This window comes from Limnobaculum xujianqingii (assembly GCF_013394855.1).
In the GTDB taxonomy this organism is placed as follows: Bacteria; Pseudomonadota; Gammaproteobacteria; order Enterobacterales; family Enterobacteriaceae; genus Limnobaculum; species Limnobaculum xujianqingii.
Genome location: NZ_JABMLK010000001.1, coordinates 1151801 through 1267143 on the forward strand (window position 1 = coordinate 1151801; position 115343 = coordinate 1267143).

Annotated in this window: 80 protein-coding genes and 2 tRNA genes (1 of these 82 cut by a window edge); 30 read left to right on the plus strand and 52 right to left on the minus strand. The window is 44.0% G+C overall.

Going from position 1 to position 115343, the window contains the following annotated elements; genetic code table 11:
- From GOL65_RS05380 to cmoM, 8 genes are all read right to left on the minus strand, one after another.
- Window positions 1-1658: the 5' portion of a ShlB/FhaC/HecB family hemolysin secretion/activation protein gene (locus GOL65_RS05380; protein ID WP_140919198.1), read on the minus strand. The gene continues 79 nt to the left of window position 1, outside the view; 1658 of the gene's 1737 nt are visible here — the first part of the coding sequence; it begins with the start codon at window positions 1656-1658; the stop codon falls past the left edge of the window.
- 240 nt (window positions 1659-1898) lie between these two features.
- Window positions 1899-2537 carry an MBL fold metallo-hydrolase gene (locus GOL65_RS05385; RefSeq protein ID WP_140919199.1) on the minus strand — a complete coding sequence of 213 codons (639 nt, stop codon included), beginning with the start codon at window positions 2535-2537 and terminating at the stop codon, window positions 1899-1901.
- Between the two features lie 143 nt (window positions 2538-2680).
- Window positions 2681-3253: a YcbK family protein gene (locus GOL65_RS05390; protein ID WP_140919200.1), complete on the minus strand. Its 573-nt coding sequence runs from the start codon at window positions 3251-3253 to the stop codon at window positions 2681-2683.
- A 266-nt stretch (window positions 3254-3519) separates the two neighbouring features.
- Window positions 3520-5295: a L,D-transpeptidase gene (ldtD, locus tag GOL65_RS05395; RefSeq protein WP_140919201.1), complete on the minus strand. Its 1776-nt coding sequence runs from the start codon at window positions 5293-5295 to the stop codon at window positions 3520-3522.
- A 211-nt stretch (window positions 5296-5506) separates the two neighbouring features.
- Entirely contained in the window at window positions 5507-9991 is a 4485-nt protein-coding gene (mukB, locus tag GOL65_RS05400; RefSeq protein WP_140919202.1) for a chromosome partition protein MukB, read from the minus strand.
- Complete coding sequence (gene mukE, locus GOL65_RS05405; RefSeq protein WP_130590801.1) at window positions 9988-10704, minus strand: chromosome partition protein MukE; 717 nt, start codon at window positions 10702-10704, stop codon at window positions 9988-9990. Before mukE ends, mukB begins: the two co-directional genes overlap by 4 nt.
- A complete protein-coding gene (gene mukF, locus GOL65_RS05410; RefSeq protein WP_130590802.1) occupies window positions 10685-12007 on the minus strand; it encodes a chromosome partition protein MukF in 1323 nt (440 codons plus the stop codon). The genes mukE and mukF overlap by 20 nt, the downstream gene beginning before the upstream one ends.
- Window positions 12004-12807 (minus strand): tRNA uridine 5-oxyacetic acid(34) methyltransferase CmoM, encoded by an 804-nt coding sequence (gene cmoM / locus GOL65_RS05415; protein ID WP_228723061.1) that lies wholly within the window; start codon window positions 12805-12807, stop codon window positions 12004-12006. The genes mukF and cmoM overlap by 4 nt, the downstream gene beginning before the upstream one ends.
- A 162-nt stretch (window positions 12808-12969) precedes the next feature.
- On the opposite strand from cmoM, the gene elyC reads away from it, so the two are divergent.
- Window positions 12970-13725 (plus strand): envelope biogenesis factor ElyC, encoded by a 756-nt coding sequence (gene elyC, locus GOL65_RS05420; RefSeq protein WP_140919204.1) that lies wholly within the window; start codon window positions 12970-12972, stop codon window positions 13723-13725.
- A gap of 68 nt (window positions 13726-13793) precedes the next feature.
- Here the strand turns inward: elyC and kdsB are convergent, their stop codons facing one another.
- The 13 genes from kdsB to ansB form a co-directional block, all read right to left on the minus strand.
- Window positions 13794-14546, minus strand: coding sequence for a 3-deoxy-manno-octulosonate cytidylyltransferase (kdsB, locus tag GOL65_RS05425; RefSeq protein WP_140919205.1), 753 nt, complete (start codon window positions 14544-14546; stop codon window positions 13794-13796).
- Window positions 14543-14725, minus strand: a complete 183-nt coding sequence (locus GOL65_RS05430; protein ID WP_140919206.1) for a Trm112 family protein — start codon at window positions 14723-14725, stop codon at window positions 14543-14545. Before GOL65_RS05430 ends, kdsB begins: the two co-directional genes overlap by 4 nt.
- Before the next feature lie 147 nt (window positions 14726-14872).
- The gene (gene lpxK, locus GOL65_RS05435) at window positions 14873-15853 is read right to left on the minus strand and encodes a tetraacyldisaccharide 4'-kinase (protein ID WP_140919207.1); all 981 of its coding nucleotides are present in this window, start codon (window positions 15851-15853) and stop codon (window positions 14873-14875) included.
- Window positions 15850-17598: a lipid A ABC transporter ATP-binding protein/permease MsbA gene (msbA, locus tag GOL65_RS05440; RefSeq protein WP_140919208.1), complete on the minus strand. Its 1749-nt coding sequence runs from the start codon at window positions 17596-17598 to the stop codon at window positions 15850-15852. The genes lpxK and msbA overlap by 4 nt, the downstream gene beginning before the upstream one ends.
- A 34-nt stretch (window positions 17599-17632) precedes the next feature.
- Window positions 17633-18067, minus strand: coding sequence for a hypothetical protein (locus tag GOL65_RS05445; protein ID WP_140919209.1), 435 nt, complete (start codon window positions 18065-18067; stop codon window positions 17633-17635).
- 19 nt (window positions 18068-18086) lie between these two features.
- Window positions 18087-19925 carry a DNA internalization-related competence protein ComEC/Rec2 gene (locus tag GOL65_RS05450; protein ID WP_179038182.1) on the minus strand — a complete coding sequence of 613 codons (1839 nt, stop codon included), beginning with the start codon at window positions 19923-19925 and terminating at the stop codon, window positions 18087-18089.
- Window positions 19926-20185: 260 nt separating this feature from the next.
- Window positions 20186-20470: an integration host factor subunit beta gene (ihfB, locus tag GOL65_RS05455; protein ID WP_130590810.1), complete on the minus strand. Its 285-nt coding sequence runs from the start codon at window positions 20468-20470 to the stop codon at window positions 20186-20188.
- 58 nt (window positions 20471-20528) lie between these two features.
- Window positions 20529-22214: a 30S ribosomal protein S1 gene (gene rpsA / locus GOL65_RS05460; RefSeq protein ID WP_130590811.1), complete on the minus strand. Its 1686-nt coding sequence runs from the start codon at window positions 22212-22214 to the stop codon at window positions 20529-20531.
- A gap of 142 nt (window positions 22215-22356) precedes the next feature.
- A complete protein-coding gene (gene cmk / locus GOL65_RS05465; RefSeq protein ID WP_140919211.1) occupies window positions 22357-23034 on the minus strand; it encodes a (d)CMP kinase in 678 nt (225 codons plus the stop codon).
- A 544-nt stretch (window positions 23035-23578) separates the two neighbouring features.
- Window positions 23579-24862 carry a 3-phosphoshikimate 1-carboxyvinyltransferase gene (gene aroA / locus GOL65_RS05470; protein WP_179038367.1) on the minus strand — a complete coding sequence of 428 codons (1284 nt, stop codon included), beginning with the start codon at window positions 24860-24862 and terminating at the stop codon, window positions 23579-23581.
- Window positions 24863-24931: 69 nt separating this feature from the next.
- Window positions 24932-25627, minus strand: a complete 696-nt coding sequence (locus tag GOL65_RS05475; RefSeq protein WP_140919213.1) for an aspartate/glutamate racemase family protein — start codon at window positions 25625-25627, stop codon at window positions 24932-24934.
- Window positions 25628-25763: 136 nt separating this feature from the next.
- The gene (serC, locus tag GOL65_RS05480; RefSeq protein WP_179038183.1) at window positions 25764-26849 is read right to left on the minus strand and encodes a 3-phosphoserine/phosphohydroxythreonine transaminase; all 1086 of its coding nucleotides are present in this window, start codon (window positions 26847-26849) and stop codon (window positions 25764-25766) included.
- A 342-nt stretch (window positions 26850-27191) separates the two neighbouring features.
- The gene (gene ansB, locus GOL65_RS05485) at window positions 27192-28241 is read right to left on the minus strand and encodes an L-asparaginase 2 (RefSeq protein WP_140919215.1); all 1050 of its coding nucleotides are present in this window, start codon (window positions 28239-28241) and stop codon (window positions 27192-27194) included.
- 400 nt (window positions 28242-28641) lie between these two features.
- On the opposite strand from ansB, the gene ycaO reads away from it, so the two are divergent.
- The 4 genes from ycaO (at window position 28642) to pflA (ending at window position 35010) form a co-directional block, all read left to right on the plus strand.
- Window positions 28642-30417, plus strand: a complete 1776-nt coding sequence (gene ycaO, locus GOL65_RS05490; RefSeq protein ID WP_140919216.1) for a 30S ribosomal protein S12 methylthiotransferase accessory factor YcaO — start codon at window positions 28642-28644, stop codon at window positions 30415-30417.
- 383 nt (window positions 30418-30800) lie between these two features.
- The gene (gene focA / locus GOL65_RS05495; RefSeq protein WP_140919217.1) at window positions 30801-31652 is read left to right on the plus strand and encodes a formate transporter FocA; all 852 of its coding nucleotides are present in this window, start codon (window positions 30801-30803) and stop codon (window positions 31650-31652) included.
- 63 nt (window positions 31653-31715) lie between these two features.
- Window positions 31716-33998 carry a formate C-acetyltransferase gene (gene pflB / locus GOL65_RS05500; RefSeq protein ID WP_140919218.1) on the plus strand — a complete coding sequence of 761 codons (2283 nt, stop codon included), beginning with the start codon at window positions 31716-31718 and terminating at the stop codon, window positions 33996-33998.
- Between the two features lie 268 nt (window positions 33999-34266).
- Window positions 34267-35010 (plus strand): pyruvate formate lyase 1-activating protein, encoded by a 744-nt coding sequence (gene pflA / locus GOL65_RS05505; protein WP_140919219.1) that lies wholly within the window; start codon window positions 34267-34269, stop codon window positions 35008-35010.
- A gap of 340 nt (window positions 35011-35350) precedes the next feature.
- Here the strand turns inward: pflA and GOL65_RS05510 are convergent, their stop codons facing one another.
- From GOL65_RS05510 to lrp, 11 genes are all read right to left on the minus strand, one after another.
- Complete coding sequence (locus tag GOL65_RS05510) at window positions 35351-36496, minus strand: MFS transporter (protein WP_140919220.1); 1146 nt, start codon at window positions 36494-36496, stop codon at window positions 35351-35353.
- A gap of 252 nt (window positions 36497-36748) precedes the next feature.
- Complete coding sequence (gene napF, locus GOL65_RS05515; protein WP_140919221.1) at window positions 36749-37306, minus strand: ferredoxin-type protein NapF; 558 nt, start codon at window positions 37304-37306, stop codon at window positions 36749-36751.
- Window positions 37306-37947: a Tat proofreading chaperone DmsD gene (gene dmsD / locus GOL65_RS05520; protein ID WP_179038184.1), complete on the minus strand. Its 642-nt coding sequence runs from the start codon at window positions 37945-37947 to the stop codon at window positions 37306-37308. Before dmsD ends, napF begins: the two co-directional genes overlap by 1 nt.
- A 70-nt stretch (window positions 37948-38017) precedes the next feature.
- Window positions 38018-38872 (minus strand): DmsC/YnfH family molybdoenzyme membrane anchor subunit, encoded by an 855-nt coding sequence (locus GOL65_RS05525; protein WP_140919222.1) that lies wholly within the window; start codon window positions 38870-38872, stop codon window positions 38018-38020.
- Between the two features lies 1 nt (window position 38873).
- On the minus strand, window positions 38874-39494 hold the full coding sequence (locus GOL65_RS05530; RefSeq protein WP_140919223.1) for a DMSO/selenate family reductase complex B subunit: 621 nt from the start codon (window positions 39492-39494) through the stop codon (window positions 38874-38876).
- Window positions 39495-39504: 10 nt separating this feature from the next.
- A complete protein-coding gene (locus tag GOL65_RS05535) occupies window positions 39505-41943 on the minus strand; it encodes a DmsA/YnfE/YnfF family dimethyl sulfoxide reductase (protein ID WP_140919224.1) in 2439 nt (812 codons plus the stop codon).
- A gap of 727 nt (window positions 41944-42670) precedes the next feature.
- Entirely contained in the window at window positions 42671-43963 is a 1293-nt protein-coding gene (serS, locus tag GOL65_RS05540; protein WP_140919225.1) for a serine--tRNA ligase, read from the minus strand.
- Between the two features lie 104 nt (window positions 43964-44067).
- Window positions 44068-45411 carry a replication-associated recombination protein A gene (locus GOL65_RS05545; protein WP_140919226.1) on the minus strand — a complete coding sequence of 448 codons (1344 nt, stop codon included), beginning with the start codon at window positions 45409-45411 and terminating at the stop codon, window positions 44068-44070.
- A gap of 7 nt (window positions 45412-45418) precedes the next feature.
- Window positions 45419-46030: an outer membrane lipoprotein chaperone LolA gene (gene lolA / locus GOL65_RS05550; RefSeq protein ID WP_140919227.1), complete on the minus strand. Its 612-nt coding sequence runs from the start codon at window positions 46028-46030 to the stop codon at window positions 45419-45421.
- A gap of 189 nt (window positions 46031-46219) precedes the next feature.
- The gene (locus tag GOL65_RS05555) at window positions 46220-49708 is read right to left on the minus strand and encodes a DNA translocase FtsK 4TM domain-containing protein (protein WP_140919228.1); all 3489 of its coding nucleotides are present in this window, start codon (window positions 49706-49708) and stop codon (window positions 46220-46222) included.
- A 128-nt stretch (window positions 49709-49836) separates the two neighbouring features.
- Entirely contained in the window at window positions 49837-50331 is a 495-nt protein-coding gene (gene lrp, locus GOL65_RS05560; RefSeq protein ID WP_047781371.1) for a leucine-responsive transcriptional regulator Lrp, read from the minus strand.
- 579 nt (window positions 50332-50910) lie between these two features.
- Here lrp and trxB point away from each other — a divergent pair.
- The 3 genes from trxB to cydC all read left to right on the plus strand — a co-directional run bounded on the left by trxB (window position 50911) and on the right by cydC (window position 55489).
- Window positions 50911-51870: a thioredoxin-disulfide reductase gene (trxB, locus tag GOL65_RS05565; RefSeq protein WP_140919229.1), complete on the plus strand. Its 960-nt coding sequence runs from the start codon at window positions 50911-50913 to the stop codon at window positions 51868-51870.
- Window positions 51871-52001: 131 nt separating this feature from the next.
- On the plus strand, window positions 52002-53771 hold the full coding sequence (gene cydD, locus GOL65_RS05570; RefSeq protein ID WP_140919436.1) for a heme ABC transporter permease/ATP-binding protein CydD: 1770 nt from the start codon (window positions 52002-52004) through the stop codon (window positions 53769-53771).
- A gap of 2 nt (window positions 53772-53773) precedes the next feature.
- Window positions 53774-55489 (plus strand): heme ABC transporter ATP-binding protein/permease CydC, encoded by a 1716-nt coding sequence (gene cydC / locus GOL65_RS05575; RefSeq protein WP_140919230.1) that lies wholly within the window; start codon window positions 53774-53776, stop codon window positions 55487-55489.
- A gap of 41 nt (window positions 55490-55530) precedes the next feature.
- On the opposite strand, the gene GOL65_RS05580 is transcribed toward cydC, so the two are convergent.
- Window positions 55531-56250: a phosphodiester glycosidase family protein gene (locus tag GOL65_RS05580; protein ID WP_140919231.1), complete on the minus strand. Its 720-nt coding sequence runs from the start codon at window positions 56248-56250 to the stop codon at window positions 55531-55533.
- 239 nt (window positions 56251-56489) lie between these two features.
- Here GOL65_RS05580 and aat point away from each other — a divergent pair, with 239 nt between their 5' ends.
- Both aat and infA read left to right on the plus strand, forming a co-directional pair.
- Entirely contained in the window at window positions 56490-57182 is a 693-nt protein-coding gene (gene aat, locus GOL65_RS05585) for a leucyl/phenylalanyl-tRNA--protein transferase (protein WP_140919232.1), read from the plus strand.
- A 140-nt stretch (window positions 57183-57322) separates the two neighbouring features.
- A complete protein-coding gene (infA, locus tag GOL65_RS05590) occupies window positions 57323-57541 on the plus strand; it encodes a translation initiation factor IF-1 (RefSeq protein WP_029093554.1) in 219 nt (72 codons plus the stop codon).
- A gap of 95 nt (window positions 57542-57636) precedes the next feature.
- On the opposite strand, the gene clpA is transcribed toward infA, so the two are convergent.
- The 3 genes from clpA to GOL65_RS05605 form a co-directional block, all read right to left on the minus strand.
- Entirely contained in the window at window positions 57637-59919 is a 2283-nt protein-coding gene (clpA, locus tag GOL65_RS05595; protein ID WP_179038185.1) for an ATP-dependent Clp protease ATP-binding subunit ClpA, read from the minus strand.
- A gap of 25 nt (window positions 59920-59944) precedes the next feature.
- Window positions 59945-60268: an ATP-dependent Clp protease adapter ClpS gene (gene clpS / locus GOL65_RS05600; protein WP_108901932.1), complete on the minus strand. Its 324-nt coding sequence runs from the start codon at window positions 60266-60268 to the stop codon at window positions 59945-59947.
- A 435-nt stretch (window positions 60269-60703) separates the two neighbouring features.
- On the minus strand, window positions 60704-62374 hold the full coding sequence (locus tag GOL65_RS05605) for an ATP-dependent nuclease (RefSeq protein WP_140919234.1): 1671 nt from the start codon (window positions 62372-62374) through the stop codon (window positions 60704-60706).
- 244 nt (window positions 62375-62618) lie between these two features.
- Here GOL65_RS05605 and GOL65_RS05610 point away from each other — a divergent pair, with 244 nt between their 5' ends.
- From GOL65_RS05610 to GOL65_RS05625, 4 genes are all read left to right on the plus strand, one after another.
- Window positions 62619-63521, plus strand: coding sequence for a lysine exporter LysO family protein (locus GOL65_RS05610; protein ID WP_140919235.1), 903 nt, complete (start codon window positions 62619-62621; stop codon window positions 63519-63521).
- 400 nt (window positions 63522-63921) lie between these two features.
- On the plus strand, window positions 63922-65571 hold the full coding sequence (gene hcp, locus GOL65_RS05615) for a hydroxylamine reductase (RefSeq protein ID WP_140919236.1): 1650 nt from the start codon (window positions 63922-63924) through the stop codon (window positions 65569-65571).
- 61 nt (window positions 65572-65632) lie between these two features.
- Window positions 65633-66640 carry an NADH oxidoreductase gene (hcr, locus tag GOL65_RS05620; protein ID WP_140919237.1) on the plus strand — a complete coding sequence of 336 codons (1008 nt, stop codon included), beginning with the start codon at window positions 65633-65635 and terminating at the stop codon, window positions 66638-66640.
- A 225-nt stretch (window positions 66641-66865) separates the two neighbouring features.
- Window positions 66866-68326 (plus strand): DUF2867 domain-containing protein, encoded by a 1461-nt coding sequence (locus GOL65_RS05625; RefSeq protein WP_140919238.1) that lies wholly within the window; start codon window positions 66866-66868, stop codon window positions 68324-68326.
- Window positions 68327-68362: 36 nt separating this feature from the next.
- On the opposite strand, the gene GOL65_RS05630 is transcribed toward GOL65_RS05625, so the two are convergent.
- Entirely contained in the window at window positions 68363-69169 is an 807-nt protein-coding gene (locus GOL65_RS05630; RefSeq protein WP_407657461.1) for an N-acetylmuramoyl-L-alanine amidase, read from the minus strand.
- A gap of 290 nt (window positions 69170-69459) precedes the next feature.
- On the opposite strand from GOL65_RS05630, the gene GOL65_RS05635 reads away from it, so the two are divergent.
- The 12 genes from GOL65_RS05635 (at window position 69460) to GOL65_RS05690 (ending at window position 86335) form a co-directional block, all read left to right on the plus strand.
- On the plus strand, window positions 69460-70104 hold the full coding sequence (locus tag GOL65_RS05635) for an NfeD family protein (RefSeq protein ID WP_140919239.1): 645 nt from the start codon (window positions 69460-69462) through the stop codon (window positions 70102-70104).
- 200 nt (window positions 70105-70304) lie between these two features.
- Complete coding sequence (locus GOL65_RS05640; protein ID WP_140919240.1) at window positions 70305-72482, plus strand: hypothetical protein; 2178 nt, start codon at window positions 70305-70307, stop codon at window positions 72480-72482.
- 203 nt (window positions 72483-72685) lie between these two features.
- Window positions 72686-77623: a DNA repair ATPase gene (locus GOL65_RS05645; protein WP_179038186.1), complete on the plus strand. Its 4938-nt coding sequence runs from the start codon at window positions 72686-72688 to the stop codon at window positions 77621-77623.
- A gap of 7 nt (window positions 77624-77630) precedes the next feature.
- On the plus strand, window positions 77631-78203 hold the full coding sequence (locus tag GOL65_RS05650; RefSeq protein WP_140919242.1) for a rhomboid family intramembrane serine protease: 573 nt from the start codon (window positions 77631-77633) through the stop codon (window positions 78201-78203).
- 308 nt (window positions 78204-78511) lie between these two features.
- The gene (locus tag GOL65_RS05655; RefSeq protein WP_140919243.1) at window positions 78512-79195 is read left to right on the plus strand and encodes a phospholipase D-like domain-containing protein; all 684 of its coding nucleotides are present in this window, start codon (window positions 78512-78514) and stop codon (window positions 79193-79195) included.
- Window positions 79196-79384: 189 nt separating this feature from the next.
- Entirely contained in the window at window positions 79385-80755 is a 1371-nt protein-coding gene (locus GOL65_RS05660; protein WP_179038187.1) for a COG3014 family protein, read from the plus strand.
- Between the two features lie 56 nt (window positions 80756-80811).
- A complete protein-coding gene (gene lpoB / locus GOL65_RS05665) occupies window positions 80812-81429 on the plus strand; it encodes a penicillin-binding protein activator LpoB (RefSeq protein ID WP_218467393.1) in 618 nt (205 codons plus the stop codon).
- Window positions 81430-81507: 78 nt separating this feature from the next.
- Entirely contained in the window at window positions 81508-82887 is a 1380-nt protein-coding gene (locus GOL65_RS05670; RefSeq protein WP_140919245.1) for a hypothetical protein, read from the plus strand.
- A gap of 351 nt (window positions 82888-83238) precedes the next feature.
- Window positions 83239-84393 carry an iron-containing alcohol dehydrogenase gene (locus tag GOL65_RS05675; RefSeq protein ID WP_140919246.1) on the plus strand — a complete coding sequence of 385 codons (1155 nt, stop codon included), beginning with the start codon at window positions 83239-83241 and terminating at the stop codon, window positions 84391-84393.
- Between the two features lie 205 nt (window positions 84394-84598).
- Window positions 84599-84811: a transcription modulator YdgT gene (gene ydgT / locus GOL65_RS05680; protein WP_130590848.1), complete on the plus strand. Its 213-nt coding sequence runs from the start codon at window positions 84599-84601 to the stop codon at window positions 84809-84811.
- Between the two features lie 759 nt (window positions 84812-85570).
- On the plus strand, window positions 85571-86125 hold the full coding sequence (locus GOL65_RS05685; protein ID WP_140919247.1) for a DUF3828 domain-containing protein: 555 nt from the start codon (window positions 85571-85573) through the stop codon (window positions 86123-86125).
- A 134-nt stretch (window positions 86126-86259) separates the two neighbouring features.
- Window positions 86260-86335, plus strand: a tRNA-Asn gene (locus GOL65_RS05690).
- 51 nt (window positions 86336-86386) lie between these two features.
- On the opposite strand, the gene GOL65_RS05695 is transcribed toward GOL65_RS05690, so the two are convergent.
- Complete coding sequence (locus tag GOL65_RS05695; RefSeq protein WP_140919248.1) at window positions 86387-89005, minus strand: bifunctional diguanylate cyclase/phosphodiesterase; 2619 nt, start codon at window positions 89003-89005, stop codon at window positions 86387-86389.
- Window positions 89006-89326: 321 nt separating this feature from the next.
- Between GOL65_RS05695 and GOL65_RS05700 the strand changes: the two genes are divergently transcribed.
- Window positions 89327-89402: transfer RNA gene (locus GOL65_RS05700), tRNA-Asn, on the plus strand.
- Window positions 89403-89535: 133 nt separating this feature from the next.
- Here GOL65_RS05700 and GOL65_RS05705 read toward each other — a convergent pair.
- The 5 genes from GOL65_RS05705 to GOL65_RS05725 form a co-directional block, all read right to left on the minus strand.
- Entirely contained in the window at window positions 89536-90546 is a 1011-nt protein-coding gene (locus GOL65_RS05705; RefSeq protein ID WP_140919249.1) for a fimbrial protein, read from the minus strand.
- Between the two features lie 73 nt (window positions 90547-90619).
- On the minus strand, window positions 90620-91150 hold the full coding sequence (locus tag GOL65_RS05710; RefSeq protein ID WP_140919250.1) for a fimbrial protein: 531 nt from the start codon (window positions 91148-91150) through the stop codon (window positions 90620-90622).
- 40 nt (window positions 91151-91190) lie between these two features.
- Entirely contained in the window at window positions 91191-93761 is a 2571-nt protein-coding gene (locus GOL65_RS05715) for a fimbria/pilus outer membrane usher protein (protein WP_140919251.1), read from the minus strand.
- Between the two features lie 87 nt (window positions 93762-93848).
- Complete coding sequence (locus GOL65_RS05720; RefSeq protein WP_140919252.1) at window positions 93849-94526, minus strand: fimbrial biogenesis chaperone; 678 nt, start codon at window positions 94524-94526, stop codon at window positions 93849-93851.
- 105 nt (window positions 94527-94631) lie between these two features.
- Window positions 94632-95150 (minus strand): fimbrial protein, encoded by a 519-nt coding sequence (locus GOL65_RS05725; protein ID WP_140919253.1) that lies wholly within the window; start codon window positions 95148-95150, stop codon window positions 94632-94634.
- A 1822-nt stretch (window positions 95151-96972) separates the two neighbouring features.
- Between GOL65_RS05725 and ptsG the strand changes: the two genes are divergently transcribed.
- Window positions 96973-98433 carry a PTS glucose transporter subunit IIBC gene (gene ptsG / locus GOL65_RS05730; protein ID WP_140919254.1) on the plus strand — a complete coding sequence of 487 codons (1461 nt, stop codon included), beginning with the start codon at window positions 96973-96975 and terminating at the stop codon, window positions 98431-98433.
- A gap of 151 nt (window positions 98434-98584) precedes the next feature.
- Here the strand turns inward: ptsG and tmaR are convergent, their stop codons facing one another.
- Together tmaR and gndA are read right to left on the minus strand one after the other, a co-directional pair.
- The gene (tmaR, locus tag GOL65_RS05735) at window positions 98585-98899 is read right to left on the minus strand and encodes a PTS system regulator TmaR (RefSeq protein ID WP_140919255.1); all 315 of its coding nucleotides are present in this window, start codon (window positions 98897-98899) and stop codon (window positions 98585-98587) included.
- A gap of 165 nt (window positions 98900-99064) precedes the next feature.
- A complete protein-coding gene (gndA, locus tag GOL65_RS05740) occupies window positions 99065-100471 on the minus strand; it encodes an NADP-dependent phosphogluconate dehydrogenase (protein WP_140919256.1) in 1407 nt (468 codons plus the stop codon).
- Window positions 100472-100845: 374 nt separating this feature from the next.
- Here gndA and GOL65_RS05745 point away from each other — a divergent pair, with 374 nt between their 5' ends.
- Complete coding sequence (locus tag GOL65_RS05745; RefSeq protein ID WP_140919257.1) at window positions 100846-102426, plus strand: TerC family protein; 1581 nt, start codon at window positions 100846-100848, stop codon at window positions 102424-102426.
- 62 nt (window positions 102427-102488) lie between these two features.
- On the opposite strand, the gene asmA is transcribed toward GOL65_RS05745, so the two are convergent.
- The 3 genes from asmA to apbC form a co-directional block, all read right to left on the minus strand.
- Window positions 102489-104357 carry an outer membrane assembly protein AsmA gene (gene asmA / locus GOL65_RS05750; protein WP_140919258.1) on the minus strand — a complete coding sequence of 623 codons (1869 nt, stop codon included), beginning with the start codon at window positions 104355-104357 and terminating at the stop codon, window positions 102489-102491.
- Between the two features lie 49 nt (window positions 104358-104406).
- Window positions 104407-104988 (minus strand): dCTP deaminase, encoded by a 582-nt coding sequence (gene dcd / locus GOL65_RS05755; RefSeq protein WP_130590862.1) that lies wholly within the window; start codon window positions 104986-104988, stop codon window positions 104407-104409.
- A 276-nt stretch (window positions 104989-105264) separates the two neighbouring features.
- Window positions 105265-106380 carry an iron-sulfur cluster carrier protein ApbC gene (apbC, locus tag GOL65_RS05760; RefSeq protein WP_140919259.1) on the minus strand — a complete coding sequence of 372 codons (1116 nt, stop codon included), beginning with the start codon at window positions 106378-106380 and terminating at the stop codon, window positions 105265-105267.
- Window positions 106381-106664: 284 nt separating this feature from the next.
- Between apbC and metG the strand changes: the two genes are divergently transcribed.
- Complete coding sequence (gene metG, locus GOL65_RS05765; protein ID WP_140919260.1) at window positions 106665-108710, plus strand: methionine--tRNA ligase; 2046 nt, start codon at window positions 106665-106667, stop codon at window positions 108708-108710.
- A gap of 166 nt (window positions 108711-108876) precedes the next feature.
- On the opposite strand, the gene cirA is transcribed toward metG, so the two are convergent.
- The 4 genes from cirA to GOL65_RS05785 all read right to left on the minus strand — a co-directional run bounded on the left by cirA (window position 108877) and on the right by GOL65_RS05785 (window position 115326).
- A complete protein-coding gene (gene cirA, locus GOL65_RS05770) occupies window positions 108877-110838 on the minus strand; it encodes a catecholate siderophore receptor CirA (RefSeq protein WP_140919261.1) in 1962 nt (653 codons plus the stop codon).
- Between the two features lie 364 nt (window positions 110839-111202).
- Window positions 111203-113323 carry a TonB-dependent receptor domain-containing protein gene (locus tag GOL65_RS05775; protein ID WP_228723062.1) on the minus strand — a complete coding sequence of 707 codons (2121 nt, stop codon included), beginning with the start codon at window positions 113321-113323 and terminating at the stop codon, window positions 111203-111205.
- Window positions 113324-113458: 135 nt separating this feature from the next.
- Window positions 113459-114247 (minus strand): ABC transporter ATP-binding protein, encoded by a 789-nt coding sequence (locus tag GOL65_RS05780; protein ID WP_140919263.1) that lies wholly within the window; start codon window positions 114245-114247, stop codon window positions 113459-113461.
- Window positions 114244-115326 (minus strand): FecCD family ABC transporter permease, encoded by a 1083-nt coding sequence (locus GOL65_RS05785; protein ID WP_140919264.1) that lies wholly within the window; start codon window positions 115324-115326, stop codon window positions 114244-114246. Before GOL65_RS05785 ends, GOL65_RS05780 begins: the two co-directional genes overlap by 4 nt.
- Between the last annotated feature and the right edge of the window lie 17 nt (window positions 115327-115343).

A 115343-nucleotide genomic window follows, 5' to 3' on the forward strand; every position in this document is an offset into this window, starting at 1 on the left:
ACCGTAAAGCTGCTGGAAACATGACGGTGAGCCGTAGACAATCCAACCGCCGCACCCCAGAGCGTGCCGGAAGCGTATTTATCCAGGCTGTCGTGATGCAGGTAGCCACCATCCACCGCAGTCACCAGGCTCACCTGCCCCATCACCGGCATGGTAAACAGATAGGTATTCAGTTCATTGCGCAGGTAGCCGCCGCTGTCACCCGCCAGATATTGCTCTTTAAAGCCTCTTACCGAGCTTTCCCCACCAATGGTCAGGCGTTCGCTGCCATACAGCCGGTCAGAAGTCCACTGACCGTATACGCTGCTTAACCAGGTTACCCGTTCGGTTATTGGAAAGTAGTAACTGCCGGACAGGCTCCATTTGGAGAATTCCGCTTTAGGTGCGCCGGAAGGTTTTCCATCATCATCTTCCGCCCCCAACCATGGCACGCCCTGACTGTATGCCGGATTAAGCGTGGCAAAACCACCCCATAATTTTTGACCGTGGTTAATACCTAAAGTAACGCTGGAGAGCTTGCGGCTGCTGCTTTGCAACAGCACATCATTAAGATAGTTACGGCTAATGCGATGGGTTATCCCTAAGGAAAGCCCCGTTTTAATATCTCCGTCGCGATATAGCGTCCAACTGCTGTTCAGGCGGTGGGTCTGGGTATCGCCCCGTGACTGCCAGTAGTAGCCCCGGTTATCGATACTGCTCAGGTAGTCACTCCAGGAGTAGCTGTAATCAAACAGCGCGTAGCCATAAGGGACGCTGAGGCTGGCCTGTAAGCTTTGGGCATCATGGCTGTTGGATAAATCGCTGCTTTTAGCACCGTTAACGAACCACTTATCGGCTATTCCCAGCAGGTTATTGCCAGTAATTGAACTGTTCATTTGCCCGGTACCGGTACTTTTTTGTCCGCTGTTATCAAAACCCAGCGTAAAACTCAGGGGGAATTCAGGCTGAGCAGTCAGGCTCACCACCGATAATCCCTGCTCACTTCCTGGCAGAATCTCTATCTGAACCGGTACGGTACGCACCCGGTTAATCTGCTCCATTCCCTGTTCAATATCCCGCAGGTTAAAAATGTTTCCTTCCAGACCTGGGAACGCCATGCGAAGAGCCACCGTTGACTCACCTTCCAGCAGCACTTTTTCCAGTTTTCCTTCCAGTACCCAGATATTCAGCGTGCCTGAAGAAAGGTCCTGCTCGGTTAAAAAAGCCCTGCTGGTAATGTAGCCACGGCTGATATACCACTCGGAAACCACTTCAACTAATCTGGATATCTGAGAAATACCCATGCACTGGTTAACATAGGGCTGAATTAGCTGGTTTTTATCGTTTTCAGAGAGTCGGGTTGCCTGCTCTATATTGATGTGATTAATAGAAAAACACGGCCCGGATACTTCCGGTGTGGAAGGCTGAGAAGGAGTCTGCAATTCAATATTGCGCTCTAATTCTTCCCGTTGTTGCTGGTTTTGCAACAAGATATCGCGCTGTTGTTGTTCAATATCCCCCCTGTCGGCTGGATTTAATGGTGCAGCCCAGGCCGATGAGAAATAAACGACAGCAGTAAATATAGTAAATAATAAAATAATAAATTTAGTGACAATCAAAAATGTAGATAAAAATAAATCTACAGTATCATTCCACACGCGTTTCAATATAAAGGTCATACCTTATCCATGGCGAAAATATAAATTAATTATTATTATCAATTGGTTATATTATTTTTAGAAAATATTAAGAACTGATTTTGAAGAATTATAAGGCGAATCTGGTTTATTTAATACCTGTCAAAAATACCAGTTATCATCCTTGTTTATTATGGGTAGGAACGGCAAGAAATGAGCTAATGTTCTCTCGATAAATTCTCTGGAAATAGATTCACCACCAGAGAATTTATCAATAATTTACTAAGTTCTGTCGGCAACGAATGGATTGGTCATTCGCTCTTCACCAAAAGTAGACATTGGTCCATGGCCCGGAATAAATTGGACATCATTGCCCAGCGGCCATAACTTATCGCGAATTGATGAGATTAATGCCTGATAATCTCCCCGGGGAAAATCGGTTCTGCCAATACCGCCAGCAAACAACACGTCGCCCACGGAAGCTAATCGGGATGATTCAGAGAAGAAAATAACATGGCCTGGAGTATGGCCTGGGGTATGACGGACCAGTAACTCTACATTACCAAATTTGACAGTATCTCCTTCGTCTAACCAACGATCCGGAACAAAGGGTGTACAGTGTTCTAAACCGAAACGGGCGCTTTGTTCTAATAGCGTTTCCAGTAAAAAGGCATCGTCTTTATGAGGGCCTACAATTGGTACGCTGTAACGTCGTGCCATCTTACTGGCTGCGCCTACGTGATCTAAATGACCATGGGTCAGTAAGACTTTAACCAGCTTTAAGCCTAACTCTTCAATCGTCTTACTTAATATCGCTGGCTCACCACCAGGATCAACAATCACAGCCTGTTTAGTTTCTTCACACCACAATAATGTGCAATTTTGCTGGAAAGGTGTGACTGGAATAATTTTGTATTTCAAAGAAGCTCTCCCTCATAGCTAATATGATTGTTATTTTAAGCAATAAATCATATTACCATTTCTTTCTGATTTGTTTAGCTCCCTGTATAAAATAAGGCGTCTGATTAGACGCCTTATTCAATTCATGTCAGGAACAACCTTAATTACCAGTCTCGAACTGGTCCGGTATCAACATGTACAAAATTACTTGATGGGTAATAACCTACCCCACCGGATTTCATCTGTAAGGCCGCATCCCTCAAACTTTTCAGAGATACACCATCAATACGAATATCCGCAGCCTGACCTAATGTATGATAACTATGTTTTGCCACACCACGTTTCTGACTACGCATACTATTATTGGAGTCGACGCTACGATAGCCACAAATAAGTTCAATTTGTTTATTACCAAACTGCTTTTGTAAATAATGAAGCTTATCGTAAAGCTGTGGATCAATAGTGGTAATTTGATCGTTACGTCGATCGCGGAATATATGATTTAAGCGGGAGAGCTCTGTTTTATCATAGCTCTTACCGTTAAAGTAAGTAGACTTAATTGTTTCATTTGTATTGATATTCTTAATCAATAAAGTACGGGTACGTAATGCACTCTTACTTTTCTTTGTCGTTGAGGTACTGGAAGCAGCAAATGCCGCATCAGGAATAAGTGCCAAGCCTAATGCTGCGCCGCTAATGGCCAGCCATTTACGACGGTGATGATCAATTTTATCCATAATTCTATTTATACTCAGTAAAACAGGTTACAAAATAATTTCGTTACACGATAACCACTGACATGAACTGATTTATGCCATATTGCTACACTACCTGAGTAGTAAGCAAAAGTGTGAAGAAAAACAAACGAATACTAGGTTAAGTCTCTATGTAGCATAACTTTTAATGCTTCACAGTCCAGACTTTGACTGTTTCTACGGGTGCTTAAATGTAAGCACCCGTGAACAGATAATGTTATGACAACAAAAATGAAAGGATTACTGCATTAGCGCAATAATTTTTCTACCTGAGGTAACTCTTTAATCCCTTCCTGTGCCGCACTGTCATATCCATAAATATCAGTACGGAATTCAGGCGTACCGCTATTTGACACCCAAGAGGTCATATAATAAAGCTGCACAGGAATCTCTTCACGAATATTGGCATACGTTGTGCTGCCGCGTTTCAGAGTGTTTTGAATTTTATTGTCATCCCAACCCACTTCATTTAACAAAATATTCGCCAGTTCAGATGCTTTATTAACCCGAATACAGCCTGAGCTTAACGCTCTCATATTTTTGTCAAATAAACGATGGTTAGGGGTATCGTGCAAATAAATTGCATCATCATTCGGCATGTTAAACTTGAAACGACCTAATGCATTACCACGACCAGGAGCTTGCTGTAAGCGGTAATTCCCACCCGCTGACCAGTCAATGGTGCTTGGATCAACAACCGTTGCGCCTTTGCCCCAACCGGAATAAACAGTATAACCGCCGCGTTTCAGATATTCTGCATCGCGTTTAGCTTTAGGAACTAAATCTTCACGAATTAATTTAACCGGAACGTTCCATGGTGGGTTAACAACCACGTTGTTTAATGCACTACTCATTAATGGTGTTTTGCGTTTTACAGAACCAACAATAACCCGGGATTCCAGAATCAATTCGCTATTCACATAATAAGCCAGTGAATAATCGGGAATATTAACGAAGATACCGTGATCCATTGAATTTGGTAATAAGCGTAAACGCTGGATATTCAGTGCTAAAATAGCCGCACGGGTTTGCGGAGCCATGTTTAACGCTTCACGAGTCGTGTTACCAATTACACCATCAGTTTCCATGCCATACATTTGTTGGAAACGTTTTACGCCATCCACCAACTCACCACTGTACACCAGTGATACTTTTTTCTTCGGTGCTGACGTTTCCCCTTCTGCAGTTGCATTATGAGAAGTTGTTTCTGCATCACCTTTGATCAGACCGCTGCGCGTTAGGATATCTCTCAATACAGGAACATCTTTATGGCTGTTACCCGGACGCAGGCTTTGCTTGGCAAGTGTCATTTGCGGCCATGGTTGAACATCTTCAACTAACGGCTTTAATGAATCATGCATTTTGCTATAAAAAGTATTTTGCGGAGCTAAACTTTGAATAAACTTATCTGAACTACCATCCTTCACCGCTTGTTGCCATTGACCGATCATTTCGACTGAAGGCGCGGCCATTTTGTAAGAGCCTTTGTTGTATAACCAACGATTGCCATTAGCTTTAACACCCTCAACAAAATGCATATAGCCCAGTAAAGCATCAGACAGTACAGCATCTTTGGCAATGCCAGTAATTTCTGGTTGAGTGAGTAATTTTGCCCACTGACCAAACTGAGGTTGTATGCCCGCCAACGCCATTTCTGCTAGTTGTTGTTCAAACAGTTTCTGAACTTTTTCGTCTTCCCACAGGGATTTCATTTCTGAAGTGGTATAGATCGAGCTCAATTCAGGCATGAACTTTAATGTTACGCCTGCAGGTAATGCCGCAAGTAATGCATCACGCGTTTGAGCAACAACAACAGGATCCTGCACAGGCACTTCAACTGCGGTGGTTTCGGCTGCTACTTGCTCACCTTCCGTTGTAGCTGGCGCTTCAGCAGAAATAGTCGCTGGAGCCTGATTATTCAGGTCTTCATCAGCGGCACATCCGCCCAATGGAAATGCCATCAACGCTGTTAATGTGCATTTAACCGCTAAACTTTTAATAATTTTTCGTTTTACCAACAACATCCTTTGTCCCCTGCTTTTACCAACATATTATTGACCATCGCCACTATGCCCCATTTGAACGTTAAAATGGCTTGATAAACATGCGCTCTTATTAAAACATTTCTACCAAACATCCTGTATAAATTGGCATTCGAAAAATTGGCCGCCTTTCGGCGACCTTAAACACAGATTATCTTAACAAGATAACAATAAACAATAATCTAACATCGTTTTATTGTAACAACTCTTCAGAAACATCTGGTTCATCACTTTTTTTCGCTTCACTTTCAACTTTAGCAGGCTCTTTATCGGCTGCAAACCCTTTAAGGCCAACCACATGAACATGTTCATGATTCTGGAATACCTTACGAACCAACTTATAGGTTGTTCCCTTCTCCGGACTAATGTTCTCCGGAGCCGCGATCACCAACTGCATCTCTAAACGATCGCAAAGCTCAAACAGTGTCGCAATAGAGTTGGCATCCAGACGCGCGGCTTCATCCAGGAACAGCAGACGACATGGCGAAATATCTTTCCCACGTAGACGCCTTGATTCCTCTTCCCAGCTCTGAACCACCATCACCAAAATTGACATCCCAGTACCGATAGCTTCACCGGTTGACAAGGCTCCACTTTCTGCACGCAACCAGCCGTCAGAGCCGCGATACACTTCAACTTCCAGCTCCAGATAGTTACGATAGTCCAGCAACTCTTCACCAATGGTTTGGGCTGTGCGCTGCCCCATATCAATATGTGGATTCAAGCGCTGGTAAAGTTTGGCTAAAGCTTCAGAGAAGGTTAAACGGTTACTGCTAAACAGATCCTGATGCTGCTCTTGCTGTTCAGAAAGAACTTCAAGCAATGTCGCATGAGCTTCACGCACATTCACATTCAAACGCACGCTCTTAACCTGACCAAAGGCCACGGCCTGTAAGCCCTGGTTCAACATACGAATACGATTCTGTTCGCGCTGAATAGTTTTGCGAATAATGTTTGCTACGCTCTTGGAACTGATAGCCAGCTTCTGCTCACGGGCCGTTAACTCTTCCGTCAGGCGGGCCAGTTCGATTTCCATTTGTTCAATGGCTTCAACCGGATCGTCGGTACGAATAATATCCTGACGAATACGCTCACGCAGATGCTGGTAAACCGCAATATAGAACTGAATTTTTCGTTCCGGGCGTTTAGGATCTTCCGAGGCTCTAAGTACATCACGTAAATGTTCGTTATCAGCAACGGCCAGGCGCAATGCACCTAATGCTTTATCCGACATTGAACGCAGTTCGTCTGCATCCATATAGGCTAATTCACGACGATGCAGACGACGTTCAACATCATTATCTTTAACCAGACGCATGACCAGACACCAACCGGCTTTCGCGGTTACCACCTGTTCACGAATCTGATGATATTCACGTTCGGCTTTACGTAAGCGCTTCTGTAAATTATCCATTTCGGCTTCACAGAAGGTAATTTGTTTTTCTAACTGATTACAGCGCTGGCGATTCTGATGAAGTCCGGCATACAGCTCATCACGACGTTGTTTAGCTCTGGCTTCAGCATCTGGATCGGCCTGAACACCAATATCCTGCAGCTCCTGCCCTAACTCTTTCAGCATCTCTCGTTTAGCATCGTAAGAACTCTTAAGGGATGCTAATACCTGATTAAACTGTGCTGCCTGAGCCTGATAAGATTTTAACTGCTCTCTGGCGCGACTACGTTCAGCTTCCGCCTGTTCCAGACGCTGACGCAGCTTATCATTCAAATCAGAGTTTTCCGTCAGCATGCCAGCAGAATCACTGTAACTGAAGTGAACCCGGCGCTGTACCACTTCCGTCAATGCGAAAGCCTGCTGCTTGGCCTGACGCTGCACGGTTTGTGCCTGAGCATAGCTAGCCTGTAAATTCTCATGCTGCGTTGGGTCGCTTTGCAGCACGGCAACTAACGGCTCAAGTTTGTTTAACGTGTTGCCATGTTGTTGAACATAGCGGGCAGCTTCCTGCGCCTCTTCCAGATCTTCCCGAATAACGTCAACACGCTCAGTCAGGGAGTCATCACCCATCAGATGTAACAATGGCATGATGCGGTTTAACTGGCTGATGCTCTCTTTGGTCTGATCGAGTTGCTGCTTATGCTGACGTTCCTGCCCTTCATGACCATTTAGCTCACGCTCAATCTCATTACGACGGGAAGTTAACTGGCGTATTTCCGCTTCCGGATCGCTTTCAAACACTACCGAAAGATGTGTACCTACAAAACGGCTAAAGCTTTGGTGTAGACGCTGCGTTTTTTGTACATCAAAAGAGATAGTGGCATAACGTTCTGCCAGCTCTTCACGCTCAGTACTCAATACTTCCAGACGATTCTCACGTGCTGCCCGACCAAATAATGGCACCTCAGGGAAACGTGAATAACGCCACTGGCGATCGGAAACTTTAACAACGATTGCGCCCGTGAGCTCTTCCGCTTCAAAGACGCTGTCATCAAATGACTGGGGATCCCCTTCAATCAGATACAAATCTTCCGGGCAATCTTCCAGAGAATCTAAATGTTCGCGTAACAGAGAAAGGTCCGGAACTACGATACCGTGACGAGCTGGTCCGTATAATGCGGAGAAATAAGGTGCATCATCCAGTACCACATCATCATAAATCTCAGATAACAACACGCCACCAAAACGCTCGGCTAAAGCCAGCAGGCGACTGTCTTCCGCACCACTTGGCTGACTCAGTCGTTCAATTTGCTGCTCAATTAAACTTTTTTGCTGTGATATCTGATCGCGCTCAACGGTCGTTTCGCGCTCACGCTCTAACAGATACTGCATCTGCTCGGTAATCTGAGCGCTGTTTTCCAGACTTTCGCCACACTGCTCACTGAGCTGAGTAAGCGCATCCTGAGCGGTAATCCAGACAGGAGCTCGATCGGATAGCTGCTTAATACGACTATTGGCTTGATCCAGTTCCTGACGCAACGTCATTCTCTGTTCGCCAAAGCTGGCGGCGCCCTGAGACAGCTCTTCCAGTCGCATCTCTAGTTCACTACGAACTTCTTCTAACTCTTCCAGTTGATAGTCATGTCCGGCTTTTTTACAGAATTCTTGCAGCAGACGTTCTGCATCTTGTTGCTCGCGTAAACGCTGCTCCAGCTCAGAGAGCTGAATTCGCAACGCATTGACGCGTTCTGCCTGATGCTGCTGTGATGACCAGTCGCGCAATAACTCTTTTGCTGTCTTCCAGGCATCTGCCCGACTAACTTCACCGGCCATTTTGCAAACCAGTTGATAGGCTTCTTCAAACTGGCTGTGAGCCGCATCGGCTACGCTAAGCTTTTGCTCCAGTGCTAATAATGCTTCGGTAGCTTCTTGCTCGCGGGCAGTAAAGGTTTCTAACCATTCATCTGCATTGTCTGCGGTCAACTCCGGTAACTGACATACTTCCCTGGCTCGTTCCAACGCGGTTAATGCCTGCTGATATTGGATAGCCCGGGTTTGCTGTACGTCCAGCGCCTGTTGATAGTCAGCCAGTTGGCTTTTTAGTTCATCAACTTCAAGTTCAGAGCCCTCAGTACGAGCCTGATATTCAGCCAGTTGTTCGCTGGATTCAGCAACAACTTCATTTTGCTCTTCTAAACGGTAAGTCAGCTCATCCAGATCGCCCTGATAGCGCTCGATTTTTTCCTGCTGACGCATAGCCGTTTGTACTAAGTTGAGATGATCGCTGGCAGCCTGGTAATCCATTTCAAGATCGGATTGTGCTCCGGACTGCTCAGCCAGTTCTCTTGCCATTTCAACATGGCGATACTGTTCTGTAACCAATTGTGCCCGACTGGTAAGCAACTCACGACGCAGCACTAATGCGCCATCAAGATAAACCCGTCGTTCGTTGGCATGACGCATGTAATCCGCTGCCACATACGAGGTTGCCTCGGAAATAAGATGCTTAAACAGATCGCGGTCAGATTGAGTAACCCGAATCGCTTCAAGCGTCATGCGGTTTTCCCGCAGCGCTGATTCCATATCCTGGAAGGCTTTACGCACCCCACTGTTTTCCGGCAACAGGTAATCCCGCAATGAACGGGTAATGGCGCTGGAAATACCACCATACAGTGATGCTTCAATCAGACGATAGAACTTGCTGCGATCGGAAGAAGAGCGTAAACGCTTAGGAATAACACCCAGATCAAACATCAGGGCGTGATAATCGGCAATGGAGTTAAATTGCTTAAACTGAACGCCTTCGATGGCTTCAACCCGCTCTTTTAACTCAGGCAGAGGCAAGACGCGAGCCTGACGCTCACCGACGGTTTCAGTCAGAATTTGAGTTGGCTGTATTGCTGCCGGTAAGCCAGAAATAGTGAATGGTTTAATATCCACTTTCTTATCACGACCAGCAACCTGCTGTAAGCGAACCCCACAAATAACGCGCTGATGGCGAGAGTTAACCACGTCCAGCGTGGCATAACACACACCGGCTTTTAACTTACCATACAGACCTTTATCTCTGGAACCACTGGTTGCACCGGCTTCCGTAGTATTACGGAAGTGAAGCAGCGTCAGGTCGGGAATCAAAGCAGTAACGAAAGCCGCCATAGTGGTGGATTTTCCTGCCCCGTTACCACCGGAAAGAGTAGTGACTAACTCATCCAGATCAAAGGTACGGGCAAAAAAGCCATTCCAGTTGACCAGCGTTAGTGAGCGAAATTTACCGCGTTCAATCATTCCTGTTCATCCTCCGCGCTATCCGCCACGTTTTCATTATTCTGGTCATCATCAGACAGTGACAAACTGTTTTCCAGCGGCATCGCTTCACCATCACGAATCATGCGCAGTTGCGCTTCTCTTGGGTCATCACTGCTGCGAACATCCGCGCCAAAACGGAAAACCGCTTCGGTAATTCTAAACTTAGTACTGTCCGTTCCCATAAAAGTAACCATGCCTAAACGACGCAGTCGGTTAAGGGAAGTTCGGACTTTTTCCTGCAGTTTTTGACGGTCAAGATCGGAACCGGTAGAACGCTGATTGACGTATTTTAATAATTTACTTTCATCCGCCAGCGAAATCAGCTCTTCATACAGCTCCTGACCACTAAAAATACCTTCCTGAGCTAGTCGCTCCGGACTGAGATAGAGATAACAAAGGATCTTACCTACCATCATATCCAGCTCGGACAGAACTGAGCGAGAAATGAGCGTAGTAGAGCGAGGGCGCAAATAGAAGAACCCTTCTGGCGCCCGAATTAACTCAACGTTATAACGTTGGTAAAACAGCTCCAGCTCATCCTGATAGTCCATCAGAAAAGCATGATTATCCAGCTCATCAATACCGATATGGCGACCAGAGCGCAATTGGCTATCAAGTGCCGGGAAAAGTGAATTGGCAATTGCCTGAGCCAGCTTTGCCGGCATAATTTGTTCAATATTTGTCGATGACATGGGCCTGCACCTTGGCTCCGTAATCGTTAATCGACTGCCATTCGGCAGGCAATCCGGAGAAATCAGCATCTGCCACACCAAGTCTGACGGCCTGATCGACTAACAGTCGGGCTACATCAAAGTGGCGGGAGCGTGGGAATTGAGTCAAATAGCTACGCATAACTGCACCAAGATCCAGCGGCCGGGCATCCCGTCGATAGACCTCAAGAGCAACTTCAATATGCGCTGCGATTTGCTCTCGCATTTCGGTAAATTCTTCAAATTCTAAATCTGGTGGAAGCTCACCGGTAACCTCTTCACTGCGCAACGCTAACTCTTCGTCACGCATATCAAACAAACGTTCAGCATTGGCGTAAGTCAACGCCCATGGCTGATCAAAGTAGGTTTGTAATGATTGACGTAAGCGCTGGGAGAAGATTCGGTTTTTATCCATATCTATCGCAGTACGAATAAATTTATGGATATGGCGATCGTAGCCAATCCACAGGTCAATGGCTTGCTGGCCCCAGCTAATAATACGGTCCAGTTTAGATTGCAGATCCAATACCAATTTATCAACAAACAACAATTCAGAATTGTTCATTGTGGCATCCTGAATGCGCAATAAATTAGCCTGAAGTTTATCCCCGGCGGCTTCCAGAGTATCCTGCAATTCTCGCAGAGTACCGGAGGTTTCCATCAATAAGGCTTCACAGCTCGAAATAGCAGCACGCCAGTCTTTACCTAACAGGGCAGCGATATCATCTTTTACGTTTTGTTGCTGCTCATCCATTATGCGCTGGGTGAGATCGATACTGTCAAAAATTTCGGCCACCGAGTATTTGAGCGGGGCGAATACGTTTCTGTGCCAATGGAAATCATCACCGCCCTCTTCAGCCGCTTCGGCCGCCAGGTTCAATTCCTGGGCAACAATCGATAGCTGCATAGAGAGACGCAGTGAAGAGAATTCACGCTGACGAATATAATAATCCGTAATACCTATACCTAAAGGCGTTAAACGATAGATAGCATTACCATCTGCCAGTTCACTGGTAAAACGGTTCAAAAGTCGTTGTTTCACCATGTCGTTGATAGCATTGTTGGCACGTACGGCAATGGTTTCGTGAGTTTGCTCGAACCCTTTACTGACGTGTCTGAATGCATCAACCAGCTCGCCTTCACTCATTTCACCATCCAGCCGATCGCTGTTCAGTGTGGCAATGGCTAATAAAAATGCCAGACGTTCTGTTGGTAACGACAATGAAAAATCATTTTTACGAGCCCAGGCGACCAGTTCCGGTACAGTCTGGGAAAAATCACTCATAGTTCATCCTTTACGTTCGACTCGTTTGGCTTTTGTGCTATCACATGAATATAACGTCCCAAACTGACAAACGGCTCTTGTCGGCAATAGCGTAGTTCCAGTGCCAGCAAGGCAGCAAAATCCTGCTGCTGTTGTTGTTTATTCTGTGTGTAATCATGAAAAACCCGGACCCCGCTCTTACCGATGGTAACCATCTGCATTTCATCCAGCCAATTATAGACCTTCTGAGGTTCCAATGGTCGGTCAGGTGACAGCGTTCGCTTTTTCTTTTTTTGCATCCCGGCTTCAATGTAGCCAAAATTACCTAACGTAATATTACGAAATAACAGTGCGTTATAATTGTAAAACATCAATGATAACATGCCTGCTGGTTGCAGGCATTGGATCAGCGCTTCCAGCGTGCCACGTTGATCCTGAACCCATTCTAAAACTGCATGAAACAATACCAGATCTACCGGCTGTTCTAAATGATCTGATACATCCTTTGCTGCACAGTGAATAAATTGTATTTGTTGGCTCACACCTTTTTCTGCCGCGGCCAATTCTGCCCGCTTCAACATCTCGGCTGAAATATCACAGAAAATCACCTGGTGCCCGCGTGCAGCCATCTCACAGGCCATTACCCCTTCACCACCACCAGCATCAAGAATGCGTAGAGGGCGCTGAGGCATAAGTGACAGCAGATTCTCGAGATCCTGCCACAACACTGCCTGACGAATTTCGCCTTTTGTCGTACCATAAATATTGCGGGAAAATTTTTCCGCAATATCATCAAAATTACGATCTTTGGTGGCTCTCAAATTAACTCCGCCAGACTTTATTACCATAACTCACAAATGCGTCTCTTATTATATCAGCCTGCTATTTTGACACAGGCTGGTATAGAATAAATCTTATTCATCCTGTCTGGATATTCAGATGATGTTTTTTTATACAAAAAACACCTATTTTTCGGAAAAAACATGCTTTTTATTTTAAAAAAAATTATCGGCAACTTGCTTCTTCCTTTGCCTTTTCTACTATTGTTAATGGCTATTGCTTTACTGTTACTTTGGTTTAGTCGCTGGCAAAAAAGTGCTAAAACACTACTTACGGTAAGCTGGCTTGGTTTATTGTTATTAAGTCTGCAACCGGTTGCTGACAGATTGCTGATGCCGATAGAAAATCAGTATGCTACTTATCAAAAAAATGAACCCATCGACTATATTGTGGTTCTGGGTGGTGGTTATACTTACAATCCAGAATGGGCTCCCAGTTCTAATCTTTTTCCTAATAGCTTACCAAGAGTTACTGAGGGTGTTCGTCTTTATCGCCAGCACCCCGGCGCTAAAATGATTTTTAGTGGGGCAGCAGCTATTTCTAACCCTCTACCTAATGCCAAAGTCGCGGCAATGGTGGCTGAAAGTTTAGGCGTTCCCGAACAGGACATCATTATTTTGCCACAGGCCAAAGATACAATAGAGGAAGCTCAGGCAGTCGCGCAAATAGCTCAGCAAAAAACACTCTTATTAGTGACCTCTGCTAACCATCTTCCCAGAGCAATGCGTATTTTCCAAAAGGAAGGGCTAAACCCTATCCCCGCTCCAGCTAATCAGCTTGCAACCTTAGGGCCACTTAATCCTTGGGAAAAAGCTTTCCCTTCTGCTTTCTACTTGTCACACAGTGAACGCGCATGGTACGAAACGCTGGGTAATTTATGGCTAACCATCAAAGAGTAGTTGTTATTTGATCTTAATAAGCCGTTCGGAACCATCCTGAACGGCTTATTTTTATGCCCGGATAAATTTTATTTATGGCCGAGGACTTCCCGAACTCGAGCCAAATCTTCTGGCGTATCGACTCCAACAGAAGGAACTTCAATCGCGGCTTCAACGTGAATCTTCTCGCCATACCATAACACCCTTAGCTGCTCCAGCATTTCTATTTGCTCAAGCGGGCTTGGCTCCCAACTGATATAACGACGAATAAATCCAGCCCGGTAAGCATAAATACCTATATGACGCAGATAAAAATCACCGATTTCCTTCTGAGAAACAGAAAAGCGTTCGCGATCCCAGGGAATGGTCGCTCTTGAAAAATAGAGCGCATAGCCTTCACTGTTGATAACGACTTTCACTGCGTTCGGATTAAACGCTTCTTCAACAGAATTAATTGGCACAGCCAGTGTCGCCATACCTGCATCAGCACCGATTAGATTATGCGCTACCTGACGAATAATTACTGGGGGCACTAGCGGCTCATCACCCTGAACATTAACAATGATTTCATCATCACCGAATTGGTAACGTTCAATGACTTCAGCTAAACGCTCAGTTCCTGAATTATGGTGAAGGCTGGTAAGGCAAACTTCACCACCAGCTGCTTCTACGGCTTTTTGTACATCAATATTATCGGTTGCCACTATCACTCGGGAAGCACCTGACTCCAGTGCTCTTTCCATAACGTGAACCACCATTGGCTTACCTGCAATATCCGCCAGTGGTTTACCCGGTAAACGAGTTGAAGCGTAACGCGCAGGGATAATTGCAATAAAACTCATGCTGTTTTCTCATCTAACGTCAGTTTTCGTGCTTCTGATTCAAGCAATACAGGAATACCGTCACGAACAGCAAAAGCTAAACCATCAATCTTACAAACCAGTTCCTGATGTTCTTTATTAAATGCGAGTTTCCCATTACAAACCGGGCAAGCAATGATTTCCAGCAAACGATGATCCATGCACGACCTCTATTATCGGACGAGTAACACAACTTTGTGATGGGCAAGAATATCATATTTCACCCGAAGGTTTAATGATAAACACCGTATGGATACTTGATTAAGCAAGATGTGTTTTAGTTATTCAACAAAACCAAGAAGGGACTATTATTTCTCAATTTTACTCATAATTAATGCTAACAATTTCTCCGCACTTTCAGCTGGAAACTGAGCATCAACGGGTAAATACCACCAATTGTTTTGAGCAAAGGCCCTGCACTTTACCGCATCCTTTTCTGTCATCAGTAAGTTTTGTTCTGTATTGACCAGATCAGCTAATAAAGCCTCAGTATATGGCTGATGATCGGCAAAAGCATGAGTTTGCTCAGGTTGCACATTAAGAGTATTTAAGGTTTGAAAGAAACGAGGAGGATGACCGATTCCGGCCATTGCCACAATTCGGGGAAGACCAATAACCTGGCAGCGCTCACCGCTCAGCAGATTAACTGCTTCTCCTGGTTTGAGCTCCATGGGTATTTCATTTTCCCGAGCTTTACCCCCATTGGTAATCACAGCGTCAACAGAGGCCAGACGCCCTGCTCGTTCACGCATTGGGCCTGCGGGCAGCCACCAGCCATTACCAAAACGTCGGGTACCATCAACTACGACCAGTTCAACATCCCGCTGCAATGCATAGTGTTGTAAACCATCGTCAGTGATAATGACATCCAGCTTAAATTGATTAAGTAAGGCTTTTACTGCATCTGAACGCACTGGAGCAACGGCTACTGGCACTCCTGTACGCTGGAAGATGAGCACTGGCTCATCTCCTGCAACTTCTGTCGTAGTATTTTGATCTAATACCAGAGGATAGTGGGCAGATTTTCCACCATATCCCCGGGATACTACACCAGCACGAATGCCCTGACGCTGTAGATTCTCCACCAGCCAAATCGCTACTGGCGTTTTACCATTACCACCCGCGGTCAGATTACCTACCACCACAACCGGTACCGGCGAACGCCATGACTTCAACCAGCCACAACGATATCCAAGCTGCCTTAAACCGCTAATCAAGCCATATAGCCAGGAAAGCGGCAACAGCAGTAAGTATAATTTGGATTCACCGGACCAGATGCGCTCGATCATTGGCTAAACTGCATCCGATGCAACTGGGCATAAACGCCACTATTCTTAATCAATGTTTCATGATTGCCACGCTCAACAATACGTCCATCTTCAATAACCAGAATTTCATCTGCTTTCTCAATAGTGGACAAGCGATGGGCAATCACCAGAGAAGTACGGTTTTTCTGCAATTCATCCAACGCAGCCTGAATAGCCCGCTCTGATTCGGTATCCAGAGCAGAAGTAGCTTCATCAAGGATCAGAATTGGGCTATCTCTTAATAATGCCCGGGCAATAGCAATACGCTGACGTTGACCACCGGATAGCAGCACCCCATTTTCGCCAATTACGGTATCGAGGCCATTATCCATCTTATTGATGAAATCCATGGCATAAGCCATGGTGGCTGCTTTTTCTATATCTTCACGAGAGTATTCAGTGGTGCGGGCATAAGCGATATTATTGGCAATAGTGTCATTAAACAGATGAACATTTTGAGAAACTACCGCCACCTGAGAACGCAACGATGCCAGGGTATATTCACGAATTTCATGACCATCAATCAGAATTTCACCTTCCTGAATGTCATAAAAACGCGTCAATAAATTAGCTATCGTTGATTTACCAGAACCAGAACGACCAACTAATGCTACGGTTTTTCCCGCAGGGATCGTCAAATTGATATTTCTTAATGCCGGTTCATCTTTGGTTGGATAGGTAAATGTCACATTACGCAGTTCAACATTGCCCTGTACACGGTCAACTTTTAAGGTTCCGGTATCTTGTTCTGTTTCCATATCCAGAATGGCGAATAGTGTCTGACAGGCAGCCATACCGCGTTGGAATTGAGCATTCACGTTAGTTAACGATTTAAGTGGCTTCATCAATGCCACCATCGAAGAGAACACCACGGTTATGGTACCCGCAGTCAAGGTATCCATAATGCTCGGGAAGCTGGCGGCAAACAGTACCAACGCCAGCGCCGTTGAGGCTATCAGTTGGACAATAGGATCAGAGATGGCCGATGCAGCAACCATCTTCATACCTTGCTGGCGCATTCTGTTACTAACTTTATTAAAACGGTTGGTTTCTACATCCTGACCGCCAAACAGTAATACTTCTTTATGCCCTTTTAGCATCTGTTCAGCACTGGCGGTAACTTGTCCCATGGTGTTTTGCATATTTTTGCTGATACTGCGAAAACGCTTGGAAACGAAGCGGATAACAAAAGAGACAACCGGTGCCAGAATTACCAAAATCAAAGATAGCTGCCAACTGTTATAAAACATGATGCTAAACAGAGCCAGTATATAAGCCCCTTCACGAACTACTGTGATTAAAGCACCAGAAGAAGAGGAAGCAACCTGTTCTGAATCGTAAGTTATACGGGACAATAGCGTTCCCGTTGACTGCTGATCAAAGAAAGAAACTGGCATATTCATCATATGACCGAATAGTCGACGACGAACGGTCATGACCACCTTGCCAGAAACCCACGACAAGCAATAGGTTGATACATAGCTGGTAATGCCGCGCATGACCATCAGCCCAAGCACAACCAATGGCATCCAGACTAATACGTTGCTTCCCGTTTTACCAAAACCATCATCCAACAAAGGTTTCAGTAATGAGAGCATCATAGCATCAGTACCGGCATTCAAAATCAGCGCCACGGCAGCGACAATTAATCCGAGCTTAAATGGCTTAATCAATGGCCATAAACGGCCAAATGTTTGCCACGTAGTTAGGTCTTTATCATTCAACATTAGTTACCAACATTATGCGAAATAGCGCGTTATTCTACTCATTATGAAGCAAAGAACCAAACCACTGGTGATACCAACGGGGTATAAAATGCTCTCTGAGGGTTAATATTCTATATTTATCTTTATAAAACAATACACTAAGCTGACCGGATTTTGCAGTAGAAATCCATCTTACCCCGGACTTTTTATATCGCTGTTCCACACTTTTAGCCGGGAGATGCCAGGGATTATAACGTGATACCGAAGTTAATGTAGCCTGTGGATTAACCGCCTGTATAAAGGCGACTGTGGATGAACTTTTACTTCCATGATGTGGAGTCTGTAAAATATCACTATCCAACGCATTGCCATAATGCTTAACTAAATTTAGTTCCTGGATGCTTTCCAAATCTCCCGTTAATAAGACACTGTATTTACCATCACTGATACGCAAGACACAAGAGTTGGCATTATAAGCATGAGTAGCCAAAACCGTTGGCCAAAGCACATTAAAGGTTAAATGACCCCCATTGCCAACTATCTCCCTGCTGACAACTTCCTCCTGATGAAATCACAGGGGTGCGTAACCAAGCCTCAGGATAGGCTTTCTGTAATACTTCCAGACCACCGATATGATCCATATCCTGATGGCTGATAATCATGCCCAGCAACGATAAACGATGCCAGTTTAGAAATGGCATTATCTCTTTTTCTGCCATGGAGCCACCATTCCAGCGATTACCGGTATCATAAATAATGGCATGCTCTCCCTGTCGAATAACCACAGCTAAACCATGGCCGACATCCAGCATATCAATTCGCCATTTCTCATCAGGCTTTTGCCAGAATGGAACCAGAATAGTGATGAAAGTTACCCATGGTGTAAACAACCCACAGCGCCATAATGAGAGACGCCAGCAGATTATCAGCAGCCAGCCTAGCCCACTAAATAACAGCATTGAACTGGTAACGCTGGCCCATCCATGTTGTAACTCTTCCAGTATAAACAGTACGCCGGATAATGAGTAATCGGCAATCCACCAAAATAACATTGCTATAGATGGTAACCAGAAAAAAAGCAATCCCAGTAATATTGCCGGAACAGTTACAAACGAGACCACGGGTACAGCAACAAGATTTGCAGGCAACGATGTCCAACTAATACCATGAAACATAAAAAGCTGTACTGGTATAAGTAAAATCATCATGGCTAACTGTAGATGAAACCAACGAGCTAAAACCCGATAACAGAAGGTTATCCAGTCAGGCAATGGAACCCACTGAAACCAAAAAATCAATCCGGCAACCGCCAGACAGGATAGCCATAAACTATCCGATAGAATCATCAACGGATCGAATATCAATAATAATGTAATGATACGCAACCAAACCTGCCATGGCGTCCAGTTAATGCCTTTAGCTCTGAGTAACATCCAGAATGAAAGCGCCAGAAAGGCTCTTAAAACGGGAGGATTTACCCCTGATAACCAAACATATAGGGTTGCGGTTATCCATCCCAATAGTATAGGGAAGCACAACCCTATATAACGATTACGGAAAAAGTACTGTATACCTCTGGCTAAAATCCAGCCTACCAGGGCCGCCAGAGAAATATGTAAACCTGATATCGCCATCAGATGCGCGGTTCCCGTTTGTAAAAACAGTGACCTTCGTTCCGATGACATCCCTCCCCGCTCACCAAATGCCAGGGCTAAAATGATATCCTGAGTTGCTAAAGATGCTATGGTTTGTTGCACCCGACAAATTAATTTCTGTCGGATATCTATTGATTTATCGAGTATTTTTGCCGATTTCACTTGCCCAACCAGAGGTTGGTGAATAGCCATAGCCTTACGCTGTTGATCATAACCCTCCTGATTTAAACGACTGTGAACCGCTTTGAATGACAGATTTAACTGCCATTGCTGTCCTGCCGCCATTTGTCGGGCAATTACCTGATCGTTCATCGAAAAATGAAGTGGTAAGGTGAAATATTCAGTCCATGGTAATGGCTGGCCATCTATCTGCTTCACTCGTAGCAACAAAAATTGAGACTCTTCTGTATTGATATCAGCGCTAACGATTTCTCCCTGAACCTGAGCTGAACGCTCTACATAGCGGTTAACCTGACGATAAACCCCTTCGGCATACCACGTACTCCATAGAAAACTGAGTAATATAATAGAGAAAAGCCTTCTCTTATTTCCACAACATCCCGCACACATCAATGCAATTCCCGCAACCGACCACCAAATCAATGAAGAAGGTAATTTGGGAAGAAATAGCAAAGGTAAAGTACCGCTAATCACCGCACATGAAATGAGATCGATTGAGAGGGATGAACGCAAAATAGAGATCCTTGAATAACATCTGATACTGTTTTGTTATTCAACTTTATAAATGGATATCTATTACAGAACGAATCAAGAAAAACAGAACATCGAACCGGAAGGCAATATTTTATAACACTTGCAAGAGGTTACATCAGGGATGCGAGGCTGGTCGAATTTTTCTGTAATTTATAACATTAGAGCCAATAAAAAATCCGGAACAGATTAACTGGTCCGGATTTTACAATTAAGTCAAACAGGCAAGGATTTACGGATTATTAACCGTAAATATTCGCACGATCGCGTAACTCTTTACCTGGTTTGAAGTGAGGAACATATTTGCTTTCCAGTTCCACTTTCTCACCCGTTTTAGGGTTACGTCCAACACGCGGGGCACGGTAGTGAAGAGAAAAACTGCCAAACCCACGGATCTCGATGCGTTCACCACCGGCTAAAGTTACAGCCATATGTTCAAGCATCTCTTTCACTGCATCTTCAACTGATTTAGTTGGTAAATGAGTGTGTCTACTAGCGAGTCTTTCTATAAGTTCAGACTTGGTCATCGTTCCTCCAAGCTTATCAGCTCAACTACCGAAGGGGCAGCATTGCTGCCCCTCGCCATTATTCGCCTTTAGCTGCTTTAAATGCTTCAGCCATAGCGTTAGAGAATCCACCTTCTTCCTGCTTAGCACTGTTAGTGTTATTAACAGTAGCAACGGCTTCTTTCTCATCAGCTTCATCTTTAGCACGCACAGACAGGCTGATTACACGGTTTTTACGATCAACACCAGTGTATTTAGCTTCAACTTCATCACCAACGCTCAGAACCGTCGTTGCATCTTCAACACGATCACGGCTTGCATCAGAAGCACGCAGGTAACCTTCAACGCCACCCGCTAATTCAACTGTAGCACCTTTTGCGTCAACTGCTGTAACTTTCCCTTTAACAATAGCACCTTTCTTGTTGTTAGCCAGGTAGTTGTTAAATGGATCTTCAGCTAATTGCTTAACGCCTAAGGAGATACGCTCACGCTCTGCATCAACTTGCAGAACCACAGCGGCGATTTCGTCACCTTTCTTATAGTCACGAACCGCTTCTTCTCCGGCAACGTTCCAGGAGATGTCCGACAGGTGAACCAGACCATCAATACCGCCGTCTAAGCCGATGAAGATACCAAAGTCAGTGATTGACTTGATCTTACCTTCAACACGCTCGCCCTTGTTATGGGTCTCTGCGAATTGCTGCCATGGGTTAATTTTGCACTGCTTCAGACCCAGGGAGATACGACGACGTTCTTCGTCGATATCCAGAACCATAACTTCAACCACATCGCCCACGTTAACAACTTTAGATGGGTGAATGTTTTTGTTGGTCCAATCCATTTCTGAAACGTGTACCAGACCTTCAACGCCTTCTTCGATTTCAACGAAGCAGCCGTAATCAGTCAGGTTGGTTACGCGGCCAGTCAGTTTAGTACCTTCCGGGTAACGCTTAGCGATAGCTACCCATGGATCTTCGCCTAACTGCTTCAGACCCAGTGAAACACGGGTACGATCGCGGTCGAACTTAAGAACTTTAACCAGGATTTCATCGCCAACATTAACGATTTCGCTAGGATGCTTAACGCGTTTCCAGGCCATATCAGTAATGTGTAACAGGCCGTCAACGCCGCCCAGATCAACGAATGCACCGTAGTCAGTAAGGTTCTTAACAATACCTTTAACTTCCATGCCTTCTTGCAGGTTTTCCAGCAGTTGATCGCGCTCTGCACTGTTTTCTGATTCGATTACAGCACGGCGAGAAACAACAACGTTGTTACGTTTTTGGTCAAGTTTGATAACCTTGAACTCAAGCTCTTTGCCCTCTAAATGCAGCGTGTCACGAACAGGACGAACGTCTACCAGTGAACCTGGTAAGAACGCACGAATGCCGTTAAGCTCAACGGTAAATCCACCTTTGACCTTGCCATTGATAATACCAATAACAGTTGCAGCTTCTTCAGAAGCTTTTTCCAGCGTGATCCAAGCTTCATGACGCTTAGCTTTCTCACGAGACAGCAGAGTTTCACCGAAACCATCTTCGATAGCATCCAGCGCTACGTCTACTTCGTCACCAACCTGGATTTCCAGTTCGCCCTGAGCGTTTTTAAACTGTTCTACTGGGATTGCAGATTCTGACTTCAGACCTGCGTCAACCAGAACAACGTCTTTATCAATAGCAACAACAACGCCACGTACAATGGAACCCGGACGGGTTTCAATTTCATTCAGGGATTCTTCAAAGAGTTGAGCAAAAGATTCAGTCATGTTATTAATCTTCAGGATTCTTAAATTTAACGTCCATCTGACATCCGGCCCGATGGGGTTGTTATACATACCCTGCTTACATCCATGCAACAGAGTTATTCACAAAAAGCCCACTGCCTAAAAAATAAGCAGTAGACATGAATTATTTTAGCACACTTTGCACATAAGCTAATGTACGCTCGATCACTTCATCAACACTCATATGGGTTGAATCCACCATCAACGCATCAGCCGCTGGAACAAGGGGCGCAACCGCCCGATTACGATCCCGGGAATCCCGTTCCTGTATCTCGGACAAAAGACGTTCAAATTTAACACACTGGCCCTTTTCCTGCAACTGTAGCATGCGCCTTCTGGCTCTCTCTTCTGCGCTCGCATCAAGAAAAATTTTCACCGGCGCATCAGGGAAAACAATAGTCCCCATATCACGACCATCCGCGATTAGCCCTGGGGCCTCTCGAAATGCTCGTTGACGACGCAACAATGCTTCTCTGACGCGTGGAAATGCAGCAACTTGAGAGGCCGCATTTCCTACGGTCTCATTACGAATTTCATTGGTTACTGTTTCACCCTCAAGAATCACCTGTAATTGGTTTTGTTGAGAAATGAAACGGACATCCAAATGAATAGCCAGAGGAACCAGCGCCTCTTCTGAGGCCAGATTCACTTCATGATGTAGTGCTGCTAATGCTAAAACGCGATAAATAGCACCCGAATCCAGTAAATGCCAACCCAGTTTTTCAGCCAAAGCCTGACAAAGTGTTCCTTTTCCCACTCCGCTTGGACCGTCAACGGTTATTACCGGCACAACTGCTGTCATATCGAGCTCCTCTAAACCAGAAAATCATGATGTGCTTCAATAAAGCATATTGCGTGATTATACGCATCATCCTCGCTAACTGACAGAATATGTATCAGGCACAGTCGCATGTAAAAATAACAAAACCTTATATTTCAATAAGAAAAAACATAAATAGATGGGTGTTAAATAGATTTTTAGCGGAAAAGAGATGGAGTTTATTACCTGAATCGTGCAAATAACAGATCAGTGATACAGGCAATTAAAGCCTGTATCACTCAGATTGATGACAAAGTCTGATAGTTCTGTTTAGTACCTTGAGATAGCCAATCGTTGGGAGGGACGGGCGTGGGGGTCGACTTGGCGCCAGCCAACGAAGTGCCCGTAGCCCGGCCGGGCCCAACGCACTCCGTAGCTGAGTACAGACGCTTTACCGGCCGTTCTCAGTGCAGATATAAGCACCCTGTTTTTACGGTCGGAATAGACTCAGATGCTGATTCATTAGGTTTGTCAGCAGTCTGAGTGATACCGGCAATTAAAACCTGTATCACTTAAAATAACCAAGTTATGCCAACTGACTTAAACGAGCGAACTGTTTAAAATAATCAGGGAAGGTTTTAGCCGTACATTTAGGATCCAAAATGGTAACCGGCGTATCAGACAGTGCGACCAGTGAAAAACACATCGCCATACGGTGATCGTTATAAGTTTCAATCTCCGCGTGTTTCAGCTGTAGAGGTGGAACAACTCGAATATAATCTTCCCCCTCTTCCACTTCTGCTCCTACTTTTCTCAGTTCAGTTGCCATTGCGCTGAGGCGATCGGTCTCTTTCACTCGCCAGTTATAGATATTACGAATGCGCGTTTCCCCTTTGGCAAACAGCGCAGTGGTGGCAATAGTCATCGCAGCATCGGGAATATGATTCATATCCATATCAATACCGTTCAACACACCGTGCTGACATTCAATAAAATCATCACCCCAGATAATTTTGGCACCCATAGCTTCCAGCACGTCAGCAAAACGAATATCACCCTGAACACTGTTTTTACCAATGCCCGTCACCCGTACGCTACCGCCTTTAATCGCAGCAGCGGCGAGAAAGTAAGATGCCGAAGAAGCGTCACCTTCAACCAGATATTGTTCCACGGCACGATACTGCTGCTGCCCTTTGACGTGGAAAACCTGATAGTTGTCATGGCTTACTTCAACACCAAAATCACGCATCATATGCAGTGTGATTTCAATATAAGGTTTTGAAACCAAATCACCTTTAATCGTAATATGGGTATCCTGCATCGCCAGCGGGGCCGCCATTAGTAAGGCTGTTAAAAATTGACTGGATACCGAACCATCTACAGAGATGTTTCCCCCTTGAAATCCACCCCGAAGTCGAAGCGGTGGGTAATCTTGTTGCTCAAGATAATCAATTCTGGCACCGCCCTGGCGTAATGAATCAACCAGATGCCCAATCGGACGCTCTTTCATTCGAGGTTCGCCGGTCAGGATGATATCACCCTGCCCCAGACTTAATGCCGCAGCCAGTGGGCGCATAGCCGTACCAGCATTACCCAAAAATATTTCTAATGCGCTATGGGCTTTTAATGGTCCACCAGCACCCTCGATATCACAAATGGTATGGCAATCAGATAATTGATAGTGAACACCCAGCGCTTTTAATGCGTTAAGCATATGACGAACGTCATCACTGTCTAACAGGTTAGTTAGTCGGGTTTTGCCCTGAGCCATTGCTGCTAAGAGTAACGCCCGGTTAGAAACACTTTTTGAACCAGGCAAATTAATAGTTCCATCAAATTTCGCAATGGGTTGTAGGGTTAACGATTCCAGCATGGGTAAATGTTCTCTTGTTATCTATTTTGAATATTCAAATCGGTAAAAACTAATTTGCAGTTATCTTCAGGCTTTCAACGAAAGCTCTGCCGCACGCACGGCGTGTATCTCTGCGGTGTCATATAAAGGCACGGAGGCATCTTTAGCGCCAACCAACAGACCTATCTCAGTACAGCCCAGAATAATTCCCTGAGCGCCTTTATCAGCCAACTGCTGCATGATTCGGCTAAATTGTTGACGAGATTCTGTATCAATCTTGCCCAGACAAAGCTCTTGATAAATTACGCGATGCACAATTTCACGATCTGCTTCATCGGGTACAATAACCTCAATGCCATGCTGACTACTGAGTCGTCCCTTATAAAAATCTTGTTCCATGGTAAAACGAGTGCCTAACAGGCCAACTTTCTTAATACCATCTTCCAGAATAACGTCTGCTGTTGCATCAGCAATATGGCAAACAGGAATCGCAACCGCATTCTCTACCGTTTCATACACCTTGTGCATAGTGTTGGTACAAATAACTAAAAAATCGGCACCCGCACCTTCGAGCTTACGCGCTGCTTTTGCCAGATGCTCACCCGCGGCCGCCCAATCTCCCTGATGCTGTAACTGTTCTATTTCCTGAAAATCAACGCTTAACAGTACAATTTTAGCCGAATGCAAACCACCAAGATGATGACGGATGGTTTCATTGATATGACGATAATAAGGGATAGTTGATTCCCAACTCATACCGCCAATAAGCCCTATCGTTTTCATTGGGTTAGCTCTCAATCATTACAATTTTTGTCTGATAATTATATGGCTATAAAATAAATCTCTGACAACAGACAAATCAAATCGTCTGTTGTCGAGTTATTACTGTTGAATTTATACGATCGTCAACCAACGGTAATTAACCGTGGCGTCGTTCAAAAACAGCCATAAACTGAGTCAATGCCTGAACACCAGCCAACGGCATTGCGTTGTAGATAGATGCACGCATTCCACCCAGAACCCGGTGCCCTTTTAGTGCATGCAAACCGGCAACCTGAGCCTCTTCGAGGAATACCTTATCCAATGTTCCATCCCCTAATTGGAATGGAACGTTCATCCAGGAACGGTTAGGGATCGCAACACCATTACGATAGAAATCACTGTTATCAATAAAACTGTATAGGTGGGACGCTTTCTCTTCGTTACGGCGCGCCATTTCGGTCAATCCACCTTGGGCTTTTAACCATTTAAATACCAGTCCGGACAGGTACCATGCAAAGGTAGGTGGCGTGTTGAACATCGAGTCATACTTATTTAACACGGTAAAATCGAGAATAGATGGTGTCTCTTTGCGGGCTTTACCCAGAAGATCTTCACGTATAATGATCACCGTAATACCTGCCGGTCCAATATTCTTTTGCGCTCCGGCATAAATCACACCATAACGGCTAACATCAATTGGGCGAGATAAGATGGTTGAGGAGAGGTCCGCTATAACAACGCGATCGCCAAAATCAGGCTGTTCATCAATAGCAACACCGTCAATCGTCTCATTTGGGCAGAAATGAACATAAGCAGATTTATCACTCAGTACCCAATCTTTCATTGGTTTTATTGCTGACAAACCATCAATCTGGGTCTTTGCATCAAACACATTTGGCTTACAATATTTTTCAGCTTCCTGAATAGCACTGTGAGCCCAATAGCCGCCGTCAATGTAATCAGCCTGGGTAGCATCACCTAATAAATTTAATGGGATCGCAGCAAATTGCGCGCGCGCGCCACCGTGACTAAATAGCACTTTATAATTATCAGGAATTTTCATCAGATCGCGCAGGTCACGCTCAGCCGTTTCAGCTACCTGAATAAACTCTTTACCGCGGTGGCTAATTTCCATGACCGATGTGCCGAGCCCCTGCCAATCACAAAGTTCTTGTTGTGCCTGACGTAACACTTCAACCGGTAGCATTGCCGGCCCTGCACTAAAATTAAATACCTGTGCCATTTACTTCACCGCCCTGATAGAGATTATGGATTAGTTTTTAGAAATAGGATTATCGGTTTTATCATTCACTTAGTTTTGCTGCAATGCTTTATGCATCAGTTCTGATTAATTTTTCAGACTGTTCTACATCGGTTTTGTTGCTGGCAGCAGGAAAGTCTGTTGTATATTACAAAGAAAGCGAATGAATCAACCAAAAGAAACCACAAGATAGCGATATTCATCGACATTGCATGAAAAACAGCAAATATTCTGGCTAATATAAGAAAGGGAAAAAATAGCGGATGTCGTTTACCAAACTGACATCCGCTATCACTCACTAAAAACTAATCTCCAACCTATTCATTAATACTCATTAAACATCTTCTGAATTTCAACCGGATCTTGTGTTTTGGTTAATGCTAACTGTAGCAACACCCGTGCTTTTTGTGGGTTCAACGTACCCGATGCAACAAAACCATATTTAGCATCATCGATTTCTGCATCCTGAGTAGTGGACCCCGTTGGAACACGAGAAGAACGAACCACTACGGCCCCTTGCTCTCTGGCACTAACCAGCGCATCAAATACTGTTTTATATAAGTTACCGTTACCTACACCGGCGCTAACAATACCTTTAGTGCCATCCGCCAGTAATGCTTTAACTGGCGCAGCTGAAGCATTTGCGTAACTATATATAATGTCGACTTTCGGCAATTCAGTTAGTTTACTTACATCAAAAGGCGCTTCAGGTGCATGAGCGCGCGTTGGCATCCGCTGATAATCGACTTTGCCATTATGGATATATCCCAGTGGCCCGTAATTCACCGCCTGAAAAGTCTGAACACCTGTAGTACTGGTTTTAGTCACGTCCCGACCACCAACAACCACATCATTCATAGCAACCAATACTCCACGACCCGCAGAGTTTTTATCTGAGGCTACGACCACTGCATTATAAAGATTGAATGGGCCATCAGCACTCATAGCGGTAGCTGGACGCATGGCGCCAACCATAACAACGGGTTTATTACATTTAACCGTCAGGTTCAGGAAGTAAGACGTTTCTTCCATCGTATCGGTGCCATGAGTGATCACGAAACCATCGCTACTATCACAACGTTCATTAATCGTCTTGGCCAGTTTAAGCCAGACTTCGTCATTCATATCTTGTGAACCGATATTAACAATCTGCTCACCTTTAATATCAGCAATATCTTTTAGCTGTGGTACCGCATCAACCAAGCGTTCAACACCAAACTGACCGGCAACATAATTGGATTGTGTTTCTGAAACGCCTCCACCAGCAATAGTCCCGCCTGTTGCCAGAACGGTAATAGTAGGTAATTTTGCCAACGCAGGCACGGTGAAACAACAAAGCAAAGCACCAAGAGCAGTCTTCTTAAACACTGACATACTTAATCTCCTCTCTACGTTATTCTTAAAATAAAAATTAGGATGAGTTATTGATACATTTGAAATAGCCAATCATAGACGTGGTGAAAAATAGCTTCACTAGCCAAAAAAATCCCAATCTGTCTGACGTTAATCACTCATATAAAAAATTATAATGCAGCGTAATTAAGCTCTGACAGCAGATCACCACTTAACACTCTGAAACTCACTGTATTATCAGGGTATTTGATTTTTTTTTCTGTGACATTACGCCCGAGAACTAACATTTATTGAACCATTGCGCCAATTAATTATTGCATCACGTACTATGGAGCTATGACCAAAAACCCCGTATGATGCCGGATCGTTAAACTGATGAAACAGAAATGGATAACCCCATTAAAATCAAGAGCCTAAATTAATGCAAACAATCACTTCTGCGACAACACAAACCTTTATTCCTGGTAAAGATGCGGCATTGGAAGACTCCATCTCTCGTTTTCAGCAAAAGCTGACGCAATTAGGATTTAATATAGAAGAAGCGTCCTGGCTTAACCCGGTTCCAAACGTTTGGTCGGTACATATACGTGATAAGGATTGTCCACTCTGTTTTACCAACGGAAAAGGCGCAACCCGAAAAGCAGCGCTGGCTTCTGCACTGGGTGAATATTTTGAGCGGCTATCCACTAACTACTTTTTTGCAGATTTCTATTTAGGAAAAACTATTGCTGAAAGTGATTTTGTTCACTATCCCAATGAAAAGTGGTTCCCTGTTTCACCGGACAACAGCTTACCTGAAGGCATTTTAGATTCGCATCTGCATGCCTTCTATGATCCTGACCAAAGCCTGACTGCCACCGAGCTGGTTGATTTACAGTCTGGAAATGTTGAGCGTGGTATCTGCGCCCTACCGTTTGTTCGTCAATCCGACCTGGAAACGGTTTACATTCCAATGAATATTATCGGCAACCTTTATGTCTCTAACGGGATGTCTGCCGGCAATAACCGTAATGAAGCACGGGTTCAGGCGCTGTCAGAAATTTTTGAGCGTTTTGTAAAAAACCGCATTATTGCTGAAGCTATTAGCTTGCCAGAAATCCCACAGGCAATGATCAATCTTTACCCACAGGTAAAAGAAGCAATAAACACTCTTGAAGCTGAAGGCTTCCCTATATTTGCTTATGATGCTTCTCTCGGTGGTCAGTATCCTGTTATCTGCGTTGTGCTATTCAATCCCGCCAATGGAACCTGTTTTGCCTCATTTGGTGCTCACCCTGATTTTGGTGTCGCTTTAGAGCGTACCGTCACTGAATTGCTACAGGGCCGCAGCCTGAAAGATCTGGATGTGTTCAACGCACCAACGTTTGATAACGAAGAAGTGGGTGAATATGCCAATCTGGAAACTCATTTTATTGACTCCAGCGGTTTGATTTCCTGGGATCTGTTTAAACAGCAGGCCGACTATGAGTTTGTTGGCTGGGACTTCAGTGGCACTTCTGAAGAAGAGTTTGCCACTATGATGGCTATCTTTAATAAAGAAGAAGTAGAGGTCTATATTGCTGATTATACCCATTTGGGTGTTGATGCCTGCCGGATTCTGGCGCCTGGTATGTCTGATATTTATCCTGCTGAAGATTTGGTGTTAGCCAATAACAATATGGGGCAACACCTGAGAGATACCATTTTGAGTCTGCCTTCCAGCCAATGGCAACCCGAAGAGTATCTGGCTTTAATTGAGCAGTTAGATCAGGAAGGTCTGGATGACTTTGTGCGTGTACGTGAACTACTGGGCATGGCAACCGGTTCTAACAACGTTTGGAGTAGCCTGCGTGTAGGTGAACTCAAATCTATGCTGGCCCTCGCCGGTGGCGATTTGGATCAGGCGTTAAGCTGGGTAGAATGGACTCAGGAGTTCAACGCATCGCTATTCAGTGAAGAACGTCGTAACTACTATCGTTGTTTGCAAACCCTATTATTAATGCAGGTAGATGCTGAAGAGCGCGATCCGGAACAGTACAATCCAGCCTTCAACCGTATGTATGGCGAAGATACCGTAACTACCGTCTGGAATAATATTCGCGGAATACAACGCTTTCATAGCATTTTTGATGTAGATCAAGATTTAACTCAACTGCCTGCACACTGCTCTTTATTGACTGCATATAACAAATTACAGGCGGCTAAGCGGCAGTCTTAATTAAATGACCAAATAACAAGACTCTTTATAAAAAATAGAGAGTCTTGTTAGTATCTCTTTTAAAAGTAAAATAATAAGAATTAATGTTAAATAAAGGTAAAAATATATAATTAATAAATTTAAATCCAATACATTATTTATATTTCATTAACAGATCCTGATATCGTTTCAGCCCTTCATTAAAATTATTTTGCAAACATTAAAAAAATTTTTACGTAAATTAATCAATTAGATACGTTAAAAAAATACTTTTTCACGTCCTTTTTTACATTTATTCATTTTACTCATCATGATCAGTATCAATTTTTGCAGTATACTGCTTTGTTAGTATCACCAAGCAATTTAGTCTTCAGTCTTTTATTTAGGCGCAGAGATATTATTACGTGAAAACAGATAATCCTATCGCAGCATTATCACCCGCCGCCATGGCTCAGGTTGCCGAGAATGCGGGAATATATAAAGCTACAAAACATCCAGCTATTACATTCTGCTCAGCAATATTAGCTGGCGCATTTATTTCCATTGCATTCGTCTTCTATATTACAGCTACTACCGGAACAGCGAATGTTCCTTTTGGCATGGCTAAATTTTTAGGTGGCGTCTGCTTCTCTTTAGGTTTGATGTTGGTTGTTGCCTGTGGCACCGACCTCTTCACCTCAACGGTAATGACCTGTATTGCTAAAGCAACCAATCACATTACCTGGGGTCAAATGATCCGTAACTGGATCAATGTTTATTTAGGCAATTTAGTTGGTGCCCTGTTCTTTGTTGCTATTATATTTCTAGCAGGCCAAATCACTGCCGCTAACGGGCTTTGGGGGCTAAATGTACTCCAAACGGCTGACCATAAGCTACATCATACCTTTGTAGAAGCGGTTGCTCTTGGTACACTAGCTAACCTGATGGTCTGTTTAGCAGTATGGATGAGTTACGCCGGACGCAGTTTGACCGATAAAATGCTGGTAATGATCCTTCCAGTAGCAATGTTTGTTGCCAGCGGTTTTGAGCACAGCATTGCAAACATGTTTATGATTCCAATGGGAATCGTTATTAAGAATTTTGCATCTCCTGAGTTCTGGCACATGATTAATGCCACTCCGGAGCAATTTCCAAGCCTGACTGTTAGTAACTTTGTTATAGACAACTTAATCCCCGTGACTATCGGAAATATCATCGGTGGGTTAATGGTAGGTTTGCCTTTTTGGGCAATGTATTTACGTGGTGGGAAGCACTAGTTCGACGCTTCCTTCAATAAAAGGTTAATCCAATTTCCTTAGAATACGAAAGGTAGGTAAAAAATGACCGAGCTTAACCAAAAGTTTGTCAAAGCGTGGGAAGGTTTTAAAGAAGGCGACTGGAAACATAACGTTGACGTTCGTGACTTTATCCAAAAAAACTACACCCCATATGAAGGTGATGAATCTTTCCTGGCTGGCGCAACTGATGCGACTGACAAGCTATGGGATAAAGTGATGGAAGGCATCAAAATCGAGAACCGCACTCATGCGCCGGTTGATTTTGACACTGACCTGGCTTCAACCATTACCTCTCACGATGCGGGTTATATCAATAAAGAATTAGAAACCATCGTTGGTTTACAAACCGATGCTCCATTAAAGCGCGCCATCATTCCATTTGGCGGCATTAAAATGGTTGAAGGTTCTTGTCAGGTGTATGGTCGTGAACTCGATCCATCACTGAAAAAAATCTTCACTGAATATCGTAAAACTCACAACCAGGGCGTTTTTGATGTTTATACCAAAGACATCCTGAACTGCCGTAAATCCGGTGTGTTAACCGGCCTGCCAGATGCTTATGGCCGTGGCCGTATCATCGGTGACTACCGTCGCGTAGCAGTCTATGGTATCGACTTCCTGATGGCTGACAAATACGCTCAATTCCAGTCTCTGCAAGAGAAAATGGAAAACGGTGAAGACTTAGAAATGACCATCCAACTGCGCGAAGAAATTGCTGAGCAACATCGTGCACTGGGTCAAATGAAAGAAATGGCCGCAAAATACGGCTGTGATATTTCTGCTCCGGCAACTAACGCTCGTGAAGCCGTTCAGTGGACTTACTTTGCCTATCTGGCAGCAGTAAAATCACAAAACGGTGCTGCAATGTCTTTCGGTCGTGTATCAACGTTCCTTGACGTTTATATCGAACGCGACATGAAAAAAGGCCTAATCACTGAAAGCGAAGCTCAAGAGCTGATCGACCATTTAGTAATGAAGCTGCGTATGGTTCGTTTCCTGCGTACTCCTGAATATGATGAGCTGTTCTCTGGTGACCCAATCTGGGCAACAGAATCTCTGGCTGGTATGGGTGTTGATGGTCGTACTCTGGTTTCTAAAACCAGTTTCCGTTTCCTGAACACGCTATACACCATGGGCCCTTCTCCGGAACCAAACATGACCATTCTGTGGTCTGAGAAGTTACCAATCGCATTTAAAAAGTATGCAGCGAAAGTGTCTATCGATACCTCATCTGTACAGTATGAGAACGATGACCTGATGCGTCCTGACTTTAACAACGATGACTATGCTATCGCTTGCTGCGTAAGCCCAATGATCGTTGGTAAACAAATGCAGTTCTTTGGTGCTCGTGCAAACCTAGCTAAAACCATGCTGTATGCAATTAACGGCGGTATGGATGAAAAAATGAAGATCCAGGTTGGTCCAAAAGAAGCGCCAATGACCGATGCAGTACTGGATTACGACAAAGTTATGGATCGTTTAGATCACTTCATGGACTGGTTAGCAAAGCAGTACGTGACTGCGCTGAACGTTATTCACTATATGCATGACAAATACAGCTACGAAGCAGCCCTGATGGCTCTGCACGATCGTGACGTGGTTCGCACCATGGCATGTGGTATCGCTGGTCTGTCCGTTGCAGCTGACTCCCTGTCTGCTATTAAGTACGCAAAAGTTAAACCAATCCGTGACGAAGACGGCCTGGCGATTGACTTTGAGATTGAAGGTGAATATCCACAGTTCGGTAACAACGACTCTCGCGTTGATGATATCGCCTGTGACCTGGTAGAACGTTTCATGAAGAAAATTCAGAAACTGCGTACCTATCGCCACGCAATCCCTACTCAGTCTGTTCTGACCATCACGTCTAACGTGGTATATGGTAAGAAAACTGGTAACACCCCAGATGGTCGTCGCGCTGGTGCACCATTCGGACCAGGTGCTAACCCAATGCACGGTCGTGACCAGAAAGGTGCGGTTGCCTCTCTGACTTCTGTTGCTAAACTGCCGTTTGCTTACGCTAAAGATGGTATTTCTTATACCTTCTCTATCGTTCCAAATGCACTGGGTAAAGATGACGATGTTCGTAAAGCTAACCTTGCAGGCCTGATGGATGGTTACTTCCACCACGAAGCCAGCATCGAAGGTGGTCAACACCTGAACGTTAACGTTATGAACCGCGAAATGCTGTTAGACGCTATGGAAAATCCTGAGAAGTATCCTCAGTTAACCATCCGCGTATCTGGTTATGCAGTGCGTTTTAACTCACTGACTAAAGAACAGCAACAAGACGTTATTACCCGGACATTCACTCAAACTATCTAATTTGATTAGTTTGGAAATGCTCTGAAAACGAAGCCCTGCAATATTTTGCAGGGCTTTTTTCATTAACAATAAAAATACCAGCTTTAAAAGAAATCTTAACCAGAATGTCATAGAATAGAGGTTCAGCCAAAGCAACTCATTAATTTGGTAAACTGAAAATCATTATTAACAGATAGTCTGGTCAAAAACCTATTTAATGACAGAGACAGACTGTCTCAGAAGCAAACATGTTGGGCCCTTTTGAGGGTCAATTTTGGAGTACATCGTAATGTCAGCAGTAAATGGTCGCATTCACTCATTTGAATCCTGCGGTACCGTCGACGGTCCGGGAATTCGTTTTATCGTCTTTTTTCAGGGTTGTCTGATGCGCTGCCTTTACTGCCACAACCGGGATACCTGGGATACTCACGGTGGTAAAGAAGTGGCGGTTGACGATCTGATGAAAGAGATCGTTACCTATCGCCATTTTATGAACGCTTCCGGTGGTGGTGTTACCGCATCAGGTGGGGAGGCTATCTTACAGGCTGAATTTGTTCGCGATTGGTTTCGCGCCTGCAAAAAAGAAGGGATTCATACCTGTCTGGATACTAACGGATTTGTTCGTCGTTATGATGCGGTGATTGATGAGCTGTTAGATGTAACCGACCTGGTGATGCTGGACTTAAAACAGTTGGACGACAGTGTACATCAAAATCTGGTGGGAGTATCCAACCATCGTACTCTGGAGTTTGCACGCCATTTAGCCAAACGTAACCAAAAAACCTGGATCCGTTATGTAGTGGTTCCCGGTTGGTCTGATGATGAGAAGTCTGCCCGTATGCTGGGTGAATTTACTCAGAATATGACTAACATCGAGAAAATAGAGCTGCTCCCTTACCATGAATTGGGTAAACACAAATGGGTTGCCATGGGTGAAGAGTACGGACTTGATGGCGTAAAACCACCGACTAAAGAGATCATGGATCGCGTCAAATCCATCCTTGAAGAATATGGTCACAAAGTGATCTATTGATATTCACGCCCCTGATTATTGCTAAAAGCCCGTAATAAATTACGGGCTCAAAACTAATAACAAACCTAATAAATTAAAACCTGCAAATATTCCGACCGTAAAAACATAGTGCTTATATCTACATCTGGAACGGTCGGAAAACAATCTGTACTCAGCTACTGAGCGTGTTGGGCCTGGCCGGGTTAGGGGCGCTTCGTTGGCTTACGCCAAGTCGACCCCAACACCCGTCCCTCCCAACAATTTAGCTATCTTAAGGGAATAAACTGAACTGGCAGACTTTGTCATCAATCTCAGTCCATAATAAATTACGAGCTTATTAAAAATTAATAACACCTAAGCTTTACTGCATCGCCAATGGATTACGATGATGCTGTGCCCGATTAAGCAACATAATCAGGAATATCGCTGCCGCCACCGCTATCACCACGAACAGTAATCGGTCAGAATAGTGCTGCATTAATGTAGCTGTTAATGCAGGTCCTGCCAGGCTTCCTACCGTATAGCTCAACAAAAGCGTCTGATTCATGGTTATCAGTTCACTGGTATCAACTTTTTCACACGCCCATGCCATTGCCACTGGATAGAGTGTAAAGCCGGAGAATCCCAATATAAACAGCGCCGGTGCTAATGGATAACCACTAATAATCACCATTGAGCTGACAATAATAGCAAATACCTGAATACGCAGAACGAATACACGTCCATAACGTTCAACCAGCTTACCTGCGGGTAATTGGCCAACAATACCGGCCCCAACCATCAGCGCAATCCAGTAGCCAACATCCGCATCTCTGTAACCTGCATGAGAAAGATAGATTGGTAGCAGACCGTACAAAGAACCAATTACCACACCGGAAATAATACAGCCAATAATTCCTAACCGGGCATCACGGCGTTTCCACATTGACCATACAGATAGCTTTTTATCAACAGATTCTGGTTTAGGAAAACGGGCAAATAACAATGGCAAAATTGCCAGCAACAGCAAGCTAATAACCCAAGGTAATATTTCAATAAGATTGGTTGGAATAATGCCTAATAACAACTGCCCTATCAGCGTTCCCGCATAGTAAATGACCATATACGCAGCAAGCAACAATCCACGGGTATTGATGGTTCCATTACGCAATAACGCACTTTCTACTACTACCCAAATAACAGCACAGGCAATACCTGCCAGTAAGCGCCACAGGCTCCAACTAACAAAGTCGACTGAAAATCCCAGCAATAGCGTAGCTACAATAAAAAGTGCGCACGAATAGTAATAGGTTCGATTAAAACCTAAAGTGCTAATACAGAGCCCTGCTATCAAGGTCCCTAACAGATTTCCGCCAAAATAGGCCGATCCGACAATACCAACTTGCCAGGTAGTTAAAGATTCATGAATTAACCAGAGAGGAACCAGCGTATTCAATACCGCCATTGATGTTGTAAATAACAACAGCCCGGCCAGCAGTAACAGCACGGGACGATTAAACGCAGACATTTTTATGCCAAAACAGGGGAAGGAAAAATAATGTTGCGCATCATCCCACTGCTATTTTAAAAGTCAATTAGCAAAAAAATGATTGTTACACATTGGATATTCTGAAAAGAAAATCATTCTGATTAATTCTTTTAATACAATGAATTATATTTTTTAACTATAAGTTTAGTCGTTAGTTTTTATTGTTATAAAAACACGTTGAATATAGAAGAAGAGAAATAACCATTAATTATGGTTAATGTAGAACCAAATTTAGTTTAAAGGTGTTAATGAAATATGACCGTGATAGCAGGCCAGTTTGCATTTTCCGCAGCCGTTACAGCGTGCTCTATCCACCGTTACCTGATTAAGTGAATCAAAGATTATTGCCTGCTGTGGGCAACTCATCACACACAAACGACAATAATTATCCATTCGTCCCAAACAACTGGTACTGACCACTGGTTTCAACCCGGTATCTGGTGCAATTTGTGGTTCCAGAGCACCGGTTTGACACACATCTGTACACTTATGACAAAAATCACAGTCAGCATATTCAATTTGCAATTCAGCCTTACCCTCATTCATGGCAATAATGCCATATGGACAGGCTGATACACATTCACCACAACCATTACATAAGCGTAAGAATAATGATTCCATAATCGCCTGAGGCGGGCGACCGGTCCGACGAGCGATATCCTGATGTTCAATACCAGCCTGAGTTTGCTGTCCGGCTTTAAAAAAACCACGTAGTAAACCTCGACGACTCACCGTATGGTGAGTCATCCAGGCTTTGTAGTATTTCTCATCACGACTATCGATAGCCATTAGAAAAACAGATCCTTACTGATTACAGGAACGTTCAATCGCTGTTGCCAGTGAGCTAAAGTAATGGACGTGAGCTGGGCGATCCCCTGATAGAAAGGATGTTCCGCCCTCTCCTCCAGTAAAGCTAAAAAGCGGCTGCTCCATGGTAGTACATGGTCGCTCAGGAGAGTGCTCAATTGTTCGGGCTGATTTTCTGCCAACCATGCAGCCAACATTAGCAATAAACCAATATGGTCTTCCGGTTCACGCTGCTGCTGTTGTACTTCAATACCCAATGAAACTTGCCATTGGCGTAAGTCCAACATTGAATTACCGAAAACTACACTCTCACGATCCAGATAAACTGAACCCCATGGTGGTGCAGGTAATGCATCAGGACCAATAAATAAACGCTGATAGGCTTCATCCAACGTTTGTCTATGTTCAATATTTAATCCGGTATTAATCAACGTCGCTGCCGCTCTGATCTCAGACATGGCGCCGCAGGGCCATTCCTCTTGCCAGTTATCATTACTGAGTAATTCAAGCAGAGAAATCACTTCTGGCCGATCCGGAGCATAATACAACAATGCTCCCAGCATCCGACCCGTTAACGAAACATCATCAAGATCGGCAAGGCCAGGCATAGCAGGAGAAGTCATAGATAACCTTTCTGTCAGTTGGAAACTCAATAAACAGCGCCCTTTCGGACGCCGCTTATTGTATTACAGATTAACCACCGAAGGTGACACCAACGGTCATATGCAGATTATAGAATACTGCACGGCCAATGATTTCACCGCAAACCACCAGAATGAAACCCGCTAACATGGCCAAGGTTCCTGGCTTGTTACCTTTAAGCATTGGATATATCCACAGCGCCAGACCAATAGCGACCAGAACTAAACGCAGTGCCATCAACTTACCAAACTGTGGAACCAGCGCCATGGCAGAAGTCACGGTGCTGTGCATACCAGCCAGTTCAGTACCTTGCATTAACGCAGAACCAATGCTGACCAGGAAAGCAATAACGCTCACCGCAGCCAGTAACTTCCCACTGCAGTTACAGTCACGGTTTTTCAGCAGACAACCCAATAGCGGACCACCAATCAATACCGTCAGGAAGAAGTTCAGTGTGGTATAACCGTTATGCCAGGTCGGTACGGTATCGATCTGATATACGCGACACATCGCATAAACAAAGGCTATGCCAGCAACCATACCGATAACCAACCAGACTTTACCCAGTGCCTGAGGCATCTTGCCCAATATGGCAATTAACCAGTAGAAGCCACCAATGGCAAAGAATGCAGAACCCAAAGCAATCTCGTTACTCAGGCCAGACTCACCCACGCGATTTAATGAGTTAAAGGCGCGGGCAATGGTTCCCAAATGCATTACTGAAGCGATAAAAGCGATCCCCATCAGAACCCAAATGAAGAACATACCTTTATGAATCGATTTTCTCTGTTCGTCTGTTGTTTGGTTGCACAGAAGTGCCAGACCTAAAACGATAAACCCACCGACCGCACACTGGCCCAGTACGGTGAATAACATCAACGGCCATTCATGCCATCCCAGTTCCATATTAAACCTCCTTCGGATTGGATAAATGACCGGTAGTGTCGCCAACAGGACGGCTACAGGCATTAGGTTTCAGCACAATATTCGGTCGGGTATATTTCTCAGCCGGCAACGGTGCAATCTCAGCCAGACGACCATACTTTTCGCGCAGTTCATCAATTGGCCCAAAGTCCAGCGCACGTAAAGGGCAAGACTCTACGCAAATTGGCTTTTTACCCTCTTTTATCACCCGATCGTGGCAACCATCGCACTTGGTCATATGACCTTTAGCGGCGTTATATTGTGGTGCACCGTATGGGCAAGCCATATGACAATAACGACAGCCAATACAAACCTCTTCATTAACCAGTACAAAACCGTTTTCATCCTTATGCATTGCGCCACTTGGACAAACTTTGACGCAGGCAGGATCGCTACAGTGGTTACAAGCGATGGACAGATAGTAGGCAAATACGTTTTGGTTCCAGGTATCACCATCTTTTTGCCAGTCGCCGCCAGCATATTCATAAATGCGGCGGAAACTGACATCCGGAGTTAAATCTTTATAGTCTTTACACGCCAGCTCGCAGGTTTTACAGCCCGTGCAACGACTTGAATCAATAAAAAAACCATATTGTGTTGTCATTGGCTGCTCCTTAAACTTTCGCAACTTCAACTAAGTTTGTATGCTGAGGATTACCTTTCGCCAGCGGTGACGGTCGAAGTGTGGTCAGCACGTTGATGCTACCCGCATGGTCGACACCTTTACTGTCCGGCGTATACCAGGCACCCTCACCTAATGCCACCACTCCCGGCATCATACGTGGAGTCACTTTAACGTTAATATGGGTTTCACCCCGGTCGTTAAACATGCGGATCATGTCACCATTTTGAATGCCGCGTTTCTGAGCATCAATTGGGTTCATCCACACTTCCTGACGGGCAGCCGCTTTCAGCACATCAATATTGCCGTAAGTAGAGTGACAACGTGCTTTATAGTGGAAGCCGATTAATTGCAGTGGATAGGTTTCACGCATTGGATCGTCTGCCCCTTCAAAAGTCGAGACATGAATAGGCAATGGTGAAATTACATCACCTTTCGGCAGTTCCCAGGTTTTAGCCATTTCAGCCAAACGTTCTGAATAAATCTCGATTTTGCCTGAAGGCGTACCTAATGGATTAGCCTGTGGGTCATCACGGAATGATTTATAGGCAATAAAGTGCCCGGCCGGATCTTTACGCTTGATGATCCCCATTTTGCGGAACTCTTCAAACGTAGGCAGCAGGGGATCTTTCTCACAGGATTGCTGATACAGATGGCGTAGCCATTCTTCCTGAGTACGACCTTCAGTAAACTGAGATTCAACCCCCATACGTTTGGCAATCTCAGAGGTCATCTCATAAATAGAGCGGCACTCAAACTGAGGTTCAACGGCTTTATCCGCAAAAATGACATAGCCCATATTTCCTGATGACGCATCCAGACAGAAATCCATCTGCTCTGAGGTAGTTAAGTCTGGCAGTAAAATATCAGCACAGCGGGCGCTGGCGGTCATATGGTTCTCAATCACCACCACCATTTCACATTTGGTATCGTCGCCAAGAATTTCCAGCGTCCTATTAATGTCTGAGTGTTGGTTCAACATGCTGTTACCAGCATAGTTCCAGATAAATTTAATTGGCTGCTTCAACTTATCGGTACCACGTACACCATCACGAGTCGCTGTCATTTCCGGGCCACGCATAATCGCATCGGTCCACAGGAAGAATGAGATACTGTCTTTAACCGGATTTTCCAGCGTTGGGAAACGCACAAATGGAATTGCGTAGGAACCTTCACGAGCACCAGTGTTACCACCAGTAATTCCCACATTACCTGTCAGGCAGGCTAATACTGCAATCGAACGGGCAACCTGCTCACCATTAGCATGGCGCTGAGGGCCCCAGCCTTGACAAATATAGGCAGGTTTTGCAGTACCAATTTCACGAGCCAATTTAATAATACGATCGGCAGGAATAGCGGTAATCTTAGACGCCCATTCAGGGGTTTTAGCAATACCATCATCCCCTTCACCCAAAATATAGGCTTTATAGTGACCATTACTCGAAGCACTTGCTGGTAACGTTTTCTCGTCATAACCGACGCAATATTTATCCAGGAATGGTTGATCGACTAAATTCTCAGTAATCATCACGTAAGCCAGTGCAGAAACCAACGCGGCATCAGTACCTGGCGTAATTGGAATCCACTCATCTTCACGCCCTGCTGCGGTATCGCAATAGCGAGGGTCAATGTCAATCATTCTGGCATTTGATTTTTCCCGTGCCTGCTCAAGCAGATAAGTAATGCCGCCGCCGCTCATGCGGGTTTCTGCCGGGTTGTTACCAAACATCACCACCAGTTTGGTATTTTCAATATCAGAAATACTGTTGCCAGAGCCACCGCCATAGGTATAACTCAAGCCTGTCGTAATTTGAGCAGTACTGTAAGTGTTATAGTGATTCAGATAACCACCGCAGCAGTTCATCAGGCGTGCAATCAGTGAAGTTCCTGGTGGCCATGAACGAGTTACCGTTCCGCCTAATGTGCCGGTTGCATACTGAAGATAAACCGCTTCATTACCGTAATCCTTAATAATACGCTTCAGGTTATTGGCAATTTCATCATATGCCTCTTCCCAGGTAATGCGTTTAAACTTACCTTTACCACGCTTACCTACACGTTTCATTGGGTATTTTAAACGGTCTGGGTTATAGACCCGACGGCGCATTGAACGACCACGCAGACAGGCTCTAACCTGATGGTCCTGATAGACATCATCACCAGTGTTGTCAGTCTCTACATACTTAATTTCGCCATTTACTACATGCATACGCAATGGGCAGCGACTACCGCAGTTTACGGTACAAGCGCTCCAGACGGTTTTAGCCTCTGGTGCAGCACCGTTACTGACAGTTTCATCTGCATTAGCGACACCAAATGGTAATGCAACACCACCTGCCGCTACTGCCAGGCCACCCAATGCGCTGGTTTGCACGAATTTACGTCGGCTTACCGGCATCAATACTGGATTTTTCTGATCGTCAAGGCTCATAAAATCACCTGTTATTTTATCGTTAGATTATGGGTTTCTGTTAAATTGCTTCTCTGTGGGAAAAGTAAAGATAAAAGGTAGTTAGCAATAGCTAATATCAGGAATAAAAAAGTCAGATTGAATAAGCAATGACTTATTCAATGAAAGTATCTGCATCCATTTCATACACTCGATCCTACCTAATCTATCGACTAACATACTACGTTAACATCACCAGTAATTATTGCGTTCAATCAATTATCGCTGTATTAAAATAGCTAGCCTTTCAATTAGAATAAATAATCATCTTGTTATAACATTATGATTACACGAGCAACTAACAATCTTAACACTCTGTTTTATATGAAATAATACATGTTATATGTAAATGATTATTATTTAACGAAGGAATTGCAGAATAATTTAAATGACTAACTGAAGGTGTTAGTAAAAATAATAGACTTAATTTAAGTTAGAATTAGTCTATAAATTATTACAACCACTTATTGATCAGATAATAATCCTGATAGTTGAATTAAATTAAAAATTGATAAATTAATAGCCTAAAATCGCGTTAATTTATCTTAGTAGAAATAATTATTTTCCGATTTTGTTGAATACAAAAATTAATTTCCTGGTAAACAGAATGTGTTCTAAATGAATAATATCGCAATTATTCTGCATATAATCTTATACATATAAAAAAGCCCCGGAATAAACCGAGGCTATTTAATCAACTGAAGGTTTATCAGCCGATATATTCCAGACCGCCCATATACGAACGCAGTACTTCTGGCACTTCAATACGACCATCAGCCTGTTGATAGTTCTCCAGTATAGCGACCAGAGTACGACCAACTGCCAGACCAGAACCGTTTAATGTATGAACCAGCGTGGTTTTCTTATCGCTCTTACCGCGATAGCGCGCCTGCATACGACGAGCCTGGAAATCCCACATGTTAGAACATGAAGAAATCTCACGATAGGTATCTTGTGCCGGAACCCAAACTTCCAGATCGTAGGTTTTTCTTGAGCCAAAGCCCATATCACCGGTACAAAGTAAAACTTTACGATAAGGTAGCCCCAGTAACTGCAGTACTTTTTCTGCATGACCAGTCAGCTCTTCTAACGCATTCATTGAGTCTTCAGGACGAACGATTTGTACCAGCTCAACTTTATCAAACTGGTGCATACGAATCAGACCGCGAGTATCACGGCCATATGACCCTGCTTCTGAACGGAAACATGGTGTATGTGCAGTCATTTTCAATGGCAGTTGATCTTCATCCAGAATTTCATCACGTACCAGATTAGTCACCGGAACTTCTGCTGTAGGGATCAGACCATAGTTACTGGTTTCAGCTTCTTCAGCCAGCGGTTTGGTGTGGAACAGGTCTTCACCAAATTTTGGCAGTTGACCGGTACCAAACAGAGTCGCCTGGTTAACCAGATAAGGAACATAGGTTTCCATGTAACCATGCTGAGTGGTGTGCAGATCCAACATAAAGTGGGCCAGAGCACGATGCATACGGGCAATTTGCCCTTTCATCACGACAAAACGCGCACCTGTCAGCTTAACTGCTGCTGCAAAATCTAATCCACCGCTGCTTTCACCTAAATCAACATGATCGCAAATAGGGAAATCAAATTTACGTGGCTCTCCCCAACGGCTGACTTCCAGATTGTCATGTTCATCTTTACCAAATGGCACTGACTCATCAGGAATATTAGGAATAAGGGATACCGAATTGTGAATCTCTGACTGTAACTGCTCAAGCTCGGATTTAGTGGCATCCAACTTTTCGCCCAACAGGTTAACTTCACGACGCACCGCTTCGATATCTTCACCGCGAGCTTTCGCTTCACCGATGGACTTCGATCGTGCATTACGCTCAGCTTGTAATGATTCTGTTTCAACCTGCAAAACCTTACGGCGCTCTTCCTGCTTACGTAAAGTATCTACATCCAGTTTAAAACCTCTGCGAGCCAGTTTTTCAGCAGTTGCGTCTAGCTCATTACGTAATAAATTCGGGTCCAGCATGCTAATCCTATGCCTATATATTTTTAATATTAATCGATGGCCGTACCGGCTGACTGACAGCCCGGCAGACAGTTTTCCGTAATTACCTTACCGCAACCAACAAGTTAACGGTAGCGTTTTATGGTGCTATTTTGATCCTGCTCAGCCAACCAGTTCAGCTTTTCTGCAATCTTAGTTTCTAAGCCACGCGGCTCAGGAAAATAATAACGCTGGCCAGCCATTTCCGGCGGGAAATAACTCTCTCCTGCTGCGTAAGCATTTGGTTCGTCATGGGCATAACGGTACTCTGCGCCAAGCCCCATCTCTTTCATTAATTTAGTCGGGGCATTACGCAAATGTTCCGGCACATCAAAATCTTTCTGGTGCTGCGCATCCTGCATGGCGGATTTAAATGCTTTATAGACTGCGTTGCTTTTTGGCGCACAGGCCAGATAAACAATCGCCTGCGCGATAGCTCTTTCGCCTTCTGCCGGACCTACGCGAGTAAAGCAATCCCAGGCGGCAATCGCCACCTGCATACCACGAGGATCCGCATTACCAACATCTTCTGAAGCGATAGCTAATAAACGACGCGCAACGTACAACGGATCGCCACCGGCTGTGATAATTCTGGCATACCAGTAAAGTGCTGCGTCAGGAGCGGAGCCTCGTACCGATTTATGCAATGCAGAGATGAGGTCGTAATAGCGATCGCCCTTATTATCAAAGCGGGCACTGCGTTCACCGGAAGTTTCTTTTAACAGTTCTGGAGTTAATACGCGTTGACCATCAGCAGAGATTTCTGCCATATCAGCCATCATTTCAAGGCTATTTAGTGCCCGTCGGGCATCGCCACCGACCAATTCAGACAACATGCGTCGGGTTTCATCGGGTAAAACTATATTCTGTTTACCATATCCCCGTTCATCATCGTTCATTGCCTGTAACAGAACTTGCTCAATATCGCCGCTTTCCAGAGACTTCAACAAATAAACTCTCGCTCTGGATAACAGAGCCGAATTTAATTCAAATGAAGGGTTTTCGGTAGTTGCGCCGATAAAAGTAATAGTACCGTCTTCTACATGGGGCAGGAATGCATCCTGCTGACTCTTATTGAAACGATGAACTTCGTCAACAAACAGGATAGTTCTTCGACCGGCATCACGATTATTGCGTGCCCGTTCAATAGATTCGCGAATCTCTTTAATACCGGAAGTGACTGCGGATATTCGCTCGATATCCGCATTACCATAATGTCCGATGATCTCAGCCAGCGTGGTTTTTCCAGTACCCGGAGGTCCCCAAAGGATCATTGAATGTAGATGCCCAGCCTCAATTGCCCGTGGTAATGGCTTACCGGGAGAGAGCAGATGACGCTGACCGATATATTCAGCCAGCGTTCGAGGCCGCATACGTGCGGCCAGAGGCTGAAACTCATTCTGAGAGAAATCGAGTGACAGAGTACTCACTAAGACCTCACTGGCGCTGATCGTCGATGGTCACGCCTTTTGGTGGTGTAAAGGTGAATTTAGCAGCATCAACAGAGCCGCTTTGTTGGCCTTTCAAGGTATAAGTGCTGCGTTGTCCATCTTGTTCTACTGCAACAAAGCCTTTAATGACACCATCACCAGTTACATTAATGGAAAAGGCTTTCAGGTTACCTTTCGTCGCCTTTGGTTTTAACTCAAACTCATCACCTTTTTGCACTACGTCGTATTTGCTCCAGTCAGTAGTGCTATTGCGAGTGATCAGCATAAATGGCGTATCTCCGGTAACGCTATCTAACCAGGTTGCCGTTGCTTGCTCAACAAATGGGTTAAAAAACCATAGCGTTTTGCCATCAGATACTAAAATACTTTCATCCGGTGAAGTCATATGCCAACGAAACAGATTTGGTCGTTTAACCCAGAGTTCACCCTCTCCCTGTTGAATTGCAGCGCCGCCAGCATCTTTCACTGACTGAGAGAAACTGGCATGAAAACTATTCACCTTATTTAAACGACTCTGCAAATCTGAACGGGCATCGGCCAATACGGCTGATGACACCAGACCAGACATCAGGCAACAGGCGATAAATAATTTCTTCATTGTTGCAATTACTCCCATCTATTATCAATAAAGCGTCAATTAAACGCGTTGAATATCATCGCCAACTCTACCTGACAATCACCTGTCGCGTATAGTCTCGAAGCAGTAAGTATATGATCTTTTACTTATCTTTTCAGTTAGCATAAGGGCCGCATTTTGCGGCCCTTAAACAACAGTTGTTGTCTTAAATTAATCAAACTGACCGCGCGCTAAAACCTCTCGGTTACCATTATGCCCCGGAGGACTCACAATACCCTGAGCTTCCATTTGATCAATAATGCGTGCAGCACGGTTATAGCCAATGCGGAACTGACGCTGAATTCCGGATATAGATGGTTTTTTCTTTTCAACCACAAAAGCCACCGCCTGATCGAACAGCGGATCAAGCTCTTCATCAGCTTCCAGTCCAAATCCACCTTCGCCCTCTTCAGAGGTTGCAGTAATGCTATCAATATACTGTGGGCGACCACGTGCTTTCCAGTCCTGAACCACCGCATGAACTTCCTGATCGCGTACGAAGGCTCCATGAACACGCACCGGCATCGAAGAGTTTGGCGGTAAATAAAGCATATCACCCATACCTAATAAGGATTCGGCTCCGCCCTGATCGAGAATAGTACGCGAGTCAATTTTGCTTGATACGGTAAACGCCATACGGGTTGGAATATTAGCCTTAATCAGACCGGTTATCACATCCACCGATGGACGTTGGGTTGCCAACACTAAGTGAATACCGGCGGCCCGCGCTTTCTGAGCCAGACGCGCTATCAGCTCTTCAACTTTTTTACCTACCGCCATCATCAGATCGGCAAATTCATCAACCAGCACCACTATATAAGGCAGTTTTTCCAGCATCGGTGGTGATACATCCATGCTTTCGCTTGGTTTCCAGAATGGATCCGGTATTGGACGACCCAGGCGTTCAGCTTCTTCAACTCTTTCGTTGTACCCTGCCAGGTTTCTGACCCCAAGAGCAGACATCAACTTATAGCGACGTTCCATCTCGCCAACACACCAGCGAAGGGCATTGGCGGCGTCTTTCATATCGGTAACCACTTCGGTTAACAGGTGAGGAATTCCCTCATAAACTGATAACTCCAGCATTTTTGGGTCAATCATAATAAAGCGAACGTCTTCTGGCTTAGCTTTATACAACATGCTCAGAATCATGGCGTTCACACCAACCGATTTACCCGAACCGGTAGTACCAGCCACCAGTAAGTGAGGCATCTTGGCCAGATCGGCAACCACTGGCTGACCAGAAATATCTTTACCTAACACCACGGTAAGTGGAGAAGGAGTATTCATAAATTCTGGGGAATCCAGCACTTCACGCATATAAACTGTCTGACGGCGTTCGTTTGGCAATTCCAGACCAACATAAGGCTTACCTGGAATAACCTCAACCACACGTACCGCAGTTACCGACAGCGAACGCGCTAAATCTCGCGCTAAACTGGAAATTCGGGACGCTTTCACACCCGGAGCCAAATCCAATTCAAAACGGGTAATTACCGGACCGGGTAAAATATCAACTACATGCGCTTTAACACGGAAATCGGCCAGACGACGCTCCAATAAGCGTGCTGTCTCTTCTAACGCTTCCACATCTACCGGATCCTGATTTAGCGGTGGTGATGCCAGCAAATCAAGAGATGGCAGAGGTGTAGTCGGTTTCTCTAACGGTCGCTCATTACGCATCAGGAATGGGTGAATTAAGCCATCCATTGAAGGCTGAGTCGGTTGTGGCTCTTCTTTAGGCGCTACCGGTTGGAAAGGCGATGACGGTTGTGATGTTACATTAACGCCATGTGATGCCTGTGTATAACCTGACGGTGTAACTGGTGCCTGTGGCACTGGAGCTACCGGACGTTCAACCGGTTGTTGATAACCATAGGACGAAGTAATGGACTGAGTAACCTCATTGATATTACCCAAAGAAACATCATCAGTGCGTTCCACATCACCAACTTGAGAAGGCAAAGTAAATAATGGTTCAACCGGGCGATCGTCAGGCACTTCATCATCAATATCATCACGGGCAGAAATACCGTACAGAGGGTTATCTTCTATATCCCCGTCGTTATCATCATCCTGATAACGTTCACCGTAGCGTTGGCGTTGTTCTTCTTCAAACGCCCTTCTCAGTGCTTCTTGTTCCACCGCATCTTCATCATCTTCACTAATAGTGAAATCATTTGCCATTGGCTTATTGCGATTAAGGCGATCGCGTTCACGCTGTTCGGCTTCACGTTGCGATGGCAGTTTAATCCCATAGGAGGCCAGCTCACGGCGAGTAGGAATACGAACCGGATTAGGACGAGGGAACTCCGGACCAACACCTTGCTTAACCTGAGGTTGGCTACCCGCTACAGGAGTAAAAGTAATTGCTGGTGCAGATGAAGCCGTTGTTGTTGCTACCGTTGTCGCCCCGGCAGCAGCAGCGGCATCAAAGGTGATAGCATTCGATAATGAATCGGTATTTGTGGATGCATTATCTTGTTCAACTGTACTGAAATGTCCCGGTACCAAAGGTTCTGTTGGTTCATCTGGTAATGTATCAACAACAACCGGTGGATTAATTGGAGAATAAGGATTGGTAAACTCGCTACGCTGAGTTTCAGACGGATTAACTGTAACTGTCTGTAGTTCAGAATTACTGAAAGTATAGGTTGCCGGACCAAAAGAGATTGCAGGCTGTTCTGACGTAGAAATTGTCGGTTCAGCGGTAATTTCAGGCTCATTTTGAACAGGTGTATTGTTCCAGTGATTCCCCCTGTCAGTTACAAGATCTTCAGCGGCACCAAATAGTGGCGGCTCCGGAGATTCTTGCGGCTCAGGCAGATCGTCCATTGCTGTATTAAAGATTAATTCTTGTTGCAGTTCGTTTATTTCTGCGTCGTCATTCGCCTGAGTTAACTCATCGTCCGCATTTACACTCGGTGCGGTAAACAGAACATCGTCAGTGGCTGCGGCGGCAAAAGAAGAAGCACCAACCGTTGAAGTTACAACTCTGTCACTAACGTCATCCCGATCGTAATCATCAACCTCACGCTCTTTGCGCGTTTTATTCGAGGCAAAAGTCAGGATGCCCATAACAAAGGCACCAATTTTTTCCGCAATGGTTAACCACGACCAACCGGTGAACAGCGTTAGCCCTACGGCCCATACGCTTAGCAGAATTAATGTAGAACCTACGCTGTTAAAATGAGGCAATAAGGCACTATTAATCAGACTACCAATCACACCGCCGGAAGCAAAATAGTACCAGTCATCAATGCTGATAGCCGACAGACCGCATGATGAAAAAATCAGCGCTAGCAGCCCGATAAAGCGTAATGAAAAAGAGAATAGATCAACGGCTTTCTGCTCACGCTCATGGCGATACAGCATCCAGCATTGAAAAACGATCATTGGTGGTACGGCATAAGCCAGCACCCCAAAAACAAATAACAGGGTATCTGCCAGCCAGGCTCCGGTTTCACCACCTATATTATGAATAGGTTCATGCCAGGCTGTTTGTGACCAGCTAGGATCGGCAGGATTAAAACTAATTAACGCCGCCATAAGGTAAATGGAAAAAATAACCACCAATAATAAACCAGCTTCAAAAAGCCGCTGGCGGCTACTTAACTTCTTCAACTTAGGCTCTTTATCTTCTATATATTCCTGGCTCAAGAAAGGCTCTCCAGGTTACCGTAGTACCGAGTAATAGAACGGCAGCGCCAGGAATACCCAGCGCTGAAACTGTATGAATACACAGGAGTGTAACGGAAGTTAGCAGATTTTGCACCTGCAACGATGAATTATCGTGTTTTGATAACTAAGTGGTTACTTTGTTTGACTTCTTCCATTACCACATAAGTACGCGTATCGTTTACACCCGGTAAACGCAGCAGCGTCTCACCTAATAATTTTCTGTATGCAGACATATCTGATACACGAGTTTTCAGAAGGTAGTCAAAGTCACCAGATACCAGATGACACTCCTGAATCTCTTCCAGTTTTTGCACAGCGGTATTGAACTGTTCAAATACGTCTGCCGCGCCACGGTTTAAGGTAATTTCAACAAACACCAACAGCGATGCGTCCAGATAATGTGGATTTAATAACGCCGTATACCCTTGAATGAATTTTTGTCTTTCCAGACGACGTACGCGCTCCAGACATGGTGTTGGAGATAAGCCAACGCGTTTTGACAGTTCAACGTTGGAAATGCGACCATCCAGTTGTAATTCATTCAAAATGTTACGGTCAATGCGATCAAGATCTTTGCTAGGGCGTTTTTTATTGTCTACCATTTTTTTTCTCTCAATATCTTCCTTGTTTCTGATACACCATTATCTATCCAAAAGATATCTGGCGCCTCCGTTCAGGCCAATCTTGTAGTTACCAGGTAAATCTGCCACCGGGCAGTTTCTCGTTATCGTTTTCGCGCAATAACGAAGCATGACATCAACTGGGTTAACTAAATCTAACAACCTAAAACATACCACTATTGTGATCCGCGAAGTTCCACAATTCTACGCTAAACTAGCATTTGAACATATCGTATTATGCGGTCAATCTATATAAATAAAGAGTATGTATCTATCATCTTGCCAATTTATCTATGCACAGTTGCTTTATTAATATAATTACCAGCGTAATCACAGAATAATGTTTTCGCAAATAGCTACCTTATTGTCAAAGCAAATGAGTAAAAAAAAGCACAATTCTCTATAAAAATCCATTTAAGCTTCATTTTAAATCTAAAAACCAATTTTTGATAGATAAAAGCTATCACAGCGATTAGTAACAATGTAGCTAATAACTTTTTTTAATGCGCTATTTTCCTTACAATCACATGTATCTTCCTACCTCACGTCTACAGAGGAATTATGGCCATGGCCAAACATTGTAAATTACTTATTCTAGGTTCTGGTCCTGCAGGTTATACCGCTGCCGTCTATGGTGCACGAGCAAACCTTAGCCCTGTACTCATTACCGGTATTGAACAGGGTGGACAATTAACCACAACAACGGATGTTGAGAACTGGCCTGGTGATGCTGAAGGCTTAACCGGCCCGGCATTGATGGAGCGTATGCGTGAACATGCACTGAAGTTTAATACTGAAGTCATTATCGATCATATTAACCGTGTTGATTTACAAACCCGACCTTTTCGTCTGTTTGGCGACAGTGAAGAGTACACCTGTGATGCATTAATCCTTGCTACTGGCGCTTCTGCCCAATATTTGGGCTTGCCTTCAGAAGAAGCATTTAAAGGACGCGGTGTTTCCGCCTGTGCAACTTGTGATGGTTTCTTCTACCGCAACCAGAAAGTTGCCGTTGTCGGTGGTGGTAATACTGCTGTTGAAGAGGCGCTATACCTCTCCAATATCGCTGCGGAAGTTCATCTGATTCATCGCAGAGACAGTTTCAGAGCAGAAAAAATTCTGATTGATCGGTTGATGGAAAAAGTTCGTCACGGCAACATTATTCTGCACACCGACAGAACCCTTGATGAAGTACTGGGTGACGATATGGGGGTGACTGGCGTTCGTCTGAAAGATGTCAAAACTCACGTCACCGAAGAGTTGACTCTGACAGGAGTATTCATCGCCATTGGTCATCGTCCAAATACCGAGGTATTTGCTGGCCAACTGGAACTGAAAGATGGTTATCTGAAAGTGCAGTCAGGCAGTCATGGGAATGCGACTCAAACCAGTATTCCAGGCGTGTTTGCGGCAGGTGATGTAGCCGATGATATCTATCGTCAAGCCATCACTTCTGCGGGTAGTGGCTGTATGGCAGCACTGGATGCAGAACGCTACCTTGAGACGCTAAATAACAATTAATAGCTATTGTGCGATCTGAAAGTGTGACACAACATATCAAGGCGGCTTATGGCCGCCTTCTTGTTTCATGGATACTAATGGTATCCTAGGCCCAACTTTAGTTATCAGAACCAGTACATTTTATGTCTAATATGAATAAGGTACGGCAACGTGAGTTAACACGTTGGTTAAAGTCTCAGGGTATTCTGGCTCAGCGCTGGTTACGGATATCTACCCTGTTAGGACTACTCAGCGGATTGTTAATTATTGCGCAGGCCTGGTTACTGGCAACCCTGCTGCACTCTCTGATTATCGAGAATATCCCGCGCAACGAGCTATTCAGCTATTTCCTGTTGATCGTTGTTACCATTGTGCTGCGTGCGATACTGGCCTGGTTTCGCGAACGGGTTGGTTTTATGTATGGCGCAGCTATACGCCAGCACATTCGCCATCAGGTATTAAATCGTCTTGAACAACTAGGCCCTGCCTGGATTCAGGGCAAGCCCGCAGGTAGCTGGGCGACAATGATCCTTGAACAAATTGAAGATATGCAGGATTTCTATTCCCGTTATCAACCTCAAATGATGTTAGCCGTAATTATTCCACTATTAATTCTGGCCGCCGTATTCCCCATTAACTGGACCGCCGGTCTGATTTTGCTTACTACCGCCCCGCTGATTCCTATGTTTATGGCATTGGTTGGGATGGGAGCCGCAGATGCCAACCGGCGTAACTTCATTGCACTGGCTCGCTTAAGTGGTAACTTTCTTGACCGCTTAAAAGGTCTGGAAACATTGAGATTATTCCATCGGGCTGACGCAGAAACCGAGCAAATCGCTCAGGCTTCAGAAAACTTTCGTTCCCGCACCATGGATGTATTGAAGCTAGCCTTCCTCTCTTCTGCCGTTTTAGAGTTTTTTGCTTCCGTTTCCATTGCTGTTGCCGCCGTCTATTTTGGTTTTTCTTATTTAGGAGAACTTAATTTTGGCTCATATGGTCTACCCGTTACGCTATTTGCCGGATTCCTGGTATTAATTCTGGCACCGGAATTCTTCCAGCCACTGCGAGATCTGGGAACCTATTACCATGCTAAAGCGCAGGCTATCGGCGCAGCGGAATCACTACAAACTTTCTTACAGTCGGAATCAACACAGTCTAATGGTGAAGGTACTCAAGATTTAACTGAATGTGACCAGATCACCATCAAGGCAACTGACCTGTATATTCTTTCGCCTCAGGGAAAAAGTCTGGCTGGTCCACTTAATTTTATCTTAACGCCCAACCAGCGTATCGCCATTGTTGGTCACAGCGGTGCGGGTAAAAGCTCTCTGCTTAATTTGTTGTTAGGTTTTTTACCCTATCAGGGTTCAATTACCATCAATGATATTGAGCTGAACACCCTGCGCCCTGCCTCATGGCGAGCCAATCTCAGTTGGGTGGGACAAAACCCTCATCTGCCGGAACAAACGCTACGTGGCAATATATTATTGTCCAATCCTCAGGCATCTGATGAAGCACTAAAGCTGGCAATCCAGCGAGCCTATATTGATGAATTTGTGACACAGCTTCCCGATAGACTGGATACCGTAATTGGTGATCATGCGGCCAGATTATCAGTAGGTCAGGCCCAGCGAGTTGCTGTTGCACGTGCATTATTATCACCCTGTCACTTATTACTGTTGGATGAGCCTACTGCCAGTCTCGATGCCAACAGTGAGCGTTTGGTGATGAGTGCCTTAAATGAAGCTTCATCCCACCAGGCCACTCTGTTAGTTACTCATCGTCTCGAAGATCTTGAGGGTTACGACCAGATTTGGGTGATGGATAAGGGCGAAATCATTGAACGGGGAGATTTTATGACGCTCAATCAATCAGGTGGGGCATTTGCTACATTGATGTCTAACCGAAATGCGGAGGTCTAAAAATGAAAACGTTATTACCATTTTTAGCTCTGTATCGCCGCCATTGGTTTCGCCTCTCTTTAGGCATCGTACTGGCTATTGTCACTATTTTAGCCAGTATTGGTCTGTTAACCCTGTCGGGCTGGTTTCTGGCTGCATCTGCATTGGCTGGTATTGCCGGTATTCTGTTTAACTATATGTTACCGGCTGCCGGAGTACGTGGTTCTGCAATTTTCCGCACTGCAGGTCGTTACGCAGAGCGTTTAGTCAGCCACGATGCGACTTTCCGTGTTCTGGCTCACCTGCGAACCTTTACGTTTAAAAAGCTAATGCCTCTGTCTCCTGCCGGTATTGCCCGTTTCCGTCAGGCTGAATTGCTTAACAGACTGGTAGCTGATGTAGAAACACTGGACCACCTCTATCTACGGCTTATCTCTCCTCTGGTCAGCGCCATTGTGGTTATTATAGTGGTGACATTTGGTTTGAGCTGGCTGGATGTCTCTCTGGCATTTACTCTTGGCTTAATCATGCTGGTATTGCTGTTTACTATTCCGGCGATCTTTTATCGGGCCGGTAAGCCTATTGGAGCCGATTTAACCGCATTACGTAGTGACTATCGGGGACAACTCACTTCATGGCTACAGGGGCAGTCTGAGTTGGTTATTTTTGGTGCCCTGACTGCCTTTCGCCAAAAACTGGATGTAATTGAGCTTCGCTGGTTAGAACGTCAGAAACAGCAGGCCTCATTAGCTGGTTCATCTCAATCTTTGATGATTGTGGCATCCGGATTAACATTTGTTCTTATTCTCTGGATGGCGGCAGACGGTATTGGTGATAATCCTCAACCCGGTGCACTAATCGCCCTGTTTGTGTTTATTTCTCTGGCTGCCTTTGAAGCACTGGCTCCCGTTGCCGGAGCCTTCCAGCATTTAGGTCAGGTAATGGCTTCTGCTGAACGTGTTAATCAGTTAATTGAGCAAAAACCGGAAGTCACCTTCCCACATCAGCAGGTGGCTTTTACCGATCAAGCCGCGTTGTCACTGGACAATGTAAGCTTCACTTATGAAAAGCAGCCGTTCCCGGCGATAAAGAACATTTCATTGAATCTGCAATCTGGCGAACATATTGCGCTACTGGGCCGTACCGGCTGTGGCAAATCCACCCTGCTACAGCTATTGACTCGCGCCTGGGACCCACAACAAGGTGCTATCCAGCTTAACGGTCGCCCTCTGACCGACTATGATGAGGCCACGCTACGGGAAATGATGGTAGTCGTTACCCAACGTGTTCATATCTTTAGCGCTATGTTACGCGACAATTTATTATTGGCCGCCCCAGATGCCAGCGATGAGCAACTCACGTCGGCCCTGAACAAAGTGGGATTGAATGCTTTACTGGAACAGGACGGGCTCAATGCGTGGATAGGTGAAGGTGGTCGACAAATTTCTGGCGGTGAACAACGCCGTATTGGTTTGGCCAGAGCGCTGTTGCATAAAGCTCCGCTAATACTGTTGGATGAACCTACCGAAGGGCTGGATGCCAATACCGAACATCAAATTTTGACGCTGCTAAAAGAACACTGTCAGCATAAGAGCGTTGTTCTGATAACCCATCGTCTGTCAGGACTGGAAAGGATGAATCGAATCTATGTGATGGATGCCGGTCAAATTATTGAACAGGGAACACATCAAACGCTGTTAGAACAGCAAGGCCAGTACTACCGTTTCCACCAGCGCTAATCTAATCCCCATCTCGATCCCCGGCGCTACCAGCCGGGGAATCATTTTGCCTCAACCGTAATCATGGTTACATAAGGATAATGTTGATAATACACTGGGGATTCAGGGGTATACATTTTAGAAATGCTACCGTCCAGGTAGAGTAAATCCTTGATCTTTAGCTGGTCACGGGCATAGAGAGTAAAATCATAAAAATTCATTGCCTGATTGCTGAGTAAAAACACTACTTTCCCTTGGTCCGTAATTCCAACACCATGTCGAATCTTTCGGGATTCTGAAGAATTGCTAAATTTATTATTCACCACACCTTTGTTAATCAATAGCGGGCCAGACTGCACGGCAAAATCAGCTACCGGTGTTAAGCGAAATTTATCCAGAGTATCAATACGTGCAACACCATTACGCACAGAGAAAACACCGCCCGGACGAATAAAGAAATTACCTTTCCCCTTCTGACGATTCAGCTTATTCAGCACCTTTCCCTGCTCAATGTAGAGCCCTTCTGGCTGATAGCTTTTGCTGTAAATCCCACCATTAATCACCATGCGTATCTGCCGGCTCTTTCCCTGCGTATCCAGTAGGCTATTGATAGTTTTATACGGCGAGCCATCGTCTTTAAGCCAATACATACGGATGGTTTCCGCCTTCAGATCCGGCGTATAGGTCGACATCACCGAATCCGAGTCAGCTTTGACAACCTGAGTAACGACTAATAACATCCCAGCCATCAACAGTTGAACTAATTTATGTTGCAATCGCATCAAATAACCTCGGTTCCAGTGCTTCGCATCTCAATTCTATAACGCTATATCGCTGCATTATGCGCAATAACCTGTTGCTGGCTGACATTATACAATGGCTGTGTAATGTTAAAATTGGTCATTCTTCCCGTTCAGCAATCTATTTATCCTATCTCTGGTCCATTTCTGCTAAACTAGCGGCCGTTGTTATTTGTCTGATAATTATCCTGAGAGATAATTTTGATAGGTTATACGCTATTATGCCGCTGATTCAGCTGTCGCCAGATTCAATCGATTTTCCACCGGTAGACTATGCTCTGGAAGATCCTAATGGTTTACTGGCACTGGGTGGCGATCTTTCTCCGGAAAGGCTACTGAATGCTTATCATAATGGTATTTTTCCCTGGTTCAGTCCTGACGATCCAATATTATGGTGGTCACCTGATCCTCGGGCTATTCTGATACCAGAACAGTTGCATGTTAGTCGCAGTATGACGAAATTTATTAATAAGACATCCCTGAGTGTAACGATAAATACCGCGTTTCATCAGGTGATTGAAGCCTGTGCAGATGAGCGAGATGAAGGAACCTGGATCGACCCGTCTATCCAACGTTCTTACATTCAGCTTTACTTACAGGGAGTAGCACATTCTGTTGAAGTATGGGATCAGCAGGAGCTGGTGGGAGGGTTGTACGGCGTTGAACAAGGTTCGCTATTTTGTGGTGAGTCGATGTTCAGTCGACAGACTAACGCTTCCAAACTGGCTTTATACGTATTCTGTCAGCATTTTATCCACCATGGTGGTAAATTAATCGACTGTCAGATTTTAAATCCCCATACTGAGTCATTGGGAGCGACCGAGATCCCTCGCTCAGATTATTTACAATTTTTATACAAATTACGGCAACAGCTACTCTCTCCGGCCTGTTGGGCTCCTCAATATTTGCGTTGAAACCATCATATGATGAGCCAACAGAGTGAAAATAAAGCAGCTTAACCTGCTTTTCTTTACACTCTGTCCTTTACACTTTGCTTGTTTTTCGGCATTATCTTGCCGGTTAAAAACTAAGGTAGTTACACCTAGAGGATTCGATGGCCAAAGAAGACAATATTGAAATGCAAGGCACGATCTTAGATACGTTGCCTAACACAATGTTCCGCGTTGAACTGGAAAATGGTCACGTGGTTACAGCCCATATCTCCGGTAAGATGCGTAAAAACTATATCCGCATTCTGACGGGTGACAAAGTCACTGTCGAACTGACCCCGTACGACCTGAGCAAAGGCCGCATCATCTTCCGTAGCCGTTAATAAACGGTACTCCGCATTCATCTTGCGGAACCCGTTGGAGTTAATCTCCTGCGCCCTTACCTGTTGGCAAGGGCGTTTTATTTACGGTGAATGGATTACTGAACGGCCTTCTCAATTTTCGGTTTTTTCATTTTCTCAAACCGATAAGCCAGGTTATTTGCCTGAGTATCCAGCGTTACACTGACTGAACCACCGTTCACTAAAGAACCAAATAATAGTTCGTTAGTTAGTGGTTTCTTCAAATGTTCCTGAATAGCTCTGGCCATTGGACGGGCCCCCATCGCTTTGTCATAGCCTTTTTCAGCTAACCAATGACGAGCATCCTGACTGACTTCCAGAGAAATACCTTTGGCATCCAGCTGTGCCTGCAGTTCTACAATAAACTTGTCTACAACCAGTTGAATCACTTCTTCAGACAGATGGTTAAACCAAATGATACCGTCTAGCCGGTTACGGAACTCTGGCGTAAACAGACGTTTGATTTCACCCATTGCATCGGTACGATTATCCTGACGTTTAAAGCCAATGGATTCTCGCTGAGTTTCCTGAACCCCTGCGTTAGTCGTCATCACCATGATCACATTACGGAAATCGGCTTTACGGCCATTGTTATCCGTCAAAGTACCGTTATCCATCACTTGCAATAACAGGTTAAACACATCCGGATGTGCCTTTTCAATTTCATCCAGTAGCAGAACTGAATGAGGGTGTTTAATCACCGCATCGGTAAGTAAGCCACCTTGATCAAATCCTACATAGCCAGGAGGCGCACCAATCAAACGGCTGACGGTATGGCGCTCCATGTATTCGGACATATCAAAACGCAGTAGCTCAACGCCCAGCGCTTTTGCCAGCTGTACGGTAACTTCGGTTTTACCCACACCGGTTGGGCCAGCAAACAAGAACGAACCTACTGGCTTGCGCTCATCCCCTAATCCTGCACGGCTCATTTTGATGGCTTCGGTTAAAGCGTTAATCGCCTTATCCTGACCAAAAATCATCATTCCCATGCGTTCAGCTAAGGTTTTCAATATGGTACGATCGTTAGCCGAAACAGTTTTTTCCGGAATACGAGCAATGCGGGCAACGATGGTTTCGATATCGCTGACATTCACCGTTTTCTTACGTTTGCTGGCAGGCATTAATCGGCAATAAGCCCCTGCCTCATCGATCACGTCAATGGCTTTATCCGGCAGATGACGGTCGTTAATATATTTCACCGACAGTTCAACTGCTGCACGAATCGCTTTCGCGGTATAGCGTACGTCGTGATGCTTTTCATACTTCGGTTTCAAACCGGTAAGAATTTGTACCGTTTCTTCTGCGGTAGGTTCCGTAATATCGATTTTTTGGAAACGACGAGCCAGAGCACGGTCTTTTTCAAAGATATTGCTGAATTCCTGATAGGTGGTTGAACCCATTACCCGAATGCGCCCATTAGAAAGCATGGGTTTAATCAGGTTAGCTACATCAACCTGACCACCCGACGCTGCACCGGCACCAATAATGGTGTGGATCTCATCAATAAACAGAATACTGTTTTTATCCGCTTCAAGCTGCTTCAGAAGCGCTTTGAAACGTTTTTCAAAATCACCGCGGTATTTAGTACCAGCCAGCAATGAACCGATATCCAGAGAGTATACGGTGCAATCCGCTACCGCTTCAGGAACATCACCCTGAACAATTCGCCATGCCAGCCCCTCGGCAATAGCGGTTTTACCAACGCCAGATTCACCAACTAATAACGGGTTGTTTTTACGACGACGGCATAAAACCTGAATAGTACGTTCCAGTTCCAGTTCCCGACCAATCAATGGATCGATACTGCCGTTCTGAGCCAATTGGTTCAGATTAGAAGTAAAGTTGTCCATGCGGTCTTCTGCGCTGGTTTGTTCATCTTCACTGGGGATAGAGCCTTGTGGCCCGATGTCATCCTGTGAACCATCTTTACGGGTACCGTGAGAAATAAAGTTCACAATATCCAGACGGCTGACATCATGTTTACGCAGTAAATAGGCCGCGTGAGATTCCTGCTCGCTAAAAATAGCCACCAGCACATTAGCGCCGCTGACTTCGGTTCTGCCAGATGACTGAACATGGAATACCGCCCGTTGCAGCACCCGCTGAAAGCTCAGAGTTGGCTGAGTTTCAGATTCAGGACTGCCTTCAGGTAAATGAGGGGTATTTTGTCCAATAAATGACTCGAGTTCATGATGTAACGCGACAATATCTACCTGACAGGCTTCAAGTGCCTCTCTCGCTGCCGGATTGCTCAATAACGCCAGCAACAGATGTTCGACGGTCAGGTATTCATGACGCTGTTCCCTGGCTGTAGCAAACGCCATGTTGAGACTGAGTTCCAGTTCTTGATTAAGCATGGGCACCTCCACATAAATGACCTTTTCAGGCTTTTTCTAACGTACACAACAATGGATGCTCATTCTCTCGCGCGTAGCGATTAATTTGCGTTACCTTCGTTTCTGCAATCTCTGCAGTAAAGACTCCACACGTTGCCTTACCTTGATAATGAACGACTAACATCAATTGTGTTGCCCGTTCAATGTCATAGGAGAAGAATTTCTGTAACACCTCCACCACAAATTCCATCGGTGTATAGTCATCATTATTCAGTATAACCTGATACATCGGAGGTGGTTGTTTCAGCTTCTCATCTAATTCTGAGTCAGCCAGCTCTTCCAAGCTTAGCCAATCGCGTAAATTATTCATTTCCAACATGCCGTTTTACTCTGGTACTTACCCTGATGGGATATCTGTCAGATAGTTTGCCTGAGTTAATAAAAGAATGGTGATTATACGTGAAATCACCCCTGACTTTGCCGGTAGTGCCGGCATTTACCGACCCAATAACCGCTATCTGAGATAGCTCTGACTTTCAGAGCAAGAATATATCTATGGATATACCGTCAGGCAGTACACAGATTTTCCGTTACTGCTTTTACTGAATAATGACTTTTTATCGCATGATAATCAAAATTTTTTGACCAGTTAAACTAATAAAAAGTTCGTTATCAGAGGATATATGGGGATGAAAGTAAAAAAGGAAAGTCACACAAAATAACATTTGGATACAAAATTACAGTCTGAACGCTGAAATATTCACCATTCATAACGCATTCAGACCGTTAAAGTAATATAAAAAACTCAGTTACCAGCTCGACCCCGAGCTAACCATAAGATACGAGAAAACATACGCTTTAGTAGCGGAGGAATACTTTCTGTTCCCATCTGCCCCGCTCGTTCAGCCACTTCAATAGCCAAATCAGGTTTGGAACTGTGTTGAATTGCTTTGCTGATAATTTTACGCATTGGCATATGAACATTAGAAGGAATACCTGCCGCTTCATAATAAACGTTGCTAAACCCTTCTTTGAACATGAAATTTTCCATATCCAGCGCCGGTAATTGTGTCAGACGTTCCCGATCGCTGTCTCCACCGCCATTGATAAATGAGCGAACCGTGTCGGCATATTTTTTACCTGCATCGTCACCATCTACCAGTACGTGCCACTCAATTCCCATCTTGCTGGCATATTTCAATAATGGCCGCAGGCCACTTTGGGCGAACTCAATCACCTTAATACCTTCTGTTTCAAAGTGATACCCGCATTGACGTGCCAGTTCAGTCAATAACCAAACCTCGGTTTCCCCTTCCACTAACAGCCAGCTACGGGCAAATAGTGAAGAAGCCCGGTTTAAACGAATATGAAACGAAATACGTCTGCGTTCCTGAATGTTTAGTTCGCCCGATTCAATTCTAAAGGCAGCAACCCGATTGGATTGACGCACCAAACGATAAACGCTTTCCAGAGGTACCAAAGAAAGCAAATCTCCGGAATTGGTGGTAGTAATCTTTTGCAGAGGAAGGTTACTGAGCAGTCCCCAGGCGGCAGATAACATAATCGGATGTAATCGACTTTCCGGATCTTCAATCAACAATAAAGGGACTGCTTTAGCATCCAGATTCTCAGTGCCTCTGGCTTGAATCAGGGTGGAAAATACCCCCAATAAAATCATGCGCATATTGCGACTTTCGGGTTCAGAAATAAGTTGATTCAGATAGTTTAATGATTGCCACAGTTGGGTATTATGACGGTACTTCTCATCCTTATAGCGGATATTTTCGCTACTTTCTTTGGCATTCAGCGCAATAAAATAGTGTTTAAGCAAAGCATGAATCGCCTGTAATCCCTGCTTCAAATCTTTATTGCTTAACTTTTGAGGATTACACTCTAACTCTTCCGCCAGTCGGGCTAATTCCTGGCTCAGAGCTTCATTTTCCTGCTCTTGTAATTGTGCGGTTTCCTGGCGAAAACGTCGGCCAAAGCGAGCATCCCGCAATCGCAATACCGGATGCAGGCGAACAATTTCCCGGGCTAACTCATCGATATGCTCCAGCTCCATGGCGTGACCAGCCACATCCAGAAAAGAGCGATTAGTGATGACATTCCCCTCTTTCTGAACCTCTCCTTCCAGGCGATAAAGAATACGGGATAGACCATCACTGCCTTTTACCCATAATGGAGAGAGTTTGCGAAATTTAGGCATATCCGGGGAATCCACTTCCCGGGCATGAAAGGTAAGAACCATATGTAAATGGTCCTGACGGGATGATTCATTCCCCATCGGATAATGAAAATCTTGCAGTTTAAAAGAGTAAAGATCGCTACCGGGAGAAAAGAGCAGCGTTAATGCATCCAGCAGGCTTGACTTACCCCAGGCATTTTCACCGATTAACACTACGTTTTCATTCAACGTCAGCGACAGGCGATTAATGCCTCTGAATCCTACTATTTCAACGCGCTCTAAATACATATCATCTCTCTTAGCCAGCGGCAGAAAGTGTTTTGTCTTACCTATAATTTACTGAGTAACAAGATAATTATATGTTAGCTAACGCCAAAAACTATTAACTCGATGAAAATAACTGACTGAATAGCAATGATTCATTCTTTAATTCTGGTGTAAATGGCACTTTACTCCCCCCACACTTTTAGTTAGCGTATAAATTCATTATCTAAAAACCAAATAAAATCAGATGGCTTACGGCCAATAAACTATGTACTCAGGTCTAATCATTATTTTGCTGCCTCTGGTTATCGGTTATCTGATACCAGTTAAAAATCTGCCTCTGTTACGGCGCATTAATCGTCTGTTAAGCGCGATGGTGTATGTCATTCTATTTTTTATGGGTATCAGTCTGGCATTTCTCGATAATCTGAGTGCTAACTTGCAGATGATATTTTTGTACGCCAGCGTATTTTTTGTCTGTATTTTTGCCGCCAACGTACTGGCCTTAAAGTTGTTAGATAAACAATGGCCCTGGAAGAATAATCACCGGCAGGAAAAACTCCCCTCTCGTTTGCATATGGCACTGGAGTCATTACAGCTCTGTGGTGTAGTTGTACTCGGTTTTTTGTTAGGGTTGAGCCAGTGGAGTTGGTTCACCTATGCGTCTCAAGCCAGTGAATTTGCTCTGATATTTCTATTACTGTTGGTGGGTATTCAGCTCAGAAACAGCGGCATGACGCTAAAAGAGATCACGCTGAATAAACGAGGCATGGTGATTGCTTTGGTAGTCACTGTTAGCGCGTTGGCTGGTGGTGCGTTGGCAGCTTTACTTCTTGGTTTACCAATAAAGAATGGGCTGGCTATCTCCTCGGCTTATGGTTGGTATTCCCTGTCGGGTATTTTACTCACCGACTCTCTCGGCCCGGTACTCGGCAGCGCCGCTTTCTTCAATGACCTTGCCAGAGAACTGGTGGCCATTATGTTGATCCCTACTCTGGTACGCTCCAGTCCTTCCGCTGCCCTTGGCGTTTGTGGCGCAACCTCCATGGATTTCACCCTCCCGGTACTGCAACGCAGCGGCGGCGTTGAAATGATCCCTCCTGCAATCGTACACGGATTTATTCTTAGTTTACTGGCACCGGTGTTGATGGCGTTTTTTGCAGCTCCCTAAACTTGCCCTTAATCTCTTAATTCTTAGCCCTTGACCTTTAGGAGCACTGGAATTCAGCTGACGACTGAGAGAGGGTAGCACGCCAAACATGGATGTTTGGCGAAGCACTGCCGGTGCGTAAGCCCGAATGAAGGAGGAAGGCAGTCGCGTAGCGACCTGAATTCGGGTGCGAAGGCGCGGAGGAGCAGGAGGCGCTCGCCCTAGCGCCTCCTGCTCGGCCACCTGCACAACTGCATATCTTTACACTGCGCTATTAGTGGACGAAATAGCTCCCAGACTCAATATTTTTTGATTTAAATCAACAACACCTAAAGTTGCATTTAAAATACCTTTTTAACTTACACACTTCATCCTATGATAAACATGAATTCAAAATACAACTTATAAAGGTGTCATGATTATGTACTGCGTACAATGTGAACAAACGATCCGCACCCCTGCCGGCAATGGCTGCTCTTATGCACAAGGCATGTGTGGAAAAACAGCTGAAGTATCTGACCTGCAAGATTTGCTGGTAGCCGTGTTGGAAGGCTTGTCAGCATGGGCAGTAAAAGCTCGGGATTTAGGTATTATCGACCATCATGTTGATGCGTTTGCACCAAAAGCCTTCTTCTCTACCTTAACTAACGTCAACTTTGAATCTGATCGCATTATTGGCTACGCCCGCGATGCCATTATCTTGCGTGAATCGCTGGCTAACCGTTGCCGCGTAATTGATAGCAACCTGCAACTGGATCACCCAATGGCAAGCCTGCAATTAGCGGCTACTCTGCCAGCTATTTTGCAGCAGGCTACTGAATTTGCACTGAATAAAGATAAAGCTGAAATTGGTGATGATATTCATGGCTTACGCATGTTGTGCCTGTATGGTTTGAAAGGTGCTGCAGCCTACATGGAACATGCACTGGTTCTCGGTGAGTATGACGATGAGATTTATGCCGAATATCATCAATTGATGGCATGGTTAGGCACTAATCCAACAGACATGGCTACCTTACTGGATAACGCCATGAACATTGGCAAAATGAATTTCAAAATCATGGCAATCCTTGACCATGGTGAAACCAGTATCTATGGCGACCCAACGCCAACATCAGTTAACGTTAAGCCGGTTGCTGGTAAAGCAATCCTGATTTCAGGCCACGACCTGAAAGACCTGCAAATGCTATTACAACAAACTGAAGGCACCGGTATTAATATCTATACCCACGGCGAAATGCTCCCTGCTCATGGTTATCCTGAGCTGCGTAAATATAAGCATCTGGTGGGTAACTACGGTAGCGGCTGGCAAAATCAGCAAACTGAATTTGCCAAATTCCCAGGCCCTATCGTTATGACCTCAAACTGCATTATTGACCCTAACCCGGGTAACTACATCGACCGTATCTGGACCCGCAGCATTGTTGGCTGGCCGGGCGCAAAACATCTTGAAGGTGATGACTTCAGTGCCATCATTAAACAGGCTCAATCACTGGTGGGTTTCCCTTATAGCGAAATCGAGCATTTAATCACTGTTGGTTTTGGTCGCCAAACCCTGCTCAATGCCGCAGATACCGTGATTGATTTAGTTTCACAGAAAAAACTGCATCATGTTTTCCTGGTTGGTGGTTGTGATGGTAGCCGTGGTGAACGTAGTTATTACACCGACTTTGCCCGTAGCGTTCCACAAGACTGTCTGATTATGACGCTGGCCTGTGGTAAATATCGCTTTAACAAACTGGACTTTGGTACGCTGGAAGGATTACCGCGTTTACTGGATGTCGGTCAATGTAACGATGCTTACTCTGCCATTATGCTGGCAGTTAAGCTGTCCGAAAAACTGGGATGTAGCGTCAATGACCTACCGCTGACACTGGTGCTTTCATGGTTTGAACAGAAAGCTATCGTTATCTTACTGACCTTATTGGCTCTGGGCGTTAAAGATATCTACACCGGTCCAACGGCCCCAGGCTTCCTGACGGATAACTTGTTAAACGTACTGAAAGAGAATTTTGGTATGCGTTCTATTACCACCGTAGAACAAGATATCAACGAAATTTTGGCTGCCTGATTAGTCATCATCCTGTGGAGGTGAATCTTCTCACCTCCACCTTATAAACCGAGTTTACCGTATGACAATGCCAACAACTCTCTGTCCTAATGCTATGCAGGTACACAGTATCCGGCAGGAAACTGCTGATGTCTGGACGCTGGAACTCATCGCGCAGGACTTCTACCCTTACCTTCCCGGCCAGTATGCGCTGGTCAGTATTCGCAATAGTGATAGCACTCTCAGAGCCTATACTCTCTCCTCATCTCCCGGATTAAGCCGATTCGTTACCTTAACGGTACGCACATTACCCGGCGGTGAAGGTTCTGGCTGGTTAACTCAGGAAGTCAAACCCGGCAATGCCCTGTGGCTTTCCGATGCTCAGGGGGAATTTACCTGCGCTAAAGTGGCTGATAAACGTTATTTGATGCTGGCTGGCGGCTGCGGCGTGACGCCAATTATGTCAATGACCCGTTGGCTATTGGCTAATCAACCGGAAAGCGACTTGATTGTTTTTTATAATGTGCGAACTCCGGCAGATGTGATATTTGCTCAGGAGTGGCAGCAGTTAGTTCAACGTTATCCGAATCAACTTACTCTGCATCTAATGGCTGAACATCAGGCGGATGAGGGCTATTTGTCTGGTCGAATATCTCAGGAGCTAGTTGCTGAAAAGGTCAGTGATATTACTACCCGTACTGTCATGACCTGTGGCCCTGCGGTGTATATGGAACAGGTAGAAGCTATCAGCTATGCGTTAGGAGTCAACAATCAGTGTTTTCATAAAGAACAGTTTCATACTGCTGCTGAGTGTATTACTGGCGATGAACCAATGTTAAATATTTCTGTGGTTCGCACTAACCAACAGTTCACTGCGCCAGTAGGAACAACCCTGCTATACGCACTGGAACAAAATAAAGTACCGGTTATTGCCGCCTGTCGTTCCGGAGTATGCGGTTCATGCAAAACCCTAATCGTCAAAGGTAATTACACCACCACCAGCCAAATGAGCCTGACTGAAGATGAAATCGCCCAAGGTTATGTTTTGGCCTGTAGCTGTCAGTTAACCGGAGATATTGAAGTAGCCTGATATTTCAGAATACAAATAATCTCCCCTATAAGCCGGTCAGAGCACAGAGTATTTAATACTTTAGCTTCTGACTGGCGATTCAACTTCAATACCCTTTCTGTAACACAACATCATCACTGAATTTTTGCTATTCCCCTGAAAACCTAACTATTTCTTGTTTCTTATGCTACCCTTCACAACAGATAACAATTTATTAACCTAATAAAAACATATCAGGGCCACGCTATGACGCCACAACGTATATTAATCCTCGGAGCCAGCGGATATATCGGACAAAATCTTATCCCTTATCTGACAGCACAAGGACATCATGTCACTGCTGCGGCCCGACGTATTGAGTGGCTGAAAGAGCAACAAATCCCTAATGTTAACTGCCAGTATGTAGATCTGTTTAAACCAGAGACCATCAAACCTGCACTGGATAATATTGATGTGGTCTACTATCTGGTTCATAGCATGGGTGAAAAAGCAGATTTTCTTTATAGCGAAAAAATAGCGGCCCAAAACCTGCAACAGGCATTAAAGCAATCCACGGTAAAACAGATTGTCTTTTTAGGTGCCATCCAGCCGAAAGAAAGCGTCTCCTCTCAGCACTTACTGGCACGTCAAATAACTGGTGATACTTTACGCGCCAGCGGCATACCGGTAACAGAGTTACGGGCAGGAATCATCATTGGTGCTGGTTCTGCTGCCTTTGAAGTGATGCGAGATATGGTGTATAGCCTGCCAATTCTTACCCCGCCCCGCTGGGTACGATCTAAGTCTTCACCTGTGGCACTGGAAAACCTGCTGGTCTATTTATCTGAAATTATCAATTATCCTTCGCCGGAAAACCGAATATTTGACGTTGCCGGACCGGAATACATCAGTTACCAAAATATGTTTGAGCGTTTTATTAAAATCACCGCAAAAAAGCGCTGGATTATTCCTATCCCACTGCCAACTCAGCTGATTTCCGTATACTGGTTGAATATGATTACCACCGTTCCAACCACTACCGCCAAGGCCTTGATTGAAGGTTTAAAGCATAATCTACCGGCAGATGCTGAGCCGTTACAACAGCTCATTCCCCAAAAGCTGATCAATTATGATGAAGCGGTTATCAGCACCATGCATAAAGAGCAGTCAGCGGTAAACTCCGCCGACTGGGGATACGATCCTGAAGCCAGAGCCCGCTGGCGCCCTGGTTACGCCTTCTATCCTAAACATGCTGGCTATACCATAAAAACCAAGGCCAGCGCAGAAAGCCTGTGGCAAGTTATTCAACAAATTGGTGGGAAAGAGGGTTACTTCTACGCAAACTATTTATGGAATATTCGCGGTTGGATGGACGATCTGATTGGGGGAGAAAAACGCTACGGCAGACCTGATAAAGAGCAACTGGCAATAGGCGACCATATTGACTCATGGCGAGTCATTTCCATCAAACCATTGCGCCAGTTAGCCATGTTATTTGGTATGAAAGCACCCGGATTAGGCCGGTTAACCCTGAGCATCAATGATAATAAACAGTTCAGGGAGTTGGACGTTCGCGCCTGGTGGCATCCTGCTGGTTTCGGCGGGTTGCTGTACTGGTTTGTGATGATGCCAGCCCATCTGTTCATTTTTAAAGGGATGGCGAAGCGAATTGCTTATCTGGCTGAACAGTTAGACAAGCAATCTGACACCAACAAAGATCGTCCTTAATCCTGCCTGCCGCTTCTTTACCGAAGCGGCGTTTCATCAGGAACGATATTTTTCCAGTAAAGCATCAAGAATAGCTAAGGTTTCTGCATCCGGTATGCCTGAGTAATTAGCCTGTCGAAAATGCATCTGAAACGCCTTAACCACCCTGCGGGTTTCATCGTCCAAAACGCCACTTGAAGGTATCTGATAGCCATAACGGTTCAGATTATTTTGCAGTGCCGCAATATCAGTAGTTTTCTCCAATTGACGAACAGACAGATAATGACTCACTCGCTCAGCATCCGGCCATGCGCCAATTCCCGCCTGTGCCAATTTTTGCCAGGGAAATAACGGACCCGGATCGACTTTACGCTGAGGAGAGATATCACTATGACCCAGCACATTCTCCGGTTTAATCTGATTACGTTTGATAATGTCATCCGATAGTGCCATCAGTAATGCAATCTGTGCCTCGGTGTAGGGCTCCCAACGCCGTTCAGCTCCTACCTTGTGATAACCAGGATTAACTAATTCAATTCCTACCGACGTATCATTTAAATTCATTCGACCGCGCCAAAAGCTGGCACCAGCATGCCAGGCTCTGCGATCTTCGGGTACCAGCTGTAACACGATTGGCTTACCTGATACCTCATCCGGCAATGGATTTATCAGGTAATGCACGCTGACATTTTCTCCGGTTAGCACGGTTAATGAGTTCGCTTCATCTTCTGCCGTATAGTGAAAAATCAGAAAATTAACCCGAGGCTCATTACCCAGAGCAGCATGACTGTCATCCACCCAATAATTTCCGCGATCGTGAATAGAACTACAGCCAGCAAGCAGCCCTACTATCACAGATATCATGAAAAAATAGATAACACGTCCGCACCTGAACATAAACTGACCTTTTATATTAACTATTAAGATTTAACCGATAGTATAAAATAATATTTATCTTTTAATAAGTTAACTTTATCTGTATTTAACGCGTTGTATTCAGAGGATTATCCAGACGATCCTGACGCATATGAGATGCCATTCTTTTTTTGTTGCGATAAATATCAAAAAAGCCTCTATTTTAGCTACCAAAGCAGGCTGAAACCTGATTTACTTAGGGCAATTTTGTAATCGCCACCGTTTGAGAAAGGACTCTAATGACGCTCTTCTTACAAAACTGTTTAACGTTTCCGGTTATCATTTTCAGCGGCTTATTATTAATCGTCCTGTTCTATTGGATATGCGCCTCTTTTGGTCTGCTGGATATCGATATTCTCAATATTGATGGTATCGACGCCGACATTGATGCCGGTGATCTCTCCGGCATGGCTGGCTGGATGACCAAACTTGGTCTGGCGGGTATTCCCCTTACTATCATTATTACCTTTATTACCTTAATTGGCTGGCTACTCAGCTATTTCACTGTCCATCTGATGCTGCGCTTTATTGAAACAGATATTCTTCGCTATCTGTTGGGTACCGTTGCGCTGTTTCTGATCGGCTTTATTGCCCTACTGGTCACCTCATTTCTGTTAAGACCTTTGCAACCCAAATTAGCCAAAATGAAACAGGGGCAAGGGGTTAAAAATCTGATTGGTAAAGTTGCTGAAGTACGCTCTTCCGTGGTAACCGAACAGCGTGGCGAAGCATTGATGGAAGATGGCGGTGCTGGTCTGATACTGCAAATTCGTGCCTCACAAGATGCAGAAATTGCCAGAGGAGATCGCGTGGTGCTAATCAGTTACGATGCGGCAACCAACAGTTATAACGTCGTCAGCGAGCTTGAGTTTAACCGGCTATAAAACAGAAGAAATCTTAATAACCTGTTACAGGAAGGTCTTATTTATCCGTTGGATTCCTGTGTCTTTCCTGTGCCAGTTTATTGTATCTAATCAGTAGTATAAAAATCCCCTGTTCAACTCAGGGATGAACAAAAGTAACTTAAGGCCACGTCAGACGGTAATTAACCAGTCAACAACCTGAATAACATGGAGAAACACCTATGGCTATGGCAGAACTAATGCCGTTCTTAACCATTGTTGCAGTGATTATTGTTGCAATTCTGGGCCTGTTTGGACTGTTCAAAGCGTTTTATATCAAAGTGCCACAAGGAACAGCTCTGATCGTCAACGATATGTCATCACAGCCGAAGGTTCACTTCACCGGTGCGTTAGTTTACCCAGTCATCTACAAAAAAGAGTTTATGCGTATCTCTTTACTGACGCTGGAAGTTGACCGCCGCGGTAAAGATGGCTTGATCTGTAAAGATAACCTGCGTGCTGACATTACCGTCGCCTTCTATCTGCGGGTCAACGAAACTACCGAAGACGTATTAAAAGTCGCTAAAGCTATTGGTGTCGATCGGGCTTCCGATCATCAGGCAGTCAGTACCCTGTTTAGCGCCAAATTCTCTGAAGCGCTAAAAACAGTGGGTAAGCAGTTTGAACTGGCAAAACTGTTTGAAGATCGTCAGAACTTCCGCGACCGTATCGTAGACGTTATTGGTAAAGATCTGAACGGTTATGCGTTAGAAGATGTTGCCATTGACTATCTGGAACAAACGCCGAAAAGCTCCCTTGATCCAAATAATATCTTCGACTCCGAAGGTATTCGTAAAATTACTGAAATTACCGCCATTCACAATATCGAAACTAACCAGAAAGAACGCGATCAGGAACTGGCGATTAAAAAGAAAAACGTGGAAACCCGCGAAGCCAGCCTGGCACTTGAACGCCAACAGGCTGATGCGGAAGCTCGCCAACAGCGTGAAATCGAAAGTATTCGTGCCCGTGAAGCAGCTGAAACTCTACGGGTAAAAGAAGAAGAGCGTTTAAAAGCAGAACAGGCTCGCATTCAAACTCAACAAGAGATCGAGATCCGCGAAGAGAACCGTCTGCGTGAAGTTGAAGTTGCACAGCAAAACCGCACTCGTGCCGTCACCATCGAAATCGAAAAAGTGACTCGTGCCAAAGATCTGGAAATCGTTTCCCGTGAACGGGAAGTTGAGTTACAGCGTATTGAAAAAGAGAAAGCGCTGGAAGAAGAACGTAAGAATATCGCCAACGTTATACGTGAACGTGTGGCGGTAGAAAAGACCGTCGCTCAGGAAGAAGAGCGCATTAAAGAAGTTCGTATGGTTTCTGATGCCGACCGTCAGAAGCAAGTCACCATTATTCAGGCACAGGCAGAAGCCGAACAAGAACTGGTACGTCAGGTTAAACAAGCCGAAGCTGATGAAAACAGTGCCAAACACAAAGCTTTAGAAATTAGCACTATGGCTCAAGCGGAACTGGAAGCCGCAGCGAAACAGGCTGAAGCTAAAAAGCGTATGGCTGAAGGTATTGAAGCGGAACAAGCCGCACTGGGTTTAGCTGAGGCTCGTGTTCGTCAGGCTCAAGCCGAAGCTGAAGAGAAAGAAGGCTTGGTGCAGGCTAACGTTACTGCTGAAAAACTGCTGGCCGAAGCTCGTGGTACTCAGGAAAAAGGTCTGGCACAGGCTCGCATTCAAGAGGCTCAGGCTGCAGCCTCTGAAAAACAGGGTCTGGCAGAGGCCAAAGTACTTGAAGAGAAACTGACGGCTCAGGCTCGTGGTGATGAACAGCAAGCATTGGCGAAAGAGAAGCTGGGTCTGGCTGATGCTAAAGTGCTGGAAGAAAAGCTGGCCGCTCAAGCCCGAGGTGAAGGCCAGTTAGGTTCAGCACAGGCAGAAGTGGTTCGTCAGCGCCTGAAAGCTGAAGCCGATGGTTTGACCGATAAATTTACCGCCATGGGTAACCTTAATACTACCGCTCGTGAGCACGAAGAGTTCCGTATGCAGCTTGAAAAACACTTCGAACAGGCAATGGCCTCTATTGCTGCAAACAAAGAGATCGCCAGAGAGCAAGCTGATGTTCTGGCTGCTGCATTAAGCAAAACCAATATTGATATCGTGGGTGGCGATGGTAGCTTCTTTAATACTTTCTCCAAAGCCCTCAGCGTTGGTAAAGCGATTAATGGCGTAGTCGATAAGAGTCCACTGGTACAAGACGTGGTTCAAAAACTGATGAGCAGCAAAGAGGGACAAAAACTGGATCTGGAAAGTCTGCTGCAAAATCCGGAAGTTCGCGATTTGATTCAGCAGTTCACCGCAGCCAGAAATCTACCGACGGTTACATCGGGTTCTCGTTCTATTGAAGAGTAATTAATCAGGCTGGCTACCGTAGTATTTGCGGTAGCCAGTTATTTTTTGACGTTAACTAAGATAAGCCGTTTATTAAATCGATTTATCTTAGTTAATTTCTCCGCACACTATGATGGCGCTTCACCCTACAGGACGTTTGCCATGATACGGAACAATAACTAACGCGACGAAAGCAAACATTGATCAAGGGAACGTTAAACGCCATGTCAGATAGCCAAGTGAATAATCGAGATCGGGAATTACTGGATAACGCCGTCGCTGAAGGTGGTGCCTACGATATTTTACGTAAACGTTTATCTGAACAGGGCCAACAACTGCATGAAAAAGCCTGGACCCTCAACGAGCGTCGTCTGGCTGAATTTGGCAAAAGCCAAATGGATATCATCGGTCGAATTCGCATTCGTACTGAAAATAACTGCGTTGCTCGCGATATTGTCCGGGTTGGTGAATGGCTACTGTTTGGCTATAACGTATTTATTGGTCTGAAGAGAGAAACCCGAATCGAAGACGTTTTCTCCCTGTATCGTTTAACCGAGCAAAACGGTGAATATGATGTTGAATCCGTCGCCTTAACCGGAACTTTCCTGAATATCACCAGCTTTGTTCAGGATTTCAATGAGCTTTATACCTATTACAAAAACACCCAGCTATTACAATTAGTAGAGCGCGACGGAAAACTTCTGGCCAGCTTCCAGATTGGTGAACGCATCACCGATATTCGGGTGTTCCGCTGGTCCATCTCCAGCGATAAAAAAGAAATTAAGTATATTGATAATCGCGGTGAACGGGATATCGCCCTGCCCCCGGCTTACGATTTCGAATGGCACAAAACTACCCGCGAGAATACCGTTAACGGCCGTTATCCACATATGAATATTCTGGATACCGTATTTGTTGAAACCATTGGTGGTGACCTGACCATTAAGTGTGAAAACAACACCGAAGATGGCCTGGGTATTTATCGTGAAGCCGTACTGGATAAAACCCAGTCGCTGGATGATGCGCAAATTGAGTATGCACAAACTGGTAGCCTGATTCTGCTGAAAATTCTCCCCTATCGGGAGGATAGCTGGCGTTATCTGGTGTACAACACTCTAACGCAAACCGCCCAGCGTATTGATGCCATTGGCTTAGCCTGTATTCAGTTGCCGGAAGATCACGGTATTATTTTCCCCGGCGGTTACTATCTGCAAAACGGTGAATATAAAGCTTTCGATCAGCCAATGACCGGTATGCGTTTTCGTCGTATTCGTCGTTCACCTAATGGCGAAGATGTTCTGTATATTTTTTACGAACCAAACTTTGGCCGCATTGCCCTGTTCAATTACAACATGATTGAACGTAAGTTACAGAATCCATTGTTTGGTCACGGATATGCCATGCTGGAAGATGGTCGCATGGTGTTATTTGAAGGACAGTCAGACGAACCAACCCGCATTCATCCAATGCAAGTCTGGCAAACCCCCTTCTATTCTGATGAATACGCAGCCCTTCAGCCGGCAAAAAATAGCTTTTTTGGCCGCATTGGCAATGCTGAACTGGTGCGTGGTATTTCTGACTTATACCACATCGCCAGAGAGATAGAACAACAACAAATCTCTTCCCAACTGTATGAAAAACTCAGTCTGGATGCTAAGCGATTAATCGATATCTATTACTGGCTGAACGATGAACATAGCCTGCATGCCTCTATTTTACTGAAAGAGATCGCTAATACCGGCGAGCTGGTACTGGACGAATATGAAAAAGTAGAAAGCATTCGCCGTCAGTCTTCCCGGGCAATGAATGAAGCGACCAGCCGTCAGAAGCAGCTGTTATCATCCATGCTGCCGGACAGCTGGGTTAACGCCCAACAGTTTGTTGATGCACTAAATGAACTGAATGTGCAGCGCGGTCATCTGATCACCCTACGGGATTATCGTTATATTGATTTAGCCAGTCTGGATGAGATGGAGCAACAACTGACTGCCAGTCAGGAGCGAATTTCGCTTGCTACTGCCGAGTTTCTCGCCAGTGAAAAAGCGCTACAGCCATTTACCTTACAGTTGCAGGAACTGGAAAAACAAACTCAGGAAGCACGTAACAGCGCTCAGCTCAATGAACCACTAGCTGGCATGGATAAGATGTCTGCCGATCTGGATATGCTATCCAATCTGATGGCTTCACTGAAGTTTGAAGATACCACTCAACAAACCGGCATTATCGAATCTATCTCCGAGATCTATGCCCGATTGAATCAGGCTCGAGCTCGTTTGCAGCAACGTCGTAAAGAACAAGGTTCCGTTGAATCTGTTGCGCAGTTTGGTGCTCAATTTAAGCTGTTCAGCCAGGGAATCACCAATGCCTTAACGCTGGCATCAGATCCGGAACGCTGTGATGAGCAACTTTCTCGCCTGCTGGTTCAGTTAGAAGAGCTGGAGAGCCAGTTCAGCGGTCAGGAAGAGTTTCTTGGCGATATTCTGAGCAAACGCGAAGAGCTGCTGGAAACCTTCGAAACCCATAAGCAATCGTTGTTGGATGAGCGCCAGCGTAAATCACAAAACCTTCAAGTCGCTGCTGAGCGTTTATTAGATAGCCTGCGCCGCAGAACGGCTAAATTCCTGACTCTGGACGAACTGAACGCCTTTTTTGCTGCCGACCCATTATCGCTGAAAACCCGTGAAATTATTGAGCGTTTACGGGAACTAAAAGACAGCGTTAAAGCTGATGATATTGATGCCAAATTTAAAGCGGCACGGGATCAGGCGATACGCAGCCTGCGCGATAAATCAGAAATTTTTGAAGATGGTGGCAGCGTTATCAAACTGGGGCCACGCCATCGCTTCAGCGTCAATACCCAGGAATTAGATCTCACTATCCTGCCTCGGGGCGAGCAGCTTTATTTGCATCTGACCGGTACTGACTATCAGGAACCTATTGAGAGCTCAGAGTTAGAGACGCTGAAAGATTACTGGAATATCGCCATTGAATCTGAGTCACCGGAAGTTTACCGCGCTGAATACCTTGCTTATTCATTGATCTATGCTGCCAGTAAAGAGCAGGATGGCCTGACTTTCGATTTGCTCAAAACCCAGCAAAACCAGCCTGAAGTGTTAGAAAAAACCGTACGTGACTTCGCAGCCCCTCGTTATAAAGAGGGATATGAAAAAGGAATTCACGATCATGATGCGGTTGCGATTCTACGCAAATTACTGCTGGTTGGAGAAAGTGCCGATCTGCTACGTTTTAATCCATTAGCTCGCAGCCTTGCTGTTTTGCTATGGCAACATAAATATTCAGAAGAGTTACCAGCGCTGTGGCCAGAACGGGCCCGCACCAGTCTGAATATCAAACAGCTGTTTCGCAGCGATGCCGGTTTATTGGACCTGCAAGCCGAAATAGAAGCGGAGCTTAGCCTGTTTCTGGAACAGTACCCTATTCCCTGTCAGTCATATCAACAGTCTCAGGCGGCTGAATACCTCAGTCTGATTTTGGGGCGGACACCGTTAGAATTCAGCTTTAGCAAATATGCCCGAACCCTGTCGGAAGGATTACAGTCTCAGTTAGAAAAAGCCCATATGTGGAGTGACTTTAACCACTCACAGCAAAATTTGGGGAGTCGCTTGTCTCAGCGTTGGGTTTTAATAGAAAACTGGCTAAAAGGTCTTTGTACTTTGCCGGAATATCAAGGATTACGTGAATATATTCCGGAAGCTGTGGTACTCATGTTGCTGGATAAATCAGTGGTTACCCGCTTTAGTGAAGTTGATCTGCATTTCAGCGTCAGTGATCTGATGGGAGAACATCCCCGTATTCAACAACAGACGCTAACCTTAAGTCTGGATGACTATTTCAGCCGTATGCGTTACCAGCGTAAGGTGTTTATTCCTGCCTATCAGCGTTATCAATCTGTCAGACAACAGGTGTTAAATCAGCAACGTAGTGAACTGCGTTTACATGAATTTAAAGCACGTCCACTCAGCTCTTTCGTACGTAATAAACTGATTAATGATGTTTATCTTCCTATCATTGGTGACAACCTGGCAAAACAGATTGGTGCCATTGGCGAAGGTAAACGAACGGATCTGATGGGATTGCTGCTAATGATCTCCCCTCCAGGTTACGGTAAAACGACGCTTATGGAGTATATTGCTAACCGTCTGGGGCTGATTTTTATGAAAATCAACGGTCCGGCATTAGGTCACGATGTTCTGTCACTGGATCCGGAGCAGGCACCTAACGCTACCGCGCGTCAGGAGTTAGAAAAACTCAACCTGGCGTTGGAGATGGGAAATAACGTGATGTTATATGTTGATGATATTCAACATACCCACGCTGAGTTTTTACAGAAATTCATCTCATTATGTGACGGTACTCGACGCATTGAAGGCGTCTGGAAAGGTAAGACTAAAACTTATGATATGCGCGGTAAAAAGTTCTGCGTGGTGATGGCCGGTAACCCTTACACCGAATCCGGGGATGTATTCAAAATCCCTGATATGCTGGCAAACCGCGCGGATATTTATAATCTGGGTGAAGTCCTGGGGGGTATGGAAGAAGCATTCTCCCTCAGTTATATCGAAAACAGCCTGACCTCTAATCCAGTTCTGGCACCAATGGCGCTGCGGGATATGAACGATCTTTATCTATTGGTTGATAAAGCACTGGGTAAACCTTTCACCAGCAATGCCCTTAGCCATCAATATAGTGAAGCTGAAATTAGTGAAATTGTCGCCATTCTTGAGCGCATTATGGCTATGCGTGATGTGGTACTAAAAGTTAATCAACAGTATATTGCCAGCGCGGCTCAGTCTGATAAATACCGTACCGAACCTGCCTTCAAACTGCAGGGTAGCTACCGTAATATGAATAAACTTAGTGAGAAGATTTCCGCCGTTATGAACCCGGCAGAAATTCGTCGCATCATTGACGATCACTATCTGGGTGAGGCTCAGTTGCTAACCAACGGTGCTGAAGAAAACCTGCTAAAACTGGCTGAAATCCGCGATATGATGTCTCCTGAAGAAGCAAAACGCTGGATTCAAATTAAGCATGACTTTATGAGAAATAAATCATTAGGTGGTGATAATACCGATATTGGAGGACGGGTTGTTGCACAACTGGCCGATCTGGTAGAAAGCGTTCAGGCCTTAAGGAATTAAATCAATAGTGAAACTGTGGATACAACAGCGGATTAAAATCCTGAGTCTGATAACCGTCATTCTGGTTGGTTTACAACTGGTAAACTCGCTGACCGGTGGGTTTCTGAATCATTTCGGTATTCTTCCTCGCTCAGCGCAGGGTCTATTGGGTATTCTATTTTCGCCTTTTCTACATCGGGACTGGGAGCACTTATTAAGTAATTTACCAATATTACTGATATTAAGTGCATTATTATTAACTCACTCAGTACGCTACTACCTCAGTGCCAGCACTTTTATTATTTTATTCGGTGGGCTGCTGGTATGGATTTTTGCTCGTAGCGCTATTCATATTGGTGCCAGCGGTTGGATTTTTGGCTTATGGATGTTATTGCTGGCAAATGCATTTACTCGAAGAAAAATACTCGACTTTGTTTATGCGGCATTAATCCTACTTTATTACGGTGGACTGGCTTCAGGCCTGCTGCCGGGCGATCCGGATATTTCCACTGAAGGCCATATTGCAGGAGCCATAGCCGGGCTCTGCTTTGCTCTGCTAACCCGAAAACTTATTTCTGACAATAAGATAAACACCCCTTAACCTTATAAAGAGGTTAATAAAGCTACATTTCAGGATGATTATCTGCCTAAATCCTTAGATACATGGAATTATCACAACACACTCTTATGCCTTTTCCATCAAAAAAACTAATCTTCTGGTTTTAGCTAACAATTTTGACATTAACGTCTTTATTTTACAGTCTGATTACCGCAAACTATCAGCGCCTTATACTGGCGTCTCGTTCGAAATTAGAATAACTAAAATATACCGCGGTTTCGCTCGAATACATAAGCTTTGGTGAGCAACCTTTATTTGCTTATCTCATTGATTTATGGATAAAACAGGTTATGGATAATAAAGAGCTCGAACACTACCTTGAAAGCACTCTGGCGGATTTAACATTAAGTCAGAGTGAGCGCGTAAAACTAAGAGAGTTAAGTCAGGTTCTGGATACTGAGCAATCAGGATTTATGCGTAATCGTGCTTTTGATTTAGTTCGGGCTCAATTAAATACGGCACCAGAAAATCTTCAGCCGGTATTAAAGTGGCTGGAAATGGTGATAAAAACCATTGATATTGCTAACCAACGCAAAAAAGTAACCTCTTCTGCCTGTTTTTCACCGGGAGATACCTGCCGGAAAAAAATCTGTGAAATATTGGCACAAACCACATCAAAAGCTGATATCTGCGTGTTTACTATCGCCGATGATATTATTACCGAATCTATTCTTGCAGCTCATCAACGTCAGGTTCAAATTAGAATAATTACCGATAACGAAAAATCTGAAGATGATGGTAGTGATATTGAATATCTACAGCATAAAGGCATTTCTATTGTGATGGATAACAGTCCCTATCACATGCATCACAAGTTTGCCGTGTTCGATGACCGCTACTTACTCAACGGTAGTTTTAACTGGACCAAAAGCGCATCCCAATATAACTATGAGAATATTCTTATAACTGACTCTCCAACGCTATTAGCCTTTTATCAACAGGAGTTTACCCGGCTATGGCAACGATTCAGTTAATGATGAAACAAGGGAAAACATGGGAATGGAAGTGGCAAACTGGAGGCTGGCTTTTCAGTTTACCCCCCGAAAAAAGGCAGATATACTTCAGAACAAAGGAAGTATCACACTGCGCAATGATTGCATATCGCTTCTATTAATTATGCCCGCTATGCAATCCCGTGACTTTCTCCATACAACAGAAATAATATGAATAATAAAATCAAACGCTTTATTTTTTGTAGTGGTATTGTTTTTACGTTGGCTGCCTGTTCGAATCCGCCATCACGCCAAAACTTTGACTACTCGCTTTCGCAAGGACAACTCGAGTTAGCACAGAAAATTGCGTTGGAAGAAGGAGTCTCTTCTGACGTAGATATTGCCACTGAGCTATTGTGGTCTCTTGAAGCAGGCACATTGTTGCGTATGAACAGTGAGCTGGACCGTTCAACTAAAGTCTTTGATACCAGTGAAACGCTGATTAAAGAAAATGAGACACAAAATCTGGCGGCATCCGGATTTAGTCAGGCTGCTTCAATGGTGGTTAACGATAATATTATGGGCTACACCCCTCGGGTATATGACCGCGTAATGGTTAACACCTACAAAGCATTGAATTTTTGGCAGCAGGCTAATTTTACTGATGCCAGGGTTGAGTGGAACCGGGTAGACGATCGGCAGCGCCGGGCTGCGGAGTATTTTTCCAAAGAGATCAACGCACAAAAAAGTAGCGTGAAGAGTAATAATCTGGGTGAAACTTACTCTGGTGCAATGGAAAGATTAGGGGATTCTGGGGTTGATGTTGCTAAATGGGCACCTTATGACGGCTATATCAATCCGGCATCGCTCTACCTGCATGGCTTGTACTTTTTAATTAATAACGAAAGTGCCGCCGACCTGAGCAAGGCCAAAGAGAGCCTGAAGCGTGCTTACGCCCTGACACGCAGTAAGCAAATTCGTGCCGACCTCAATCTTGCTAACGGCGGCCGTAAAGTTGCTCCTGGCGTTTGGATTGTGTTTGAAAATGGTACCGCTACTCATAAAGTAGAACGCCGTATTGATCTGCCGTTATTTTTAGTGACCAGCCGTGTAGTCTATACAGGTATTGCGTTACCAGTACTTGAATCAGGTAGTCCGGCGTATCCTTATCTTTCAGTCAATGGAGGAAGACAAACAGAATCATTCGCCAACATGGATAAAATTATTCAGGGTGAATTTAAAACGGAATTTACAGGTATTCTGATTAAGGAGTTGACTCGTGCGGTACTGAAAACTGCGGCACAAGCTTCTATGAGAAACTCTGATAATAAGACAGTCAGATTACTTGGCGCTCTTACCGGCATCGCTCAGGCAGTTACCACACAGGCAGATATTCGCAGTTGGCATACCTTACCCTACGAGTTTCAGGTAACCTATGTGAAATGGCCAAAAGATGGGCAGCTTCAAATTAATCCATCAGGTGGTGCTGCTATTCAGGTTGATTTACCAGCAACGCCTCAGCCGGTAGTAGTTTATGTAAGGGCGTTGAACGCGAATACGGTTCCACAGGTCAATCTGTTAACCAGTAAAAACGCTATCTAGCCCTGTTTAACAGGCAGAATTATCATTCTAATCATTAAACTGTATTGAGAACTTTCATGATGAAAATTTTAAACAAAAAAACGCTTCTTGCTGCGGCTGTTGCTTTCTCTCTGGTTGGTTGTGCTGAACAAGGCGCTTACTATGTTGACAGCAAAAATGACAGCGTTGCTGTTATGGGTCTGGATTACAAAGATTTTGAAATGGCAGCGACCAATATGGTTGATGACATGTTAAGTTCTGACCTGCTGGTTCATCCTCAGGGTGGCCGCTATGTGTTAACCGTAACGGGTATTGTGAATGATACCAATCAGCGTATTGATACCGACCAGTTAACCAAAAAAATTCGTACCAGCCTGTTAAACTCAGGACGTTTTGTGGTTACTACCGCTATTAACGCCAATGGTCCTGAAGATGAGATGACCCGCAAAGTTCGTGAACTGCGTAAGTCAAAAATGGTTAACCAAAAAACCGTAAAGAAAGATGGACGCGTTATCGCACCTGACTTCTCCTTAACCGGTAAAATCATTCAGCAGAATCAACGTGTAAACTCCAGTACTCAACAAGTTGAGTACTATTTCCAGCTAACCCTGACCAATCTGGATGATGGTTTAGCCTATTGGGAAAAAGAGTATCCAATCATCAAGCGTGGCGACAACCGTACTGCTAGCTGGTAATGATTGTCTGGCGTAATGCTGCAGCTCTCTTCGAACCGCAGCATTACAAAACCAACTTAATCCATTAGGGATGTCCGAATGAAAAAATGGATCCTGGTACTTGTAGCTTTCTTTGCGTTTTCATCTACTGCTTATGCAAAAATTGAAACCGTTGAAGCACAAGGATACGGTGAAACCTACGAAAAAGCAGTTGATGCCGCACTGGCTGATGCTGTTCGTCAGGTTAATGGAATGACCGTTTCAACACAGTCAGAACGTGCTGGAAACTATGTTCGCATCAATGATAAAAGTGACGCGAGTGCTGATGTTAAAGGTACCAGCGTTCAGGACGACCAAAACAAAGATGATTCCTTTCTGAGTAATAAGAAAGGTAACAGTACTTATACTGAAAATATCAACATTAATGCCGCAGCAAACCGTAATCGCGATGTTACCGTCAATGCTGGTCAGAGTGCTCAAATTAATACTCAAAGTGCCGGTATCGTTAAAGGGTATAAAGTTAAAACCCGCGATTGTGATGCTAAAGGCTGTACCGTTGTTTTGACCGTTGAAGTAGATAAAGTTGAGCGTAAAACTTCACAGGCATCTTCTCAGCGTGACCGTTTAGCTATTATTACTACTGGTAACCGTAGTCGTTCCGCCTTTGCCAATACGCTTCGTCAGGAAATTACTGACCGTATCGTACAGTCACAGCGTTTTACCGTGCTGGACCGCAGTGCTACTAATGAGAAAGCCTTCGCACAAGAAGAGAAAATGTTGGAAGGCCGTTCAGATAATGCAGCCAGCGTAGGACAGACGGCCCTACTCGCTGACTATATTCTGGTCATCAATGTAACTGAAGCTGGTGTAAAAACCACGACTAAAGTCACCAGCGTTGATTTAACCGGTGAATTTGACGTTAGCAGCTCCCACAGAACCAAAGTGACCGTACGCTATTCATTATTGGAAGCTGCGACTCATGGTATTCAGTGGTCTGATTCCAGCGTCTTCGAACAAGGCGGTAAATATATTGAAACCGCCCGCAAACAGATCAGCGATGTTATTGCCGATAAAATTGTCAATAAGCTGACACCGGCCAAAGTGGTTGCGGTGACTAACGGCCAGATCGTCATAAACCGTGGTGAAGCCATGGTTTATGATGGCGACCGTTTTGATATCTATTCTCAAGGTGAGCAACTGGTCGATCCGGATACCGGGGAAGTGCTGGGTGCCGCTGAAGAGAAAGTGGCGACCATTCTGATCACCACCATAAAAGACAAAATCTCTTATGGTATTGTTGAAAGCGGTAAGATTGATGTCATAGAGAAAGGTGCAGTAGCTCGTTTGGCTGCCCCACTACCATCTGAAAATAAAGCTCAGGCAGCGAAAAAAGCGACTGCAGCAAAACCTAAGGCAAAAGCCAAACCAGCAGCTAACGAACAGCGTCTGGGGGATTCAGGCGGCGTATTTTTGAAATAATCGTTACCGATAGCAAAATACTTCATCTTATAGCCAACCTCCGGGTTGGCTATTTTTTTGCCCCTTGCTATACCTTAATACCAGTAGGCTATTTTTCTGGCTATGCTGGTGTTTATTTCCGCATCGATATAATCCGTTGGCATGCGCTATACTTATCGAGAGCAATACGACATTCCTTTTATTAAAAACAAAACCTCCGCTAACCATACGAAGAATCAGTATTAATTTTTTATCCGCCTAAATAACCTAAAACCTCAATCTATTTTGATTTATTATTTAATGCTGTTTTTCAGTTGAATGACTCAATATGAATTAACATATCACTGACAACGACAATCAATGGTGCTGAATATGTTTAACTTCGATTATTACAACCCAACACGTATTATGTTTGGTACTGAACGTATCAAAGATCTTGGTGCTCAATTACCTGAAGATGCCAAAGTGCTCATCACCTATGGTGGCGGAAGTGCCAAGCGATTTGGCACCATTGATGAAGTGATTCAATCACTGGGAAAACGAAAGTATATTGAGTTTGGTGGCATCGAACCCAATCCTCATTACGATACCCTGATGAAAGCAGTTGAGATTGTTAAAGCAGAAAAAATAGATTATCTGATTGCTGTTGGCGGAGGTTCTGTCATTGATGGTACTAAATTTATTGCCGCAGCAGTTTATTTTGAAGGAGATGCCTGGGAAACCTGGATTAGTAACACGCCATTAAAACAAGTATTACCGATTGGTTGTGTATTAACCCTTCCGGCAACAGGATCCGAAATGAATGGCACTGCAGTAATTAGTAATACTGCGCTCAATGCTAAATTAAGCCATAAGCATCCCTTACTCTTCCCACGCTTTGCCATTCTTGATCCAAGAAAGTCTTACACACTTCCAACCAAACAAATGGCAAATGGTGTGGTGGATGCTTTTGTTCACGTTGCCGAGCAGTATCTGACTTATCCGGTATATGGCAAAGTTCAGGATCGTTATGCTGAAGGACTGATGCTAACCTTAATTGAAGAAGGCCCAAAGGCATTAAAAGAACCTGAAAATTACGATGTCAGAGCAGCAATCATGTGGAGCGCTACTCAAGCCCTTAATGGTCTTATTGGTGTTGGTGTGCCACAAGATTGGGCCTCACATCGTATTGGATACTATTTTACTATTCACCACGGTCTCGACCATGCTCAGACATTAGCCATTCTTCTTCCCGCAGTATTAGATGTGCAGAGAGAAAATAAACGGCTAAAACTACTACAATATGCAGAAAGAGTATGGCAACTCACTGAAGGATCAGAAGAAGAGCGTATAAATAGTGCTATTATGCTTACTCGTCAATTCTTTGAAAATATGGGATTACCTACTTATCTTAGAGCTTATGGGATCCCTGAATCAGCAATTGAAGAAGCAATTAACTATTTAAAAAGATTTAATTTATTACCTCTGGGAGAGCATAAAGATATCTCAGTAATTGAAGCCAGAAGGATTTTAAGTTTAAGTTACTAGCACCCATCGGCAGAGAATAATAATACTATAAACGCTTGTTCATTCTCTGCCGACATACTATTATATATGTATCAACGGGACGATGCCGTTGATACATATATAATATTATTCACCAAGCAGTTTATCACCTAACGTAACATTACTTATGCTAGTTTGGCTCGCTTGGGCTACCATTCAATTCAGTCTGCAATTAAAGTAAAATATAATGAGCGATATTGATTATTTAATGATGTTCCGCAAATGCTCTAATCACGATAGCTTAGAGCGCCTTTATGATAAATTAAATTATTCTTTAGTGGATAATAATGTATTAGCTAATATGTATCGTGCCGCCGACCATCGTCGTGCAGAATTAGTAGCTGGTAAACTATTTGACTTAGGTAAAGTACCTAAAACTATCTGGTCTCAGGTCAAATAATTTATTTTATAAATTAAGCATCGTTATTTATCTTAATTTGGCTTGCTATACCCATAAGCTAGCCAAGGCTTAAGTGCGTTTATTTGCACTTATAATTTGTATGTATTTAATGATTCCGATAATGGATTAGCGTTAGCTATCTCCGTAAGATAGCTAATAGACTACCAACAAACACACTTCATCAGGCATTCTGGCATATATTTACCATCGCATAACTAACATATTAAATACAATATATGAAGATATATATGTAAATACTATGTAACAAGATTTAATTTGAAGTTATACATTTATGGTAATAATAAAACATATAAATATAAGACATAATATAAAGAAATATATCATTACCTGAATGGAATTCCCAACACTTAATTTTACTCATGAAATAACTATTAACGTACTTTAATAAAAACACCGCTATTATATAGTGACCTTATATGGATTCAATTCTATCTCCACTACTGCCTTTGATTAAATAAATTGGATTCTGGTAAAGATGAATCTGTTCTAATCGATATCATTTCAAAAGAGCAACACTCAATAATCCAGTTACAACATTATTGTTTTCTACTACATTTTCATCATTACTATTGAGAAAACGTGCTTAGATTCACTCACTGTTTACTGACTCAATATCATTTTTCGCTTGCCTGATATTACTGATATCTTTCCAATAAAGCTCTTCTATACTTATGTTGAAACGAATCAATACAGACACATTTTAGAAAAAAATGAGTTATGACACGGTGAGAGGTACAAATGAAGTCTTGGTTATCAATAATCTACGGTGTACTGGTTACTTTCTCATTAGCTGGTTGTGTAGTGACAGAAACAACTGTCAGTCATCACTATGGTTCTAATGATCCGGCAATGGCCGCACAAAAATTTTATAGTCAGTACTTTGCCAGTGGCAGTACAGGGCTGCCAACCGACTCTCAACTTGCTACATTCAAACCTTATATCAGTGCAGAACTCTATCAATCACTGGAACACGCCAAAAAGCGCCAGCTGGATGAAATTAAACAGCATCCTGACGAAAAACCATCGCTGGTTGATAGCGATCTATTTTCCAGTTTGTTTGAAGGCCCCTCTTCTGTTGATATACCATCCATTCCGGTATTACCTGGTGCCAATAACGTAACATTACAGGCCAATTTTACCCGAACAGAACAAGGCAAAGATATTCTTCACTGGACTGATGAAATCAAAATGGTTAAGCAGAATGATAGTTGGGTTATTGATGATCTGGTATATAAGGGTAATTGGGAGTTTGCGGCTAAAAGCACCTTAAGAAAAGCATTATCCAGTGAATAGCTAAATGAATTATTCAGCTATTTTTGCCTAACATCGCATCAATTTGTTCAGTTGATGAACACTCAAATTGAAGTTAGTAATTTAGCGTTGACAGCCTGAATAGAGATGGATATGATTCGCCCCGTTCACACGATTCCTCTGTAGTTCAGTCGGTAGAACGGCGGACTGTTAATCCGTATGTCACTGGTTCAAGTCCAGTCAGAGGAGCCATATTTAGAAAGGCCCGCTATTTAGCGGGCCTTTTGCTTTTCAGATATATATTTATTTTCCTGCCCCTGGCATTTGCCATTCATCCAGCGGAATTGGTCGGCCAAAGTAGTATCCTTGCCCTCTGGGGCATCCTAATTCATATAGCCTGTCAGCGACTTCTTTGGTTTCAATTCCTTCAGCAATAAGTGGAACACCTAAACCATTCGCTAAACGAATCACCGATGAAATGATTGCCTCATTTTTCGCGCTCTCTAAAATACCGCTAACAAAATCCCGATCTATTTTCAGGCAGTCAAACTGTAAACGATGCAAATAGGAGAGACTGGAAAAACCAGAACCAAAATCATCAATAGCAACAGAAATACCCAATGCACGTATTCGCCCCAGTTGCTCGCTGATAATCGTCCCCCTTTCAAGCAAGATGGATTCTGTTAGCTCTATCGTCAGGTTACAGGCTGATAGCTGAAATTCGTTCAACGTTGCCACAATCACACTATCAAAATCAGCCTGATACAGTTGGCGGGCAGAGACATTAATCTGAATATTAAAATCGGCGGGCCATCCGGAGGCAATTTTTAAGGCCAGTTGACGACAGGACTCTCTCAATACCCAACGTCCAATAGATAAAATTAGACCCGATTCCTCTGCCAGTGGAATAAATATATAGGGAGGAACCATACCATAAGCTTTACTCTGCCAGCGGATCAGCGCCTCTGCCCCAATAACTTTGCGATGGTGTAAATCAATTATCGGCTGGAAATAAACTCTTAACTCCTGATTTAACTCGGCCTGATTGAGCTCCGTTAGCATTTGTGTATTTTCAACCGCCCGGCTCATCATCTCCGGACGATAAATTTCAAAAGCACCGGCACCTCTTTTTCTCGCTGCTGCCAGGGCAACAGAAGCATTTCTTAAAATCACCGCTAAGGTTTGGTCATCATATACTTCTTTAACCAGACCGATATTTCCCGCGAATAATGGATGTTCACTCTCACATCCTTGAGAGTTGATATAAATATGTACATAACGAGCTATTTCATCTTCAGCTTTCTCACAGCCACAATCTTCCGGGTAACAAATGGCAAACTCAATATCATTAACTCTCGCCAATAACGTTCGGGAAGGAACAATTTCTTGTAGTTGCTTAACAAACTCGCACAGCAAAGCCTCCCCCTTTTGATAACCAAGGCTATTATTCACCGCATTAATGTTATCCAGACTGAGCAATATCAGGCCATTCCAAACCGTGGCATTCTCCTGAGCATTCAATAGCTGAAGTTGTTTCTGGAGCCCTTCCTTACTCAACAAACCGGTGACAGAATCATAATAGACCTGATGTTCCAGTCGGGAGAATGCCGTTGATAGTGTCGATGACATATCATTAAAAGCATCATTAAGTTGCTTAATCTCTTTTAATTCAAAACGAGATTGATGTGCCGGAGACCATTTTTGACCGGCTAGCAGTCGTGCCTGAGTTGCTACATATTGAATTGGATTGGTGACTCGGGAAAGAATAAACCAGGCCATCGTGACCCCCAGCAGAAAAATAACAAAAATCATGCTGAAGGTGGTTTTTCTTTCATCGTTAAGTTGACCAACAAAATCACTTTGGGGGATGGCAACAACAATACGCCAGTTATGTAACCCTAACTCTTTACCGAAAGAGACAATCCGCCCATAGTAGGTTTCACCATCAATGCTTAATAATATTTTGCTATGTTTTGGGTGAGATAAGTAAGGAGCAATAGTGCGAATAATGACACTCTCACTATTTTCTGGCGTTAACAGATGGGCACGTTCCTGTTCTGGCAGACCATTCTCTGGCTTGAGAATCGGTTTTTCTATTGTTGAATGAGAAATAATTTCATTGTTATCGTTAACGATGAAAATAACCCCATTACCCAAATTTGGAATCTGCTGTAAATAACGATTAAACCTGTTCAATTTAATATCGCTTGATACCACGCCAACATAGCGATTATCCATATCATAAACGGGACTACTGTATGAAATACTAATGCCTCTGATGGCATCCAGGTCCCAATATGCTCTGGTCCATGATGGCTTTCGGCTGGCATTCACCTCACGAAACCAGGGACGAGTTCGGGGATCGTATTTATCTATGGTTTTGATGATTGGATTTTTGGTATCCATACCCGAATAAAAATTCAAGGTACCCTGAGTTCGTTTATCTTTTAAAATTAACGTATAGGTATCCGTGATAGTTTCACGGCTAACACCGATGTAATCGCCATTCACCGCACCGAATGCCACCAGACTGAGCTGAGGTGAATAAGGAAACACTCGTTTCATGGTGGCCATCAATGGCGATTCAAATTCATCCAGATTAGCCATCTCCCCTGACAACAGCTCTTGCATTGTCATTTCAACCGATGCATTCGCCTGTATTGGAACCTTCAGAAAGTTAAACAAATTAGTATGTACATACTCAATATGAGCAGAAATCAACTTGTCGCTAAGGCTATCGAAGATACGGTTTTCACTGCGGTACTGTAAAAAAACGGCTAAACCAAACATGATGGTTAATATAAAGACAAAAAGCGATGTCACAATCAGTTTCAAAGAGATTGAGTTTAATAATCGCACCTGTTTCACCACTTGCTGTTTGCCTGATTCAGAATACTCACGGGTTATTAAAGAATTTTTCAATGCACCAACACAATAACTGAAATTATCCGTGAACAGCCATATCTTTAGCTAAAGACAACTTAAGTTTATATTATTTCTGACTAAAGTTAGTCTAAATATAAAATTTATCTAAAAATATAATTTAAACCGGAATATGTTCGATAATACCAGCAAGACTGATACCGCTATCGATATTTATATGCACAAGAGTTGAACTAACTGACTAAAACAAAAGCGATTACTTGATATTTTGGGTGAAGTATAAGCAAACGCGCTATTTTCCCATGTTGAGCGGTTGACAGAGTTAGCAATGGCAGATATCATGCGCCCTGTTCACACGATTCCTCTGTAGTTCAGTCGGTAGAACGGCGGACTGTTAATCCGTATGTCACTGGTTCAAGTCCAGTCAGAGGAGCCATATTTAGAAAGGCCCGCTATTTAGCGGGCCTTTTGCTTTCTGGTTATTATAGTAGTGGTACAACCTCTTTGCTTCCTTCCCTGTCATCATTAACGAATCAATTTTACTGACTACTTTTTACCCTCTCCCATCTTTATTGATAGGTAACATTCAGGATAGCTACACTATTTGCCTGTCCCGGCATGACTTTGGTTTGAGTCTGATAATAACGAGTTTTAAATGTAACTCGCTCCGTAGTTAACGCCGAGTTTACCAGCTCAATTGGCTGATTAAGCCTTAACGGTTGTGAGTTATAAAGTATTTGAACACCAAGACCACTGGCTACACCCGGTGCACCTTCATTGGTTAATGCTAATACACTGTCATCACTCACACCTGTACTTTGTGCACCTTCGAGCTTCGCGGAAATTTTAGCGCTTTCATTTCCGGTACAATTAAAATCAACATTAAATGTATTTTCAGTGGTTGTCGGCCCGGTTTGGTTAAGTGTTCCCGCATAAACATCACCAAGTGAAACCGGAACGTTAGGCGTTGTGGTATTGCAGGTTAAAGATTGCACGGCAATATTCGTTGTGCCCGAAATAAAAAGTTGTGATGTTAATAAGCTACTGTAGTAATAAACAAACTGCCCTGATTGAGGAATAGTAACGGCTGTTGGTTGAATAGTATCAGTGACGACCAGCTCTACCCGGTACATAAATGTTGGCGTATAGGTTGTACCAATAAGAAAACTGGGAGAAAACGGTATATCAACTTGAGGATAATAACCTAACGCTGCACTTGAAGTATTTGTGCTACTTGAATAACGTACTCTCACACCAATAGAAGAATTGCTGGTGGCATAAACACCACTATAACCAGCAACCGATGTCATTGGGTATTCATAACCGATACGGTTCTTATTTCCACCTTCATTACATCTGACTGACGTAGAACCTGCGTTATACCAATCACTATCCCAAATGCTGGTTCCAGGCTGAACATTTCTCTTTACTGAAATGGTCGCTGGTAAAGTGATGGTTTTATCAATCCTGCCAATCTCATTGAACAAACAATCGGCTCTGGCCACTGTACTGCCTAACAGTCCGAAGGCTAACAGCAAAATGGTATAGATTATCTTTTGCCAATAAATATTATAATTCATATTCTTTTTCCCACTTAACACCTTGTTATGTATGGCTATCCCACTAGCATTATTTTTATTATTAATAAAAATATCAGTCATAGATGAAAGTAACCAACATCGCACCATATATGCTGCCTGACGTGGCATTTCCCGTGGCGCTATAAACACGAGCCTGAAAATCAAAATCAGCTGAATGCGTTATCGATGAAATGCCTTTAACCCAGCTTCCATCTATTGGTGATAAAGAGTTATCACTCCAGCCTGAGTTTGCTGGTATTACTTTGATACCAATATTCTGTGCACTTCCTGAACTACCATAGCCTGAATTATCATCAGGATAAGATAGCCCGGAGAACTGAGCCTTCACTGAGGTTGTACTTTCGGGACAATCCTTAACGGTAATTCTAAAATTCTTAATCGCCGGGGAATATGACCCTGGTTGCTGAAGATCGACCGCTGACATCTTGCCAAAATCCACAGTTTGGTTTTTGGTATCAACGACACAGGGTGAGGCCAAAACTCGTCCCTCAATGTTGACCGTAATATTTTCTGCCCATGCATTCTGACTAATGAGAGTCAAAATAAAGAATAACTTCAGCCAATTAATTTTGGTCTTCATCATGTCTGGTCCCCTTGTTAAACGTTATGCCCTGCTTCAGTCTTTATTCACACACCGCATTCAGCATATAAATTCCCGTTTCTGGGGTATCTTGCGTATTGTTATAATTAACGGAGCACTGTTCAGATGAAGAATTTCCCCATTTCGCTTTCAGTTGCCCCTTAGCATCCATGCCTGTCATAAAGACCTGGCCATTTTCACCCACTATTCCTGCCTGACTCTTTTTATTGCCCATCACAGCAATAACAGCACCAAAAGGAACTGGCTGATTATTCTTCTGTAATAACGTCATCAGCATTCGCTGCCCTACGTTAGTATCATATTCAGCACGCACCACCGCTCCTCTGGTTGGTGTTAGTGTTTGACTGGCTATTGTCATATCAACATCATCAGCAAAAGAAGCGGTATCCAGCGTGACGACATTTTTACGGTATGCCGTCACATAAGGAACAACAGCATATCCACGCCAGTCGGTACGAACGCCGGTATTGTTAGTCACACCGACATCATCAGCACCTGGCGCTTTTACTAACGCCACCGTCTCTCCCAATGATTGGGATAAAGTGACGCCGTCGCTATGTACCAATACCCCGCCTTCCAGGCCATAGTTCAACCGCTGCATATTTGAATCGTTACTGTAGCCAGCATTAACCCGGCCATATCTTCCCCGGTAGTCCACGCCAGCATTACCGCTGATGCCTTCCCCCTGGCTGGTATACCCCTGACTGACGTTATAGCTGAGATTATTATTTTCCAGTGCAGTGCCGCCTAGTCCCACAGTATTCGAAGTTTTGCCATGACGGCTGCTGTTCAGGCTATAGTTGGCATAACTATTAGATAGCCAACGGTCTAACGGCACACTGATATTCAAAGAGAAAATCTGATCGGTATTATTTGTTTTGTCGCCGTTACTATCCGCACTGTTTTTGCTATAGGTATAATTCATTCCATAGCTAATACTGTTCCAATTATTGCTATACCCGATACTGGCAGACTGAGTGTTTCGCTGGTCATTCCAGTAATCTTCATTTATCAAACTTATCGAAAGGCTACCCGCCGATTTACCTAAATGCTGACTTAGCATCAGCTCCGAACGGCTTTTCTTATGATCGTAAAAACTGTTTCCTGCTTCGTAATTACCGGTATAACTGTTTAACGTTTCTTGTAACGTATAAAAGCCTGATGTGGAGTAACGGTATCCTGCCAGCGCAAAGTTAGTTCCGGTATCAACAAAGTTTTTGTTATAGCGCACCCGCCAGGATTGCCCTTGCTGGCCGGATTGATCTTTCAGTGAGGCGTTTGAATTAGTTACATCAACTGAAAGCGCGCCTATGGTGCCCATATTTTTGCCAAGGCCGAATAACAAAGACTGATATTGATTACTGGCGATCTGCGCCCCACTGTAAATAGTGGTATTCCACGGCAAACCATAAATAGCGGTTAACTGACCGAACGCTTTTTTATCCACATCTGAATTTGAGGGGCGGTATTCCCCACCAGTAATGCTGTATTTGAAACGTCCCTCTCTTTGTAAAACCGGAACAGCGGCATAAGGAACCGTAAAATTCTGTTCCGTACCGTCGGCTTCTTTTACCGTAACGGTAAGATCGCCACTGCTGGCTGTTGAAAACAGGTCGGTAATCTCAAATGCACCTGGAGGAACATAGCTTTGATATATCTGATAACCATTTTGATGAATAGTGATTTGAGCATTAGTATTGGCAATACCTCTGACCACCGGGGAATAGCCACGCATACTGTCGGGCAACATATCATCATCAGAAGCGACTTGAACACCGCGGAAAGGCACGCTGTCAAACATATCGCTGGATGAATAGCTATCACCAATGACCAACTGACTTTTCAGCGGAATAATATCGCGCTGAACGTAAGTATTGATGGAATCCCATTTATCATTTCCATCACTGTCGCGATTCCAGGTTGAATAGTTACGTAATCGCCAGGCACCGACATTAAGTCCCGAGCGCAAATTCAAATAATAATTACTGCTATCCTGATCGTCACGATCGCTGATTCTGCTGTTAGAGCCACTAAAGCTATAGTTCAATAAGAGTGCGCTAATTCCCTGATCTAATTTGTCAGGTGATACATAGCCACGAGCCTGAGAGTTTAGTGCAGCCTGAGGAATACTTAAGTTCAAACGCTGTTGGCTGAAATTAAAATCTGTTGATGCCAAAGGAATAATTTGAGCCAGGTTGACGCATTGCGTATCGTCTTTAGTAGACGAAATAAGCCCCGACTTCACCCCTAATCCTTCAAGCATTCCGGCACTCAGGCAAGGTAACAGAGTTTGTTTTCCGTCCTGACCTTGCTGTAACTGAAAATCAATTTCTAATGATTCCACCATCTCATTATTAAGATAGAGATCAACCCGATACTGACCGGGTGCCTGTGGACCATCCTGTTCAAAAACGCTAAGGTCAGTGCCCGCTAAATCTTGTTTATCTAAAGATAATAAAGCTGGATTAAAATACTCCTCAGCACAAACCTGATTAATGCCTCCCAGCAACAAAGCAAGATGAAAAGCAAGTAATGTCAGTTTAAAACCACGAGATCCATTAACTTGAGTGTGTCCATTACTTATTCTTTTCATTATGCATTACTCCATTGTTCAGACATTCCTTTTGCCCCGGCAAACTTTAATTTCTGGCCATATGTGGACATCAATCTACCTATTGATTTAGAGGCTTCCGGTATAGGTTTTACTGACACCACCATAGTCATTGATGATCTGCCAACTTAGCTTTCCACTTGAATTTTTTGCTAATGATTTAAAGCTTGTACTGGAATGAGGAGCGACCATCGTAGAATCAGGAACGGTGGATCCATTAATCTTTATAGTGAAAAAAGTAATGTAATAAGGAGAGTTATTTGTGACGCTAAAACCATTACCGTCGCGCTGCCATTTTAATTCCTGAGCAGCCTCTTCTAACGTTCCAGTTAATTCTTTGGGACGATAAATTAATTTAATTCGCGTTTTCACTGCAATTTGCAATGAATTTTCTTTTTTATCCGCAGAAGGAATTGATTTAATATTTAGCCAAAACAAGGATTCCTTATCTTGCGGTAAATCACCACCTGCTCTAACAATACGTAATACATTCTCTTGCCCACCTCCATTTAAACGAAATAATGGAGGAGTAACAACAAAGGGTGCTTTTTCTGTTACACCTTCCTGACTATCAACCCAGGACTGTATTAAATAAGCTGAATTATCAAGATTACTGATATTAATAGTGGACTCTTTTTTTGCACCATCATAAATAAGACGAGTTCCACCAATAACTACGCCAGCCTGAGTCACTCCACTCAGTGAAACCAGCAATGTCGCTATTAATAGTTTAATACTTTTTTTCATTTATTATTCCTGAATAATAATGATATAAGAAGGTGGGTCAGGAGCATTATTCTCCTGACCTTACTTTCATTTATTTACTAAGTTGTGAAATGCTTTACCTGATAATTAAGGATAAATAATGGTAAAGTTTGCTACTGCATTAGCTGCACCAGCTGTAACTGTTGTACTGGTTGAAACATAATAAGCAGTAAAGTCCAGAGTATTATCTCCTGCTACCAGAGGGGTGTAGGTTGTAGACTCAGAACCTAATACAATTTTTTGACCTGCTTTATCTTTGATCTGAACACCAACACCAGCAGCACCACCGGTAATATCCAGAATATCGGTTTTTCCAGATACGGTTGTTCCTTCAAAACGAACCGCAACACCCGATGTCAGAACGTCTGTAGGGCAGTTTTCTAACTTCAGGCTAAATGGCATTGGTGAAGATGTATCACCCGCTGCAGTAAATACAGTTTTAGACACTCGACCTAAATTAACATCTAAATTTTGGCTGCTGCTTTCAACAGTACAAGCTGATTCCAAAATCGTACCTTTGAAATTGACTTTACCATCTTCAGCAAAAACGATCGGGCTTAAAGCAGTACAAGCTAAAGCGGTGGAAAACAAAACATATTTTTTCATACTATTTTCCTTTACATATTAAATGGTAAACCATTTCATGTATTTCTATTTATGACATGACTCCATGTCATTCCCTGTTTATTCGCTTAAGATAATTGAGTTCCGCCAGCTGATATAAAATCAGCCGTCTAAAATCAACTTTTATTCGAACATTAATATTTGGTGTCACTAGAATAAAAAAATTTAATGCGTTTTAAAAACTCACTAATCAATCAATTCAAGACAATTGAAATATACTCCATAAAAATTGGAACTCAATACCCCGATAATTACGATTGAATTTTAAACAGATAATTAACAATATTCACATCCAATTGTTTTAAATAAGATTAATTTAAATTTAATTTTTCACACTTAAAAACAATAAGTAATTACTTATTCTCGTAAGGTTGAAATAAAATAAATTTGAAATTATAGCTCACTTAAAATAAAGCATATTTATAGAATATAACAGGGTTTAAAAATCTATCGAGATAACCTAATCAATTGAACAATAACAAATTAATATATGGCAGGTATAATTAAAATTAACTATTACAAGTAAAAATGAGCAAAAACCTAAAAAAAAGAGATGACCATATAAAAAACATAAATTCTACTATAAGCGTTGTAAATTCTTTTTTTCTTCATTCATAAGAACAAAAAAATAACAGGCAATAGACTTAAAACTCTTAATAGGAATAACTCTAAAGGTGTGTAGATAGTATCGTTCGAAAAGAATGTGCTCAGAGCCAATAAAATTAAGCGACGCTAAAGTTATCGCTGAAGATCCGATGCTGTACCCTGACTGTGATTTAGTGATACTGAAAATAACAGTACAGATTCCCTTAGCTCACTACTTCTACAGTTACCAATAGCTAATATTATGATTTTATTGATGGAAAGGCGGAATATTGATATGAAAAAGCCCTGACTATTGTTAGCCAGGGCTTTAGGGTAAAACAAATTGTGAGTTAAACATTAATACTTCAACAGATCGTTACTACTAAAAAAACTAGATGTACACGTTTTACATAAGAGAAAAATTAAGTATTTATAGCTAAAAATCCCTCCGATTTATTGACCGAAACACTATAATTTTCTGCACATTTAAACTATTAAGTTAGTTTGCTTTATTGGGTTTAACTAACTCAGTACACCACCTACGCAACAGGTTCTCAATTCATCATCAGTCTGAAACTGTCACGCGCCCTTTCGTTCCCGGCACGCGATGATACTTTAAACTTCGTGACCCGACTTCTGCCGCAATGACAATTATTAATACCCAAATTGCGGCTTCTTCTCATTAACATGCGTTAACTACGAGGCCCTTATCGCGTTTTTTAGACCAAACGCCTGCGTTACAAAATCACCTGAAAGGTTGATTGCGCCTGCGTTACAGACCAATCTAATCCTTTATCAGAGCTTGTCAATACTGTTTTTTTATACATATAAAAATATCTTTTTTTCATAGCAAAATCAGCTAGCTAGCAACTCTTGATTATGATGTTTTTTTATCAATAATCTTTTTGGTCAAAAAAAGATTATTCCTCCCCTATTTTTCTAACCAATAAACTCACAGCGACTATACTTACTCATACTCTATTTATGACATCTTAATCTCATTTTTATATAGATTTTATGGGGTTAGAAAAATGAATAAATAGCTTACAATGACTGGACTATGTTCGATATTTACACAATTTTAAGAAATTGTGACAACTATCACCTTATGTCCCAGGTATTTATTTTACGCTATGAAATAAATACCCTGACCTGAAATTCAGACTCATTGTTCTTAAACCGTCCTGACTAAAACAGACGTTATCCTGGAGCACTTTCCATGTTTAAAAATCTCTTTGCAAATTTGCAAAAAGTCGGTAAAGCACTGATGTTACCAGTATCAGTGCTGCCTATTGCCGGTATTTTACTCGGTGTAGGTGCCGCTGACTTTAGCTGGTTACCAACTATTGTTTCTAAAGTGATGCAGCAGGCTGGTGGTTCTATCTTTGAACAGATGCCTTTATTGTTTGCTGTTGGTGTAGCACTTGGTTTTACCAATAACGACGGTGTTGCCGGTCTGGCGTCTATCGTCGGATATGGCATTATGGCCGCTACGTTAAACGTAATGGCTGAAGTGCTGGGCGTTGCCAAAATCGATACCGGCGTCTTAGGTGGTATTTTGGTTGGTGGTCTGGCGGGTTATCTGTTTAACCGCTTCTACCGCATTCAGTTACCTGATTATTTAGGCTTCTTTGCCGGTAAGCGCTTTGTTCCTATTATTACTGGCTTTGTCTGTATTGCTCTGGGTATTGTCCTTTCCTTTATTTGGCCTCCAATTGGAAATGCCATCAGTTCATTCTCTCAATGGGCTGCTTACCAAAACCCTGCTTTAGCCTTCGGTATTTATGGCGTAGTTGAACGTTCGTTGATTCCATTTGGTTTGCACCATATCTGGAACGTTCCTTTCTTCTATGAAGCAGGCCAGGCTTGCGTTATTGATAGCAAGATTGTAACAACAATCGCCAGCGAAGCCGCTTGTAAAGCTGAGAATGGTCGCTGGATCACCGGTGAAATTCAACGCTACCTTTTAGGTGACAAGACTGCGGGCAATATGGCCGGTGGTTACCTGTTTAAAATGTGGGGCTTACCTGCTGCTGCAATTGCGATGTGGCATACTGCTAAACCAGAAAACCGCGCTAAAGTGGGCGGCATCATGGTCTCCGCAGCATTGACCTCATTCCTGACTGGTATTACTGAACCAATTGAATTTGCTTTCCTGTTTGTTGCTCCGGTTCTGTATGTTATCCATGCAGTGTTAGCAGGTTTAGCTTATGTAATCACTATCCTGTTGGGTGTTAAGCACGGTATGACCTTCTCACACGGTGCTATCGACTTCACTCTGTTCTATCATCTGTCTACCAAAGGCTGGATGTTCTTTATCCTTGGTCCTCTATACGCCCTGTTCTACTATGTCGTTTTCCGCTTTGCTATCGTCAAGCTGAATCTGAAAACGCCAGGTCGTGAAGATGATTCTGCCGTCGAAACTACCAGCGGTAGCAGTACCGATATGGCTCGTGAGCTGGTTGCCGCATTCGGTGGTAAAGGTAACATCACTAATCTGGATGCTTGTATTACCCGTCTGCGTGTTGGTGTAGCGGATGTCGCACAAGTAGATCAGGATAAGCTGAAAAGTTTAGGTGCTGCTGGTGTGGTCGTTGCGGGCTCAGGTATCCAGGCTATCTTCGGAACCAAATCTGACAACCTGAAAAGTGATATGGATGAGTACATTCGTAACAACTAATCACTAGTTACATAGTCAAATTGAATGCCGTGCTTGTCACGGCATTTTCTATTTTTCAATCAGCCTGCTGCGCCCACAAAAAACCCCAGCAATCTGGGGTCCTTCAAATAATAACAGTACTCAAAATCACTGAGTTAAAATCAACACCGTTTTATTTAACGTCTGATTTCACTTTCATTTTCTGTGAAATATCGCGACGTTCTTTAGACAGCTCTGCATTCTTGATGATGTACTCATCCACGCGCTCTTCGTAATCACTTTTCATATTGGCGATAATAGCCTGGATATCTTCAATACTCATGCCTGGCTTGATATATTCACCCAGGTTTTCCAGCAGCAATACGCGTTTCTGGTTGTCACGGATCTTCTTCTCATTATCCACAATTTCACGCTTCAGTTTGTTTTTACGGCGAGACAGGCGTACATATTCCAGTACATTTTGAAATGAAGGTTTAGCGTTTTCCATCATAGTACCCTTACTTAATAAATAAACAGTTTTGAATCATAAAAGCTGCTTACGATAGTACGTAAGTCGGACGCGATCTGCTACTTAAAAGATACTTTTCTGCATTATTGAGTATCAATAAAAAATCCGGACTATGCCGGATTTTTTATTTTACTGAAGAAGGAATTATTCCATCCACTCGGTATGGAACACACCGTCTTTATCGGTACGTTTGTAAGTATGCGCACCAAAGTAGTCACGCTGCGCCTGAATCAGGTTTGCAGGTAACACAGCTGCACGGTAGCTATCATAGTAAGCAATAGCTGCTGACAGGGTTGGCGTTGGGATACCATGCTGCACTGCGTAAGCTACGACATCACGCAATGACTGTTGGTACTCATCGGCTGTTTTCTTGAAGTAGCTGGCCAGTAACAGGTTGGCAATTTTGCCATTCTCAGCATAAGCATCAGTAATTTTCTGCAGGAACTGAGCTCGAATAATACAACCGGCACGGAAAATCTTAGCGATTTCACCATAGTTCAGATCCCAGTTATATTCGTCAGAGGCTGATTTCAATTGAGCAAAGCCCTGAGCATAAGAAACGATCTTACCCAGATAGAGTGCACGACGAACTTTCTCAACAAACTCTGCTTTATCACCGCTGAATGCCTGAGCTTTTGGACCGGTTAATACTTTAGAAGCAGCAACACGCTCATCTTTTAACGCTGAAAGGAAACGGGCGAATACTGATTCAGTAATCAGTGATAATGGAACACCGAGATCCAGAGAGCTCTGGCTGGTCCATTTACCGGTACCTTTTTGTGCCGCCTCGTCCAGAATAACGTCGACCAGATAGTTACCTTCTTCATCTTTCTTACGGAAGATATCAGCAGTAATTTCCACCAGATAGCTGTCCAGTTCGCCTTTATTCCACTCGGTAAAGGTTTCTGCCAGTTCAGCATTCGACAAACCAACTGCTTGCTTCAGCAGTGAGTAAGCTTCTGCGATCAGTTGCATATCGCCGTATTCGATACCGTTATGTACCATTTTGACATAGTGACCGGCACCGTCTGAACCGATATAGGTGATACAAGGCTCACCGTTGGCTCTGGCCGCGATTTTTTCCAGAATTGGAGCTACCAGTTCATAAGCTTCTTTTTGTCCACCTGGCATGATGGAAGGCCCTTTTAGTGCACCCTCTTCACCACCAGACACGCCGGTACCGATAAAATTGAAACCTTCTGCAGATAACTCTTTATTACGGCGGATGGTATCTTTGTAGTAGGTGTTACCACCATCAATCAATATATCGCCTTTAGCCAGATAAGGTTTCAGCGATTCAATGGTCTTATCCGTCGCTTCACCGGCTTTTACCATTAACAGGATACGACGAGGGGTTTCTAACGAATTAACAAACTCTTCTACGCTATAACAAGGAACCAGTTTTTTACCCGGATTCTCAGCAATAACCTCATCGGTTTTATCGCCGGAACGGTTAAAAATAGAAACGGAATAACCGCGACTTTCAATATTCAACGCCAAATTGCGGCCCATAACCGCCATTCCAACGACACCAATTTGTTGTTTAGACATAAAAACTCCTGGCTGACCGGACAAATCCACCCGCTAAAATAACGACAAGTGAACAACTTATTCATAACAATTATGATACCCCAGCAAAGTGACAATTGGTACGACAGAAATTGCTATCGTAGAAATTGCTGGTGCTAATCTTATTTCCCCTATTGTTTGACCTGAGTCCCTGTTTTACTGGGTTTTCATAATAATTCAGGCTTAATAAAACCTGGTGATTTTTATCGGGAAAAAGTAAAAATATCCCTGCATTAATAGACTTTTTAACTTCTGCATTGATTTACAATGACATAAATTATTGTCGTCATCGCGTTTACACCATACAATTATTCAAGCAGCATGTGCTGTGTAACCTGAAGGTAACCACCTGACTTATGGAATGGATCGCTGATCCAACAATTTGGGCCGGCCTCGCAACATTGGTTGTGCTCGAAATCGTTCTGGGTATTGATAACCTCGTCTTCATAGCCATTCTGGCTGACAAGCTCCCTAAACATCAACGAGACCGCGCACGCGTTGTCGGTTTGGTTCTGGCATTAGTTATGCGCCTGGGATTACTTGCCAGTATCTCCTGGCTCGCTACGCTAACCTCGCCGTTATTCCATCTGCTTGAACATCCTTTTAGTGGACGTGACCTGATCATGTTGATCGGTGGTCTGTTCCTGTTGTTTAAAGCAACCATGGAATTGAATGAACAGTTAGAGGGGAAAGACCACGACGATCAAACCCAGCAAAAAGGTGCCAAATTCTGGGCAGTTGTTGCTCAAATCGTGGTATTGGATGCCGTATTCTCATTAGACTCAGTTATTACCGCTGTCGGTATGGTTGATCATCTGGCCGTTATGATGATTGCCGTCTGTATCGCTATGGGTCTGATGCTACTGGCCAGTAAGCCACTAACACGCTTTGTTAACGCACATCCAACCATCGTTATCTTGTGTCTCAGCTTCCTGTTAATGATTGGTTTCAGCCTGGTAGCAGACGGATTTGGCTTCCATATTCCGAAAGGTTATCTGTACGCTGCAATTGGCTTCTCTATTCTGATTGAAGTATTTAATCAGCTATCAATAGCCAACCGCCGTAAATATCTGTCATCCAGCCGTCCACTTCGCCAGCGCACGGCGGAAGCCGTCTTACGTATGCTGAGCGGAAAACATGAAGATGCCGAGCTGGATAACTATAGTGCAAGTTTGATTGCCGATACCAAAGAAGATGATGGTCTGTTTAATCAACAAGAACGTCGTATGATTGAGCGGGTATTAGGCATGGCCCAACGCTCCGTTGGCAGTATCATGACCTCTCGCCATGATATTGAAAATCTGGATTTAAGTGAGCCGGAAGAAACCATTCGTCAATTGCTACATAAAAACCAGCATACACGTATGGTGGTAACAGAAGATGGTTCCGTTGATGAACCATTAGGTGTGGTGCACGTTAATGATTTGCTAAAACATCATTTAGAACACCCGGACTTAAATATCCGTTCTCTGGTTAAACAACCACTGATATTCCCGGAAACTGTCTCTTTACTGATGGCACTGGAACAATTCCGTAAAGCCAAAACACACTTTGCTTTTGTGGTCGATGAGTTTGGTTCAGTAGAAGGTATTGTTACTCTGACCGATGTTATGGAAACCATCGCTGGTAATCTACCTGTTGATGGTGAAAACATCGATGCTCGTCATGATATTCAACATGAAGCAGATGGAAGTTGGATTGCCAACGGCTATATGCCGCTGGACGATCTGGTAGTTTATATTCCAATCGAGATTGAAGAGAAACGTGAATATCACACTTTGGCCGGTTTACTGATGGAACATACTCAACATATTCCGGGCGTAGGTGAACAGGTAAGAATTGGTGAATGGCTATACGAGTCCCTGGAAGTTAACAGTCACCGTATTCTGAAGGTACGAATTACTTCTCTGGCCGAACCAGAACTGGAAGATGAGTAAGGTTTAAATCGTACTCATGAGTAAATGAAGAAGGCGCATAATGCGCCTTCTTCATTTACTCATTATCTTAGTTTTTCTAACAGCTTCTGAATATCTTTGCTTTCTTGCTTATCTTTATTTTTATCCAGCCACTTATCGATAGCCTTACCCACTTCCCCTTTCAGTTGATCTTTGAGAATTTGTTCTACATTCAACTGATAGTTCAGCTTATTCCACGGTCCGTAAATACGTAAAGGAATCACACTCTTTTGCAGCAGTGAGACAATATCAGACTTGCCCTGCCAGCCTTGCGTTACATTGATATTCAATTTCATATCGCAGGATTTAGCTGGCAGATTCAATACACCTGTTCCCGCTACTGTCAGAAGCTCTGATGCGCCATTCATTCTGGTCACTTTAAGTTGCCCTTGATTGAAGACTGTATCAACCACCAGGTTTTTCACTTCCGTATAACGCTCATAATGTTCCATCCCTTTCACATCGCTATTACTGCGGGAAGCAGCCTGTTGAATCAACTGTTGAATATTTAGCCCATGCAGGCGAGCCTGCTCAATATTAATGTGGGCATATCCTTGCCAGCCTTTTTCAAAATCATTGATATTACTATTGACGTTATTAAACGTACCCTGAGCAGTCACTGCTCCGGTTAAGGTTTGTGGGTAATTCAAGGTTTTTAGCAAATCCCCCAATGCTACATTCTGCATTGTTGGTTTAACGGTAATTTTGGGTACTGCGGAGGTTACATCTATGGTTCCTGTCGCTTTAACAGCACCACCAGCAATAACCGCCTGCAAAGAGTCAATCACCGCGTTACCCTGCTGATTACTTCCCTTCATCACTACCGAGCTGGCTGAAACACCGTGATAAACCAGATTATTAACCTCAAGGTCCAGCTGAGCATTAAATGTCTGTAGAAAACTTAAATCCGGCTGAACACTTAACCCATTGGCAGAAGAAGTAACAGGTGCGGGCGTTTCTTTGGCGCTGGTTGTTGCCCCCTCTTCACTATTATCCTTAGCTACTGCGGGAGGAAAAAGCTGATCCAAATTCAGTGTATCCGCCTTCACCGCCAGAGTATAAACCGGTGTGTCATCCAGTGAAGCAGAGATATCAGCAGTTATATGATTGCCGTTAAACGTTAATGCCAGAGGGGATATTTTCATGCCCGGAGGAGAGCTCAGATAAGCCAGATTAAAGCTACCATTACCCTGAATACCTTCCACCGGGATATCGGCCCCCTGCAACTGATAATCAAGGTTATTAACTGCAAGTTCTAAACCTTGTGGAAAATGATTCAGGTTTAATCCGCCATCCAGTGAAAAGCTTAACTCTCGCTGATCGCGATTAATACGTGCCTTGGCGGTAACATCCGCTTTACGGGTATCGGTACGAGTCAGCGTCAGATTTATATCCCGTATATTAATAATATCGTTTTCACTGCGCTGCCAGACTAACAGGCTATCCGCAATTCTTACCTTACTTAGCTCAAGAGACCAGTCGGATGCCGTTGATTCAGCCGGAGACTTAGTCACATGAGTCCCCGCCGGAGCGATCGGGGCATTCTGTAATTTTTGGCTTTGCGTTTCCGGAATTAACTGAATAACGCCGCCTTTTAACACCACACTTTTAACGATTAACTGGTGAGACAACAGAGGGAACAGCTCAACATCCAAACGCATATTCTCTGCACCAATGATCGGTTTAGACGCGCCAGGAGCTGTCAGGCTCATCTGTCCAGCCAAAATACTTAACTGAGGCCAAACGTGCCAACGCAGGTCCCCTTCAATTTTTAGCTGATAGCCGGTTTTATTCTCGACGTTTTTCACCATGTAATCACGAAAATCATTCGGATTAATCAATAGAATCAGCGCTGTCATTCCGGTAACAACAACTACCAGAATTATCGCCAATGTGGTTAAGAATCGCCTCATGGAATACTGTCCCCAACGGTTAACACATTTAATCCATCAAATTATTAAGTTAGTCTTTATCAATACGGCTGGCCACTGCGCCCTGCTGCCCTTTATATTTTGCATCTTCACGACGATGATAAGGCCGGGCGGCTGGTCCACTCAAAGGTTCAAAACTCAATGCACCAATCACCATACCCGGACGCAGTGCTAACGGTAATTTACCTGAATTATAAAACTCCAGTACAATCTTGCCCTGCCAGCCGGGATCGATTCGATGAGCAGTAACATGAACCATCAGGCCCAAACGTGCCAGTGAAGAACGTCCATCCAACCAGCCAACAATATCGTCAGGAATCGATACTGACTCCAGCGTAACGGCCAAAGCTAACTCCCCAGGGTGCAGGAAGAAAGGCTCATCCTCTGTCAGATTGATTTCATCGCTCATTACTTTCTCAAGCGCTGCTGAAACCTCTTCTTTTGGCCCGCTAAGGTCAATATAAGCCGCAGTATGACCAAGAAATACACGAAACTGATTACCTAAACGAACATCAACAGTTGCGCCATTAATTCGCTCAACAGGCGGACGGGGCGTGATTTTAAGCTTGCCACTATCAAGGTAGGCTTCAATATCCCGATCGCATAATCTCATGGCGGTAACTCTCCTGTGCTTTAATCGCTTCGTTTCAGTACTTGCTATGATTTCAAATAATTAAAATCAATAATCTCGATATATTATCATCAGTTTGCCAGAGTATCCCTTTAATAATAGCGGGACTCCGTTAACAGGTACTTTATTATCCAGCGAAAATGGCAAATCTGTCGTCTATGAAGGCATGAATAGAACAGATAAAAAAACAGAAAATAATTTGACGGGAGTATCCCCGCACCAGAACAGGGCACGGGGATAGATCAAACATGCGGTAAATTACAGCATGGTTCTGATATTAATTTCAGATGGAATGGTATGTCCCTGCCAGTAGAGCTCCGCAGCAATCTTAGCCGCGACCTGACGATACAACTCACTGAATTCACTAGCCGGATTTGAAATCACTGTTGGTTGACCGCGATCCAGATCTTCACGAATAGTGATATGTAGCGGTAATTGGCCTAACAGTTGACTACCGTGTTTAGCAATCAGCTTCTCTGCGCCGCCGGTACCGAAAATAGCTTCCTGATGACCACAATTACTGCAAATATGAATACTCATATTTTCAACAATGCCCAGCACCGGAACGTGAACCTTTTCAAACATCACTAACCCTTTCATTGCATCCACTAATGCAACATCCTGCGGGGTAGTCACGATAACCGCTCCCGTCACTGGAATATTCTGCGACAGAGTCAGTTGAATATCACCGGTTCCCGGCGGCATATCAATCACCAGATAGTCTAAATCAGGCCATAAGGTATCCTGCAACAGTTGCAGCAATGCTTTGCTGGCCATTGGGCCACGCCATACCATAGCGTTACCATCTTCTACCAGATAACCAATAGAGTTGGTTGCCAGACCATGGGCCATAATAGGTGCCATATGCTCGCCATCCGGCGAAGTTGGGCGCTCATTAGCCGTACCTAACATGGTTGGAATCGAAGGGCCATAAATGTCAGCATCAAGAATGCCAACTTTTACACCTTCGGCTGCCAGCGCTAGTGCCAGGTTCACTGCGGTACTGGATTTACCCACGCCACCTTTACCTGAGCTCACAGCAATAATATTTTTTACGCCTTTCACTCCAGCCTGATCGTTAGCACGTTTTAGAGTGACAACATTATTTTGCAGACGCCATTCAACAGAAGCGGCACCTGTGGCTTTAATCAGCTCAGCACTTTTTTCCGTTTTTAACGCTTCAAACCCGGTTTTCCAGGCAAACGGCATGTGCAATTCGATATGTAATACGTTATCTAACATTGCGCAGTGATGAAGAGCTTTAAGCTGGCTCAAATTTTTCTTTAGTGTTGGATGGGTGAACGTAGCGAGCAGCGCTGTAACCTGTTGGTTTAATGCTTCTGGCGTCACTGACCCTTGGGATTGTTGATTCATCCCTACTCCTCTTTATTATCAGCTAGTTTTACGACAAACATGGCGATACATGTATGGCGACTCATACTGCCTATTAGCATAACAGATGACGAATAAAAACACGTAACCTTGTTCTGCGATTGCCCCCTTCAATAAAGTGTTTCATCCATAAAAAGGAAGCGATGCCTGTGCTCAATCAAAAATTATCGTCATCAGAAGGAAATAGCACCTAGCCGAGTGTGATTCAATCAGTTAACATCAATGGTTCCCATTCATTCCACTTAACAAAAGATAAGACACTAACTATGGCTCAAGTCGCGAAAAAAATACTGGTGACCTGTGCGCTACCATACGCAAACGGTTCAATTCATCTCGGTCATATTCTCGAGCATATTCAGGCAGATATTTGGGTCCGTTATCAGCGAATGCGTGGACACCAGGTTAACTTTATCTGTGCTGATGATGCCCATGGCACACCAATCATGCTGAAAGCTCAGCAGCTTGGTGTTACCCCAGAGAGCATGATTGATGAGATGAGTCGTGAACACCAGAAGGATTTCGCAGGCTTCTCCATTAGTTACGATAACTATCATTCCACGCACAGTGAAGAGAACCGTGAGTTATCCGAGCTTATCTATGGCCGGTTAAAATCTAACGGTTTTATTAAGAATCGCACTATTTCTCAGCTGTACGACCCTGAGAAATCGATGTTTCTACCAGACCGCTTTGTAAAAGGCACCTGCCCAAGATGTAAAGCACCAGACCAGTACGGTGATAACTGTGAAGTTTGTGGTGCCACTTACAGCCCTACAGAGCTGATCAATCCACGTTCTGTAGTTTCTGGAGCAACACCAGAAATGCGTGAAACTGAGCACTTCTTCTTTGATTTGCCCGCATTTCAGGAAATGTTACAGGCCTGGACCCGCTCAGGTGCATTGCAGGAGCAAGTGGCTAACAAAATGCAGGAATGGTTCGATACCGGCTTACAACAGTGGGATATCACCCGTGATGCACCTTACTTCGGTTTCGAAATTCCGGATGCTCCGGGAAAATACTTCTACGTCTGGCTGGATGCGCCAATTGGCTACATGGGTTCATTTAAAAACCTGTGCAACAAGCGTGATGATTTAAGTTTTGATGAATACTGGCGTGAAGGCTCTGATGCCGAGCTTTATCACTTTATTGGCAAAGATATTGTTTACTTCCATAGCCTGTTCTGGCCGGCAATGCTGGAAGGCAGCCAGTTCCGTAAGCCAAGCAATCTGTTTGTACATGGTTATGTCACGGTTAACGGCGCCAAGATGTCTAAATCGCGCGGTACCTTTATTCAGGCCAGCACCTATCTGAAGCACTTAGATCCAGATTGCTTACGTTATTACTATGCGGCGAAACTCTCTTCTCGTATCGATGATATCGATCTCAATCTGGAAGATTTCGTTCAGCGGGTTAATGCCGATATCGTTAATAAAGTGGTTAACCTGGCATCCCGTAATGCCGGATTTATCAATAAGCGTTTTGATGGCCAATTATCCACCAAACTGGCTGATTCAGAGTTGTACCAAACCTTTATCCAATCGGCAAAAACCATTGCTGAATACTATGACCAACGTGAATTCAACAAAGCGATTCGCGAAATTATGGCGCTGGCCGATATTGCTAACCGTTACGTTGATGAACAAGCACCTTGGGTAGTAGCGAAAGAAGAAGGCCGGGATGAAGATCTCCAGCTGATTTGCTCCATGGGTATCAATATGTTCCGCGTATTGATGACCTATCTGAAGCCGGTTCTACCATCGCTAACTGAACGTGCAGAAGCGTTCCTGAACAAAGAACTTCATTGGGATGAAATTGAGCAACCGCTGTTAGGCCATAAAGTTAACGGATTCAAAGCGCTATTTAACCGTATTGATAGTGATAAGGTTGATGCAATGGTTGAATCATCCAAAGCCGACCTACAGGCTATGCAGTCTGGTGCGCCAAAAGCAGCAGTCACAGGTCCGTTAGCCGATGAGCCGATTGCTGAAACCATTACATTTGATGATTTTGCTAAGGTTGATTTACGTATCGCGCTGATCAAGCAGGCTGAAGAAGTGGAAGGCTCAGACAAGTTATTGCGTCTGACACTGGATCTGGGCGGTGAAATTCGTCAGGTATTCTCTGGTATTAAGAGCGCTTATCCAGATCCGAAAGCCCTTGAAGGCCGTCTGACGGTGATGGTGGCTAATCTGGCTCCAAGAAAGATGCGTTTTGGCGTGTCAGAAGGCATGGTGATGGCAGCGGGCCCTGGCGGTAACGATATCTTCCTGTTAACGCCGGATAGCGGTGCTCAACCGGGAATGTCGGTTAAGTAACTTTTTTCAGTGTAAAAATAAGGGCTATGAAATTTCATAGCCCTTATTATTTCTACATTCGCTTTAGAGAGTATTTCGACCGTAAATACAAATTGCCCATTTCATTCTCTACCCGGTTGGAAGATCCGGAGTATTCGGTATTTGAACTCTCAGTTAAGCTGTAACATCAGAATGAATAATCTGCAGCGACAAAGTAGCGACGACCTTCTTCGTTATAACTGTAAATATCCCGATCCAACTCTTTATCTAACAGGTTTAATACTCCTGCTCGTAGTTTCAGGTTTTTAGTTGCCTGATATGCTCCCCCGGTGTTCCAGACCACATAACCACCCGGAGTAGATACCGCGGGTGTAATGGAACGTTGCTTGCCGGTATAGTTAGCTGAAGCATAGAAAGACCAGTCATCAGTTGGTTTCCAGTCCAGCGTGCCGTTTGCAGTATGGAATGGACGCTCTTTCAATGGCTTATTGCCACCATCACTTAAGTCACGAGCATCGTTATAGGTATAATTTAACCGTACTTTCCAGGCATCATTAATTGGAACGGCTACCTCGGTTTCAACCCCACGAACCCGCGCTTTATTCACGTTATAGTAAGCAAACATAGGTTTTCCCGTTGTTGGGTCAAAACCAATGAAGTTCGGATAATTGACAGCATCCCCCTTATTAGCAGTACGTGTTATGTTAATCATATCTTCAATATTATTTTCAAATACCGTAATGCTGCCGCTTACACCATCCAGAATACCTTCATCACCAGCGTAATACACACCAAGCTCATAGTTCTCACTGGTTTCCGGTTTCAGGTCTGGCGTTCCCGAAATAATACATGACCCTCTACAAGAATTAGACTGCCAGTCCGGACTTAGCTGTAACAGTGAAGGCGCTTTGAAGGCTTTTGCCCAACCACCCTTTAAGGTTACGGTATTAGTTGCGTTATATACCAGATAGGCTCTTGGGCTCCAGTGGTCACCATAATCTTCATGGTCATCGACTCGGGTACCTGCGGTTAGTGCCAGATTATCAAAAATACGCCATTCATCTTCCAGGAACAATGCATGCTGCTTGGTAGAGGTGGAACCACTTCCCTGCAGGTTTACCGGATCCTTTAACTCATCACGACGTAATTCACCACCAAAGGTCATAGTTTGATTAATAACGTCAATTGGCAGAATAAATTTGCCATCCAGCGAGTTGCTTTCCGATGTCAGTTTCTGTGTAGTGTAGTTATCAATTTTTTCGCCATAAAAACGTACTTCTGAGTTGGCAAATCCCCATCGACCATTGTGCGAAAGTCCATAGTTTTGACGTTCAAGACGAGTCTTATCCAGCGAGTCTGACTCTCTGTCCTGACGGTCAAAACCGTAGTTCATCAGAAACTCATGGTCATCGTTTGGTGTGACAGAGAATTCAATATTACCATCACGACTGTTGTAGCCTTCAATAGCCCCGGTTGTTCCGGTGGCACTGGTTGCCGACTTATTTGGCTTATCCTTATCCCGGTGAGCAAAATTACCATAGGTCTTCACCGATAGCTGATCGTCAATCAAAGGCCCACTGGCATAAAGACTGGTATTAAAACTGTCACGTTTATCCCGGTTTTCCTGAATGGTGCTATCGACACTAACCGAACCGGTCCAGCTCTTTTTCACCTTCTTGGTAATGATATTAACTACTCCCCCCAGAGCATCAGAACCATACAGAGAAGACATCGGTCCTCGCACCACTTCAATACGCTCAATCGCATTAACCGGGACCCAGCTCAAGTCATAATCGTTATGGCGAAACACCGCATTGCGGGAGTTGACGCGTTTACCGTCAACCAGAATTAGCGTATAGCCGCTGTCCAGCCCACGAATACTGACGCCTTTACGGTTATCTCCTTCATTAGTTAACTGAATGCCCGGTACTTCCTGCAAAATATCTTTCAGGTTTTGAACCGGTTTCTTTTGTAAATCCTCGCCAGTAATAACACTAATACTGGCTGGTGCATCTTTGATGTTCTGCTCCACTGCTGAAGCCGTTACTACCATGGTGTCACCCACCGCAGCCAACGCTGAAGTACTGGTAAATATAATTGGTACGAATATCCCTGCCCGAATAATTGGATTAAGCACTAACCTGGTCATCTAAGTCCCCTGCCATTGGTTATGAAAATAATTTTTTATAATGATTATTATTTACAGTTAGAATTAAATGCTCACTATTCCAGAAAAACCCTATCACTATCATATCCATCAAAATCCTATGGCTATTTATATCCATTTATTTCAAAAATACGATGTGATTAATGGGGGTAACACATTAAAACAAATGATAATCATTATCAATAAAATGATACAAAAAAATACATTTAAATTAACATTATTAATACTAAGGGATTAGAGAGACTGGCGAAGATCCAAGAGATTATGCTGTAAAAAAGCCGTGATAATTATCACGGCTTTTAATATTTAACGCGTTGCTTTATCAGAATGAAGCAGTTATAGAAGCTTAGTAAGTTCTTCCCGGAACATAATAGTTGTTACCGGATGAGGCACTTCCTGATGGTTCAGAAGAGACGGGATCTTTATCAAACAGGTTATCGATACCAGCATTAAATCGGAAATTCTTGGTAATCTTATATTGGCCTGACAGACCATAAAGCGTATAAGAGTTTCTGATACGCGCCGTTGCAGTACTACCACGAGACTCCTGATCGGCTTTATTGTTTAAGCCTAACATTTTTCCGTAATAATGAGCGCTGAATGAGAAATCAAGATCTTGCGTTACGCTCCAGTCCAACGATGAATAGCTGGTAAATTTAGGGGTAGTGACCAGCATTACACCCTGATCGTCCTCAGCCTTAATCATACGAGTATAGTTATTACGTAAGGTTAGCTTTTGCAGGAACTGACCTTTTGGTTCGCTGATTAGAGGTATATTCAAATTACCTTCAATACCCTGAGTTCTGGCAGAATCCAGGTTCACTCGCTCTAACCAGTAACGGCCCGATCTATCCCCAGTGATATAACCAATGGGTGCTGTCGCCAGTTTGTTTTTAAAGCGACTATCGAAGAAGGTAATGCCTGCATCCCATCCTTCATAATTGAATAATGCCCCTACTTCCCAGTTTTCGGAAGTTTCAGGCTTCAGGTTACCATTACTGACAATATAGCAACCACCACCGGTATAGTCTGCATAGCCGTTACAACCAGCACCTTTTGATTCTTCAACAAAGCCCGGGCTGGCCTGGCGTATAGTTGGTGCTTTGAAGCCTTCTGAATATCCACCTTTCAGTGTTAAATAATCATTAGCCTGATAAACCAGATAGGCTCTTGGTGTGGTTTGATCGCCATATTCGGTATCATCATAACGAACCCCCAGCGTTAACGTCAGATCGTCTAATAAGCCAATCTGATCCTCAACGAATACCCCTTTACTGGTTGCCTCACCGGTATGTTTACCATAAGAAGCGGCAGCATACTTATTGGTACCCATCGATCTTGGGTTGTTGAGTTCCTCTTTCATCCATTGACCACCAATGGTGACGTTATGTGGTAACCAGAGCTCGAAAGGTAGATTGATATCCCCTTCAATAATCTTATCTTTACCTTGGATTTTGGTATCTTCAGTCCCTACCAGTGTTCCCCCTGAAATCACCGGCACATCGCTGGCTGAGTTTTTATATTTATTCTCATAAGCGGTTAATCTGACGCTACCAAAATCAAATAGTCCACGATAAGCAGCGGAATAGTTTTCACGTTCCAGCTTGGAAATACCACGCAGCCCAACTTCATCACCATCAAGGGTTTCACCAGGAATACCCTCTTCTGTTCCCTGTAATGTACCAATGCTTACCTGATGGTTATCAGTAATATCCCAGCTTAAGTCTGCGCCATAGTTATAACGTTTCTTACCTTCCTGACCGCTCCCCCAACGTAACGCACTGGTATCGGTTTTATCCGCATCGCGTTTATTCCATGAACCATTCATACGTAATGTAAAACCATTACCTAATGGACCACCAACGCTGCCAGTATAAGTAGTAGTCTCTCCACTTTTAGAATCTTCTGGCTGACGAGTTCCGATAGTTAAAGCCCCATTCCACTCTTTATTGTTCTTTTTAGTGATAATGTTAACCACCCCACCCATGGCATCAGAACCATACAGTGTAGACATTGGACCACGAACAATTTCAATACGTTCGATAGACTCAACCGGGATCCAGTTAATGTCATCGAAGTAGTTTTGTTGGGTTGTTTTTAAGCCGTTACTGGAGCCAATACGTTTTCCATCTACCAGTAACAATGTATAGGAAGCAGGCATACCGCGCAGTTGAATACCTGAACTAACGTCAGTGCCAATAGCTTTACTTACCCCTGCAACACGTTCAAGGATATCAGCAAGATCGGTTGATGCTGTGCCCATCTCTTTTTCTAACTGTTCAGAAGTCACAACAGAAATACTGGCTGGTGCATCCTTAAAGCGTTGTTCAACACCAGAGGCCGTCACTACCATAACATTACCACTATCATTTTCTTCAGCTACTGCCTGTGTAGCAGCCAACCCTAATAGCGGAAGACAAAACCCGGCATATTTTATTGGATTAAATTTAAATATGTTTGTGTTCATCCCTTCATCCATAAATGTAAAAGCAAATAAAAAAGAACGCTAATGATAATTAATACCATTAGCGTTCCGAAGGGATTAAGCTCTTTTTTGCGATCGCTATCTAACTTTTAACAAAAATATAAACAACTAACGCTTTCAATATATTGGATGTTCAACTAATCCATCAATTAATACCTGTGGACGCCCCTGAGAACAACGCTCAATACGACCACGAACACCATAGACTTGAGCCAGACTTTCAGGCGTGATCACTTCATCAGGTTTACCATCGGCAATAAGATTGCCATTTTGCAGCATTAAGACATGATCAGCATGGTGCAAAGCGATATTAATATCATGAACCACCACCACCGTGATGATATTACGTTTAACCGTCTCTTTGCGTACCAAATCCATAACATGAAATTGATAATTAAGATCCAGGGCGCTTAATGGCTCATCAAGCAGCAATAGCGAAGGTTGACGTATCAGAGATTGGGCCAAACCAACCAGCTGCTTCTGACCACCTGAAAGTTGATCCAGATAGCTCAATGCCAGATGAGAAATACCCAGTTGTTGCAATAATGCCATCACCTCTTCTTCGCCTTTTTCTGTATGACTACCACCGGAAGCTCTTTGAGCAACCACAATGGATTCCAACACATGCAGATGCACACCGGCAGGCAATGATTGAGGCAGATAAACTACGCTTTTGGCACGTTGAGAAAAAGGCTGCTTCATTAAATCCTGACCATCCAGCAGTAACTCACCGGTAGCATGATTCAAGCCAGCAAAAGAACGCAATAAGGTCGATTTTCCGCTGCCGTTAGGCCCTAACAGAACAGTGATTTCCCCTCTCGATAGCCCTGGAATCGAGAGATCGGTGATGATTTTTTTTCTCGGGTAACCCGCATTAAAGTGGTTCGCTTGTAAACCAGTCATCATACCTGCCCTCTGTGGCGCAAAATGATGCTCAGGAAGAACGGAACACCAACTAATGAAGTCACAATACCAACCGGAATAATCACGCCAGGAATCAGATTTTTAGAAGCTACAGAAGCCATCGACAATACCAGTGCACCAATTAAAGCACTGGCTGGTAAATAAAAACGATGATCTTCACCAAAAATTAGGCGGGCAATATGCGGAGCTACCAAACCGATAAATCCAATCGGCCCAACAAACGCCACTGCCAAAGCAGATAACATACTGATACGCAATAATGTCGTCAGTCGTAAACGACGAACATCAATACCAAAGCTAATTGCCCGGTCTTCACCCAATCTTAACGCCGTCAGTTTCCAGGCATTCATCATTGACCATGGGAATAGAACCAGGAATACCGCTAACAGAATGCCTAATTTGATCCAGGTTGCTCGCGCCAGGCTACCCATCGTCCAGAAAACCAGCCCCTGAAGCGTATCTTCAGAAGCGATAAACTGCATCATGGAAACCAATGCATTAAAGGTAAACACTAAAGCGATACCAAACAGCACTACGCCAGAAGTGGCAACCCTTGTCCAACGGGTTACCGCATCCAGCATAAATGCTGCCAGTAAGGCAAAAATGAACGCATTGGCAGAAATAAACCATTGAGGATCAATACCAGGGATACCAATTCCTAATACGATAGCCAGTGCAGCACCAAAGGCAGCCGCAGAAGAAACCCCTAAAGTAAAGGGACTGGCTAATGGGTTATTCAGGATGGTTTGCATTTCTGCCCCAGCCAGACCCAAAGCCATTCCGACCACTATTGCCATCAGGGCATAAGGCAGACGAATATCCCAAACGATGACCTGAGTTCCGGCATCAACCGTTTCAGAATGCCACAATGTTTGCCACAATTCTGCAATCGTGAGGCCCGAAGGCCCCATGATAAAATCAAGCACAAGTGATCCAATAATCGCCAGTAAAACAATGGCTAAAATCATCAGGCGCTTACGCAAAATGCGATGGTAACGACCCATTACACCCACTTCAGCCGGGGTATTAGCTTTTACTGCCGAACTGCTACTTATGCTCATTCAATGACAACCATTGC

What these genes read in the sequence shown, in the direction of transcription:
- ycaO (WP_140919216.1), top strand. Translation starts at nt 28,642, where the DNA reads ATGCAAACAATCACTTCTGCGACAACACAAACCTTTATTCCTGGTAAA.
- pflB (WP_140919218.1), top strand. Translation starts at nt 31,716, where the DNA reads ATGACCGAGCTTAACCAAAAGTTTGTCAAAGCGTGGGAAGGTTTTAAA.
- elyC (WP_140919204.1), top strand. Translation starts at nt 12,970, where the DNA reads ATGCTTTTTATTTTAAAAAAAATTATCGGCAACTTGCTTCTTCCTTTG.
- GOL65_RS05635 (WP_140919239.1), top strand. Translation starts at nt 69,460, where the DNA reads ATGACGCTCTTCTTACAAAACTGTTTAACGTTTCCGGTTATCATTTTC.
- GOL65_RS05780 (WP_140919263.1), bottom strand. Translation starts at nt 114,247, where the DNA reads ATGATGACTGGTTTACAAGCGAACCACTTTAATGCGGGTTACCCGAGA.
- GOL65_RS05640 (WP_140919240.1), top strand. Translation starts at nt 70,305, where the DNA reads ATGGCTATGGCAGAACTAATGCCGTTCTTAACCATTGTTGCAGTGATT.
- GOL65_RS05630 (WP_407657461.1), bottom strand. Translation starts at nt 69,169, where the DNA reads ATGATATCTGTGATAGTAGGGCTGCTTGCTGGCTGTAGTTCTATTCAC.
- lrp (WP_047781371.1), bottom strand. Translation starts at nt 50,331, where the DNA reads ATGGTAGACAATAAAAAACGCCCTAGCAAAGATCTTGATCGCATTGAC.
- ihfB (WP_130590810.1), bottom strand. Translation starts at nt 20,470, where the DNA reads ATGACCAAGTCTGAACTTATAGAAAGACTCGCTAGTAGACACACTCAT.
- hcp (WP_140919236.1), top strand. Translation starts at nt 63,922, where the DNA reads ATGTACTGCGTACAATGTGAACAAACGATCCGCACCCCTGCCGGCAAT.
- GOL65_RS05775 (WP_228723062.1), bottom strand. Translation starts at nt 113,323, where the DNA reads ATGAACACAAACATATTTAAATTTAATCCAATAAAATATGCCGGGTTT.
- GOL65_RS05685 (WP_140919247.1), top strand. Translation starts at nt 85,571, where the DNA reads ATGAAGTCTTGGTTATCAATAATCTACGGTGTACTGGTTACTTTCTCA.
- lpxK (WP_140919207.1), bottom strand. Translation starts at nt 15,853, where the DNA reads ATGATCGAGCGCATCTGGTCCGGTGAATCCAAATTATACTTACTGCTG.
- GOL65_RS05430 (WP_140919206.1), bottom strand. Translation starts at nt 14,725, where the DNA reads ATGGATCATCGTTTGCTGGAAATCATTGCTTGCCCGGTTTGTAATGGG.
- GOL65_RS05580 (WP_140919231.1), bottom strand. Translation starts at nt 56,250, where the DNA reads ATGCGATTGCAACATAAATTAGTTCAACTGTTGATGGCTGGGATGTTA.
- GOL65_RS05660 (WP_179038187.1), top strand. Translation starts at nt 79,385, where the DNA reads ATGAATAATAAAATCAAACGCTTTATTTTTTGTAGTGGTATTGTTTTT.
- GOL65_RS05715 (WP_140919251.1), bottom strand. Translation starts at nt 93,761, where the DNA reads ATGAAAAGAATAAGTAATGGACACACTCAAGTTAATGGATCTCGTGGT.
- GOL65_RS05605 (WP_140919234.1), bottom strand. Translation starts at nt 62,374, where the DNA reads ATGTATTTAGAGCGCGTTGAAATAGTAGGATTCAGAGGCATTAATCGC.
- GOL65_RS05510 (WP_140919220.1), bottom strand. Translation starts at nt 36,496, where the DNA reads ATGTCTGCGTTTAATCGTCCCGTGCTGTTACTGCTGGCCGGGCTGTTG.
- GOL65_RS05720 (WP_140919252.1), bottom strand. Translation starts at nt 94,526, where the DNA reads ATGAAAAAAAGTATTAAACTATTAATAGCGACATTGCTGGTTTCACTG.
- serS (WP_140919225.1), bottom strand. Translation starts at nt 43,963, where the DNA reads ATGCTGGACCCGAATTTATTACGTAATGAGCTAGACGCAACTGCTGAA.
- GOL65_RS05725 (WP_140919253.1), bottom strand. Translation starts at nt 95,150, where the DNA reads ATGAAAAAATATGTTTTGTTTTCCACCGCTTTAGCTTGTACTGCTTTA.
- mukB (WP_140919202.1), bottom strand. Translation starts at nt 9,991, where the DNA reads ATGATTGAACGCGGTAAATTTCGCTCACTAACGCTGGTCAACTGGAAT.
- GOL65_RS05530 (WP_140919223.1), bottom strand. Translation starts at nt 39,494, where the DNA reads ATGACAACACAATATGGTTTTTTTATTGATTCAAGTCGTTGCACGGGC.
- GOL65_RS05705 (WP_140919249.1), bottom strand. Translation starts at nt 90,546, where the DNA reads ATGAATTATAATATTTATTGGCAAAAGATAATCTATACCATTTTGCTG.
- GOL65_RS05670 (WP_140919245.1), top strand. Translation starts at nt 81,508, where the DNA reads ATGAAAAAATGGATCCTGGTACTTGTAGCTTTCTTTGCGTTTTCATCT.
- kdsB (WP_140919205.1), bottom strand. Translation starts at nt 14,546, where the DNA reads ATGAGTTTTATTGCAATTATCCCTGCGCGTTACGCTTCAACTCGTTTA.
- ldtD (WP_140919201.1), bottom strand. Translation starts at nt 5,295, where the DNA reads ATGTTGTTGGTAAAACGAAAAATTATTAAAAGTTTAGCGGTTAAATGC.
- clpA (WP_179038185.1), bottom strand. Translation starts at nt 59,919, where the DNA reads ATGCTTAATCAAGAACTGGAACTCAGTCTCAACATGGCGTTTGCTACA.
- napF (WP_140919221.1), bottom strand. Translation starts at nt 37,306, where the DNA reads ATGGCTATCGATAGTCGTGATGAGAAATACTACAAAGCCTGGATGACT.
- cmk (WP_140919211.1), bottom strand. Translation starts at nt 23,034, where the DNA reads ATGACAGCAGTTGTGCCGGTAATAACCGTTGACGGTCCAAGCGGAGTG.
- lolA (WP_140919227.1), bottom strand. Translation starts at nt 46,030, where the DNA reads ATGAAGAAATTATTTATCGCCTGTTGCCTGATGTCTGGTCTGGTGTCA.
- pflA (WP_140919219.1), top strand. Translation starts at nt 34,267, where the DNA reads ATGTCAGCAGTAAATGGTCGCATTCACTCATTTGAATCCTGCGGTACC.
- cydC (WP_140919230.1), top strand. Translation starts at nt 53,774, where the DNA reads ATGAAAACGTTATTACCATTTTTAGCTCTGTATCGCCGCCATTGGTTT.
- GOL65_RS05645 (WP_179038186.1), top strand. Translation starts at nt 72,686, where the DNA reads ATGTCAGATAGCCAAGTGAATAATCGAGATCGGGAATTACTGGATAAC.
- hcr (WP_140919237.1), top strand. Translation starts at nt 65,633, where the DNA reads ATGACAATGCCAACAACTCTCTGTCCTAATGCTATGCAGGTACACAGT.
- rpsA (WP_130590811.1), bottom strand. Translation starts at nt 22,214, where the DNA reads ATGACTGAATCTTTTGCTCAACTCTTTGAAGAATCCCTGAATGAAATT.
- mukF (WP_130590802.1), bottom strand. Translation starts at nt 12,007, where the DNA reads ATGAGTGATTTTTCCCAGACTGTACCGGAACTGGTCGCCTGGGCTCGT.
- ansB (WP_140919215.1), bottom strand. Translation starts at nt 28,241, where the DNA reads ATGTCAGTGTTTAAGAAGACTGCTCTTGGTGCTTTGCTTTGTTGTTTC.
- apbC (WP_140919259.1), bottom strand. Translation starts at nt 106,380, where the DNA reads ATGAATCAACAATCCCAAGGGTCAGTGACGCCAGAAGCATTAAACCAA.
- lpoB (WP_218467393.1), top strand. Translation starts at nt 80,812, where the DNA reads ATGATGAAAATTTTAAACAAAAAAACGCTTCTTGCTGCGGCTGTTGCT.
- GOL65_RS05525 (WP_140919222.1), bottom strand. Translation starts at nt 38,872, where the DNA reads ATGGAACTGGGATGGCATGAATGGCCGTTGATGTTATTCACCGTACTG.
- GOL65_RS05710 (WP_140919250.1), bottom strand. Translation starts at nt 91,150, where the DNA reads ATGATGAAGACCAAAATTAATTGGCTGAAGTTATTCTTTATTTTGACT.
- gndA (WP_140919256.1), bottom strand. Translation starts at nt 100,471, where the DNA reads ATGTCTAAACAACAAATTGGTGTCGTTGGAATGGCGGTTATGGGCCGC.
- metG (WP_140919260.1), top strand. Translation starts at nt 106,665, where the DNA reads ATGGCTCAAGTCGCGAAAAAAATACTGGTGACCTGTGCGCTACCATAC.
- trxB (WP_140919229.1), top strand. Translation starts at nt 50,911, where the DNA reads ATGGCCATGGCCAAACATTGTAAATTACTTATTCTAGGTTCTGGTCCT.
- GOL65_RS05475 (WP_140919213.1), bottom strand. Translation starts at nt 25,627, where the DNA reads ATGAAAACGATAGGGCTTATTGGCGGTATGAGTTGGGAATCAACTATC.
- GOL65_RS05535 (WP_140919224.1), bottom strand. Translation starts at nt 41,943, where the DNA reads ATGAGCCTTGACGATCAGAAAAATCCAGTATTGATGCCGGTAAGCCGA.
- GOL65_RS05610 (WP_140919235.1), top strand. Translation starts at nt 62,619, where the DNA reads ATGTACTCAGGTCTAATCATTATTTTGCTGCCTCTGGTTATCGGTTAT.
- infA (WP_029093554.1), top strand. Translation starts at nt 57,323, where the DNA reads ATGGCCAAAGAAGACAATATTGAAATGCAAGGCACGATCTTAGATACG.
- serC (WP_179038183.1), bottom strand. Translation starts at nt 26,849, where the DNA reads ATGGCACAGGTATTTAATTTTAGTGCAGGGCCGGCAATGCTACCGGTT.
- ydgT (WP_130590848.1), top strand. Translation starts at nt 84,599, where the DNA reads ATGAGCGATATTGATTATTTAATGATGTTCCGCAAATGCTCTAATCAC.
- cirA (WP_140919261.1), bottom strand. Translation starts at nt 110,838, where the DNA reads ATGACCAGGTTAGTGCTTAATCCAATTATTCGGGCAGGGATATTCGTA.
- cydD (WP_140919436.1), top strand. Translation starts at nt 52,002, where the DNA reads ATGAATAAGGTACGGCAACGTGAGTTAACACGTTGGTTAAAGTCTCAG.
- GOL65_RS05745 (WP_140919257.1), top strand. Translation starts at nt 100,846, where the DNA reads ATGGAATGGATCGCTGATCCAACAATTTGGGCCGGCCTCGCAACATTG.
- ptsG (WP_140919254.1), top strand. Translation starts at nt 96,973, where the DNA reads ATGTTTAAAAATCTCTTTGCAAATTTGCAAAAAGTCGGTAAAGCACTG.
- GOL65_RS05655 (WP_140919243.1), top strand. Translation starts at nt 78,512, where the DNA reads ATGGATAATAAAGAGCTCGAACACTACCTTGAAAGCACTCTGGCGGAT.
- GOL65_RS05625 (WP_140919238.1), top strand. Translation starts at nt 66,866, where the DNA reads ATGACGCCACAACGTATATTAATCCTCGGAGCCAGCGGATATATCGGA.
- asmA (WP_140919258.1), bottom strand. Translation starts at nt 104,357, where the DNA reads ATGAGGCGATTCTTAACCACATTGGCGATAATTCTGGTAGTTGTTGTT.
- dmsD (WP_179038184.1), bottom strand. Translation starts at nt 37,947, where the DNA reads ATGACTTCTCCTGCTATGCCTGGCCTTGCCGATCTTGATGATGTTTCG.
- aat (WP_140919232.1), top strand. Translation starts at nt 56,490, where the DNA reads ATGCCGCTGATTCAGCTGTCGCCAGATTCAATCGATTTTCCACCGGTA.
- clpS (WP_108901932.1), bottom strand. Translation starts at nt 60,268, where the DNA reads ATGAATAATTTACGCGATTGGCTAAGCTTGGAAGAGCTGGCTGACTCA.
- GOL65_RS05785 (WP_140919264.1), bottom strand. Translation starts at nt 115,326, where the DNA reads ATGAGCATAAGTAGCAGTTCGGCAGTAAAAGCTAATACCCCGGCTGAA.
- tmaR (WP_140919255.1), bottom strand. Translation starts at nt 98,899, where the DNA reads ATGGAAAACGCTAAACCTTCATTTCAAAATGTACTGGAATATGTACGC.
- dcd (WP_130590862.1), bottom strand. Translation starts at nt 104,988, where the DNA reads ATGAGATTATGCGATCGGGATATTGAAGCCTACCTTGATAGTGGCAAG.
- msbA (WP_140919208.1), bottom strand. Translation starts at nt 17,598, where the DNA reads ATGTTGAATGATAAAGACCTAACTACGTGGCAAACATTTGGCCGTTTA.
- GOL65_RS05675 (WP_140919246.1), top strand. Translation starts at nt 83,239, where the DNA reads ATGTTTAACTTCGATTATTACAACCCAACACGTATTATGTTTGGTACT.
- GOL65_RS05390 (WP_140919200.1), bottom strand. Translation starts at nt 3,253, where the DNA reads ATGGATAAAATTGATCATCACCGTCGTAAATGGCTGGCCATTAGCGGC.
- mukE (WP_130590801.1), bottom strand. Translation starts at nt 10,704, where the DNA reads ATGTCATCGACAAATATTGAACAAATTATGCCGGCAAAGCTGGCTCAG.